The following is a 115,343-nucleotide window of genomic DNA, read 5'->3' as shown; positions in this document are numbered from 1 at the left end:
CCGCGGTCTTCCTGAACATCAAACCGATCAGCCGCGTCGAACGCCCCCGCCGGATCTTGGTGATCGGCGCCCATCCCGACGACCTGGAACTCGCCTGCGGCGGCAGCCTCGCGCGTTTCGTCGACAACGGCCACGAGGTCAACGCCCTGGTCATGAGCCACGGCGCCCGGGGCGGCCACGAGGGAGTCCGCGCAGGGGAGGCGGTCTCCGCCGCGCAGTTGCTCGATCTGACCGACATAACGGTGCACGATTTCACCGATACCCGCATGTCCACCGAAATCAATGAAATGATACGAGCAATAGAAGCGATGATTGATTTCGCCAAACCGGATATAATCCTTACCCATTCCCGCAACGATCAGCACCAGGATCATCATGCGGTGCATTTGGCGACGCTCCGCGCGGCCCGCCGCTGCTCCACGATTTTGTGTTTCGAGAGCCCGTCGGTGACGAATGATTTCTCAGCCCGTTTCTTCGTGGACATCGAGGATTACATGGACACCAAGATAGCGGCCGTCAGGGAACACGCCAACCAGTCCGGGAAACCCTACATCGACGAACAAAAGCTGTCCGGCAAGGCGCTTCACCGCGGGGAGCAGGCAAAAGTCGGCTACGCCGAGGGCTACGAGGTGGTCCGCGCCCTCTCCAGCCAGCTGGGGTCGTTGTGACGACAGGGCCGGTGCTGGTCACCGGCGCCCACGGACCGGCCGGGCGCGCCCTGATGGCCCAGTTCGACGAACGCGGCCTGCCGGTGCTCGGCGTGGACATGGCGGTGGACGACTCGTCGCCACGGGTGCTGCGCGTCCCTCCCGCCAAGGACCCCACCTACCCGGATGCGCTGCGGAGCGTCATCGAGGCGAACGGCGTGGATGTGCTGATACCGACCGTGAGCGAGGAGCTCCGGCTGGTGGCGGGTCTTCGCGGCGGTTTCTGGGACGGAATCCGCGTGGTGATCTCCCCCGGGGATGCGGTGCGGGTCGCGGACGACAAGCTGCTCACCGCCCGGTGCCTCGCCGCGGCGGGCGTCGCCACTCCGCCGTTCGCAGGCGGTGAGGAGTTCACCTCCGACCCGGGCGTCGCCGAACGGATCGGTTTCCCGCTCGTGATCAAACCCCGCGTCTCCCGGGGAGCGCGGGGGGTGCGGGTGGCGCGTTCCCCCGGCGAGGTGGGTGAGGTCGCCGGATCATGCATCGTCCAAGGATTCGCCCCGGGCACCGAGTACGCGCCCGTGGTCTACGCCGCTCTGCCCGGCGGTTCATTCTCCCGCTCCGGGAAGCCCCTCGGTCCGTTCGTCGCAGTGCTGGAGAAGACCGGGTTGACGGCCGGGGAGGTTGGCAACGCCACCAGGGTGAAACGCGTCGACGGACCCGGGGTGGCCGATGTCGCCCGGCTGGCGGTACGGACCGTGCAGGAAATCGGCCTGGTGGGGCCGGTGGACATCGACATCCGGCGCGACGCCACCGGGACACCCCGCGTGCTCGAGGTGAACGCCCGGTTCGGGGCCAATTCGCGGGCCGTTCCCGAGCTGCTGGGGTTGCTCCTGCGCGACCTCGACCCGGGAGATCCGTGATCACCTTCCACGACGTCGCATCCGTAATTGCGTGGGTGGGTTTCGTGCTGGGCCTGATCGCCTTCGTCTTCGGGTTGATCAAGCTCAGCTACCTCCCCCTGGCCGTCGTCTACGAGGTCGTGGAACGGCGAAACCGGCGCAGGAGATTCCTGACGAAGTTCCACGAGAACCCCCTCGTATCGGTCATCGTCCCGGCCTACAACGAGGGCGTCGTGCTGAGGAACTCCGTCACCTCGGTGCTGTCCTCCAGCCACCGCCGGCTGGAGGTGGTGATCGTCGACGACGGCTCCACCGACGACACCTGGGAGGTGATGACCGAACTCGCCGGCCGAGATTCCCGCGTCCGGATCCTGCGGCAGGCCAACGCGGGCAAGGGGGCCGCCCTCAACAACGGCATCCGGGTCTCCCGCGGTGAGGTCCTGATGTTCGTCGACGCCGACGGGGTGTTCCTGGCCGACACGATCAAGGAGATGCTGCTGGCGATGGACCACGAGCAGGTCGGCGCGGTCTGCGGCGACGACCGTCCCGTGAACCTGGACCGTCCCCTAACCCAGATGCTCGCCCTGTTCAGCCACGCCGGGTGCAGCGTCGTGCGCCGCGCGCTCAGTTTCCTGCGGGTGCTGCCCATCGTCTCCGGGAACATCGGGGCCTTCCCCCGGCACGTGATCGAGGAGGTCGGGGGATTCAACGAACACACCTTGGGCGAGGACCTGGAACTGACCTGGCGGATCCACAGGGCCGGCTACGACGTGCGGTTCCAGCCGCTGGCGGTGGTGCACGCCGAATCGCCGTCCACCATGCGGGCGCTGTGGCGGCAGCGGGTGCGGTGGGCGCGCGGCCTGCTCCAGACGATGCGGCTCCAGAAGGACATGATCGGCAACCCCCGTTACGGGGCGTTCGGCTGGTTCCTCGTCTTCAACGCCATAAACATGGTGGCCATGCCGGTCATACTGGTCGTCACGCTCCTGTGCATCCCGTTCGGGATCGCCGTCGGGGACATGCCCTTCTCCCTGGATGTGCTGTCGGTCATCGCATGGCTGGGGTTGGGGCTCTCCGTGGCGACGATGGTCTTCGCGGTGGCGATCAACCACGCATGGGCGGATCTGCGTTTCCTGTGGACGATCCCGCTGTGGCCGGTCTTCACCACCCTGATCGCCGGGGTGATGTTCGAGGCGCTCTGGAAGGAGGCCACCGGCAGCGCGTCGAAGTGGAACAAGCTCGCCCGCACCGGGGTCGTGAGCGACCGGTCCCTGCAAGAGGCGGCAGGATTGAGGACATGACCGGAAACGGACACGAACACCCGGCCCGGATCAGTCGTCGCGCCCTGCTCGCCGCCGCGCCGCTGGGGGCGGTGGCCGCGTGCAGCGGTCCCGTCCCCGTCCCGGACCGCCGGATGGTCGGGGTGGGTTTCGAGGATGTCGCGGCGGGCGCCACCCGGCTGCGTGAACTCGCCACCCGGCTGGACGGGGCGGGGATCAACGAGGTCGGGCTCGCCGCCGGCCGGGTGGACTGGACCCTGTTTCCCGCATCCGAGAATGCCAGCTGGTCCTCGAACCTCCGCGAGGCCGGCGGCAGGGACCTGCTGGCCGAGGCCATCGCCACACTGACCGCGTCGGACGATTCCGGTCGGCGGGTCGTGCTGGTGGTGGACGGTCTGGCGCCGCGCATCATCGCGGAGCAGCCGGACCTGGCCGGGGTGGGTGCCGGCGGGGAGCCGTCGAAGGAGTTCCCGGGACTCGTGGCCCTGGCCCGCGGCGAGGTCGGGGAGAAGCTCATCTCGCTCGTCGGGGAGGTCGCGAGGCGTTACCACCCAGCCGCGATCAGCCTCACCGAGCTGTTCTTCGACGACACCACCTACGGCGAGGACGACCTGGAGGACTTCCGCCGGAAAACCGGCGAGAACGACTGGCCCCGCACCCCCGGAGGCGGCATCGATACCGGGAACGCGCTGCTGCAACGGTGGCGCTGCGAGGCGATGGCGTCGCTCGTCTCCCGGTGTCGCGGGGCCGCCGCACCCCACGGAGCCGAGCTCTGGATGGAGGTGCGGGCCCCCAGGAACGACCCGGGCGGGGACCGCCGGGACAGCGGCCACGACTACACACTGCTGGAGGGGGCCTCGGATCGCCTGGTCGTGTGGGACTACTTCGGGATCGCCCCCGAGGGCTCCCCCTCGACCCGCGACCTGGCGAAGGCCCTGGCCGGCCGCAAAGAAGGCTCCGGGGTGTTGTCGGTGGGCGTGTGGGGTTCCGGGGACGACGCAATCACCCCGGAAGCGCTGAAAACCGCCGTCAAGGACGCCGCGACGGGAGGAATCGGATCGGTGTGGGTCACCCCCGCCTCCCTGATGACCGACGCCCACTGGAAGTCGCTGTCCGAGGTCTGGGGTCCCCGGTGAACCGGGACGCGAGCCTCCCTCCCCGAAGCCTGTTGGGCTGGGACGCGAGGAACGAGCGCCCCAAGTCGAAACCACCCCGCAACCGGTGGCCAGAGCTCAACCCCAGACCCCGGACACCCTCACCATGGTTTCGACACGACCCACTCGCTGACGCTCGTGAGGGCCAGCTCAACCAGCTTCAGGAAGAAGAATCGCAGGTCGACTCAGGGGACTTCAGCGCGGAGTTTCTCAGCCCTGGAGGGCTGGATAGTCGGTGTATCCCTTGGCCCCGCCGCCGTAGATGGTCTCCTGGATCGGGGTGTTCTCCGGGGCGCCGGTGCGCCAGCGTTCCACCAGGTCCGGGTTGGCCAGCGCGGGCCTGCCCACCCCCACCGCCTCGGCCACGCCGTCGGCGACGAGTGCGGCCGCATCCTTCCGGTCCGTCACGGTCCCGAAACCCCGGTTCACCACCAGCGGGGCGCCGATGATGCGGCGGATCCCCTGCACCAGTTCGCTGGCGGGGTCGCTGTGGAGGATGTCGACGAAACCCAACCCCAGCGGGGCGATTTCCCGGGCGAGGTGCTGATAGGTGGCCTCGACATCGGCAGGGTCGGTTTCCTCGATGCCCTGGATGTTGTGCTCCGGGGACAACCGGATCGAGGTGCGCTGCCCGCCGATCTCGGCAGCGACGGCCCGCGTCACCTCGACGGCCAGGCGCGCCCTCCGATGCGGGTCGCCGCCCCATTCGTCGTCGCGCATGTTGGTGTTGAAGGCGAGGAACTGGTGGATCAGGTAGCCGTTGGCGCCGTGGATCTGGACACCGTCCATTCCGGCGTCAATGGCGTTGCGCGCCGCCCGCGCCCAGGACTCGATGATCCGTTCGATCTCGGGTCCGGTGAGGGGTTCGGCCTGTATGTAGTCGACGCGACCCGAGGAGTTGTGCGTGTATCCGGGGGCCGTCGTGTCGCTGGCCGAGACCACCCGGCCGGTTCCGTTGATCGTCGGGTGGCTGAGCCGTCCGGCGTGCATGATCTGCATGACGATGATGCCGCCGTGCGCGTGCACCGCGTCGGCCACCTTCCGCCACCCCGCCGCCTGCCCGGCTGTCTCGATGCCGGGCTGCCCTGGCCAGGTGCGCGCCGCCAGGTCGGGGAACGCGCCCTCCGTCACGATCAGCCCCATCGATGCGCGCTGCGCGTAGTATTCGGCGACCATGTCGCCGGGGACGCCGTCCCGGCCGCAGCGGAGCCGGGTCATCGGCGCCATGACGAGCCGGTTGCGCAACCGGTGCGGGCCGAGGTCACAGGGTGAGAAGAGATCCATGCGACCATCCTCACCCCATTGCGCGGCCCGGGCAACAGCCCAAGTCCGCGCGGTTTCCTGCAACCAGTTCTCAGGTTTCGATGGTCCGGATGACCTTCGCGGGGACGACGGCACGTCTCCTCAGCCGGCCAGCTCCTTGATCATGATTAGCTCGTCTCCCTCCTCGCGGTGATCGACGAAGCCGGCGCGCCGGTACAGGCGCAGGGCGGGGTTCGCCTTCTGCACGGACAGGGACACCCGCCGGTGACCAAGGGTTCGCAGGTGGTCGAGCAGCCGGTCCATCAGGGCCGTGCCGATGCCCCGTCCCCGGTGTTCGGGCAGCAGCGAGATCGACAGCAGCGGGGTGGTGTCGTCGACGTGGCCGTACGTCCTGGCGATGCGAGCCCACGCCGCCCCGACCACCGTCCCCTCAACCTCCGCCACCAGGCAGTGATCGTCGGGGAGGGTGCCGAAACCCTCGATGAACGCAGCGAGCTCGGGTTCACGGATGATCGAACGCGGGATCTCACCGTCGAAGTCCTCGGGGATGAAGATCGCCTCGTACAGGAAGTCCTCGAGCAACGGGTACTCCGCCTCCCGCATCTCCCGGATCACGGTTCCCGTGGTCACGGTTGTCTCCTTTCACGTCGGATGGCCTCACCCCAGTAGGGCACGGATGAGGGTCCAGCTGTTGAGCGCCCGGATCATCATCTCCAACCAGGACACGCCAAGAAGTTTTGATGGCAGCCCCTCGCGTGTTCCGTTCGTGAAACGTCTAGGGCGTGCCCGTTATCGATCATCTCGTCAAGAATGGCAAGATCACGCCGCATAGAAAGGCTCCGCTTCGGCCAGCACATGGTCACGCATCCGACGATGAATGGCTCGACGGGAGACGAGGTCTACTCTCCGCCCAAGAATTTCGGACAGCCCCTCCGTAAGATCCTCGATCTCCCACCCCAAACGCACACCAGGTTTCAGAGAAAACAGGAGATCAATGTCGCTATCAGGGCCAGCATCCCCACGCGCCACGGAGCCGAAAACTTCAAGGCTCGCGATCCCGTAGCGTTCACACAATTCGCGCAAACGTTCTTGGTCCACGACTTGGATCGTCATGCTCAAAGTCTAGATGCCACCCAGCCCATCCCCCGCCAGCGGTTCACCGAGCCACACCCTGAGTTGCGGCGCAGACATCCCACCGCCCCGCGGTTCGCTGGCCCTACCGTCGAACGCCAGCCCTCCCGTCGAACGCCAGCCCTCCCGTCGAACGCCAGCCCTATCGACGGAAACGCCAGCCTTCCTGTCGAACGCCAGCGCTACAGCGCAAGCACACGACCACAAGACAAGCGAACCCCGGGCGACGGCGACGGACGGCGGCTTCTACTTGGTGAAATAGGCCGCGATCGTTTGTTTGTCGGCCTCCACCGCGGACTGCTCGATCAGGGAACCGGCCTGGTCGGTGAGGACCTTGGCGCGGGCGTCGAGGATGGTCTGGGCCACACCGGAGGTGTAGAGCTCCTGCTTGAGGCGGTCGCGTTCCGCCGACACCTTGGTCTCGCCTTCCATGAGCGAGTTGAACCGGTCCACCAGGGCGTTCGCCTTCGTCTGACTCCCGCCACCACCGGGTTGCTGGCCGGTTGGCGCCTGACCATTCGACGGCGCACCCCCGTCACCCGGTGGTTGGCCACCCCCAGGCTGCTGACCGCCGCTCGGAGGCTGTCCCTGGCCGCCTCCGCCGGGGGGTTGCCCGCCGCCCTGCCCCTGCTGCCCGGCCCCGGGTTTGAGGCCGAAGGCGCAGTTGTGGTCCCAGGCGACCACGGTCATCTGGTTGGCCTGCTCCGCCCACCACAGGAAGGAGTTGTTTCCGGGCCCGGTGATGTCGTCGAAGTTGTCGATTACGTCCTCGAAGGCCAAATAGGTGACCATCTTGTCGACGTCGACCCGCTGCGCCAGCCCCGACTGGAAATCGGCGTCGCTGGATTCGTTGATGAACTGCAGGAACTCGATCAGCGGGGTGAGGTTCGCCTTCCCGGTTTCCTGGTCGAAGACGTCCTTGTATGCCGACTCGTCGGTGCCGCGGTAGGTGTAGTCGCCGGTGGATTCCGCCTTGTACAGCAGCCCCGCGACGTCGAAGTTCTGCTCCACCCAGGATTCGTCGAGGTCCTGGCAGGTCAGCCGCAGCACCGGGTCGGAGCCGTTGACGCTGAGGCTGATGTGGGCGGTCTTCTCGCTGGCCAGCCCGGTTTTGGCGAGCAGGTCGAGGGCCACCGCCTCGTTCAGGGCGGAGGTCGACGAGCTGGCGCGGATCACCATGCGGGTCATGCCGTCGTGGTTCGCGCCGTCGACGAACTTGTCGAATCGCACCAGCCACGGGAGTTTCTGCGGTTCGCTGTCGGCGGATATCCCCTGCAGGGAAGAGTTTCCCTTCAGCTTCAGGCCGGCCTTCTCGTGCGCGACCCCGTCGACGGTGACCGTCGCCTCGATCCAGTTCTTGGTCTGGTTCGAGGTGTAGGCGGTGATCATTTCCTGATAGGCGTTCTGGTCGACGGTGATCTCCACGGAATGGAGCGAGTCCGGGTCGAGGTAACCGTCGGTCACCTTCCCCGTGGACGCGGCCAACGATGTTCCCCCTGACGAGCCGCATCCGCTCAGGATCACCGCCCCGACCGCACCCAGTCCCACCGCCGCGAACACACCGCGACGAGAAATCCGTTTCATGAATCCTCCTGCTCCTGTCTGGGGATTCCATGAAGCCAGCCGGCCCTGAGCTGCGACCCAGCCGACGCTGTGCCCCGGCTGTCAATCCGAACGGAACTCGTCTTCCTCAGGAGGTCGGGTGCCCAAAGTGGACTGAACCCAGATCTCGCGGCTGCTGGAACCACATCCCCAGTTCGCTTGTCTTCCGGTCGTCTGCTTGCGCTGTAGCGCAGGCGTACGACCGGAAGGCAAGCGTTTCCGTCGGGAAGGCAGGCGTACGACTGGAAGGCAGGCGTACGACCGGAAGGCAAGCGTTTCCGTCGGGAAGGCAGGCGTACGACCGGAAGGCAAGCGCACGACCGGAGGGCAGGCGTTTCCGACGGGGCGGGGCCGGGTGTGCCCCGGCCCCGGTTCAGGTCAGTTCCACGACCGCCGGGCCTGGGCGGTCCTCGGCACAGGTCAGGGTCCCGTCCTCGAGGGATGCCCACTCCGGGGTCAGCAGCCTCCCTGCCGGGATGGTGACGGGGACATCGGCGTCGATGAACAGCAGGCGGGAGTCCCCGACGCGACCCAGCCGCGTCCAGGCGCCCTCTATCTCCAGTTCGCCGTCGGCGACGAAGTCGGGCAGCCACTTGCCCGCGACCTGCATCCAGCGCCCGATGCCGCGGAGGATCTCCGACTGCCATCCGGGTAGCGTCCCGTCGGCCTTCGGACCCACGCCCAGCAGCATCCGACCGCCCCGCCACACGATGTCGACGAGGTGTTTCATCAACTCCAGCGGGGTCATGGCGTGTTCGGGACCCTCGACGGAGTTGTACCCGAAGGACAGCCCCACCCCTCGGCAGTGCTCCCACACCGCGGCGTTCTCGCACTGCTGGAGGTGTTTGTACTCGCTGGTGGCATAGTCCTGGTGGGGCACCTGCCAGCGGTCGTTGACCAGGCCCTCCGGATTGGCGGCGTAGTACTCCTCGAACACGGTGCCGATGCCGTCGGGTCCGAAGTCCTTGCCGGCGTCCGGCCAGTTGATGTCGTTCCACAGCACGTCGGGGTTGTAGCGGGCGATGAGGTCCCGCAGGTGCCCGGCGGCATAAGACGCGTAGCCCTGGTCGAGGGGACGTTCGGTCAGGTCCCAGTCGTCGCGCAGCCCGATCGGTTCCGTCGGTGCGGCGTGCCAGTCCAGGCCACCCGAGTAGTAGGCACCGAAACGCATCCCGGCGCGCCGCGCGGCGTCGGCCCACTCCCCCACCAGGTCACGCCCGGGTCCGCGGCGCACGGTGTTGCGGTCCCCGGTGCCGGGCGCGTCCCACAGGCACACGCCGTCGTGGTGTTTCGTGGTGACCATCACGTAGGATCCCCCGGCCGCCACCAGTTCGGCGACGGCCGCGTCGGCGTCGAACCTCTCGGCCCGCCAGGCGTCGAGGAAGTCGTCGTAGTCGCAGCCGCCGTGCACCTCGGCGTGGTGCCGCTGCGCGGGGCTGCCCTCCAACCGGATGGTGTTGTGATACCACTCGGCGTAGGGGTTGTGCCGGAACCACTCGGTCGGCGGGATCTCGCCGAGTTCCGCGACGGGCTCCCCCCACGCGGGCACCGAGTACGGCCCCCAGTGGATGAAGAATCCGAGCTTGGCGCGCCGGAACCACTCCGGGGTGGGGCGCGCGAGCGCCTTCCAGCGTTCGGCGTCGCGTTCGAATCGTGCCTCCAGGTCAGCGGCCACCGAATCCTCCTATGTTGAGGCCCTTCGCCAGTTGTTTCTGCATCGCCACCACGATCACGAGGCTGGCGAGCACCGCTATCGTGGACGCCGCCATCAGCGGCCCCCAGTCCGTGCCGCGTTCACCGGTGAACATGGACAGGCCGAGCTGCAGCGGGGCCTTGTCCGTGCTGTTGATGATGATCAGCGGCCACAGGAAGGCGTTCCAGTAGTCGATGAAGGCGAACGCCGCCACCACCGCGATGGGGCCGCGCAGCAGCGGGATGATCACGTGGAACAGGATCTTCACCTGGCCCGCGCCGTCGATCCGGGCGGCCTCCTCGTAGTCGCCGGGAAGCGACAGCAGGAACTGCCGCAGCATGAAGGTGCCGAAGGCCCCGAAGGCGAAGGGCAGGACGATCGCCGGGTAGGAGTCGACGAGCCCGAAGGCGTCGGCCCCCAGGAACAGGGGAATGACGAGCACCTCGATGGGCAGCACCAGGGTGGCGATGAACACCGAGAACAGGGCGGAGCGCCCGGGGAACTCCAGGCGCGCGAAGGCGTAGGCGTTCAGCACGGAGACCACCACGGTGATGAGGGTCCCGACGAGCGCGTAGGCGAAGGTGTTGACCAGGATCTGCCCGAACGGGATGGAGCTGAAGGCCTCCGCGAAGTTGTCCCAGCGCACCGCGTCGCCGAGCAGGGCGGCCCCGGTGGACAGCACCTGGTTGCTCGGTTTCAGCGCGGAGAAGAGCATCCACACGAAGGGCGAGACGAACCCAACGGCCACGACCACCAGCAGCGTCTTCGAGACGATCTTCCCCCAGCGGCGGGGGCGGTTCTTCTCAGGAGTCATAGTTCACCCACCTCTTCTGGCCGACGAACTGCAGCGCCGTGACCAGCATCACCAGCACGAACAGCACCCACGCCAGCGAGGACGCCAGGCCGAGCTTGTCGTAGGAGAAGGCGCTGCGGTACAGGTACAGCACCAGGGTGTTGGTGGATTCACCCGGCCCGCCCTTGGTCAGCATGAACGGCTGGGTGAACACCTTGAAGGCCCCGATCACCGTCATCACGGAGGCGAAGAACAGCGACGGCGAGAGCATCGGGAAGGTGACCCGCCAGAACCGGCTCCACGCTGTGGTGCCGTCGATCTTGGAAGCCTCCATGATCGCGGGGTTGATGTTGTTCAGACCCGCGGCCAGCACGACGATGTTGTAGCCGACCGCCTGCCACAGCGACATCATGATCAGCGAGACCATCGCCCAGGTCGGGTGCCCCAGCCAGGAGGGTCCCGTGATGCCGATGGCCGCCAGCATCCCGTTGATCACGCCCTGGTCGTCGAGCATGACCCGCCAGATGAGGGCGTTGGCCACCATGGGGGTGACGACGGGGATGAAGAACAGCACCCGGAAGAACGGGGCCCAGTCGGGCAGCGAGTGAAGCCAGACCGCGATGCCCGTAGAGACCACGAGGTTCACGGCGGTGTAGCCGATCGCGAACACCAGGGTGTTGCCCAGCACCGTGTAGAACGCCGGGTCCTGGCCGGAGAGCAGTCGCACGTAGTTCTCCGCACCGACGAACTCGGGGTCCCCGTAGAGGGGCCAGTTGTGGAGGCTGATCGCGATGGAGGCGATCAGCGGAACCACGATGAAGATCAGGAAGCCGCTCATGCCCGGAGCGAGGTGGAAGAAGGCCAGCAACCGCTGGTTGACGCCGGGTTTGCGGGCCTTCTTCACCTTGCTTCGAGGCGACGGCTTGGCCGTCGTCGTCATTGGATCAGTTCACCGACTTCTCAATGGTTCCCAGGATGTCCTCGGCGGTGCGGGTGCCGCGGGCACCCTCCGGGGAGTACTGGGTGAACTGGGTCACCACCTGGTTCCAGGTGGAGGTGGTCACCAGCGGCTGCCCATCCGCGAGGAGAGCCTTCATGACCTCGGCGTCCTGGGCGGGTTTGCCCTCGGCCCAACCCGACAGCGCGGAGTCGATGGAGGGGACGGTGCCACGGTTCTTGCCGACGTAGGCCACGACCTCGGGGGTGGTCATCTTCATGATGTTCTGGAAGGCGGCCTTCTTGTCAGGACATTTCGCGGAGATGCCGAAACCGGAGCCCTGGATCATGCCGACGGGTTTGCCGCTCTTCGACGGGATGACGGCCACCCCGACCTCGTTCTCCATTCCCTCGCGGATCGTCGAGTAGAACCACGGACCCTCGATCACCATGGCCACCTTCTTGCCCTGGAAGCCCTGCATGGGCACGTCGGTGGTGTCGGCGGGGTTGGGGGCGGCGGCGACGTTCTCCTTGCCGACCAGGTCGAAGGTCTGCTGGATGTCGGCGACGAAGCCCGGGTCGGTGATGTTCAGCTTGCCGTCCTTGACGGGCACGTTGCCGTTGGCGAAGGCGAACGGCAGGTAGGGGTAGCTGATGTCGGGGGCGACGGCGAAGCCCTGCACGCCGTCCTTGGTCAGCGCCTTGGCGTCGGAGAGGAACTGCTCGTAGGTGTAGTCGACGCCCGGTTCCTTCAGCCCGGCCTGGGCAAACATGGTCTTGTTGTAGAACAGCACCATCGGTTCGGCGTCGTAGGGGATGGCGCGGACCTTCCCGTCGACCGTCATGCCCTGCATCATGGCCTGGTTGTACTTGGTCAGGTCGAGGCCGGCCTCCTTGGCGAGGTCGTCGAGCGGGGTGAGGAGCTCACCGAGTTCTTGGGCGCGGGCGGCCTGCGTGGTGACGATGCAGGGCGCGTCGGCCGACGACATGCGGGTCTTGATCTTGGTCCAGTAGTCCTGGAAGCTGGGTCCCTCGATGTCGAGCTTGAAGTTGGGATCGGTTTCCTGGACGCCCTTTACGAAGGTGTCCCACTGGGCGCGGTCGGATTCGTTGGACACCCAGGTGTACATCTTGCCGGCCTGCGCGCTCTTGTCCTTGGACCCTCCTGAACAGGCCCCGAGCCCGAGGGCCAGGGTGGCACACAGCAGCGCGGCTGCTGCACGGCGGTACTTCATACGAACTCCCTTGTCGTAATCGGTCGGTCTCCGGAACGGCAGGGCTGCTGCTTCTCGTCCGAGTGCCCGAAGTTAGCGTTAACAGCGGAGATTGTAGGCGAGGATCGAGAGTTTGTCACGACTTTTCCAGAAAGAAATGTCAACGCTGCCACGTCGGGGTGGAGATGCACCGGAGAGCCACGGGAACCACCGCACCCCAGGAGCCCACCGCAGGTCGCCCGGGAATTTTCCCGATCCCTCCCCCAGCGCACCTGGTTCCCTCTAATCTGGAACCTCCGCGAAGAACGCCCGGAAAGGCTCCACGATGGAGATGAGCGAAAAACCGGAGGGCACCGGCCCGAAACCCGAGGAACCGAGCCTGCGCGAGGTGGTCAGGGCCATCGACGGCCTGACCCTCAGGATGGACGTGATCATTTCCTACCTGGACAAGCTGGACACCCTCCCCGAGGCCTCGCGACAACGGAGCAGCACCTCCCGGGAGCAGCAGAAACCGGCCGCCCCGCCCCCACCGGCACCGGCGCCGCCCCACCGCCCCACCGCGACCGGCCCGACCCCGCTACAGATATCGATCCCCTCCTTGAAGCAGCCCGCACCCCCACCGCCGGCACCGCCGCCGGCCCCTTGGCCCGCTCCCCCACCGCCGGCTTCCCCGCCTCCCCGGCTGCCCGAGACGATTCCGGTTCCCATCCCCCCTCAACCGGTGGCGCAGAACGCGCCCGCCGGGGCATCGTCGTCCGGGCGCCCGGACGAGATACCCCTCGGCATCCCGTCCCACTCCCAGAAACCCAAACCCTCGCCCCTGACCTCGATCAGGAACCGTGCGGGCGAGGCCGCCCTGGGCAAGTACCTGCTGTCGGCCGCGGCGGCCGTGCTGGTCTTCCTGGCCGCGGCCAGTCTCATCGCGCTGCTGTGGAACTCGATACCTGACATCGTCAAGGTCGGGGCCGTCGGCGTGACGGGCGTCACGCTGACCGTCGTCGGGATGGGCATGATCTCCAGGGCCACGACGAACCGGCTGCCGGCCGCCACACTCACCGGAATCGGCGGCGGGCTGGGATTCGTCTGTCTGGTGGGCGCGGTCCTGCTGGGTTTGTTGCCCCCGCTGCCCGCCTTCCTCGCGCTCACCGGCTGGACGATCATCCTGATCCTGGTCGCCGCGCGCACCCGCCTGCCCTACATCACGATCATCACCGCGCTGGGCGGGTTGTCGACCATCGGGCTGGCCGCGGCGCAGTCCCACGTCCATCCCGAGCAGTCCTTCCTGGGCCTGACGATGGTGGTGGGTTATGTCGCGGCCATCACCCTGACCACCGCCATGACCGCACGAAAAGCGGTCGCACGGTCCCGCTTCAGGCCCCTTTATCTGCTGTCGGCCAGCGCGATCGGACTTCCCGCGCTGTTCCTGGCACCCGTCGAGAAGGCACGGGAGATCACCGAGACCGGCACCCTCGTGGTCATGCTGGCCCTCGTGGCGCTCCTGTTCGCCCAGCTCATCCTGGTCGTGAAGGCGGGCGAGGTGCCGGAGGGCGAGATCCCGGCGACCGCACCGGAGCCGTCCCCCGGGACCCCGGCGAACCCATGGGCGCTGGCCTGGCTGGCCGCTCCGCTGCTGGTGGCCATCTCGACGCTGCGTCTCACGCCGGCACCGCCTCCGCGGGCCACACCTGACTGGTTCCAGCAGCAGGACTTCACCCTGCTGGCCGTGACGCACCTGATCGTCCTTGCCTTGACGGTGGTGCCGCTGACCTTCAAGAAGGTCGCCGCGAAGGCCGGGCAGTGGGCGGGCCACTGCCTGTTCGTCAGCGCCTTCGTGACGGTGGGCGTTCTGCTGCCCCAGCTGAGGAACGAATCCCTGGTCCTGGGAGCGCTCGTCGCCGTCCTGGCCCTGACGGCACTCCCCGCGGTGCTCGCCGGCAATGCGATCCACGCGGTCACCGTACCGGCCGCGGTCGTGCTCCTGACTTGGTTCGGGTACGACCCGGGCATCGCCCTGGCCCTGGTGCGGCTGGGCATCCTGGCGGTGGCCGTGGCGGTCGCGCTGGCCGTCGAGAAACGCCTCCCGGACAGGCCGGAACACCTCGTGGCCGTCTGGCTGGTGGTGTTCCTGCTGGTCCTCCGGCTGCCCGCGGTCGTCGAGGAGCTGCTGCGGAGGCTGGGCGTCGGCCCGGCCTGGGGAGTCACGGTCTGGGGAATCCTCGTGCTGAGCGTGATCGTGGCGCTGATCGCGCTGGGGCTAAGCAGCGGGCACGCGACGACCCTGCCCCTGCTGTCCGGCAGGCTGTTCAGGCAGCGGGCATGCCTGGTCGACGAACCCACAATCGGCACGACGTCCTTGGCCCCGTCGTCGCAGGTGCCGATGATCCTGACCCTCGTCGCGGCCGGTCTGATGCAGTACGTGGTCCACGCCGCCACCGGGTGGTCGCTGGTGCCGTGGCTGCCCGTGACCCACCGGGCGTGGGCCTTCCTGGCCCACGAGCTGGCGCTGATCCCCTTCGTGCTCGCGGTGGGCTGCGCGGTGGTGTGGATGATGTGGCCGCTGGTGCGGCACCCATGGCACGGCGTGACCACCGGGGTCACCTTCACCCTCTCCCTGCTCGGGGTGAACACCCTCCTGACCACGACGAACGTGGACTCCGCGACGAGCAGCGCCACCCTCATCATCGCCGGCGCCCTCAGTATCGTCGCGGGTTTCCGCGCCCACGCCACGGCCATGCGCCTGTACGGGCTGGTGCTGGTGATGCTGATGGTGCTCAAGCTCGCGGTGATCGACATGTCCGGGCAGAACTCCATCACCCGCATCCTGTCGCTGCTGGTGGCGGGCGTGATCTGCTTCGCCCTGTCCGTGGCCTACAGCCGGCTGAGCGCCCACCTGAGCGGCACCTCGGAGGAAACGGAGGATTTCGACTAGCCGTACCCGGGATTTGCACGGTTGTGCAGCACTCAACCCCGATTTCCCGCCGAAAACAGGGTTCTCGCCGGTTGAGTGCTGCGCAACCGGGATTGTCGTGGTGTGATCACCACACGTCGATGGACCACGAGTAGACCGGGATTCCCTCCTCGGTCGCCATGCCCTCCAGCCGGAATGGTATGACGCTCTCGTCGCGGTATTCGGGGGTGCAGGAGTAGCCGTCCGCCTTGCGGTCCTTGACGAGACCCTTGATCATCTCGTCGTGATGTTCCTTGGCTTCAACGACGGATGCCGGGACGAAGACCCGGTTCATGGGCATGTCCTGCCCGCCGAAACGCAGCGGAACGAGGTACAGCGGCGCCAATTTCCCCTCGGCGGCCAGGGCTTCGGCCTTCAGAACAGAGTCGACCTTCGTGAAGTCAAGCTCCTTGGCCCACTTCCTGCCCAGCCAGTCGAGAATTCCCATCGTAACCTCCGTCTGCACGCGCGCCCCGTGTTCCCCGTCCGCGCGTCATGGCACAGTTCCCCTGTACCCACAGTAGACAGCCAATGGGTGCGGAACCCCGGGACGTGCCCCGGATAGTCCGAAAAACCGACAGAAAAAGGGTCGCGGGGTTCACCCCTCCACGCGACGGATCCCGACGGCCTCGTCCTCGGGAGCCCCGCTCCTCGGCGAGGTGGCCAGCTGTTCCTTGAGATTGTCCTCAAGGACCCGGATGGCCCTGACCCGGGGTGTGACCACCGCGATGAGGATCAGCAGGATCCCGACGAGCCCGAACATCAGCCCGATGCCCCGGGACTGTCCGACGCCGATGACGCCACCCAGGCCATCGACCAGCGCCCCTCCGGGGCGCAGCAGCGGGTTGAACACGTTGTCGGCGAGCGGCCCTGCGATGCAGTACGCGGCCAGGAAACCGAGCTGGGAGACCAGACCCATCAGTCCCCAGATCTTGCCCTGGGTCTCGTTGGGAATCCACGACCGGGTGAGCACCTCGACGCTCGTGTTCAACGGCGGCAGGACCATGAAGAACAGGAACGTGGCGACCCCGATCAGCACCACGTTGGTGGTCATTCCCAGACCGATCACGACGACCCCACCGAACACCAGCGCGATCGCCAGGTAGCGGATGTGGTTGTTGCCCATGTTGAACACCCCGATGGCCAGGCTGGCCACGACCATGCCGATGGCGGCCACCGAACGCACCAGACCGAGGGTCTGTTCGTCGGCGAGGTCGAGCATCATCGGCGTCAGGAGGGTCTGCAGGAATCCCATGCAGAAGGTCATCAGGGTCACCAGCAGCATCAACACCACGATCCCGCGGTTACGGGCGAAGTAGGCCAGCCCGTTGCGGAAGTCCTCCCAGAAACCCTGCTCGACCGGTTTCGGTTCCGCCTTGATCGTGCGCCACACGATCACCGTGAACGACACGGTCGTCGCCATCGTCGCGACGTCGATCATCAGGACCGCGTTGATGCCGAACTGCACCATCACCAGACCCGCGACCGCCGGGGATATGAGGTACTGCGCAGCGGCTGCCAGCTGGGTCATGCCAGAGGCCCGGGCGTATTGTTCGGGCGTCAGCAGGTCGGTGACGGTGGCGCGGTAGGCCGGGTCCAGCAGCGCCTCGAAGACCGAGCTGAACGCCACACAGACGCAGATCACCCAGACCTCCCGGAATCCGAGATAAAAGGCCCCCAACAGGGCGGCCAGCCCGATCGCCGACAACGTGTCGCTGAGGATCATCAGCAGGCGTCGATCGAACCGGTCCACCAGGACCCCGGCGAGCGGTGCCAGCAGCAGACCCGGGAGGAATGCGGCGAGCATGATGAGCGCGCCGGGGGTCGTCTGCCCCGTCTCCTGGTACACGAAAACCCCGAGCCCGAAAGCGGTCATGCCGTTGCCGACCCGGGCGATGAGCTGCGTGAGCCATATCAGTTGAAAGGCACGAAGGTTCCGGGCAGCCTGTGGGTTCTCGGTAACCTTCGTGACGTTCTTGTCCATAATCATCGTCTCCACATGTCCCCGGGGCCGCGTCACCACACCGCCCTGAAACGTCGTTGCGCAGCCGTCGCGAACGTTTCGCTCTCGCACCAGAAGGTGTGTTGTGGTTCATCGTAGGCCGACGGAGACGGGAGAGCTGCGGAAATAAACCAAAAGTTGATTCGGGCCGCGGGCGTGACGCCCGCGGCCCGAATCGGTCGGTTGGTGTTTTCAGAACTGGATGTCGTCGGCGATCCCGGGACCGGTCTGGGACGCGATCCGGGCGGCGATCTCCCGCTGCTTGGCCTGCTGCAAGGTGATGAGGGAATCGGCGTTGCGCAGGTCCATCATCCAGTTCACCCCGGCGCTGCCGACCTGGGCGACGGTGACCCCGTAGTTGGACTCGAGGTAGCCGCCCGCGTCGAGGCCCGCCTCGGTGGCGGCGGCCGCGGCGGCCGCGCACTCGATGTAGAAGTCACGGTCGGTGGACAGCCGGGCCGCGTTCGACGGCGCCCCACCTGCGGAACCCGCCGCGTCGAACTTCGGGTGGGGACGGGACATGAGGTTCGCGTACTCCATCCCAACCGTCATCGGGAACATCTGGACGCGCTGGGTCCATTCCGCCGACGCCTGATCCCACTGGGGACGTTCGACACCGAGGATGCGCGCGATCTCGTCGCCCGGGACCCCGGCGTGCATCTTCGCCGACGCCGCGACCCAGTCGTGCAGGGAGACCCCGAGCACCGGCTGGAGTTCAGGGGCGGCCGGGTTGACCTGTCGCATCGCCTCGATGGGCGCGAAGGCGGCGTTCTCGGCGGCGCGGGCGGCGGCACCGGAGGGGTCGTGGTAGAACCCGAGCAGCGCATTGTTCATCGAGGTGTGGATCGACACCACCCGGGTGATCGCCCCGGTGGCGTGCTCCATGGCGTCCTGACCGGAGATGCGCAGCCCGATGTACTCTCGCACCTCCTCGACCATGGCCCCCAGCGTGGTGTGGATGTCCGAGTTGGCCAGCAGCAGATGACGGTTGCCCCGGAACTCACCGAGCCGGGCCTGTTCCACGTCGGCCTGCGCCAGCTGAGCCTCCCACTGGGCCAGCGCCTGCTGCGCCCCCGCGACGTCACCGGCCTCGACGGCCTGCACCGGCACGACGTGCCCGTCACGCACCCGCGCCCAGATCCCGTACCAGGCATCGGCGTACTGGACGGCGGCCGGGTCGAGACCGGCCGGGGGAAGGGGACGCGAGAGGTCACGGGCCTCGTCGGGGCCCATCATCATCTCAAGGCTGTACGGGAAGGCGTGGGTGATCCAGTCGACGTGCTCCACACCGCGCACGGCGTCGCTGATCCCGGAGACGGTCTCCTTGGCCTTCTTGAAGAATTTTCCCAGCATGTTTCCTGCTTTCTTGGGTTCGTGAACCGATCAGTTTCCGATATGGGCGGGACCAGCCACCCACGGATCGTCGGGGCGTCTCCTGGCGGTGACGCGTGTCGCCGCGACCATGGTCGAGGACGGCGTGAAGGTGGTGCGGGAACCGCATCCCCGGCACCCCAGGTAGACCGCGACGGGGTACAGGTAAGGAACCGGCACGGGGGCCCCGCACTGGGAGCATGTGAGCCGGATCGCACGCCACTCGGCGACGGCCTGCTCCCAGACGGCCTGGTCGTGGTTGGCCTCGGGGGCGGCGAAGGCCTCCTCGGCGATGGTCTCAAGGCTGTCCTCCCACGCCTCGAACCACTCCTCGAGGCGTTCGTAGGCGGCCTCGGTCGCGGGGTCGTCGATCGTCTCGAACACCTTGAACTGTTGTTCGAAGACCTCGCGGCCCTTGTTCGCCAGTCCTGTGATCTGGGAGGTCACCCCGGCCTGGAGGGTGTGGGCCGCGACGCTGGTGTTCTCGTCACCGGAGGCTTTCATCTCCGCGAAGGCGGCAGCCGCCTCGGCGGCCACCTCGCGGGCGCGGGCCGTCAGTTTGCCCAGGAACGTCTCGAGGCGCGGGATGAGGGCGTTGAGCTGGTTGCTGGAGTGGCTCACGGGCACTCCTGCGGGTTTCGGGCGTATTCGGTGGCGAGGGCGGCCACGAAGACGTGCCCGCAGTAGCTGCACTCCCCGATCCCGTCGGCCTCGGACCGCGGCGCACCGCAGTCGGGGCAGGTGCGGGTCTCGGCGCGCGTCCTCTCCTCCTCGAATTGGATCGATGACCTGGGCGCGGAGACGGCCTGGCGGCGCATCCTCTCGACGAACGACTCGGCCATCACAGGGCCTCGATGATCTGCGACTTCTTGGCGTTGAACTCGTCCGCGGTGATGAGCCCGGCCTCGAACATCCTCTTCAGCTTCGCGAGTCGCTCGACGGGATCGTCCGTCCCCGTGGACGGCGTGGGCGCAGCCGGTTGCGTCGGCTGCATCGGCTGGGCGGGGAAACCCTGCTGGGCCGGGGCGCCGAGCTGTTGCTGCACCTGCCCCATCGCGATGCCCATGGCCATTCCCCCTTGGACGCCCTGCCCGACCGCGGTGTTGGGGTTGGCGGTCGCGATGGCGGTGTTGAAGGCCTGGAACCGCGACATGTCACCGATCATGTTCATGCTGGTGACCTTGTCGTAGTACTCGTTGACCTCGTCGGGCAGCGTCACCGAGGTCACGGTGAACTGGGTGAGCGTCACCCCCAGGTCCAGGAAGTAGGGGGCGATGGCGGGTTGCAGGCGCGCGTTGACCGCCGACAGGTTCGCGGCGACGTCAAGGACGGAGATCCGCTGGGTGGCCAGCACCTCACCGAACTTCGCGGCGATGTAGTCGCGGAGCTGGACCTCGAGGTCGCGGATCGTCAGCACCGGATAGGCGCCGGCGTACTCCCGGAAGAACCGGGGAATGTCGGTGATGCGCGCGGAGTAGGACCCGAACGCGCGCGCCCGGACCTGCCCGAACTTCTCGTCGGCCATCATCACCGGCGCCGGGGTTCCCCATTTGAGGTCGACGAACTGGCGGGTCGCGATGTAGAAGATGTCGTAGATGTGCGGCGACGCGAACCCGTACTTCCATCCCGCGAGGTTGGACAGGACCGGGATGTTGCCGGTCGGGAGGGTGTGGGTGCCGGGCAGGTAGACACCGGCGGCCTGACCCTTCGCCAGGAGCAGGACGTTCTGGTTCTCCCGGACGATCAGTTTCGCCCCGGACTTGATCCGCCCGTCGGGATCCGGGTAGCGCCACAGCACGAGCTGAGGGTCCGGGTCGAGACATTCAACAATTTCGATCCAGGGCAGTGCCACGTTCAAACTCCTTGTGACCAAGCTGATCGTCAACGGTGATCAGCGGGAGGAGTCTAGCAAGACACGAGCGGCACGATTCACACCCCCGGAAACCACTCATCACGTCTCTGGCAAGGGGTGACGCGGCTCCCTGCGATCCCGCGGGAGCCCCGCCCCGGAGGTCACGGGGTCCGGGAACCGCACGCCGATGCTCCGCGGATCCTCGTCGCCACGGGTCAAGAACACCCAGGATCGCAACCGCACCCTTCCCCCGACCGGAAGTTAAGTTTTCCGTTTTTCCTCTCCCGCATCGGCTCTGGAATTACTACGGTTGACGTACCGGAGGTCACGGACGACACCCGAGGAGGATGGAAGGCATCATCGTGGAAACGGAAACCGTCGAGGTGGTGGATGGGGTCAAGGCGCCTCGCGACCGGGCCCGTCGGCATGGCTCGTTGAGCATCGTCCCGGCATCAGCCGCGTGGGAGCTCCCAGAGTCCGGGACGGTGCTGGATGCCGCTGCTGAACCGGAATGCCGGGTCCAGCTGATCAGTTCTCCCGATGGAGATGAGATCGTCCTCTTCCAGCGTCGTTGCGACGGCCAGGTGGAAGCAACGACGCTCCCCGGCGACTCCTGGTCCACCCGCATCGTCGATCTGGGGGTCGGGACCGTCCGTATCGACGGCAGCGGGATGTTCCGCACGAAACCCGCTCCAACATCCCACGTCGAAACCCTGGTGCAGCACGGCGTGCACGTGGTGATCGCCACGGAGGACACCGAGGACGAGTTCAATCTCGTGGCGCGCCTCAGCCATCTGAAACCGCAGCTGCTGCTGCATCGCACAATGCCCCCCGAGGAGGTGTGGCGCACGGTCCGGTCACAGACCGGCAATGCCCTGAACGTTCACCGGGCGATGATCGAGGCCCTTTGCGAATGCCACCCCATCCTGGTGCACCTTTTCCTGGCGGCGCTGTGCCACACCAGGGACGGCGAACTGGTCTCGACGGCGGCCGTCGTCGATTCGCTGGCCGACGCGATAACCCACGTCGTGCGCACCCAGCTCCCCCGGTCCCACGACCAGGCGATATTTCTCCTGTGCCTCGCGCTGCGCGGGGATCGGGTTTCCACGGTGAAGGTCGACCGGGTGCTGGAGAGCACCAGCCTGGGCACCCATTACGCCCGGCGCATGGTGTTGGCCATCTCATCGGAACCGGTTTCCCCGGACTTGGATGCCGCCTTGTGGCAGCGCCTGCGAACACACCTCGACGCCGAAACCTTCGACACCGCCCGGCGTGCCCTGATGCCCCTGCTGAACGATGGCTCGGTGAACGAGGGGCATCACCTCGGTCTGCTCGAACTGTTCACCGGGGACACGGATTCCTGCCTGAGACCGGAAGTCGCTGATGTGATCCGGCGGGTGGTCGATGCAGCCGATGTTCGCGGAAGGAACCACATCCTGCGTTCCCTGCCGCGATTCCTCAAGGATGAATCGGCAGGAAAGGCCGCCACGCGGCTGGCCACGATATGTTCCGATATTGATTTGACGGCGCTCGGGGTTGCGTTGGAGGTGCTCATTGCCGCAGACGGTTTACCTGACGCCGCTTACGACGTGTTGTCGCCCTTGGTCGCCCTGGAACATCCAGTCCTGTCGGCACAATTGGCGGAAAGGGCTCTGGGGACGCTTGACCCGCGTGATCCCCGAATTGTCACGGCGGCACTCTCGTGGATAATCACCTCACCGGCCACCACATGCACCGAACCCGAACGTCGCCGCCGCACACTCCGGCGAATCGTCGCCATGTCGCGCCGTGATCATCCATCGGCCCCCGTCATGCGGGCGGGCGTGGCGGGCCTTCACGCCTTCACCCGGCGCTCCGCGGGCGCCCAGCTGCGCGAACTGGTCGCACAGCAGGGTTTGTCCCCGGGTGGGCTGCCGCTCATGGCCTGTTGCCTCGCAGGGCTGGCCATGAGCATGAACGCCAGGACGGATGAGGCCTCGATGTGGTGTTGGCGCGCACGGTCGCTCGCGAGCACCCGCAGGTCCGAGCACACCTGGGTGCTCATCGTTCATTCGCTGGTCGCCTTCCACCGCCGGGACCTGAGACTGGCCCGCGAACTGCTCGCACGCGTTGTCGGCGTGGCCAAGGCCATGCGGGCCTCCGCCGTCGGGCAGTTCTGCGAACTCGCGATGCGCTACCTGTGCAAGGACTCCAGCAGCTCAGGAACGCTTTCGCCGCTCTACGAAAGGGCCCACATCGTTCTCCGCGTGTTCGCCACCTACTGCGCCGCGGATCTGGATCACCGCAGGGGCAGTGTCCAACTGGCCATAGACAAACATTTCGCCACCGGCCGGTTGCTGGCCTCGGCGAAACTCACGAACCCCTTGATCCTGGACTGGCAACACCAGCTCAGAACCATATTTGTTTCCTGCCACGAGGACGCGATGGCGGAATGCCTCCGAAACGACATCTGCGCCGCAGAGGAGTCGTGGCGCTCCGTGAACGACTTCTCGGACATCCCCATCCATCGCGACGGCATTCACCCGGGAACCGGAGACGAGCCCCCGAAACTCAGCGTCAGCGAGCAGAAGGTCGCCGAGCAGGTGGCCGCGGGATGCACCAATGCGCAGGCCGCTGAGGCGCTGTTCCTGAGCAAACGCACGGTGGACACCCATTTACGAAACATTTATCGCCGCCTCGGAATATCCAATAGATGCGAGCTGACCGAGTTCGTCAAGAAAAATTATCGCGAGCAAGAATAGTTTTCACACTCAGCAATAGTTCATCAGGAATGAACAGCAAGCCCTGAATGAAAAACGTCGAGGGTCCCGCCTCCAGAAAAACTACGGAGACAGGACCCTTGGCACGATACCGGGCGGGGCGGGCAGCCGCCCCCCACCCGGTCATTCCCAGCAGCACACCCAAGCAGGACGCTGCCGCGGATTTCACTTCACCCGCTGACCACGCCAACGGAAGGCGAAAGCGGCCAGAATGCCACCCACTACGGTCCAGGCGATCAGGATGACAGCCGCCAGACCCAGATCCCAGGACCCGCTCGGCTCGGCCGACTCCAAGAAATCCGGCAGGAACACGAACCGCAGACCCTTCGCCATCCACAACAGGGGGAAGGCGTAGCCGATGCTGGTGAGCACGGCGGGAATCATCGAGAGCGGAAAGAACACCCCTGAAACGAATTGAAGAATCATGAACGGAGGGGTGGTGGCGCCGGGGGCGGCCCGGGAATTGGGGATCAGCGCCGTGTACGCGATACCGAGTAGCGAACAGGAACTCACCCCGAGCAGGACCACCCACACCAAGGTCAGCCAGCGCACGGCGTCGGACGGCATCGGAAGGCCGTAGAGCACCATTCCCAGAACCATCAGGATGATGACCTCGAACACCGTCGTAATGAGCGCCTTGACCGTGATCCCGACAAAATAGGCGACCCTCGGCATCGGGGACGCGGCCAACCTGCGGATGAGACCCTCGTCCCGGTCACTGGTGACGCTGAGCGCCAGCGACTGGAATGTGGTACTCATCACACCGACACCGATCATCCCGGAGATGAACAACAGGCGATAATCAACGTTGGTTCCCGGTATTTTTTGATTGAAAACGGCACCGAAAACGAGCATCAACAGCACCGGAAGGGCCATGTTGAAAATCAGCGACATCCAATTGCGGAAGAACGTCAACAGTTCCACCCGCGACCGCGCCAGACTCGCCTCAACCAACCCGGGGAGTCGTTTGCGCGTCGCGGCACCGGCCCTAGGAGCCGTTGCCATCGAAACCTGCGTAAATTCGCTGCTCATCGCTGCTCCTTCGCCTGTTCGATCATGTCTATGTAGATCCGCTCAAGGCTGGGCTGGGTGACCTGTAAGCCGGGTATTTCCGCTATTCCTCGTCGCTGTGCTGCATCCAGCAGCAGCCGTAGCAGCGCCGTCGGCTCATCGGTGGCATAGAGGCAGCTGTGGGGTTCGCTTTCCAGTCTCGTCGCCAAACCCGGCGGCACCTCGACCAGGGGATCGAGATCGTAGGAAACACGATGCCGGCTACCGGTCAACTGGGCCAGCTGGTCCAGGGTACCGACGTGCAACATCCGCCCACCCGCGATGACACCGATCCGCTGGGACAGTTCCTGCGCCTCGTCCAGGTAGTGGGTGGTCAGCACCGTAGTCATTCCCTCACCGGTGAGCAGGCGCACCAGTTCCCACGCCTCACGCCGGGCCTCCGGGTCGAGCCCAGTAGTCGGCTCGTCCAGGAAGAGGAGCCGAGGCCGGCCGACCACACCCACCGCCACGTCCAGGCGCCGGCGCTGCCCGCCCGAGAGTTTGGTGGTGTAGGTCTTGGTCTTGGCCCTGAGACCGACCATGTCTATGAGCTGCTCGGTCGGGAAGGGGTCGGGGTAGAACGTGGCGAAATGGTCAATTACCTCGTGGACCGTGAGTTCCTGATAATCCGCCGTGCCCTGCGGCACCACCCCCACCTGAGCGCGCCATTCGCGCTCATCGTTCTGCGGGTCACGTCCCAGTACGCTCACCGTACCGCTGGTACGTCGCTGCGCACCCGTTAGGATGTCGATGGTGGTCGTCTTACCGGCACCGTTCGGACCGAGAAAGGCAAACACCTCCCCACTTTCCACTTGCAGGTCGACGTCGTCGACCGCCACGAAACTCCCGTATGTTTTTCTCAGTCCGCTGACGGTGATGGCGCTCGACATCCCCTGTCCTCCTCTCCGGGTTGTCACTGGAGCCGGGGCGACGAGACGGGGCCGCTTCGCCCCGTTCACCAACTCCTCCCGGAAGTCAGGGTATTCCGGTTACGGGAACCCCAGGAGAGCATCCGGCGACTTACAGAGCGCCGCGAGGATAAATACGCATCGAGTCGGTATGCGTAAGCATGCCTACGCAACAAACTGCGACGATGCGCGACAGCTCCCAGGGCTCCGGAGGTCCGGCATCCGATTGCAGCCCTGCCGTCATCAGCTCTTCTTGATTTTCTCGATGTCGGGAGGCAGCGTGTCCCAGTCCCATTCCTTGACCCACTCCCCGTCCTTCTCCACCACACGCGAAGTACCAATATCGCCAGACAACAGCCACAACACGTCGGCATCCTCCTGCCACACCACCCCCACCGGATGCGCGCTCATGAGATAACGCCTATCATCACTCCACAACACCTCACCCGCCGAATTCTTGATCACCGGATACACATTGCGTCTCCCATTGATCTCCTCGGCGAGGAACTCCGAGGTGTACCGCCCCGACGACGAGATCCGCGTCTCCCCGTCAGGCAGCACAGCCGGATCCGGAACAAACCGCCCCCACAACCAAACGACCAACACCGCCACCACCACGGCGCCAGCCCGCAAGACCCATGTCCTCGCCCTCATCAGTACAGCCGCCCCTTTCCACTTCCACCCACCACATCACCCCGGGCATCAACGATCGCAGCGCTGCTCCCCCTCACCCGACCCAACCAGCCACATCCTCCCCCGATCCCGACGGGCCTCCGAACGGCGGCGGGGCCGCCCTCCTTTCAGGGCGGCCCCGCCGAGGTTCAGCGCAGATAGTGGCGCTGGTCGGTCTTCTTGCCCTCGTACCAGGTGCGGGCCTGTTGCGTCGACTCGATGCGCGAAACCTCCGAGATCGGCACATCCCACCAGCTGGAACCGGGCGGGTTGGGGCCGTACAGGTCGGTCTCGATGTGGATCATCACCGGACTCTCACAGGCCACCGCCTCGGCATAGGCCTTGCGGAACTCGTCCATGCCGTGGACCCTCAGCACCTTCAGGCCCCACGACTCCGCATTGGTGGCGATGTCGACGGGAAGCAGGTCGCCGTCGGCGTTGTGGGGGGTCTCACCGGTGCGGTAGCGGGTGCCGAAACGCTGCGACCCGTGGCTCTCCGACAGCGCCCCGATGGAGGCGAAGCCGTAGTTCTGCAGCAGCACGAAGATGACCTTGATCTTCTCCTGGACGATGGTCGCGAGCTCCATCGGCAGCATCTGGTAGGTGCCATCGCCGACGATGGAGACCACCTCGGCCTCGGGCCTGGCCAGTTTCACACCCATCGCCGCGGGGATCTCGTAGCCCATGCAGGAGAAGGCGTACTCCACGTGGTACTGCTCCGGGGTGGGGGCCTGCCACAGGCACTGGAGGTCGCCAGGCATCGAACCGGCGGCGTTGATGACGACGTCCCCGTCGCCCATCAGCTCGTTGAGCGCCCCGAACACCTCGGTCTGCGCGGGCAGCGGGGTCTGATCACGGTGGTAGCACTCGTGCGTGACCTTCGCCCACTCCGCCTTCAATTCCGCGATGCGCCCGGTGTAGTCGTCACCGACCCGGTACCCGTCGAGGGCCGCGGTCAGCGCCTCCAAGGACTCGCGCGCGTCGCCGACCACCATCTCGGCGCTGTGCTTGGCGGCGTCGAAGGCGGCGACGTTGATGTTGACGAACTTCACATCCGGGTTCTTGAACTGGGTGTGCGAGGCGGTGGTGAAATCCGAGTAGCGCGTCCCGATGCCGATCACGACATCGGCCTCGTCGGCCAGGGCGTTGGCCGAGGCGGCACCCGTCGACCCGACCCCACCGACCGCGGCCGGGTGGTCGTGGTTGATCGCGCCCTTGCCCGCCTGGGTGTCGGAGACGGGAATCCCGGTGGCGTCCGCGAAAGCCCGCAGCTGCTTCGACGCCTCCGCGTAGATCACGCCACCACCCGCGACGACGAGGGGTCTGCGCGCATCCCGGATGATCGCGGCGGCCCGTTCGATGGCGGCGGCCTCGGCCGGTGGGCGGCGCACGTGCCAGACCCGTCGCGCGAAGAACTCGACGGGGAAGTCGTAGGACTCGGCCTGCACGTCCTGCGGCAGGGCGATGGTCACCGCGCCCGTGTCAACCGGATCGGTCAGCACCCGCAACCCGGCGAGCAGCGACGGAATGAGCTGCTCGGGCCGTTCGATGCGGTCGAAGAACCGCGAGACGGGACGGAAGCAGTCGGTGGCGGCGGTCATCGGCGAGACCGGGTCCTCGACCTGCTGCAGCACCGGGTCGGGGAAGCGGGTGGCGAACTGGTCGGAGGGGAACAGCAGCACCGGCAGCCGGTTCGTCGTGGCCAGGGCCGCGCCCGTGACCATGTTCAGCGACCCGGGGCCGATCGAGGCGGTGCACATCCAGGTGCTCAGCCGGTTCGTGGTCTTGGCGTAGGCCGCGGCGGCGTGCACCATGCCCTGCTCGTTGCGGGGCATGATGTAGCGCATCCGTTCGCCCTCGGGGGTGGGGTCGAGATCGTTCTGCAGCAGGGCCTGGCCGATCCCGGCGACGTTGCCGTGCCCGAAGATGCCGAAGGCACCCGCGATGAGACGCCGCTCGATACCGTCGCGTTCGGTGTACTGGTTGACGAGGAAGCGGACGACCGCCTGCCCGACGGTGAGACGCACTGTTGACACTGGGTTTCCTTAGTTGAGAGGGGTCATGGGGAGCCGGGGATCAACGTCCTGGGAGGCCCAGGTGTCGCGGATCCAGGTGTATGCGGGATCGTCGGTCATCAGCCAGGTGGAGTCCTCGGCGGGCCCGGCCATGACGTTGAGGTAGTAGAGGTCGTATCCGGGCGCGGCCACCGACGGGCCGTGGTAGCCGTGCGGCATCGTCACCACGTCGCGGGAGTGCACCTCGGCACACACGTCGATTTCGTGGCCCGAGGGATAGATGCGCTGCAACGCCATCCCCGGCGACCCGTTCAGCCCCGGCCGCACCTCGTAGTAGTAGATCTCCTCGAGGATGCGTTCCACCTCGTTGTGTTCGTCGTGCTTGTGGGGCGGGTAGCTGGACCAGTTGCCACCCGGGGTCAGCACCTCGCAGGCCAGCAGGTGGGAGGTCTCCAGGTCGTTGCCGAGCGCGTAGTTGTTGACCTGACGGGAACACGGACCCGCGCCGCGCAGGGTGGTGACCACCTCGGTGACGGGGCAGTACCGCACCGGCAGGTCGCGGGTGGCCTTCGCCGCGGGCAGCGCGAACCGCCCCCCGGATTCGCTGCGGACCGTGAACGTGGTCTCGCGCGGGATGTAGAGGTAGTCGGTGATGGCGCTCCACACCTCCTCGCGGCCGTTGAGCACGTGGGTTTCGCCTTTCACCTCGACGGTGCAGCCCCCGGACAGCGGCAGCACCAGCAGCTCGGAGACCCCGGAGGTCACCGTCTCCGATCCGCCCGCGGGCAGCGCCAGCACGCGGATGGAGCTCCACTCCCAACCGGCGCGTTCGATGCTGACGTCGGTCTCGAACTGGCCGTGGGCGGTGCTTCCCGCCTTGATCACGTGGGTTTCGTTGTCCATGTTTTCCTCCTCAGTGCCGGATTCTGCTGACGACCGGGACGACCTGCGGGTTGGCCGCCATCAAACGCTCCACCTCGTCGATACGCGGCATGGCGGTGGAGCACTCCAGCCGTGACGCGACGATGGCACCCGCCGCCGACGCGAAGGCGAACGTCCTGGCCAGGTCCCAGCCCTGCAGCAGGCCGTGGCACACGGCCCCGCCGAAGCCGTCGCCCGCGCCGAGCCCGTTGCGGACCTGGACGTTCGTGACGGGCACGTAGACCCGCTCCGTCGCGGTGCGCACCAGGGTTCCCATCATTCCCTGTTTCACGACGGCCACTTCCACCCCGCGTTCCAGCAGCGCGAGGGCCGCGGCATCCGGGTCGGTCTCGCCGACCGCGATCCGGCACTCCTCCAGGTTCCCGATCGCCACGTCGACGTGGTCGAGGGCCTGCTGGACCTGTGCGGTCGCCTCCTGTTCGCTGGGCCAGAAACGCGCCCGGTAGTCGAGGTCGAGGATGCTCATGCCGTTGCCGTGGTGGCGTCGCAGCGCCTCGTGGTTGGCCGACCGCGACGGCTCCACCGACAGGCCGCTGACGGTCAGCCACAGGATGCGGGCCGTGGCGACCTCGTCGGGCAGGTCGTCGACGCCGATCTCCAGGTCGGGGGTGGTGGGCTGGCGGTAGAAGAACAACGGGAAGTTGTCGGGCGGGAAGACCTCGCAGAAGGTGACGGGGGTGTTGAACGCCGGGTTCACCACGACGTGCCGGGCGTCCACGCCCAGCCGGGTCAACTCGGAACGGACGAAACGGCCGAAGGGATCGTCGCCGACCCCGGTGACGCAGGCGACGGAATGCCCCAGGCGGGCCGCGGCGACGGCCACGTTCGCAGACGAGCCACCGAGGAACTTGCCGAACCGCGTCACGTCCTCCAGGTGGGTGTTCATCTCCAGCGGGTACAGGTCCACCCCGCACCTGCCGATGGTGCAAACGTCGAGTACCGGCTCATCCACGGTGATGACTCCTTGATTTCGGGGATGGCTCCTCAAGGTCGGGGATTGTTCCAGTCTGCCCACGCGGAGGACCCCAGTCAACCTATGTCAGGACATACTTCCCGTTCCGCGCACCGCGAACAGTCATCCGGCTTGTATGATCAATCCAAACCGTCACCTATCTGTCACGCCGAAACAAAGCACGTTCTGGCCCGAGGACCACATCATGGAACCGACCTACGAACCGGAGATCACGCTGGACCGCGATTCCCAGGTCCCCCTGTACCAGCAGATCGCGAAACCGATCGAGACCGCAATCCTGTCCGGGGCGCTACCCGCAGGGGCGATGATCGAGGACGAGGTGTCGATGGCCACCCGCTTGGACGTGGCCCGACCCACGGCCCGCCGGGCGTTGCAGGAACTGGCCTCGCGAGGGCTGTTGACGCGCCGTCGCGGAGTGGGCACCCGCGTCACCCCGCCCCACGTGCACCGCCCCATGAAGCTGTCCTCCCTGAACGACGACCTCGCCGAGGCCGGGTTCTCCCCCACCACCCGGGTGCTCTCCTACGAGGTGCGCGAGGCATCGCCGGAGGAGGCCGAGAAACTCAGCATCCCCCAGGGCGAGGGGCTGCTTGCGGTACGTCGCCTCCGCTACGCCGACGACCACCCCCTGGCGCTGATGACGAACCTCATTCCCCTCGACATCGCACCGACCTGGCAGGAACTCGGCGAGAGCGGCCTCTACCGCTGCCTGGCGGCGCGCGGCGTCGAGGTGGCCTCCGCCCGCCAGGTGATCGGCGCCCGCGAGGCGAACGCGAAGGAGGCCGAGGCCCTGGGCGAGGAGGAGGGGGCGCCGCTGCTGACGATGGAACGCACCGGCTACGCCGCCGACGGACGGGTGGTCGAGTTCGGCCAGCACGTCTACCGCCCGAGCCTGTACTCCTTCCACTTCTCGCTGTTCACGTCCTGATGTGAACGCACCACTCGGCACCAGAGGCACGTGCCGGCCCGTTTGTCGTCTCGGTTTAGGGAGGGTAAATTAGTCCATGTGACCAAGCCCATGAAATACCGCGACCTGTCACGGCTTCTGGTGGACGCCGGGTTCACGTCGCGGCCGGGAAAAGGCGATCACGAGATCTGGCGCAAGGGACCAATCGTGGTCGTCATCACCAAGACTCGGGATGTGTCGCCAAAGGTCACGCGCGATGCGCTCAGGGCGATCGAAAGGAGCAAGGCATGAACGCTCTCACCGTAACGGCATCCCGCTGGAGCGCGGGTTGGGAACTTGAGATCGACGACAACCATCACACAGCTGTTCGCGACCTCGGCAACGCTCGTAGGCAGGTTGTCGACTATCTCGACAGCCTCAACGAGAAGGTCGATCACTCCACATGGGAGATCACGATCATCCCCGATCTCGGAGAGCTTTCCGACGAAGTGGCCGCCGCGAGAAACGCCACAAAAGCCGCGGCATCTGCGACAGAAGCCGCAGCCAAACAATCGCGCGATGTCGCACGCAAGCTTCGCAGCGCTGGCTACTCCGTCGCGGATTCGGCCGCCATCCTCGGAATCTCCAAGGGCAGGGTCTCCCAGCTCGTCAACACCTGAGACGTTCCTCGGAGGAGCGGCTGATCCTCGGCGGGTCGCGAACGCGCAACAGCCCTCCCACAAGGCGAATCGCCCCTCGGATGGGATCCCGATCCCACCCTCCCGGCTCTTTGTCATTACAAGCGCTTGACTTGGTGTTGCCATTGGGGTTGACTTGGTTCGACGACGGCGATGACGCTGCCGCGACCCCCGAGAAGGAGCCTGAAGTCCATGACTGACATTGAATACACACCAGGACCTCTCCTGGACGCCGCCCGCAACACCCCGACGGCGCTCTGGAACGATTCCTCCGACCTGGACGAGCTGCGCCAGTCCATCTCGTACGGTGGCGTCGGCGCCACCTGCAACCCGGTCATCGCCTACACCACCATCAAGAAGCACCTCGACGTGTGGGCGCCGCGCATCCAGGCCATCGCCGACGCCAACCCCACCTGGGGCGAGTCCGAGATCGGCTGGAAGGCCGTCAAGGACATGTCGCAGGAGGCCGCGAAGCTCCTGGAGCCCATCTTCGATGAGCACAAGGGACGCAACGGCCGCCTGTCGGTGCAGACCGACCCGCGTTTCCACCGCGACGCCAAGAAACTCGCCGACCAGGCCGAGGAGTTCCACAACCTGGCCCGCAACATCGTGGTGAAGATCCCCGCCACCAAGACCGGCCTTGAGGCCATTGAGGACGCCACCTCCCGCGGCGTCTCGATCAACGTCACCGTCTCCTTCTCCGTGCCGCAGGCCGTGCAGGCCGCCGAGGCCATCGAACGCGGCCTGAAGGCCCGCGAGGCCGCCGGGCACGACACCTCCGAGATGGGGCCGGTCGTCACGATCATGGTGGGGCGTCTCGACGACTGGCTGAAGCATGTCGTCGCCCGCGACGGCATCTTCATCGACCCGTCGGCCCTCGAATGGGCGGGCATCGCCGCCATGAAGCGCGCCCACCAGATCTTCCAGGAGCGCGGTTACCGCGCCCGTGTGCTCGCGGCAGCCTTCCGCAACGTCAACCAGTGGGCCGAGTTCGTCGGCGGCGACGTGGTGGTCTCCCCGCCATTCAAGTGGCAGAAGATCATCGCCGATTCCGACTACACCGCCCGCGAACGCATCGCCGATCCCGTCGATCCGCGCTACATCGCCGAGCTGAAGCGCATCCCGGACTTCGTCCGCGCCTACGAGCCCGACGGCATGACCGTCGAGGAGTTCGAGGAGTTCGGACCCACCCGCAAGACGCTGCGCCAGTTCCTGGCCGCCGACGCGGACCTCGACGCCCTGGTGCGCGACATCATCGTCCCGGCACCCTGACCCGGTCCCCGAGACAAGCCGGTTTGCTGGCCTTGTACCCGGTTTGCTGGACTTGTTGCTGTTTGCCTGCGCTGTAGCGCAGGCAAACGTGAATACGCCCAGCAAACCGGCATTAGGGCCAGCGAACCGGCCCCCCACGCCCAGCGGGCATCTCACTCCCAGGAAGGAAACCCCATGCTGCGCATCGCAGTGATAGGCGCGGGTCGCATCGGCAAGGTCCATGCCGCCACCGTCGCCGCCCATCCCCAGGCCCGGCTCGTGCTGGTCTGTGACCCGTTCATCGAGGCCGCGAAGGCCCTCGCCGAACCCCTCGGGGCGCGCGCCTCCGCCGACGCCGCCGAGGCCTTCTCCGCCGACGACGTGGACGCGGTTGTCATCGGCTCCCCCACCCCCCTGCACGCCGAGCACGTCCTGGCCGCCGCCCGCGCGGGCAAGGCCTCGCTGTGCGAGAAGCCCGTCGCATCCTCCGTCGAGGCGGCCCGCGCCCTCGCCGACGAGCTCGCGACCTTCGAGCACCCGCCGGTGATGGTCGGTTTCCAGCGCCGCTACGACCCCTCCATCGCGAAGGCCCAGCGGCTCGCCGCCGAGGGCCGGATCGGGCGTATCGAGCAGCTCACCATCATCTCCCGCGACCCCGCCCCGCCGTCGGCGGAGTACCTGGCGCAGTCGGGGGGCGTGTTCAAGGACATGACCATCCACGACTTCGACGAGGCCCGGTTCTTCCTGGGTGAGATCGTCTCCGTCAACGCCATCGGGCAGAAACTCGACCCGGCGCTGGCCGACGTCGACGACTTCGACGGCGCCGTCACGACCCTGCGGGCCGCCAGCGGCGCGGTCGCGATCATCAAGAACACCCGTCACTGCGCCAGCGGCTACGACCAGAAGGTGGAGGTCTTCGGGTCCGAGGGTGAGCTGGTGACCGAGAACCTGCGTTCCACGTCGCTGATCATCAACGACGCCAAGGGGTCGGCCACCCAGGAGGTCTACCTCGACTTCTTCCTGGAGCGTTACGCTGACGCCTACCGCGATGAGCTCACGGCCTTCATCGACGCCGTCAACAACGGCTCCCCCGTGACCCCGACCGTCGAGGACGGCGTGGCCGCGCTGGTGCTGGCAGAGGCCGCAGAACGTTCCGCTCGCAGCGGACAGACCGTGGAGGTGACGAAATGAGGATCGCAGGGGCCCCGATCTCGTGGGGCGTGTGTGAGGTGCCGGGCTGGGGTTTCCAGATGAACCCCGACCGGGTGCTCTCCGAGATGGTGGAACTGGGGTTGACGGCCACGGAGTTCGGCCCGCAGGGCTGGCTGCCCGTCGAGCCGGAGGCGCGCGCGGCCGCGGTGAAGGCGCACGGCCTGACCCCGGTGGGCGCGTTCTTCCTGGCCGTGATGCACGACCCCGACCACGACCCGATCCCCGCCGTCAAGGCGGAGCTGGAGGCGTTCCGCGTCGCGGGCGGGTCGGTGCTGGTGCTGGCCTGCGACTCGGGTCGCGAGGGCTACGACGACCGTCCCGTCCTCGACGAGCAGGGCTGGGCGACGCTGTACCGCAACCTGGACCGGATCGCCGAGGTGTGCGCCGAGGCCGGTGTGACGGCGTGCGTGCACCCGCACTGGGGCACCATGATCCAGAACGCCGACGAGGTGGAGCGGATCCTCGACGAGACCGGCGTCGGGCTGTGCCTCGACACGGGACACATGATGGCGGGCGGCGCGGACCCGGTGGACATCGTGCGCCGCCACCCGGAGCGGGTCGCGATCGTGCACGCGAAGGACGTCCACAAGGAGCTCACCGACAAGCTCCTGACCGGGGAACTCACCTGGAGCGAGGGCATCAGGGCCGAGATGTTCGCCCCCATCGGTGACGGCGACGTCGACTTCGCCACCATCGTCTCCCTGCTGAACGAGGTGGGCTTCGACGGCTACTGGGTGCTTGAGCAGGACATCATGCTCGACGAGGATCCCGCCCCCGGTGAGGGTCCCATCCACAACGCCCGCAAGTCCTTCGAGGCGCTGAAGTCCCTGGCGGTCTAAACGCCTCTCCCCCTGAAGCTGGTTGAGCCGGGACGTGAGCGCCCCTGCCTGAAGCTGGTTGAGCCGGGACGCGAGCACCCTTCTCTTCTGAAGCTGGTTGAGCCGGGACGCAACGAAGGAGCGGCCCGTGTCGAAACCACCCGACCACGAGTCCTCGGACACGCGCAAGAGGTTTCGACACGGCCTGCTCGCTGACGCTCGCAGGCCGGCTCAACCAACTTCAAATGGGCAAAACCGGTTGGGCCGGGCCGCGGAACGAGCGGCCCGGCCCGGTCATTTTTCCCGGTGCTCAACCCGACCCAAAAATCTGATATCATTTTGACATCACGAAGAAGGAGTCGACATGACCACCAACGTTCCACTTCCCTCCACCCCGGATGTCGACGTGCAGGAGCGCCGCGCCTGGACCATGCCCGGACCCGTCGGCCTGTTGGGAATCGTCGTGGCCGTCGGATTGATCGCCCTGGGTGTCCAGCAGACCGCCATCGAGAACCTGCCCCTGGGGCCGATCCTCATCGGGATCGGTGCGCTTGCACTGGCCGTCCTCGCCTCCGGGTTGTGCATGCTCAGCCCCGGCGAGGCGAAGGTGCTGGAGTTCTTCGGCTCCTACATCGGCACCGTCCGCAAGCCCGGCCTTTGGTTCGTGGTCCCGTTCGTCGTCCAGAAGAAGATCTCGGTGAAGGTCCACAACTTCGAGACCCACGAGTTGAAGGTCAACGACGCCGACGGCAACCCGATCAACATCGCCGCCATCGTCGTGTGGCAGGTGGCCGACACCGCCCAGGCCAAGTACGCCGTCGAGGACCACATCGACTTCGTGCGTGTCCAGTCCGAGGCGGCGCTGCGGCACATCGCGATGAGCCACCCCTACGACAACCAGGAAACCACGATCACGCTGCGCGGCGACACCGAGGTGATCGCCAAGGAGATGGCCGACGAGGTGGCGGCGCGGATCGCTCTGGCCGGGCTGCGCGTCGTCGAGACCCGGATCTCGTCGCTGGCCTACGCCTCCGAGATCGCGCAGGCGATGCTGCAACGCCAGCAGGCCGCCGCCATCATCGCGGCCCGCGAGAAGATCGTCGAGGGCGCGGTCTCCATGGTCCAGGACGCCCTCACCCAGCTCGAGGCCGCCGATGTCGTGGTCCTCGACGACGAGCGCCGCGCCGCGATGGTCTCCAACCTCCTGGTGGTGCTGTGCGGCGACTCGCGGGCGACACCCATAGTCAACGCGGGATCGCTGTATCAGTGACCCCGAGGTCCGCGGATCGGCCGGAGCGCAAACAGGTGCTGCTCCGGCTCGATCCATCCGTGCACACGGCCCTGGCGCGCTGGGCCGCCGATGACCTGCGGTCGGTGAACGCGCAAATCGAGTACCTGCTCCGAGACGCCCTGAAGCGGGCCGGCCGCCTGCCGGGTGACGCCGCCCCCATTCGCCGCCCGGGCCGCCCCCCGAAATCGGAATCCAGCTGAGGCAACCCCGTAGGCACGGCTGGTCCACGTAGGATCGGAAACCAGAGAGGAGAGGCGGCATGGAACGCAGGCGAATGGGCAGCAGCGGAGTTTCGGTCTCGACGCTGGCGCTGGGAACGATGACCTTCGGGGCGGAATCCCCGGCCGAGGAATCCTTGGCAATGCTGGACACCTATGTGGAGGCGGGCGGCAATTTCATCGACACCGCCGATGTCTACGCCGACGGCGTTTCCGAGGAGATCGTCGGCGAGTGGCTCCGGTCCCGGCCACGGGAGATCACCCGGGAGATGGTGCTGACGACGAAGGGGCGTTTCTCCACGTCGGCGCTCGGTGGGTCGTTCGGGGCGTCACGGCGGCACCTGCGTCGCGCGCTCACCGAAAGCCTGCGCCGCCTGCGGGTCGATCACATCGACCTCTACATCGTGCACTCCTGGGATCCCATCACCCCGGTCGAGGAAACCATGGACTTCCTGGACCGGGCGGTCAGTGACGGCCTGATCGGCTACGGGGGCATCTCCAACTACCTGGGCTGGCAGGTTCAGCGGGCCGTGCGGGCCTGCGACGCACGGGGATTGCGCCGCCCCGTCATGCTGCAGCCCTCGTACTCGCTGCTGCGACGCGAGGCCGAGTGGGAGATGCTGCCCTCGGCTGCCGACGCGGGACTGGGCGTGATGGCGTGGTCGCCACTGGCGGGCGGCTGGCTGACGGGCAAGTACTCCCGCGACGGCGCTCCGACGGGCACCACCCGACTGGGCGAGAATCCGCAGCGCGGCATCGAGGCCTACGACCGGATCGCCCGCGACGAGCGCACGTGGGAGATCCTCGACGCCCTCCGGCAGGTCGCTGCCGACAACGACACCACCCCGGCGAACGTCGCACTGGCCTGGGTGGTCGCGCAACCCGGCATCACCACCGCGATCCTCGGAGCCCGCACCGTCGGGCAGCTGCGGGCGAACCTGGCCGCGGCATCACTCACCCTCGCGCCGGAGCACCTGGCCGATCTGACCGCCATCTCCATCCCGCGGACCGGCCCGTGGCCGTACGGCCCCGACGGCGTGGCCCAGCGGTCACGGGGAGTCGGCGAGGGATAACTCCCCGAAGCTGGTTGAGCCGGGCAACGGCCGCAGGACACCGAGGAGCACCAGTACCAGCAGCAGCTGCGCGACGCCCATCCCGCCCCACAGCGCGTGGGGCCACATGAATCTGTCCAGCACCAGGCATTCGCCCGCGATCCACCCGATCATCACCGTCCCGGCGAGCGCATGCCCCAGCGGAAGCCATCGCCTCATCCGCAGCTGGACGACGGCGGCGGCCCATTGGAAACCGCCGACGACGACCCCGAGGAGCAGGGCGGCCAGGACGTACCGGCCCTCGAAAACCGTGGCGTCGAGCAGCGGGGCGAACCACTGCGGCGCGACCAGCAGCTCGACCGCCCCGAGCAGCGTCGAGAGAATCTGGAAGACGGCGACCCCCAACAGGCACCCCCGAACGACCCTCACGGCCGTCTCCTCACCCTCGCCCGGCAGGCACCCACCAAGTGGGGTCTCCGGAAATGCTCCAGATGGAGGTCCAGCAGGGCGGATCGGGTGTCACGACGCATGGAATCCTCCTGGCCTGTGGATGTGGTTCCGGCACGGGCCATCCCGTCGTCGCAGTCCGGTTCGCCCAGCTCCGAGATGACGTTCCCGCGCGACCTTTGGCTAACACTTGTTAATTTACTTCACAGAGGGCACGCCCTCCACAGCCGCAATCCGTGGGACGAAACCGGGCCGGGCGTCCCGAAGGACCCACCCGACCCGGTTGCGGAGGAGGCAGAGGAGTTGGATCAGCCGGCCTCGCCAGCGGGTGCCGGGGAGTCGTGCCAGACCACCACCGACCACGGCTGCACCTGCGCCTGGCCGTCGAGGATCATTCCCTCGCCCTCCGGCCAGGAGTTGTCGGCGGGCTCGGCCCAGACCCCCGTGTCGATCAGCCGACGCCACACCCTGCCCTCGGCGGGAACCGGCGCGCTGAACCCGACCTCCACATCGGCCATGTTGACCATCATCAGGAAGTTGTCCCCGGGGGAATTGATGTAGACACTGAGCGCCCGGTCACCGTCCTGCGGATGCCCTTCCAGCGACGGGGTGTGGAACAGGTAGGAGACGTCCCTGTCGTCGGGCACCAGGTCACCGTACTGTTTCTGCTGCAACGATTCGTGCCGTTGCCGCAGGTGCGCCAGGAAACTGGTGAACCGGAGCAGCCCGTTGACGTTCGGTGCCGTGTCGAACGTCCCTAGGTTGTCGTGGTACGACGCGTCCGTCATGCCGGGCGCCACCGGCACCTGCTGCGGGGCGTTGGTGGGGATCATGGCGTAGTTGTTCCACATCGCCACCGAGTCGATCTCCCACGGATTGTTGTTGCCGTTCTGGGTGCGGCCGAACTCGTCGCCCGCGACGAACATCGGCACCCCGCGCGACAGGTACAGGATGGTCAGGAAGTTGCGGATCCTCTGCCGCCGCAATTCCCGCGACCCCCCGGAGTCCCACGACAGGTTGCCGTCCGAGCCGCCGTCGGAGGGGCCGAACGGGTAGGGCTGGTTGTTGTTCTTCTCCTGATAGCTGACCAGGTCGGCCATGTTGAAGCCGTCGTGGGCGTCGATGAAGTTGATGGTTTTCTGGGGTCCGCCGTTGTCGGCGAAGTTGTCGTGATCGCCGTTGACGACTTCCAGGAACTCGATGGTGTTCCCGTCGCCCTTTGCGAACCGGCGCACCGCGTCGCGGTAGCGGCCGTTCCACTCGGCCCAGCCCTGCGGGAAGTTGCCGACTTCGTAGCCCCACAGGTCCCACGCCTCCGCGATGACCTCGATCTGCTTTTCCTCGGCGAACTCGGCGATGGCGGTCAGCAGCGGATGGTCGGTGTAGAAGCGTTTCTGGTTGTCCCAGTCCTCGCGGGCGGCCTCGTTGGGTTTACGGCCGAGCACCGTCGCCAGGTCGAACCGGAATCCATCGACCCCCATCTCCACGGTCCAGCGTTCGAGCGAGTCGAGCACCAGCTGCTGGGCCACGGGTGAGGAGTAGTTGAGCTGGTTGGAGGTGCCCGTGGCGCCGTCGACCAGCGCGTGTGAGTCCGTCATCACGTAGTACTCGGCCGCGGCGAACCCGCCAAGAGAGGTGAATCCCACGGTGTTCGGGTCGCCACCCCAGTTGCCGCCCTCCGCGGTGTGGTTGTAGACGACGTCCAGGTAGATCTCCAGCCCGGCCTCGTGGAAGGCGGCCACCATCTGCTGGAACTCGCGCGTCGGCCCGCCCAGCGACTTGTCGTGGGCGTATTTGCGGTTGGGGGCGAAGAACGACAGGGTCATGTAGCCCCACGAGTTCGTGTGTCCCTCGCGCGCGGATTCGGACTGGTTGGTCTCGTGGATGGGCAGCAACTCCAGGGTGGTGATGCCCAACGCCTTCAGGTAGGGCGCCATCATCCCGACGCCCCGGTAGGTGCCCAGGTATTCCTCGGGGATGTTCACCACGTCCTGGAAACCCGGTTCGCCGCTGAGCAGCGTGCCGAGTTCGACGATGGAGGGGTGCCCGACCAGCTGCGAGACCGACGCCTCGTAGATGGCAGCCTTCTCGCCGGGCAGCTTCGGTTTGGTGAACGCCGGGCTGGTGGGTCGCAGGATCACGCCCTTGGGTGCGATGTGGGCGGTGTCGGTCTCGCGGCGGGGCGCGCCCCGGTAGTCGTCCGGGCCGGTACCGAAGGCACCGCCGTCGAGCCCGGTCTCCAGGATCGCGTCGGAATAGACGGTGTGGGTGATTTCCCGGGCGTAGGGGTCGAACATCACCTTGTTGGGGTTGAAACGGTTGCCGTACTCATCGATGTCGGCGATGAAACCGGCTGAGCTGCCGGGTCTCCAGGCGGGGTCCCAGGGCCAGTTCCCACCCCAGACACGGAAACCGTACAGGTCGCACTCGGAGACACCGCGCACATGAGCCCGCCAGACCCCGTCGGGACCCTCCGACATCAGGAAGGATGCGACGGAGTCGGCTCCCAGGGCCTGGGGGAAGAAGTCAAGCTGAACCCGGCTGGCATCGGGGGCGTAGACCGCGAAGGTGGCACCCTCGTCGGTTAGGTGAGCACCGAGTGGCCACTCGGCATGCCCCCAGTTCTCGGGCTGCACAGGAGCCATATAGGAAACGTCCATGTGAGACATCATTACACGCGGTTCCGAGGGTTTCGGACACTCAGGTCCGAAACCCCCACGGATCGGGTCGGCCACGCACCCCCGTCCCGCCTCTGGACGCGGCTAACCCCCAAGCCGCTACAGTTGTGCTTGGATTTCCACAGAAAGGCTTGCGCATATGAGCGACCCGTATCCACCTCAGCAACCTGGTTTCCAGCCCCAGGGGGGACCAACATCCCCCAACCCGTACGATCCGTCGAGTCAGCCGACCTCGCAGCCCTACGGTCAGCAGACACCCAATCCCTACGGTCAACCGGCCGCGCAGCCCTACGGCCAGCCGACCGCACAGCCCTACGGTCAACCGACCATGCAGCCCTACGGTCAGTCGACCGCACAGCCCTACGGTCAACCGACCATGCAGCCCTACGGTCAGTCGACCTTCAGCCCCTACAGCGCCTACGGCCCCCAGCGTCCCGGCGCCGCCACCGGGGCCTCCGTGCTCGGAATCGTCAGCGGAAGTCTCGGAATCATCCTCGGGTTCGCCTACATCGCCGGCCTTTCCGCCATTCAAGTCGCGGCCAGCGTGCTCGGGGTCAACGAGGGCCTGTACACCCTTCTCCGTTATTTTGCCGCCTTCGGCACGTTCCTCGCCGCCGTCGCCCTCCTGGTGGGAGGCATCATGTTCCTCAAGGGCAAGGGATACCCCGTGCTGCTCTACGGCGCATTCGCACAGGCCGCCCTGTCCCTGATCGACCTGACCACCAGCCTGATGAACAAGTACGCCGTCCAAAACGGGCTCACCTACCTTGGTCCTGTCATCGGTTTGGGTATGGCCGGTTTCACCATCTACCTGCTGTTCACGCCAGTGGCAAAGCAGTGGAGGAAGTAGGCGATCCGAATCCACTTTGACTTCATTTCTTTGTTGGAAACAGGTGAAGTCATCGCAATCACGTCTGTAGCGACGCGGAAAGGCTGAGACGCATGACCAATCAGTATCCGCCCAATCCGGCATTCCCGGGCCCCGGCTACCCGCCAAACCAGGCACCTCACCAACCCGGAGGGGTGCCATCGGGCCAGGGCCAACCGCACGGGCAGTCGTACGCCCAGCCCTACGGGCAGTTCTACGGTCAACAGTTTCCGCAGCCCTACGAACCCGTCTACGTCCCGGTGCCGCAGAAACCGAGGCGCCCCGGCAACGCGACGGCCGCGTCCGTGCTGGGAATCGTCGGTGGCGGCATGGGTATCTTCATGGGCTTCTTCGCGATCGCTTTCACATCCAGCTTCCAGGGCGCGGTGGCATTTATCGGCGCCTCGCCGGGTCCTTCGGCTCTACTCGTGCTCTCCTACATCGAGGCTTTCGGCACCTTCCTCACCGCCGTCGCCCTCCTGACAAGCGGAATCACCTTCTTGAAGGGCAAGGGAGGTGCCGTGCTGCTAATCAGCGCCGTATCGCAGGCCGCGATGGCCCTGCTCTTCCCGACGATCCTGTTGATGATTCCACAGCTTCTGGATCTCGACAATTACACGAACAGGGGGGTCCAACAGCTGACATCGGCCTTCAGTGGGCTCATCCTGTTCGCCGTGATCGTCGGACTGGGCCTGGCAGCCTCCATCATCGGCCTGCTGCTCTCGCCAACCGCCAGGTCCTGGCGAAGATAGCCGAGGTCTGGACTCCGTAAACCGACCTGAAGGACGACAACTTGTAAACCGGTACGGTGCGCGCTGAAATGTGACCCCCTCAGAAAGGCTCGCGAATGAGTTGCGCAGGTTCTTCCGACCCAAGGCCTCCAGGTCCCGATTTCCTGGCCGCCCCGCCATTCCAGCAGCCCGGTCCGCCCCAAAACTCAAGCCCTGAGTCGTCGCCCACCCCTCACAGCCAGTTCCACGCCCCGATGCCCCAGAACACGGCACCATCCCGGCAGGTTCCCCCCCTGTACGGGGCGCATCGCCAGCCCGAAGGTCCGAAACGCCCTGGACCGGCAACCACCGCAGCCGTACTCGGAATCATCAGTGGTTCCTTGGGACTGTTTCCAGCGATCGCAACCCTTTTCACCGTAGCCAAGATCCTCGAAGTGGAAGGCGATTCCGCTGGACCCATGAAGGCATCGATCACCATTTTGTTGCCCTCGGGCTTGGCGACCAGCGCCACCGTGATCGCCCTTCTCGTGGCCGGAATCACATTTCTCAAGGGAAAGGGTTACACGGTACTGTTGTCCGCCGTCATAGCACAGCTCACCCTGACGGCTTTCTATGTGGTGATCATGCTGCTGGCCCTTGAGTCGATCATCTGGTCGATACGGAACATGAATTCGAGTGCCGCGGGTTTGGTGATCATCATCTTCTGCGCGCTGGTCGGCCTAGGGCTGGCCATCAGCAACCTCGTCCTGTTGTGCAAGCCCGCAACCCGGCGGTGGGCGAAGCGGGTTTCCTGACGCCATTCGATACCCATGACCTGACTCACAGGGTCTTCACTGAACCCTTTGGCCCGATTGGCCTCGGGTGTTTCGTCAACGTCGTCATCCTGTTGCTCGGCCCCGGCACACAGCAGCGGGCAAGACAGACCTCCCGCCTCTCCCAGCCCATGCCGACGACCAGGGGGCAGCCTCACCAGAACCCGTTCTTCTGGCCGCTTCCCGGGAAACCACTTTCCCGGGACACTTTTGTTGCATCATCCCGGGGCTATCCTTGCCCGCGTGTCTGATCGCCGTTTGATGTTCGTCCACGCCCACCCCGATGACGAGTCGTCGCAGTCGCCCGCCACCATGTCGCGTTACGTCGACGAGGGCGCCCAGGTGACGCTGGTCACCTGCACCCTGGGTGAGCTGGGCGAGATCCTGGTGCCCGAGTGGGAGCACTACAGCCCCTCCGAGCTGGGCGCGCACCGCATCGACGAGCTGAACAGGGCGCTCGAGATCGTCGGCGTCACCGACCACGTGTGGCTGGGCGGCATGGGCAGGTACCACGACTCCGGCATGACCACCGACGACGAGGGCCGCGCGATTCCCCGCGACGAGCTGCCCGACGGCGCGTTCTGGGCCGCCGACCTGCTGGAGGCCTCCAACCATCTCGTCACCCTGATCCGCGACCGCCGGCCCCAGGTGGTCGCCACCTACGACCAGAACGGCAACTACGGCCACCCCGACCACATCCAGGCGCACCGCGTCACCATGTACGCCACGCTGCTGGCGGGGGTGTCGTCGTACCGGCCGGACCTGGGAGAGTCGTGGCAGGTGAGCCGGGTGCTGTGGATCAGCCACAATCCGCAGGCGTGGCTCCGGGCCGCGGAGAAGGCCCGCGAGCTGGGTCTGCCGTTGCCCGAGGGCGTGGACGAGGAGGCCATGCGCCGCCGCTTCGCCATCGACCCGCGTCACATCGCGGCGGTGATTCCCTACGCGAGTCGCGCCGACCTGTGCCAGGCCGCCCTGGAGGCCCACCGCAGCCAAGTGGATCCGGAACACCCGCTGTGGAAGATGTTCCGTTTCATGCGCACCGTCGAGGGCGCGGGCGAGGCCTACCGACTGGCCGCGGGGGTTCCCTTCCCCGGCGACGGTCCCGCCGACGACCTGTTCGCGGGCCTCGACGTCTGAGGGTTCCGTGGACGGGGATGCCGCCGATGCGGCAGATTCGTCCTTCAACTGATACCCTCCGCCTTGAGGCTGGCCCGTAGAGGGCATGGGAACCCGGTGCGAATCCGGGACTGACGCGCAGCGGTGACGGTGACAAACCTGCGACTCACGCCACTGGGGAAACCCGGGAAGGCCACAGGCGAGGAAGATCCGGAGTCCGAAGACCGCAGCTTCGTTTCTATCGACTGAGAGCCTCGCGGACGGGCTCGTGGACACTGGAGCTTCTTTGGCAAGCCTGAAAACAGCCCGCAGGGTGCTGAAACGCCTCACCCTGCCCATCGTCGTCGTGGTGCTGGCGCTCACCGCACTGAGCGTCATCCACTCCGTCAACATCGGCTCCGAGCCCCTCGATCAGAACGCCATCTGGCAGGTGATCGTCAGCAGGCTGCAGGGAGTCAGCAGCGGGAACAAGGCCGTCGAAACCATCGTCTGGGACCTGCGACTCCCCCGGGCGCTGCTGGCGGTTGTCGTCGGCGCGGGGCTCGGGATCGCGGGCTGCGCGATGCAGACCCTGGTGCGCAACCCCCTCGCCGATCCCTACCTGCTCGGTGTCTCCTCGGGTGCCTCCGTCGGCGCCACCGCCGTGATCACCTTCGGCATCCTGTCCGGTTTCGGGCTGTGGTCGACCTCGATCGGGGCGCTGTTCGGTGCCCTGGGGGCGGCGCTGGCCGTCTACCTGGTGGCCATGGCCCAGGGTGGCCTCACCCCGATCCGGCTGGTCCTGTCCGGGGTGGTGCTCTCCTCGGCCTTCTCGGCCATCGCGAGTTTCCTGGTGTTCAAGGGCCCCGACCCGCGCGCCGCGCAGTCGGTGCTGTACTGGCTGCTCGGCAGCGTCTCCGGCGCCCAGTGGGACCGGCTCCCGCTCGCGACCGGCGTCGTCGTGGTCTGCCTGGTGCTGCTCCTGCTCGGCAGCGGCTGGCTCGACGCGCTGGCCTGGGGACCCGACGCCGCCGCGGCCCTCGGAATCCCCGTCGGCCTGCTGCGGCAAGGTCTCTTCCTGCTGCTGGCGGTGCTGGTCGGGGTGCTGGTGGCGGTTTCCGGCGGCATCGGTTTCGTCGGCCTGGTCATCCCGCACCTGTGCCGCATGGTCGTGGGGTCCCTGCACCGCCGGCTGCTTCCCGTCGCCGCCTCCGTCGGTGGGCTGTTCCTGCTGTGGGTCGACGTGCTCTCCCGGGTCATCGTCGCCCCCGCCGAGGTGCCTCTCGGCGTGGTCACCGGCCTGATCGGCGCACCGGTCTTCCTGATCGTCATGGGTCGCCGCAACTACGGATTCGGAGGTGCCTCGTGACCGCGCTCAAGGCCGACAACCTCACCTGCTCGATCGGGCGGCGGGTGATCGTCTCCGGCATCGATCTCGACGTGCAGCCCGGCACCATGACGGCCCTGGTCGGGGTCAACGGCGTCGGCAAATCCACCCTGATGCGGGTGCTGGCCGGCATCAGGCCCGCGACGACGGGGCGCGTGGAGGTCGACGGCAAGGATCTCTCCCAGCTCCGCCCGAGGGAACGGGCACGGCTGATGGCCTTCGTCGCCCAGGAGGAGGCCGCACCCGAGGACCTCACCCTCTCCGAGATGGTCACCCTCGGGCGGCTGCCGCACCTGATGCCCTGGCAGGTCGGCGGTTCCGACGAGAAACGCATCGTCGCCGAGTGCCTGGAGATGGTGGGGTTGACGCACCTGGCCGGCCGGCGCTGCGGGCACCTCTCCGGTGGCGAAAGGCGCCGCGCCATGCTCGCCAAGGGCCTGGCGCAGGGCACCGACCTGCTGCTGCTCGACGAGCCCACCAACCATCTCGACGTGCACCACCAGCTGCACCTGCTGCAGACCATGCGGGCCACCGGCCGCACCATCCTCGCCTCGATCCACGACCTCGACCTGGCCATGGGCTGGTTCGACCGGATCGTGATGCTCGCCGACGGTGGGATCCACGCCGCCGGGACACCCGAAGAAGTCATGACCGCCGTGAACCTGGAGTCCGCCTTCAAGGTGCGGGCCCGACAGGTCTCGGCGGTCGGCGACGGGGTGCAACACCTCGTCATCGACGGCCTCGTGCCGACCGAAAAGACCGATCCAGAAACGTAAGGAGACCACATGAACACTCGCCGCACCCGGGCAGTCGCCTGGCTGACCCTGCCCCTCATCGCCCTCAGCGCCTGCTCCTCCCCCTCCCAGCCGACCGCCTCCACCCAGTCGACCGCCGCCACCAGCAGTTCGGCCGAAGGTTCCGGGCAGGTCACCGTCACCAACTGTGGCAAGGAACTGACCCTCCCCTCCCCGGCGAAGAAGATGTACGTCAACGACGGCAACATCATCGCCCTCGCGTTGGCGGCCGGAGGGGCGAAGGAGATCACCGCGGTCAGCAGCATGGGCCGCGACGTCCCGATCCTGAAGGCCAAGTACGGGGCCGAGACCGTCGACGGCCTCAACGACGTCTCCAAGGAGTACCCCACCCTCGAGTCGATCCTCGCCAACACCCCCGACCTGGTGGTCGCGGGCTGGAACTACGGTTTCTCCGAGGGCAAGAACCTGACCCCCGACATCCTGGCCGAGAAGGGCATTCCCTCCTACCTGCTGACCGAGTCGTGCCGCCAGGAGGGCACCACCAAACGCGGTCTCGTCGACCCGTGGGAGGCGGTCCGCACCGACATCACCAACCTCGGTGCCATCACCGGGCACAGTGATGTCGCCAAGGCGGCCGTCGACGACATGGACGCCCGCCTGAAGACCGTCCAGGGTGCCGCGCAGCCCGAGAAGAAGCCCGTGGTGTTCCTCTTCGACTCCGCCAAGGACAACGTGTTCACCAGCGGCATGTACGGCGCCCCGCAGGCGATCATCGAGGCCGCGGGCGGGGTGAACGCCACCGCCGATGTCGAGGACACCTGGACCAATGTGAACTGGGAACGCCTGGCCACCGCCAACCCCGACGTCATCGCGCTGGTGGAGTACCCCGGCCAGTCCTACCAGGAGAAGATCGACGCGCTGAAGTCGCACCCGGCCACCAAGGACCTCCCCGCGGTGCAGGAGGAGCGTTTCGTCAACCTGCCCTACGCCCTGTGGACCGAGAGCCCCCTCAACATCGACGCCGCCGAGTACCTGCGCAAGGCCTTCGAGAAGCACGGCCTGGCCCCGGCCTCCGACGTGTCGACGCACCTTGAGATGCCCGCCGACCTTCCGGGCCGCGACAAGCTGTCCTGAGGTTTTCCGGCAAGGAATTCCCGACCCCGCCACCCACCCGGTGCTTCTCCCGATACGCTCCGGGTGGGAAGGACGGGGCAGTGATGACCATCTCCAAAGCGCTCGACCTCGACCGTGAGGGCCGGAACGACGCGGCCCTCGATGCCATCCGGCGGCACCAGCACGACCTGCTGGACCACGGCGGGTCGCTGGACGAGACCATCGAGGCGTTCCGCGCCGAGGCGCGCATCCAGCGTCACCGCGGCGAGGCCGGCGCCCTCACCCGGGCCTGCGACTCGGCCCGGCAGGCCGTGCAGCTGAGCCGGCTGCCCGCCGCGTCGCGGGAACTCGCGGTCCCCGCATGCCTGGAACTGGCGGCCTGCCGGGTCAGGCGCGGTGACCCGGCAGGCCCCCAGACCATCGCCGGGTTCACGACCCACCCCGACGCCGGGATCGCGGGCTGGGCGTGGCGGCTGCTCGGGGAGGCCGCCCTGCTGGCCGAGCGCCCCTTCGAGGCGGTGGCCTCCCTGTTGAACGCCGTCGCCGAGAACCAGCGCGGCAAGGACGAATACCACGAGGCGGGTACCCGCGTCCTGCTGCTGCTGGCCTTCAGCCGGGCCGGTCACCTGGAGGACGCCGACCGGCTCGCGCTCCGCCACGGCAACCCTTCGGATGCGCCACAGGGTCTGCTGGGAATCCGTTTCCTGCTGGCCCGAGCGGAGCACGAACACCGGTCGGGACGCATCGGCGAGGCCCTGGAAACCCTGGAGGTCGCGGAAACCCGCCTCCGGGCGACCTCCGGGCTCGACGTGCTGCGTCGCGAACTCCTCACCATCCGCGCCGGTTGCCTCGACGACTGGTGCCAGCCCGACGAGGCCGCCCGTCTCCGCACCGAGGCCGGGAAACTGCCCCTGCCCGCCCATCTGGATCCCCCGGCGAGCGCGTCGCACACCCTGCGGGATGCGCAGGACGCGACCCGTTGGCTGGGCGAGATCCCGCGCCCCGGGGCGAGCACGAGGACCGACCCGCAGGCCGTGGCGGCACTGCTGCGGGACCTGGCGGCGCTCCCGCAGCGGAAAGCGGATCACGCGGCGGTGGTGTCGCGGCTCCTGGACTCGCTGGCGGGCCGCCCGGGCCTTGAACGCGACGAGGCGCTGCTGCTCCTGGAGGCGGGTTCCCTCCTGGCCGAGAGCGGACCCGAACACCACCTCGCCGCCGAACGGCTGCTGCGTCGCGCCCTGGTGCGCCTGGAGTTCCTGGAGGGCGCCGAACAGTGGTTGGCTCAGGCGCGCGTCACGCTGGGGCAGCTGCTGCCCGATTCCGAACGCGACCAGGCCCTCGACCTGCTGGTGCGGGGCATCCAGGGCCTCGACGAGCAACGCTTCCAGATGCTCAACCGCAGCTACCGCGACGGCTGGCTGACCCGCCGGGAACACCCGGCGGTCGCGAGGGCCATCGAGCTGGCCAGCGGAACCGACACCGCCCTGGCCGCGGACCTGATCACCTTCTCCCGGATCGCTGGGGTGCTGGTACCCAGGGGCGAGCGGCAGGTGCCGCTGGTTCCCGTCCCGAGGCTGCGTTACATCGACGGCACCGAGTCGCGGCTGGGCTCGACGGGGTCGTGCAACTTGCTGTGATCCGGGACCGGATCACCGGTACCGGGCCAGGCGGTTCCTCAGGGGTCGCAGGAACAGCAGTTCCAGCCCCAGGGTGAGGACGGCCATCACCGCCGACAGGGCGAACACATCGGCGGTCTCCAGGTTGGTGCGGGCCTGCTGCACCTCCGCGCCCATGCCGGTGGTGGTGCTGAGCAGCTCGGCCATCACCGTCAACCGGATCGACTGCCCCACCGCGACGGTCACCGCCGACAGCACCGGCGGCACCACGGCCGGGATGATCACCCGCTGCACCGTGCCCCACAGGCCGAAGCGGAACAGCCGCGCCATCTCCAGCAGGTCGGGGTCGACGTTGGTGACGGCGTCGCGCAGGGTCGTCACCAGCAGCGGCATCGTCACCAGCGCGACCACCAGCAGCACCACCGACGGGCTGGGGCCCAGCCACAGCATCCCGACCACGACGATCACGATCGGCGGGATGGCCATCAGCAGCTGTGTCCAGGACGCGGTCAGTTCCTCGACGGGCCGCCAGGTGCCGGCCGCCCAACCCCAGGGCAATCCGATCAGGCAGGCGATCCCCAACCCGCCCAGCGCCCGCTGGAGGGTGAGCAGCACCCCGGTGCCGAGTTCCTCGTCTCGGATCAGCCCCAGCAGCGCCTCCCAGGTGGCGCCGGGCCCGGGCAGGACGTAGCGGGGCTGGCTCCACGACGCCGCCTCCCAGGCCAACAGCACCAGGGCGAGCCCCACCCACCACAGCAGCACGACCCGCCAGCGCGGCGCCTCGTTCTCGCCGGCTGGGTTCACCTGGGGTCGGCCAGGTAGAAGTCGTCGGCGGGCATCTTGCCCCCGACGATGTCGGGGCTGAGAGTGGTCAGGCGCGTGTAGAAGTCCTCCAGCTCGGCCTTGGCCTTCTGCGCCGGGACCATTTCGAGCTGGAGCCGCGGGATCACGTTCTTGACCACGGCCTCCGGCACCTCGGTCTTCGCGGTGATCGCCGCAACCGCCTTCTCGTCGAGGGCGTTGACCTTCGCGACCGCCTCCTCCAGCTCGTTGAGCACACCGGCGACGAGCGCCTGGTTGGAGTCGACGAGTTTCTGGGGCATCACCACGCCGGCCATCGGGAAACGCGCCTGGCCGCCGGTGACCTTGGCCCACACCTCCTGCAGGTTGGCGGTGCGGTCCAGGTTCTTGCCGGCCTGTTTGGCCTGGTTCTGCGCGACGGTGGCGACGTGCTCGAGCAGCACCGCGTATTCCACCTGCCCGGCCATGAGGGCCTTCACGAGCTCCGGGGCCTGGTCGTAGGGCACGACCTCGATGCCCTCGGCCCCACCTTCGAGGGGGATGCCGCTCTGGGTCATCAGGTAGCGGAAGACCAGGTCGGGCATGTTGTTGGGCAGCGGGACGCCCACCTTCTTGCCCTTCAGCCCCTCGATGCCCTGCGCCGACGATCCTTCCGGGCCGAGGATGTAGAGCATCCCCCACACGGTCATCGCGACCAGCCGGATGGGAAGGCCCTTGTTGAACAGGTTCGCCGCCGCGTAGGAGGGGGTGGCCACCAGGTCGGTCTCACCGCCCACGACCAGCGACTTCATCACGTCGACGCTGGCCCAGTTCTGCACGTCGGTGTTCCCGACGAGGCCGTCGAGTTTGCCGAATGTTCCGAAGGAGGCCATGGGGGCCATGAACGCGAGGGTGGTGGGGACGTGGACGCGCAGGGTTTCCAGTTTCGAGGCGGACGTTGAGCCCTCCCCCGCCGGCTGGCCGCCGGAGCAGGCCGCCAGGCCCGCGGTGCCGAGCAGGCCGAGTCCGGTGAGGGTGAACAGGGATCGACGTTTCATGATTTCTCCTTGTGGGGGGTGGGTTCTTCGGGATCGGGGGCGGGTTCTCCGGTGTCGGTGGTGAGCCGCCAGGTGCCGGGCGGCCCGTCGAGGTGAAGGTGGAGGTGGGAGACGTCGTCGGCCTCCTCGGGGTCGTGGGTGACCCACACCGTCACGACCTCCTGTTCCGCGAGCAACTGCACGAGGTCGGTTCGCAGGGCCGTGGCGAGGGGTTTGTCGAGGGCGGAGAAGGGTTCGTCGACGAGCAGCAGGGTGGGGCTGGTGGCCATGGCCCGCGCGATCGCGACCCGCTGCCGCATGCCACCCGACAGCTGCCGGGGATACAGGTGGGTGGCCTGCTGGAGGTCGACGCGGCCCAGCCAATGCTGGGCGACCAGATCCGGGGTTTCGCCGCCGACCACCAGGGCGACGTTGCGGTGGGCGCTGTACCAGGGCAGCAGCCGGGGTTCCTGGAACACCTGCGCCAACCGCCCCTCGGGTTGCGTCACCGACCCGCGATCGCAGGGGCTGAGACCCGAGATGGCCTTCAGCAGCGTGGTTTTCCCCGCCCCGGAGGCTCCCGTCACGGCGAGGGTCCGTCCGGGCGCGACCACCAGGCTGAGACCGTCGACGAGGGTGTTGCCGCCGCGCACCAGGGTGACGTCGTCGAGGACGAGGTCGGTGGTCATCGGGTGCTCTCCGCGCCGGGTTTGCGGGCGAGGATGACGATACCGCCCATCAGTTTTCCCTGGAGCTGGAATCCCTGCCGCATCGCCTTTAGCCGGTCGCGGGCGCCGGGGAGGCGGCGGGCGTTGTTCCAGAACCGCAGCGCACCCCACAGGCCCTCGTCGGAGACGATGCGCCGGGGTTCGAGGAGGTGGAGGGGGGCGCGGTCGTGCCATTCGGCTTCGAACCCGTGGGCTGCGAGCAGTTCCGTCCAGCCTTCCAGGGTCAGGGGCCGGGCACCGACCTTGATGATGCGGGAGAGTTCTTTGCGGGCGGTTTCGCGTTCCTCTTCGGTGTGGTCGGGCAGCCACGCCATTTCGTGGATGGCGTAGCGGCCCCCGGGACGCAGCAGCCGCGCGGCCTCCGCGATGATCGCGTTCTTGCCCGCGTCGTCCTGGATGGTGAGCATCGCCTCGCCGACGACGAGGTCGGCCGAGGTGTCGTCGAGTCCCGTTTCGCGGGCGTCGGCGACGACGTAGTCGGCCCGGGGATGTTTCTTCAGGATGTTCTTGACGGCGTCGCGGCCCTCCGGGTTGGGGTCGACGCCCCGGTAGGACCTCGGGTTGGCGCGCAGCAGCACCTCGGCGGTGGCGCCGACGCCGGGGCCGAGCTCCACGATGTCATCGCCGCCGGCGGGTTTTGCCCGCTCCAGCAGTTTCACGGTGAGGGCGCGCCCGCCGGGCCTGAGGATGCGTTTGCCCAGCTTCGCCAGGAGCCAGTGTCCCTGCATCCGCCCGGCTTCCGGACCCGACCGTCCTCCTTTTACCCCGGCATCGTGTGGCTTCGCGCTCATGTTCACCTCTCCAGCAACTCGGGCATGGACGATTGAGCGTAACCCACCCTCACTCATTTCCGTAAGGGGGGCGTGTTGTTATTATTGTCGGTGCGAGGGATCCGCGTCGCGCGACCACCGAGATTGTGCCGCGGATCGCCTCGCGCCAAACCGCCGCCGCCCCCGCGTTCTCACGGCTTGGCCGTCTCCCATCTCCACAGCCCTGGCTGCCATCGCCCTGCCGCCGATTCGTGGAGCACCGGGTCGGCAAAACCAGCAACCGCTGCCAGAACCTCGGCGAACCGTTCAGGCAGACCAGCCTCCTGGCCGGTCCGCCGCCGCCAGGCCCTCCACTTGGATTGAGCGAAGTCAGGCATCTCCGACAGCGCCGGCATCAGCGGTTGCAGCGAGACTCTTCGGTGATCTGCGACCGTCTCCAGGCTTGAACGCAAATCCGCTGCGGCAACGGTGTGCAGGCGAGCCAGCGCATAAATGTCGGCAAAGTCTCGCCAACGCGTGTTGGCGGTCCCTCGATCGATCGCGGTGACGATCTTCTCCGCAAGCACCATGGTGAGTGGGTAGCCGAGAATCACTACCGGAGGTTGCCCGAGCGACACGATCCTCGGGATTTCGATCAGCTCGGGGTCGGGCAATATCGGATCACCGAAGTTCACGTCGACCCCGATGGTCAGCCGGGCTCGTCCCAAATGAGCAACGAGTTTGATGCGGACTCCTGCATACTCGCTACCGTCACGAATGACGGTGGCTTTGACACTCGCAGGATCGAACCTGACTCCATCCAGGAGGTCCAGCTCGGTGATGGCGGCGATCCGGGCCGCCACATCGCTGACATCATTGTTGATGTTCGTGGCTCGTAGATCGATGTCCTTGGTGGGCCGACGTATGGCAAAGGCCGCCAGAAGCACTCCGCCCTTGAGCACGAAATCACGGCGGTACCCAGACGCGGCAATGCGAGCCAGCAGCCCTTCAAGGCAGTGGAGGATCATCAATTCCTGGACATCTGCACCCGAGGTCCGGGCCAGTCGCTGAATCGCAAGGACAACATCCCCGGCTGGCGTCCCCGCCTGTGGGCTTGGCGTCATAGGAGAATCTCCAATACGTGCCGGATCCCTGCCACAACTCGTGGGAAGTGCTTCGCCATGGCCAGCAGAGCCGCTGGGCTGCTGCCGGGTTGCCTGAGCCATCGCTTCAAAGCGTCGATCGCCACGTCGCTTCCCCAGTCGTGGCGCAGGCGGAAGAGATCGATGATGGTTCTTTCCGGCGAGTAGAGCCCAATGCTGACGTCACCGGGAAGTCGATACCGGAGGCGGCCAACCTCGAAGCTTGCGGGGTCGAAGCGATGCCAGCGAATCGAGGCGAAATCGATTTTGGGCGGCATCACTCCACGAGGAACAGCAATGTCACTTCGAGAGGGAATCTCATCCGTGAGATCGTGCAGCGCAAGAGCGGACAGTAGACACAGCGTCGCCCCCGGTTTTTTCACCGCGGCCGCGATCCACGCTGCCGTTGTGTCATCGGTCAGTCCCGAACGGAGGAAGACTCCCGGCGCGATGCGCTCGAAACTTCCCTCGGCCACGAAACGTTCGAGAACGTGCCGCGTCACGCCGCGGCATGGCAGATCACCGTATGTCACCCGATCCGGGAGCATGTCCGCAGTCATCACGATCACCTCAGCAGAAATACTACCAGTACAGCTGTTACTGTATAGATTTTAGAGAACACCTCGCCAACTCCTTGGCGAGCGGCAGGCGAGAGCTGCACGCTGACAGCCCGCCGGGGCGGGCAACTCGACGATGCCAGCAGGACCACAACTGACATGGATGTCCTCAGCCCCCGCTCCCGCGTAGACTTTTCGCCCGTGCCAGACCTCACCCAAGCCCAGCGCAACGCCGTCTCCGAGTTGCTCCGCATCTCGAAGGTGATAGGCGACCTCGGTTCCCGCTTCGATGCGGCGGGGCACCGGCTGTACCTCGTCGGCGGTTCGGTGCGTGATGCGATGCTGGGCGGGCTCGGGCAAGACCTGGATTTCACCACCTCGGCACGCCCCGACGAGACCCACGCCATCCTCCGCGACTTCACCCCCGCCACCTGGGACATCGGCCGCGACTTCGGGACCATCGGCGCCGTGAAGAAGGAGGACGGCAAGGAGTGGCAGATCGAGGTCACCACTTTCCGCGCCGACGCCTACGAACCCGGCTCCCGCAAGCCGGTGGTCGCCTTCGGGGAGCGGATCGAGGAGGACCTCGTCCGCCGTGACTTCACCGTCAACGCCATGGCCGTGGACGTCGTGGCAGGTGAGTTCGTCGACCCGTGGGGTGGGTTGCGTGACCTCGCCGACGGCGTGCTGCGCACCCCCGCCCCGGCGGAGGTGTCCTTCGGAGACGATCCGTTGCGCATGATGCGGGCAGCGCGGTTCGCGTCGAGGCTGGGGTTCCGGGTGGCGCCGGAGGTCCAGGACGCGATGCGGGAGATGGCCGAACGCATCACCATCGTCTCCGCGGAACGCGTGCAGGCCGAGTTGACGGGGCTACTGCTCACCGATTCCCCCCGCGAGGGCCTGGATCTCCTGGTGCGCACCGGCCTGGCCGAGCATTTCCTGCCGGAGCTGCCGGCGCTGCGCCTGGAACGCGACGAGCACATGCGCCACAAGGACGTCTACGCGCACTCGCTGACCGTGCTGGAGCAGGCCATCGAACTGGAGAAGGCCCGCGGCCACCAACCCGACATCGTCAACCGGCTGGCCGCTCTGCTGCACGACATCGGCAAACCCGCCACCCGCCGTTTCGAGGGCTCGAAGGTGACCTTCCACCATCACGACGTGGTGGGCGCGAAGCTGGTGACCAAGCGTCTCAAGGCGTTGAAGTACCCGACGGCGACGGTGAAGTCGGTGGCGAAGCTCGTGGAGTTGCACCTGCGGTTCCACGGCTACGGCGAGGCCTCCTGGAGCGACTCGGCGGTGCGCCGCTACGTGCGTGACGCCGGCGACGAGTTGGAACGCCTCCACATCCTCACCCGCGCCGACTGCACCACCCGCAACCGCAACAAGGCCACCCGGCTGCGTCGCAACTACGAGGAACTGGAGTGGCGCATCGACGAGCTGGCCGCGCAGGAGGAGATCAAGGCCATCCGCCCGGACCTCGACGGAGCGCAGATCATGGAGATCCTGGGCATCAAACCGGGCCCGGATGTCGGGAAGGCGTACAAGTTCCTCCTGAACCACCGCATGGACCACGGCCCCCTCCCCGAGGACGAGGCCCGCGCCCTGCTGCTGACCTGGTGGAAGGACCAGCAGTCGCAGGGCTGAAAGTCGATCGCGCCCCTTCCCGAAACCGGTTGAGCCGGAGCACGAAGAACGAGCGACCTGAGTCGAAACCCCGTCCTCACCCTCTGGAGAAATTTTTCCCGAACTCCTCCACCCGGAGGGTCCTCCCAGGTAGTGTCAGCATCACCACACCCGGGAGGCAAAGATGCACCACCGAACCACGGCGACGGTCACCGCCTTGGTCCTGTGTGCCTGTCTGCTCCTGACCGGCTGCTCGGCCCGCGCCAGACAACGAGACCTCATACGCAACGACCCCATGGCCTCCGCCACCTGGGACGGCATCGAATTCCTGGGCTCCAAGGAAACTGAGGACGACGACCCCAAACCACCACCGGTCGCCATGACCCGCTGTTTCAATATGACGATTCCTCTAGAGGATGCGCACGAACGCATTTTTGCAACCGCCAAACAAAACGGCTGGCGGAAAGATGATCTCATCGGATCAAGAACGACCCGAGCAGCAACCAAGGGAAGCAGTGAAGGAGGAATGACTCTTTTCGTATCAACAGCAATCATACGCTGCGAGCAACACCCCGAGACCAATCTGGCTCTAACCATCACCTTCGGATAACCCAGGAAGAGATCGCGCAGAAAGCAACCCGCGAGGTCACGTGGCGGAAGCAACGAGTAGACGCTCCGTGCACTTCACGTGAAGTTGAACCGCCCCAGGGCCGCTCAGGGACATCTACCCACACCCTTCGACGATGGCACTTGGGACAGAGCCGACGCACAGCAATCCGGACGCTCCCCGGGTCAGGAAAGCACACGAGCCAGCCCACCCGTGCTCTCGCCGGCCCCCGCCCCCACGAGGCCCCAAGGACGAGGTGAAGACGTTCCTTCACGTCAGCAGCCAAAGTGAACGCGACATGACAGACACATCTGCGAAACCGCCACATCAAGGCCACAGCCACCCCCGCATCACATCAGGATGCGGCTTCGACAGTGACCAATCCACACGATCCAACCCCATGACACCACCCCCACCCCCTAGAGATTTTTCCCGAACTCCTACAACCGGAGGACCACCCCGGGTAGTGTCAGCAGCACCCCACCCGGAAGGCAAAGATGCACCACCGAATCACGGCGACGGTCACCGCCTTGGTCCTGTGCGCCTGTCTGCTCCTGACCGGCTGCTCAGCACGCGCCAGACAACGAGACCTCATACGCAACGACCCCATGGCCTCCGCCACCTGGGACGGCATCGAATTCCTGGGCTCCAAGGAAAGCGAGGACGACGGCCCCAAACCACCCCCAACATCGATGACCCGTTGCTTCGCAACAGACCTTCCCCTTGAAGAAGCATTCGACCGCATACTCACAACTGCCAAACAAAATGGCTGGAACAACGAATACGCCAATGGCCCCAAAGTTCGAATCATAAGCAAGAACACCTCAGAGGGAGGAATAGAGATTATTCTGTCAACAATTCTTGCTAGGTGCGAACAATACCCGGCCGCAAACTTCACCCTAACCCTCACATTCGGGTAAGTCAGGAGAAAATCGTGAAGAAAACAACCACCAAGAAGAAAATCTTACTGCTGGCCATGGCACTCGCTTTGTGTGTCAACTTCATGAGTGCGCACCCGGTCAGCGCGGATCCACCAGCCAACGATGGAAAGGTTGCTGTGGTGACCCTGCTGGGGGATTCCTTCTCGGCAGGGAATGGCGCGGGCGACTACTACGACAAAGGCCCCGAAAAAACTTACCGGAGCCGGAACAACTGGGCTCATCACTACGTCAACTCGCTTCGGGACAGGGGCATCGCAACGGTCTTCCACAATCTGGCATTCTCCGGAGCAACAACCGATGCGATCAAATCAGGTCAAATAGACAACATTCCCATCGACAGCGATCTGGTCATGCTCAGCATGGGCGGAAATGACAAGAATTCCTTCGGGAATATTGCAATAAATTGCTTCGTGCTCTTCACCCAGAGCCCGGAGAAATGCAAAGAGAGCGTGGAGTCTGCCGAGGCTTTTGTTCAGAGCGGGGACCTGAGAGCAAACACCGAGAGCGTCCTGAACCGACTAGAGGCCCGCCTGCCGGACAAGCATGCTCAGATAGTCCTCATGGGGTATCCACATCTCAGTATCGAGCACCAGAATTTCCTGCTGTCTAAATGCATCGAATGGGATTCTTCAGCATCAGGGAGGTGCAACGAATTCTACAGTTACCCCACGGCCAACAGAGTTCGCGAACTTGTGAATAAACTGACCGCAGTTCAGGAGCAGTTGGTTCATGACTGGAACGCGAACAATGACGGCAGCCGCCACACGGTGCACTACGTTTCTTCTCTCCGTTCCGACTTCGAGGGGCACGAAACACATCCCAGCACCATGCTCAAGAATGATTACCGGTGGCTCAATGAGTTCTGGGAAACCGAAGGCCATCTCGGAGATTCCGGGAAAACCGAGGCCTCTCTCTCATTCGACGCGATGGAGTGGTATCACCCGAACAAGATCGGCCATCAGAAAATGAGCGATGCCCTGAACAACACCGTGGACCCGGCCAGTTTCACACGCGAGGCGAGCACGTCACAGGCCCCAGTGGACGTGGCCATAATTCTTGATACCTCGGGAGGGATGCTCGACAACCCGCAGGCCACCCGACAAAAAGTGAAGGACGCCATGGATTCCTTCACCAAATACAACAGCAACACACGCTTTGCACTGGTCACCTATTCAGGCTTCCCGGTTTCCGGTTTTCAGGTCTGGTACGGAGGCGACATGCCGGTCGTAAGATCGAAATTCACCTCCGACCCTTCTGCCATCCAGACCACCCTCGGCGAAATCATACCTACTCCAGGGGGCGACAATGAGGAAGGAGTGTACTCCGCCATGATGGAAGCATTCACAAGACTTGACTGGCGACCGGGAGCCCAGAAGAGAACAGTTCTGATAGCAGACGCCCCTCCCGTCGATCCTGAACAACGCACCGGCTACACGAAAGCCGATGTGGAGAAGAAGTCCTACGAGCTGGATCCGGTGGAGGTCTACGCGTTCGACACCAACGGCTGGCTCGAAACCCCGGAACTCGCCGACCTCGCCACACGCACCGGCGGGCAGATCGTGAAGGTCAACAACCCCCAAACAGCCCCCGAGGCGATCGCCGCCGCCGTGGAGAAGGCCAACAACAAACCCTTCGCCTGGCTCGACGGCCCCTACAACCGCGCCATCGGCGCGCCTCTGAGCCTGGACGCCCGTGGTTCCTACTCGAAGAACGGCGACATCACCGGCTACGAGTGGGACCTCAACGGGGACGGTGATTTCGAGACATCAACAACCACCCCAACCCTTGAGCACGCCTGGGATGCAGCCTATTCCGGCCTGGTAGGGGTGCGGGTAACTGATTCGACCGGCGCCACCTCGATGGCCACCACCAGAGTCGATGTCAGCATTGACGGCGACGGTGTCCCCGACGACACCGACAACTGCCCCACCGTCTACAACTACGGCCAAACCGACTACGACGGCGACGGCATCGGCGACGCCTGCGACGACACCCACGGAATCCCAACAGAACGCCAACCCGGCGTCTTCGAGGGGCCACCACCCACCCCGGGCACCCCAACCCCGACGGCAAACCCGACGGTGATCACCCCAACCCCCGCACCCACCGGTTCAGCAAGCCCAACCCCATCGGTAAGCCCGACACCGGCCCCGACCGGAATCCCGTCCTCCTCGCCGACCCCCACTCAGAATCCAACCCGACCGCCAACCACACCAACCACTGGGCCGACGCAGAGCCCAACTGGAGAACCAACCCAACATCCGACTCAGGAACCCCCACCGGCTCCGACCACGGCACCGACACCTCCCAACCCGACCCAACAACCAACACCCACCCAGCCACCCAGCCGGAGCACCACCCCACCACTACGCCCCGGACTGCCCAAGACCGGTAGCTGAAATCCTCATTGTGCGGTGCCCGACCCGCGGTCGGGCACCACACAATGACCCCGTTTCTCAATCCCGCGAATCCTCGGGGACACCCATGCACCACCGAACCAAAACCACCGCCGTCACCCTCATCCTGATCGCATGCCTCCTCCTCACCGGATGCTCAGCCGAGGCCTTGCAAAAGAACAGACTCCGGCAAGACCCCCTCTACACAGCAACCTGGGACGGTATCGAATTCCTGGGCACCGAAGAATCCGCGGACGGAACCTGGAAACCACCCCCACCATCCATCACCCGCTGCTTCACAACAACACTCCCCCCAGAAGAAGCAGTACAAAGAATCATGACAACCGCCGAGCAAGAAAACTGGACAGAAACCAAACCAACCCCCAAGCCAGCAACCACCAGATGGGCACGCAAAGAAAGAATAAAACTATACATCTCAGCAGCAGACGAGCGATGCGAAAACCACCCAGAAACAAACTTGATCTTAACCCTCAGCATCGCTATCAACTAACTGGAGCGCTGCACGCCTCCGCGAGCTGCTCCACATGAACATCAAGAAACTTGACAAGATCTCCGCCGGTGGTAGCTGGCGCTACGCTGGACACCAATAACCTGACTTGGGCCAGGTGCACCGTGCCGACCTGTAGACGACCAACGGGCCAAAACGCCAGCTGGGGAAGGCGTTGTAGGCCGCCTGGACCTGACCGCCCATTCGCTGCCTCCCGTCTCGACCGGCTCCACGACCACGCTTCCTGGCGTGCACGGACCGGGCCCGAAGAGCCCGGCGGGCCGGTACCGTGTCGTAGGCCTTGCGTAGAGTGAAGGGGTGGAGACCAACAGGACCGTACCGAACTCGACCTACCGGATGCAGCTGCACGGCGGTTTCACCTTCGACGACGCCGCGGCGTGGATGCCCTACCTGCATGCGCTGGGTGTCACGCACCTGTTCTGCTCCCCGATCCTGCAGGCCTCCCCCGGTTCCACCCACGGCTACGACGTCGTGGATCACTCCCGTATCTCCGAGGAGTGCGGTGGGGAGGAGGCCTTCCGGAGGCTGTCGCAGGCCGCCCACGAACAGGGCATCGGCGTCGTCGTTGACGTGGTGCCCAATCACATGGCGGTCCCCACCCCGATCTGGCACAACCACGCGCTGTGGGACGTGCTGCGGCGCGGCCCCGAATCGGCGTATGCGGAATGGTTCGATCTCGACATGACGGACTCCCAGGCCATCCTGATGCCGGTGCTCGGCAACCGGATCGGCCGGGAGTTGGAACACATCAGCTTCACCACGGATGTCATCAACGGCGAGGAGCAGCCCGTGGTCGCCTACTACGACCAGGTCTTCCCCGTCCGGCCGGGCACCGAGGACCTTCCCCTCGAGGAACTGCTGGAAAGGCAGTGGTACCGCCTGGCCTACTGGCGGATCGGCAGCGAGGAGTTGAACTACCGCCGCTTCTTCGACGTCGACACCCTGGCGGCCATCCGCGTCGAGGACCCTGCCATCTTCGAGGCCACCCACAGCAAACTGATTCAGCTCCACAACGAGGGGCTCATCGACGGTTTCCGCATCGACCACATCGACGGCCTGGCCAATCCCCGCCAGTACCTCGCGGATCTGCAGCGCGCCACGGGCGGCTGCTGGGTGGTGGCGGAGAAGATCCTCGAATACGACGAGACCCTCCCCGCCGATTTCGAGTGCGCGGGAACCACCGGCTACGACTCGCTGCTGCGGGTCGCGGGCCTGTTCCACGTCCCCGGCAGCGTCCCGAGACTCACCGACCTGTGGGAGCGCATGTCCGGGTCCGGCGAGGGGTTCGCCTCCACCGTGCTCAACGCCAAACGCACCGTCGTCAAGGAGTCGTTGTTCACGGAGCTGAACCGCCTGGTCAACATCGCGATGGCCATCTGCGAAGACGACATCCGGCTGCGCGACCACACCCGCCGCCAGCTCAACCACGCCATCCGCGAGCTGCTGTACCAGTTCAGCCGCTACCGCGCCTACGTCGAACCGGGCCGGGTGCCCCCGGAATCGGAGCGGGAGATCATCGTCGAGGCCGCAACGAAGGCCAGGGAATACCTCTCGACCGACGAACTGGACGCCCTCGACTTCGTCGTGGCGCTGGCCCTCGGTGAAACCGGGGAGACCGACATGGGTGGCGCGGTGACGCTGCCCGCGCCGTCGAAGATCCTCAACCAGCTGCCGGGTCGCGCCCACAACCCATCGGACCTGCGGGCCGAGTTCATGGTCCGTTTCGCCCAGACATGCGGACCGGTGATGGCCAAGTCGAAGGAGGACACGGCCTTCTATCGGTGGAACCGGTTCATCGGCGTCAACGAGGTCGGTTCCGACCCGAACATCATCGGCATCAACCAGGACGACTTCCACGGTTTCTGCCGCACCCTGGCCGCCGACTGGCCCACCAGCATGACAACCCTGTCCACCCACGACACGAAACGCAGCGAGGACGTGCGCGCCCGGCTGGCGGTTCTCACCGAGTACCCGCGCGAGTGGGAGCAGTGCGTCAGTGAGCTGCGGGCCGCCACCTCCGAGCTGCGTCCCGCGCTGCTCGACGGCGGCACGGAACTGTTCCTGTGGCAGACCCTCGCGGCCACCTGGACACTGCCCGGCACGGCGGCGGGCGCCGAGACGATCTCCGCCGACCGCCTCACGAAGTACCTGACCAAGGCCATGCGGGAATCGAAACTCCACACCAGCTGGACCTCCCCCGACGAGGACTACGAGTCGGCCGTCATCGAGTTCGCGACCGCATGCCTCACCACCCCGGAGGTGGGAGCCGCGCTGGAGGCGTTCACGGAGCTGACCTTCCCCTCGGTGCGCGCCAACATCCTGGGGCAGAAACTGATCCAGCTCACCATGCCCGGGGTCCCGGACCTGTACCAGGGCTGCGAGGTGGTGGACCTGTCGCTGGTGGATCCGGACAACCGCCGCCCCGTCGACTACTACCGCCGCTCCGGGGTGCTGACGGCACTGGACATGAACCCGCCCGCCGACCTGGACGCGGAGAAGCTCCTGGTGACGTCGCGGGCGCTGCTGCTGCGCCGCGACCACCCGGAGGCGTTCCGCGGCCCGGACGCCGAGTACCGGTCGGTGTCGTTGAACACCGGCCACGCAGTGGTGTTCGAACGCGGATACCGGGATTCGGAAACCCCGGTGGCCATCACGGTCGCCACGCGGGTGCAGTCGGGACTGCACGAGGAGGGCTGGGGCGACGCCGAACTGGTGCTGCCCAGCCTGAGGTTCCGCGACGTTCTGACCGGGCGCGAATACCCGGGCGGCGCCACACCTCTGGCCGACATCCTCGACCGCCTGCCCGTGGCCCTGCTCGTCCACCAGGTCGACTGATGCGAAACCAGCGTGTGAGCACCCGCAGTCACCCCGAGTCCTGATCCGAGGAGCATTCATGCGAGACATCACCCGCCCCGAGGTGTGGGCCCCCGACGCCGGCATGGTGGAGGTCGTCGTCGATGGCACCGAGACGATCATGGCGCGCGGCGATGGCGGCTGGTGGTGGTCGGAACCGCTGCCGCCCGGAACGCTGTACCAGTTCCGGATCGACGGCGGGATGCTGCTCCCCGACCCCCGGAGCCTCAGCCAACCCGACGGTCCGCACGGGCCGAGTCGCATCGTCGATCCGGCATTGTTCGACCGTCCCGCCACCTTCAGCGCGGACCTGCGGGGCACCGTCGGCTACGAGCTGCACATCGGAACATTCACCCCGGAGGGCACCTTCGAGGCGGCCATCGCGCGTCTCGATCACCTGGTGGATCTCGGGGTGCAGACCGTGGAGGTGATGCCCGTCGCCGATTTCCCCGGCGAGCAGGGTTGGGGCTACGACGGCGTCGGCCAGTACGCGGTGCACGCGGCCTACGGGGGGCCGGAGGGTTTCGTCGCCTTCATCGACGCCTGCCACGCGCGCGGGCTCGGCGTGGTCCTGGACGTCGTACACAACCATCAGGGCCCGGAGGGCAACTACCTGGCGCAGTTCGGACCGTATTTCACCAGTGCCCACCACACCCCGTGGGGGGATGCCATCAACCTGGACCAGCCGGGCAGCAGCGAGGTGCGCGACTTCCTGCTGGGTGCGTGCCGGCAGTGGTTGGTGAAGTACCAGGTGGACGGGCTGCGCCTTGACGCTGTCCACGAATTCCAGGACGACTCCCCGCGCCACTACCTGGCCGAGCTGAGCGGCGAGGTGCGCGCCTGGGAACGGGAAACGGGACGCGAGTTCACGCTGTTCGCGGAGTCGGATCGCAACCAACCCGCCACGGTCTCGCCGATGGGTTCGGTGCCGGGGGCGTTGGGCATGGATGGGCAGTGGGCCGACGACGTCCACCATGCGCTGCACTCCTTCTTCACGGGGGAACGCGACGGCTACTACGTCGATTTCGGCACCGCCGAGGTGCTGCAACAGGCCCTCACGAGGGTGTTCATTCACGAGGGCGGGTTCTCGACGTTCCGCGGCCAGGACTGGGGGGCGCCCGTCGATCCCGCCTCCGGGCTGTACGACGGGCACTCGTTCGTGGTCTCGTTGCAGAACCACGACCAGGTGGGCAACCGGGCCGTCGGCGACCGGATCTCGCACTCGACCCTGCCCGGATGCCAGGCCGCTGCCGCGGCGCTGTACCTGCTGTCGCCGTTCACGCCGCTGCTCTTCATGGGCGAGGAGTGGGCCGCCTCCACGCCGTTCCCGTTCTTCAGCCACCTCGGCCCGGAACTGGGTCCGCTGGTGACCGAGGGACGCGCCCGCGAGTTCGAACGCATGGGCTGGGACGCGGAGATCCCGGACCCGCAGTCACCCGCGACCCGCGAGTCGGCGACGCTGCGGTGGGACGAGGTCACCGAACCCGACCACGCCCGGATGCTGGCCTGGTATCAGGAGCTGCTGCGGCTGCGGCACGACCGCCCGGAGCTGGCCTCGGGGTCGCTGGCGGAGGTGTCGGTGGAGGTGTTGGACGAGGACACGGTCCTGATGCGGCGGGGCGCCACCGTGGTGGCCGCCACCCGGGCCCGGGACCGGCTGGTGGAGATCCCCGTCGAGGGTGAGGTCCTGGCGGCGTGGGGCGAACACGGCCCCGTCCCGGAGGGCCACGCCGTCACTGGCCCGGGCGCCCTGGTGATCGAAACCAAAACCGACTGAACCGAAACCATCGCGCGCGTATCCAAGAACCTGCGCTCAAGCCGGTTGCCCGACCACCGGATGGCTTCGACACATGCAACTCCCCCATCACAGCCCGAGGCAACCGGCTTCAAGGATGATTTCCACAGTGTTCACAACCTTGTGGAAAACCCGCCTGTGGTTGGGGATTTCAGCTCTGGCTTGGAGTTTCGTCCTTCTCGACGGGACTTTCCCCCACCTCGTCCACAGTTTGCGGGGACTCTTCCACAGTCCCGGTGGATTCCTTCTCGCCGTCCTCGCTCGCGTTCTCCTCGGGATTCTCGTCGGCGGTTTCCTCCTCCGGGTCGTCGGCGGGCTCCTGCACATCGGAGATGCCACGCCTTCCGGCCCACAGCCACAGCGCGACGCCTGCGAGGATCATCGGCACCGACAGCCACTGCCCCATCGACAACCCGAGCGACAGGAACCCGAGCTGGGAGTCGGGTTCGCGCCAGTACTCGGCGATGAACCGGAACAGGCCGTAGCCGATCAGGAAACCGGCGGCCACCTGGCCGCGGAGCCGCGGTTTACGGGCGTAGAGCCACAGCAGCACGAACAGCAGCAACCCTTCGAGGAGGGCCTGGTAGAGCTGCGACGGGTGGCGCAACACGTTGCCGCCGGTGGGGAAACGCATCGCCCAGGGCAGATCCGCGGGGGCCGCGCGGCCCCACAGCTCCCCGTTGATGAAGTTCCCGATCCGCCCGGCCGCGAGCCCGATGGGAACGGAGGGGACGAGGAAGTCGGCGACCTGCAGGAACGGCCGGGACCGCCGCCGGGCGAAGAAGACCATTCCCAGGATCACGCCGATGGCACCGCCGTGGAAACTCATTCCGCCGTCCCAGACCTTGAAGACGTCCAGCGGATGGGTCACGTAGTAGCCGAGCTGGTAGAACAACACATACCCGAGCCGCCCTCCCAGGATCACGCCGGCGATGCCGTAGAGCAGCAGGTCCTCAACATCGGCGGGAACCCACGCGGACGGTTTCGTGATCGACGCGAAGGGTTGGTGCCGAAGCCGCAGCCGCATCAACCCGTAGGCCATGGCGAAGGCCAGCAGGTACATGATGGCGTACCAGTGGATCCGCACGGGCCCGATGGTGATCGCCACGGGATCCATGTGGGGGAAAGCGAGCTCCAGGATCGTCACGGAACAAGCTTTTCACACGCCGCCGACAAAAACCGGCAATCGCTGCGAAGCCACTAGAATCGGGGCCTGTCATCCCGCAAAATGCAGTCACTGGAGGGGTCATGTACGACCTGGACTGGTTGCTGGCCCGCACGGCCAGGAAGCAGAAGATGAAATACCTGTACTTCTGGGGACACCGGCCCACCGCGAACGGCACCCTCTCGGGAAGCTGCCTCAGCCAGTGGTGGGCCTCACCTTTCGAGGTCGACGGGGTGCGCTACGCCACCGCCGAGCACTGGATGATGGCGGGCAAGGCGCGGCTCTTCGGCGACGACGAAGCCACGGATCGCATCGTCGCGGCCTCCCACCCGGACTGCGCGAAACGGCTGGGCCGCGAGGTCCGGGGTTTCGACCAGGACCGCTGGGACGAGCGCCGTTTCGATCTCGTGGTGGAGGGCAACCGGGCCAAATTCTCCCAGCACCCCGACCTGCGGGAGTTCCTGCTCGACACGGGGAAACGGGTGCTGGTGGAGGCGAGCCCCGTCGACCGCATCTGGGGGGCCGGACTGGCCGCCGACGACGACCGCATCGCCGATCCGCACTCGTGGCGCGGACTGAACCTGCTGGGTTTCGCCCTCATGACGGTCCGCGACGAACTGGCCGAGGCCACCTGAGAAGACCCCGGCCTCACCCCGCCACGCCCAGGGCCGCCGCGAAAACCGCGGACAGAAGGACGACCACCGTGTTCAGCAGGGCAATCCACCAAGGCATAACGTTTTCATAATTATTATGCAGAACTAAATGTTCTCGTTTGGATACGCTACTGTCCATGGGCGACGGAGACAAGGTCCTGAATTCCACTTTCGTGAGGCTCGGCATCCTGGGCGTTCAGGTCACCGAGCTCGCCCGGCAGCGCCTGGAGCCCCTCGGGCTCACTCCCAAGCAGGTGGGCCTGCTGGCCTGCGTCGACTCGGGGGCGAACACCTCGCAGCGGGAAATCGCTTCGGGAATGCGGGTGGCGCCCAGCCTCGTGGTCACCCTCGTGGACCAGTTGGAAGGTTTGAAGGCCGTCACGCGGATTCGCCGCCCCGGCGACCGCCGGGTGCAGGAGATCTCGCTCACCGAAACCGGCAGGAAACTGCTGTCGGAGGCCCTCTTCGTGGTTCGCGAACTGGACGAGGACCTGACCGCGCACCTGGCCGACGGGGACCGCCGGGCACTGGAAAGGGCCCTGGAGGCCGTCGAGAACGGCCGCTGGCTTCCCGATCTGGCCAAGCGGGAGCTCAACCGACCGAATCGGCCCTGACGAAGGCCTCGGCGTCCTTGACGTAGATCATCAGCGCCTGCATCGTGCTCCCCGACAGGTCGCCCCCCTGTTCGAGGGTTTTGCCCACCGCATCCAGTTCCGCGCTCCGCCTGACCACCTGCTCGTAGACCCGGCGGGGCACCTCCTCAAACCACCCGTTCTCGAAGGTGTCGATCCCCAGCCTCAGCGCGGCGGTGAAATAGTGCAGGTCGGCTACGGGAACCCGGATCTCGCGGCCATGATCGTCGGAGACGACGAAGTGGTCGGGGAAGTTCTTGAGCCCGGCCCGCCTGCAAAGCGGCCAGGCCAGCGCGGATGGCACCAGGAGGGTGAGTTGTTCCGCCGCCGCGCGGTCGTATCCCATTTCCCACAGCGCGGCGATCACCTTTTTCTCGGACCGTTTCGAGGCCAGCAGCGGGATTGCATCCAGCACTCCACGCAGCGCGGTCTCATGATCCATGAGCCTTCCTCTCCACGCTCCCGGCCGCAACGGCTCATTGTGACACCCCCGGGCTCCCCCGGCAAACGATCCGGGCAGGCGCACACCCACCCGGTCCGGCGGTTTTTGTCGGCTTCGCCCGGTACGGTTCCACCATGAGATCGTTCACCTCGGCCTCAGCTCTGGACAGCACCGGCCTGACCCTGGAACTGGCCCCCGCCCTCACGCCCGAGGGGTTCACCGAGGCGCCCGAGTTCTTCTCGGGATTCGCCGCCCAGCCGCTCGTACTGGCCCGCGGTCTGCTCGTGCTGGCCGACGTGGCCCAGACCCGGTACTTCCAGCCGACCCCCTCCGGCATGCGGGACCCGATCTGCACCGCCAACGGTGACCGCATGCGATTCGAGGCGTTCTCGGCGTGCAACACCGTCGGGGTGCGGTTGGATCTCCTGGCGGCCGCCTTCGACGGGGGTGAGATCCGCCACGGCACCACCAATGTCGACATCAACCAGCCGTTGCGGGAAACCCTCGGGCAGGTCTCGCCGTCGGAGCTGATGCACCTGGCCGTCGGAAACGACGAGCTGCGCGTCTCCACCCTCGATGCCACACACGTGGAAAGGAAGGTGGAGTTACCGGATCGCTGGTTGAAGGCGCTCGGGTCGTCGCAGGAGCTGACCCGGGAACTGGAACTGATCGGCGAGGCGCCGGCCGTGCAGACCCGGCAGTTCCTGGCCGCGCTGCCGTCGGGGACGGGCCGCCGGGGGCACTGGAGCGTCTCGCGGATGGGGGTGAGACCGGCGCTGCGCCCCGGCAAGGGCACCGTGTACGCGGAGGGCCTGAACCGGTTGCGGGCGGCCCGCCGCCTCGGTCCGCAGATCACGGGGATGCGGGTCTACGGCCTGCCGCAGGCACCCAAGGCGGCGTCGGTGTGGGAGTTCTCGCTGCCCCACGGGCGGCTGACGTTCACCCTCACCGCCGAGCACTACCGGGGTTTCTCGGGCGAGGGCGCGTTGCTGACGAAACTGGCCGCACCCACCGCCGTCGATGATTCCGCTTTGATCTCGGCCTGTCTGGCCTTCGAGCCCCGCATCGAGATCGCCTCGCTGGTCGCGGAGACCGGATTGAACGAGGAACGCACAGGTCAGGGCCTGGCGGTGCTGGCAGGCGACGGCAGGGTGGGTTTCGACCTTTACGAACAGGCCTATTTCCACCGGGAGCTGCCCAGCGACGCCGACCGGGTGATCAAGGACAACCCGCGCCTGAGGCACGCGAAACGCCTCGCCGCCACCGGCGCGGTGCGGCCGTTCGACGAACACCCCGGGGCGTTCCGGGTGCGGGGCGACCACGACGAGTACATCGTCCGCACCGACCCGCCGAGCTGCACCTGTCCCTGGTGGCGTGGCCACACGGGATCACGAGGGGTGTGCAAACACATCCTGGCCGCCGAACTGAGCAGGACGCCCTCCAAGTCCGACTGAAACGACAGGAAACAGGAACATGGCAGACAGGTCTCTCACCCCGGACGAATTGGTGCTTCACCGCCTCATCAACCGGAGCCGAACCACCAAGGATCTGCTGGGCGAACTGGAACGGCTCTCGCCGGAACAGCGTGCGCTCGCCAAGGAGTCGTTGCCCGTGCTACGCGGCAAGGCGACCTTCAACTTCGAGTACCGCTACATCCTGCTCGCCGCCTTCCTGGACACCACGCCCGCGCAGGTGGCCGCCACCTTGGGCGAGTGGTCCGTGAAGATGCTGGTGCGGGACACACCGGCGCGGACCTGCGTGGTGGAAAGACTCACGGCCCGCGGCGAGGACTGGGTGCGGGAGTTCGTCTCGGCCACCCTGAAGAAACTCAGCCTGACCGAGCATGTTCCCCCGCTGCTCGATCCGCTCATCGACACCTTCGAACTGCCCCTCCCCGATGATCCCCGCTACTGGCTGGGCTGGATGCGGACCCGCTCGGCACCCGCCCATCACTGCCGCTGGGAGAAGCGTTTCATCGCCGCCTGCGCCGCGCCCAACGCTTTCGTGGTGCCCCACGGCGACAAGACCACCTACCTGGATCAGGTGGTCCGTCGCGCCCGGCACCTGCGCGCTGCCGAACCCACCGACGACCCGGCCCTGCTGCGTGCCCTGCTCCAGATCTTCGACCGCGGCGACCGCATCGGCGGCCAACGGGTCGCGATGCTGTGGTTGGAAGGGCTCGGGCTGATCCCCCTGCTCCCAGCCGAACGAACCCGCGTGATCGCCGCCCTGCCCAACGCCGGCGGTGCCTTCGCGAAACTGGCCATCAAGCAACTGCTCGCCGCCGATCTCACCGACGCCGACCTCACCGACCTGGCCCTGGCCATCCTGCCCCGCAGCGAAAAGATCCTGACACGCATCGTGGTGAAGGCGGCCACCCGGCTCACCACACCCTCACAAGACCTCCTTGACACCGTCCAGTCGATCGCGGCGGATCAGGACACCACCAACGCCGCCCTGGCGAGAAACCTCCTGGATCACTGGAACGCCGGGACCACCGGGCAGCCACAACCATCTCCCGGCGGCAATCCTGTTCCCGGCGCCCCCCGCCCCCGGGAACAGGAAGCGGAAACACTCGGTCTGTGGCGCGCCCCGGCGGGCCGCTGTCCACAGCCGTTGCGCAACCACACCGACACCGCCCTGATCCTCGACGATCCCACTCTGGCGGCTCTGATCGCGAAGGTGGACGCCGACCGGAGAAGCAACCCCGACCTTCAGGAACACGCCCTGGCGGCGCTGGTCGCGACGGCACACGCGCGCGGCCCGATCCGGGTCAGACACGCCATCCGCACCGGCATCAGATACACCAACCCGCACAGCTCTGCCCTGACCCAGCTCCTGGAGAAACTGGGCAAACGGGGCGACGGCGAGCTGAAACAACCGCTGATGATGGATTTGCGGCCCCTGACCTTCCTGCCCGTGCAGCGCGCCATCGACGCCCTCGCGCGACTCGGTGAGTTGCCCTGCCTGCTGTCCACCCCCACCCACACCGGCTTCCAGGTGGCCTGGACGGTGTTCGCCAGGCGGGCACGTCGCTACCGGGAAGCGGACCTGGCGGTGCTCCCGACGGATGTCGCGGTGGCATTGGCCCGGTTGGACCGTGCGAAGGCACCCAAGGACCTGTCGGCGTTCGAGCAGCCCATCCACGGCGTGACGGCCGACCTTGCGACGGTGATCGCCCACTGGCGCGACCACCCGGCGCGGCCCGGCGAGCTGCGCAGCCTGGCCACACAGGGCGAGCAGAACCACATTCCCCCATCCAGGCTGCTGGAGGTCGACGGGGACGAACCCACGACCCACGAGCTGTTGGGCATCCGCAGCCATTGGAGCCTCCCCTATCAGCTGATATATGCCTACCAGGAGGACCCTTGGGTGTTCGTGACGCTGCCCGAACACCCGACACGCCCCGCGGGCCTGGTTATTTACGCCTCGAAAACATTCGCCCTGAGCATCTTCGAGCGGATCGCAACCACCGTCCCCCGGTTCGGGCCGGTGGCCTCCTTCGCCTCCTTGGCGCTGGCCTCGGACACGACGACAAAGGATCGCGACCGCGCCGCGGCCCTGATCCTCACGGCCTGGGACGAGGAACGCCTCACCGCCGACGATCTCGTCTCGGCCTGGCGCAGCCCGTGGCGCGGGATCCGGGAGTTCTCGGCGCCCCGGGTCACCGAAACCCTGAGACGCATCGCCGATGCGGGCGGCCTGGCCCTGACGTGGCCGCTGCTGACCGCCATGGCGGAGGAGATAGCGGGTCAGGAGAGGATCCCGGCCCCGGCCTCCACCGTGCTGGAGTCGCTGCTGCACTACCTTCCCGAGGTGCGGGCCGCGGACGTCCCCGTCGACCTGCCGAACGTCACGGCGCTGGCGAACCGGAATTCCCCCACCAAGGCCGTGAAGGTGGCGAAACTGATCGCATCAAGGCTGTGACCGGGCGCGTTCCCAGTCGGCAACCGGCCCCGGGACGACGGTGAACAGCGGATGCGGAAGCAGATCCGCGGGCTTGGGGAATCCTGCGACCCGCTCGGGTGAACGCTCCTTCAGTTTGGCGAGCAGATGGGAGGCCTCGACGTCGAGCTGCCCACGAGTGACGGTGAGCGTGAGCGCGCGATCGGATCTCACGATCCGGGTGACGTCGAATCGGTATCCCCGGCGTCCCGCCTCGTCCGCGAGTCCCTGCAGGTAGAAACCGATCCCGGCCAGCGGGTCGTCGAGGGCGCGGAACCTGGTGAGTTGTGGATGCCGGGTGTAACCGACGGTTTTCCCGGCCAGGACCTTCTGCGCCAGCAACGACTCCCGCCAGCAGGCGACCAGCCCCTGCCTGTCGAGGTATTCCGGATGCAACGACCAGATTCTCACCAGACCTCCCGGATGGTTCAGCAGGATCCAACAGATACCACGGATCGGCGGTCGGCGGTGTTGCCCGCTGCCCTCCCGGCCGCTCCACTGCTGGAATCATGGAGTGGAATCGGACCCACGAAACCCGCCGCCCAGAGGACAGGAGCCCACCATGACAGACCGGGACCTCACCCCGGAGGAGACCGACCTCGTCCGGATGACCAAGGAGGCCACCAGCCTTGGGCACCTCACCGAGCAGCTGGAATCAATGGACCCCGAGGAGCGGGCGGCGAGGTCGCGGGTGTTGAAGAAGGGCCGTCACGCCATCAAGACAGCGTTGCTCGACAAATGGCAGATCCCCGATGCACGCCTGATGCTGATCACCGCCGCGCTGGGCAGCACCCCCGCCCAGACCGCCGCGGCGTTCGGTTTCTCGACGGTCACATCCTTGGAGGACGAAGACACCATCGACGAGGCGGTTGCCCTGCTCGCCGGTCGGGGCGCCAGCTGGGTGGAGAAGCTCGTGGCGGCCCTGCTGAGGAAACGCAACCAACTCTGGCGGATCAGCCATTTCGTCAGCCCCTTGTGCGTCGCCCTGGACCTGCCGCTGCCAGGGGCGGACCACACCAACTACTGGACGGGCTGGTCCAGCAACAACTCCGATCCCACCCCCGGCAGGCGCTGGCAGGAACACTTCCTGCAGGCCTGCGAATCCCCGAACGCCCTCACCTTTCCCGGCCTCGGCAGGGACGAGTCCGGCATCCGCGAGAAGGCGAAGGCCCTGCGGGAACGGGAACCCACGAACGACCCCGCCCTGCTGGACGCGCTGCTCCGGGTCGTCGAACGCGGCGACCGCCCCACCGCCCAGCAGGCCGTCGTGCACTGGCTGCGGGCGCTGGACCTGGAGGGCCTGCTCGCCGCGGAGCGGACCCGCCTGTTGGCGGGCCTGCCGAACGCCGACAAAACCGTAGTGAAACTCTTCACCGGGTGTCTGCTGGCCGAGGGGCTCGGCGACGACGACCTGACCGCCCTGGCCCTTGACGTCCTGGTCCGCAAGGAGAAGGGCGTCAAACGCGACGTCCTGAAAGCCCTCCGCGGGTTGGGGACGCCGTCGCAGGATCTCGTCGGGACCGTCGAGGCGCTGGTCGTCGACGCGGATGCCACCACCGCCGAGCTGGCCCGGGAACTCCTGAACCACTGGAACGCCGCCCCGCCCGAGGAGGAGCCGCTCGGGTTGTGGCTGGAGCCGTCGCTGCCGGAACCGGAGCCTCTCCCCGAATTCGCCGACGACGCCCTGGTCCTCGACGAACCCGCCCTGCTGGCGCTGCTCACCGACATCGACACCCGCTGGTGGTTGAGCGCCTTCCGTTACGAGCGTCTCCTCGCGACCCTCGTCGCCACCGCCCACGCAGGTGATCCCGAGTATCTGGTCCGGCTGATCAGGCGGAACGTGTCGCCGGATGACTGGTGTGGTTTCCTGACCCGGCTGGTCGTGTGCCTGGGTGACGGTACCATTGTCCCGGGCCGGGGCGTCCGGCCCGCCGCATCGCGGGGAGGTCCCCTGTCCTTCCTCACGGCGCAGCGGGCCCGCGACGTCCTCGGCCTGCTTGGTGAACTGCCCTGCCTGTTGTCCACCCCCACCCACGAGGGGTTCCGCATCGCCTGGGAGGTCTTCCGGAAGCGGGTGGGCAGGTTCCGGGAGGCCGGGGTGGAGTTGGTTCCCACCGATGTCGCCGTGGCCCTGGCCCGTCTTGACCGCACCTGCGCCCCGCGGGATGTCTCCGACTTCGATCTGCCCATCCGCGGCGTCGAGGTCCGCCTGTCCGAGGTGCTCACCCTGTGGCGCGACGCCGAACCCCGTCCCGGCGCGCTCCGGCTCAGCCTGCCATCCGAGGGCGATCGTCCGCACCTGAACCGTCCCGTCTGGAGGCTGATCGCCGACGGCGATGTGCCCTGCACTTTCGAACCGCTCGGTCTGCGCAACGCCTGGGCGGACCAATTCCACCCGGATCGCAGCTTCGACTGGGAGGTGGTGCGGGACCTGCCCGAGGCCTGGCCGGAACCGGACCCCAACGCGGTGATCCGCATCGAGTCGATGGGGGACGACGGCACCGAGGTTCGCGTCCGGCCCCGCGGCTCAACCATCTACATCTCGGATTCCGAGGCCACCCTGACGCTGCTCCCGGAGCACCCGACCCGCCCCGCGGCGCTGGTCCTGCAGGACCTCGGGAATTACTCTCCCACCAAAGCGGTTGACGGTTTCCTCCCGATCGCGAGGGTGGCGGAGCGGTTCGGGCCGGTGTTGTCGTTCGTCACCCTAGCCGTGATCTCGGGGGCGGCACTGAAGGACCGTGACCGCGTCGCCGAGGCCCTCCTGACCGCCTGGGACGAGGGCCGCCTGCGCCCCGGCGACCTCGTCGACGCCTGGCGGAGCCCCTGGTGGGACGACCTCAACGACACGTCGTGGACGCGACGCGAAACCTGGCCCCATTCGCCCGCGAAAACGGTGACGATCCTGTGCACCGTCGCCGACGCCGGCGGTCTGGCCCTGGCCTGGCCGTTGCTGGCGGCAATCGCGGAGGAACTCGCGGGGCAGCGGAAAACCACGGCAGCGACAGGAACGGCACTGGAGGCGGTGCTGCGTTACCTCCCGGAGGTGCAGGCGGCGGGGGTCGCCGTCGACCTGCCGAACGTCACGTCACTGGCCGCCCGGAAAGGCAACAGCAAGGCGGTGACGGTCGCGAAGCGGATCGTCGGGTTTCAAGGTTCCTGAAGAAACTGGCCTCCCGGTTCGGCGGTGACCTTGGTTTCTCCCCACGCACCTTCGCCGAGAAACTCATCGGGGCAAGTTTCGCCGAGCTCGAGAAGTTCGCGATGGGTGTTCGTCGCAGAGCCGTGTAGGGTCTGGGGCACAACGACAGGCTCAGAGGCCCGGCCCGCGATTCCGTGATCTGAAGTCAGCCTTCGACGCCAAACGGGTTGAAGGATTCGAGTTCCTCTCAGAATGGACTGGCGAGGAAACCAACCCCGATGACGACTTTCACCGGTTGGCTCCTCACAGGGGACCCGAGGACCACATCCGAGAAACCGGTTTGGCCGCTGTGGCGATCGGATCGGAGTTGGTAGGTGAGCATGCACACCTTGACATGTCGAGGGACCTTGGGACGCTACCGGTGTGGGGACGCCGAGCCTGCTTCGCTCACGATTCTCCGAGATACTGATCCCATGCTTCAGATCGGACAGCCAGACGAGGTTGCGGATGCTCCCACCTCTGGCCTGCACTCCACAGCCTCGGACCCGTTCGGCACAAAGGCCACTCCTGATGTGAAACTTCGGTCTCTGGCACCGCGGTACGAGCAGAGCCAGCATGAGTCGTACGTCCGCCATCTGGAGTCTGCTGTTGAGGACCCCAAAAACAAGAACATCGCACTCACTGGTCGATATGGGACAGGCAAATCAAGCATCCTCGACGAGTTCTTGGAGCGGCAGTCAAACAAAGGACAGAAGACGCTCCGGATCAGCATCAACACGCTTGGACCCGATGGCGATAAAGACCTTACGAACCGCATTCAGAAAGAGTTGGTCAAGCAACTCGTCTATCGAGCTGCTCCTGGTGAGGTCAAACGATCTCGGTTTGCTCGTAGCAAGAAACCGAGCCGGTATAGGTCGCTTTTGGACGCCGGCGTGTCGAGCGTTATCGTTTGCGGCTTGCTGTGGTTCTTCGGGGTGCGACCAAACCCGGATGTCCTCGGGGATATCCACCCGGTGTTCCCTATGGTCGCGTTCATGGTGCTGGTGGCGGCTGCCTTCTGGGCTGCCCGGCGGCTCGTCGGCAACCGCTTGGTGTCGCAGTTCTCGACCGGAGGTGCATCGATCTCGTTTGCGGACCCACCTGATTCGTATTTCGACGAATACCTTGATGAACTCGTGGCCTTCTTTGAAGCCACGCAACCTGACGTAGTTGTTTTCGAGGATCTGGATAGGTTTGATGACCCACGGATCTTCGATTCGCTGCGTGAACTAAATACCCTGATCAACGCATCTGCCGCCTGGAAGGACAAGGAACACCCTTTACGGTTCGTCTACGCCATCAAGGACAGTCTCTTCGAGAAGCTCGGCAGTGAGACGCGTTTCGAGGAGCCACCTGGGGATCCCGTTCAGGAGGAGAGCAAAAAGGGAGTCACCGAGTCGAACTCTTTGTCTCAACGTGATGCTGTCGAGGCAGAGGTGGAGCGCGCGAATCGGACGAAGTTCTTTGAGATCGTCATCCCCGTCGTTCCGTTCTTGTCCCACAACAATGCACGGGACTTGCTGAGTGCTGCTGTGGCGGAGTTGAACATGCCGGAGGAGACGAGGATCAGTCGGGGCTTGCTCGATCTTGTTGCCCGGCATGTCACGGACATGCGCCTCATGATCAACATCTGCAATGAGTTCGCTGTCTTCGCCGAGCGGCTCCTGTGGATCCCGGCCCAGGATCGCGCACCCGGCATGACCGCGGACAATCTGTTCGCCATTGTCGTGTACAAGAACTTCCACCTGACCGATTTCGAAAAACTACCTCGCCGAGCCAGCGACCTGGATGCTCTCGAAAGAGTACGTCGACGCCTGATCCGCGACGAGATCGCGAAACTCCAGCAGAAGCGAAGCGATGCGGCACTCAACGAAAGGCATCTGAACCAACAGGAGAAGCTCGCCCACGCTCTTGGTAATCGCCTGCAAACACTGCTCAAAGCTACTGGAAAATCCATCAGCTCTATCACGGTCGGGAACCAGTCATTCGGCCCCGAATCAGTCCAAGAAGTTTTCTTTTGGAAGACTGTGGCCAAAAATCAGAATGCGTCGGTTGACCTGCATACCTATTCAGGCTACTACATTCAGCTCTCCTTCGCCGACTTGTCGGTTCTCTTCTCCGAATGCGCCGAACCTTACCGGTGGTCTGATCAGGCCGCGGAAGAGCTTTCCGAGCAGCGCTCAATCATCGACAAAGAAGTGACTTGGCTTCGCGGTGCGAATTTCCAGGATCTGGTCAATGAATCGCGTTATCGGGTCAATAATAAGCCTTTCGAGGGTCATCTAGCTAGGATTCTGAAATCCGAGTTGGCACGTGACCTCGTGCGACGCGGATTCGTGGATCGATACTACGCGGAGTACTCAGCAGCCTTCTATGGCAGTTTCCTCGGCGTTGATGTGGCGAACTTTTTTCGTAACAGTGTTTGGCCGAACGAGATGGACATCTACGCCCAATTCACAACCAATAATGCGGTGCTCAACATTATTGAACAAGCGCCGACTGACTTCACCAGTTCCCGTAGTGTCCTCAACATTCAGATCATTGACCACCTGCTCGATCGTCTGCCAGCGCGAGCCGAGGAAGTCGTGGCCTTCATCGCAACCAATCAAAGTGAAGACATCCGCGCCTTCTTGGAGGCGTACTTCAATGACTCAAGCTCCCTCAAAGTCAAGCTAATCGCTGCCTTGGCTCGGTATCCTTGGTCCGGAGTGTTCGATCACTTGGCGCTTCCCGGAGCGGTCAGCGATGAGGGCATGAGGACGGAGCTTCTCGATGCGGCGTTACTGGCAGCGCACGACACGGAGCGTTACACGCTGAGCGAAGAAGCACGTGCCCTGATCGTCGACCGGCACGCAAGCCTGACGGCGTTCACCCAGGAGCATGATGCGGCCAGGGTGGCTGTGGTTTGGTCATTCGCTCAGCGCTCGGATCTGACTGTCCCTTCGCTCTCCCCCTTGTCCGACGGCATTCGAACCGCGCTGGTGAAGGAGGGCGCGTACACCCTCGCCCTTTCCAACCTGCGGACCGCGCTTCATCTCGAGGAGACGGCTCCACCAACGCTGGATCGCATCCTCAAGGATGAGGATGTCTGGCTGCGATGCCGAAATGACATCGACACCTACCTCGATGCCGTAACGGGTGACCGTTCCATGGACTGGGCCGTGGACAGCGCTTCAACCTTGGCAAGCATTATTTCCGAGCAGTCCAGCGAGTGGAACAAATCACAAATTCAATCCTTACTGACCTTGGCTAGTCCCAAGGCTTCACTCCCCGATCTTTCCGCCGCGCCTCAAACCACGTGGACGTCAATCGCGGAATCACAAAGGTTTGTTCCAAACGTGACAAACCTCGATTCCTACTCAAAAGAATTTGGCGTAGACGACCCCTTGGCAAAGATTCTGGTCGGAGAGTCAGGCAAACCTATCGAAATCTCGGGCATTGATGAAGCCTCCGCTGTTTCCCTCCACGACCTGACAGTCACGATCCTAAACGCGTCCAGCAGCTTGAAGGCTGAGGATCGTGTTCAGCTTGCGCTTCAGCTGAATCCGCAACGACCATTGGATTCCTCGTCCGTGACGGAGATTCAACCATCCGGGGATGATCTTCTGGCTCACGCTCTCGAATCTGGGCTCCTTCCGGATACCGCTGACACCTTCACCCACTTCCTCACAGGCGGATGGGCGTCGGTATCCGCCGCCTTCAAGGTCTCAACCTCAGCGGAAAGTTTCCTCACGCCATCCTTCATTGCAGGGCATGTGCATGAGCTTCTCGCCGATCCACAGGTTCCCGATTCGCTCAAAGTACGTGTGATTCAGGATCTTGAATCCTATGCCGCCGACGCCGATACAGAGAGCGCTGTCCTTTCCGCTGCCGCAGCCTTCGCCCACGCCAAGCAGATCCGCTTGAAACCTGCCTGCGTACGGATGGTTGCATCCTATTCGGCAGTACCAGAGCAAATCCTCTGGCAACTGGCCACCCCGGAAGATGAGATGAGTGGAGAAGAAATCAAGTACATCCTTGGCTCACTCGGTGGCGAGTACGGCGGCTTCAACGGCGAGACCAGCCATGAATTCGATGTTCCCGTGACAGCCTCAACGAAATCGGTGCTAGACCGTCTCAAGCGTGACGAACTCATTGAACTGCCCAGCGGAGGACCGAGGGGCAGGCAGAAGGTGCGTATTCTCTGATGCCCGCCAATCTCGCTCTCGCGCCACCACACTTCAGCTCGACGGACAACGAGGCTTACTACATAGGGGGGGTTTCGACCTTCCCCAGCTGATGCTTTAGCCCAAGGGGATGCAAAACGGCTTACCCGGTTTGAGATAATTCAAGGTATCGAACAAAACCTCAGGTGAAATGCAAGTTGTTGTCGGGGCATGGATGACGCCCGGCGTCTCAAGGAGAATGAGCGCATTCGTTACGGGCTCGTCGTCTCCGTCAAAACAGCGGTTGAGACCTCCACCACCATTCACGCCGAGGTGCGCGAAGCACTCCGACTGCAGCAGCGGCAGCCCACCCGGGTGCGCGCCCGGGCGTGAGGATGGTCGCATTGTCACCCACCACCGATAGGTTCACCCCATGACCTGGGATGCTGACAAGTTCACAGAGCTGATCATGGAGCCGGATTCGATCTCCGATCTTCTCGCGCGGCTCACCGCCCTTCCCGAGGCCGACCGTACCTCCACGCGCCGGGCTTTCGGGAAGGCCCTGCCCGAGCTGCGCCAGAGGCTGCGCACCCCGCAGACGTGCGAACGCTTCTCGCTGCTCGCGGCCACCCTCGACTGCTCCGTCACGCAGACCCTCGCGACTTTCACCCCGTGGTCGATGACCCTCCTGGCCCGCGACGAGGCGGCCCACGACCACGTCTTGACCCGGTTCCTGGCGCGCGGCCGCGACTGGACCGGCCGGTTCGTCACCGCCGTGATGAAACGACGGCCCATCGCCCGGGTTGCCGTTGCGCTGGTCGACCCGCTCGTCACCGCCCACGAACTGCCCCTTCCCACCGACGCCGGCTACCTGGAGGACTGGTTGAAGCGCTGCTTCCTGCCCCGCCCCGGGGTGCGGTGGACGGAACAGTTCCTGATCGCCTGCACCGCCCAGAACGCGTTCCGGTTCCAAACCGACTTCTGGGCCGATGAGGCCAGGGCCGGCGACGTCCGCGCCCGCGTCGCGCAGCTCCGCGACCTCGGCGAGTTCGACGACGCGACGGTGAGCAGGGCGTTGATCCAGATCCTTGAGCGCGGCGACAACCGCAACGCGCAGCGCGGCGCCCTGGACTGGCTCGTCGGGCTGGGCCTGGCCCCGCAGCTCTGGGAGGAACGCGCCCGCCTGATCGCCGCCCTCCCCTCCGTCCAACCCAACGTCCTGGCCCGCGTCCTGGATGCGGTGATCCAGCCCGGGACCACACCCGGCGAACTGGCGGAGATCGCCGTCGCGGTGCTGCCCCGGCAGGAGAAACAACCCCACCGCGACGTGCTGCGGGCGTTGTCGCGGGTGGGATCCCCAACACCGGAGCTGCTGGAGACGGTTCGTTTCATCACATCCGGGCAGGATTCCGTCGCGGCCGGGCTGGCCCTTTCGCTGCTCGACGGCTGGGGCGAGTCGAAGCCCGAGGCCGAGGTCTCCGGTCTGTGGCACAACCCCTCCGGCCCGGATCCCGACCCGCTCCCGGAGTTCACCGATCAGGCCCTGGTGCTCGACGACCTCGCCTTCGCCGACCTGCTGACCAAGGTCCTGAGGTCCTACCAGGATGATGAGCACATCCTGGCGTGTTTCGTCGCGACGGCGCACGCCAGGGGTCGCGAGGTCGTGACGACGGCCTTCGAGAACCTGGGCAGGTTTGACACCAACACGCCGCTGCGGGAGGCGCTGGCCCGGTTCCTGGGACGCCCGGTGAACAAGTCGTGGCAGCTGGCGCGTGAATCCCGCTTGTCGCGGCTGGCGACCGCCCGGGTCTCGGCCGCGCTGGAGCGTCTCGGCGAACTGCCGTGCCTGCTCGCGACCCCTAGCCACAGCGCGTTGCGCATCTCCTGGGAGGTTTTCACCGACCGCGCCCGCCGGTACCGCGACGCGGGCCTGGAGCTGGGCGCCGTGGATATCGCGGCCGCCCTGACCCGGCTCGACGGCACCATCCCCGAGGACCTCACGGACCTCGACCAGCCCATCGGGGAGGTCGGGGTTTCGTTGGCCGAGGTGCTCGCCGCATGGCGCGACCACCCGGCACCACCCACCGAACTCGCCCCGGCCGAGAACGGGTCCTCGTTCCTTGAGGCCCGGATCTGCGGCGGAGAACCGCTCGCCTTCGAGTTGCTGGGGCTGCCGCCGACCGACCAGCCCACGGAACCGGCCACTCACTGGAGCAGCGCGGAGCACCCGTTCGCCCTCCAGCTGTTCCCCATGTTCCCGGCCGTCCCTGCGTTGCAGGCCCTGCAGGTGTTGACCGGCGCCAAGGGAAGCCAAGGGTGGCAGGCCCTGCGGGTGTTGCAGGGGTTCGTCGGAGCGGCCCGGTCGTTCGGATCGGTGCCGTCGCTGGCGGTCGTCGGGGTGTGCGCGCAGCTGCCTCCCGAATCCTGGGACGAGGCCGCCGTTTTGCTGATCGACGCCTGGAACGACGGCCGCCTGCTGCCCAGCGACCTCGCCGCGGCCTGGCGCAACCCATGGCGGACTCGCTTGAAAACCCCGCCCCACCGGCTGGTTAAAACCCTCAACCACGTCGCGGACACGGGTGGCCTGGCCCTCGTGTGGCCGCTGCTGGTGGAGGTGTGCGAGGAACTGGCGGGAATGAAACAGGTCCCCGCCTCCGCGCTCGGCCTGCTGGAGGCGGTGCTGCACCACCTCCCGGATGTGCGGGCCGCGGGAGTCACCGTCGACCTGCCGAACGTCGCGGCACTGGCCGCCCGGAAGGGCAACAGCAAGGCGGTGACAGTCGCGAGGCGGATCGTCGAAGCCACCCCGATGGTTCACCACACCGGACAGGAGATGCGGACAGTCCTGGAGGAGATTCCGCCTCCGGACGAGAAGTTCATCGCAGATGTCGCCGGGGCCGTGAACTTCGTGACCCACGGAAGAACAGGTCCGAAGGAAGGCGCACAATTCTGAACACGCAATCCCGCGACCGCCCCGCGCACAGGTTCGATACCGAGCACCTCCCCATGAAGCCGTGCTTGCATACTGCTAGCATAGTTTCATGACCACCCTGTACATTCGCGACGTGCCCGACGATGTGGCCGAGACGCTCAAGCAGCGTGCCGCTGCGCGGGGGCAGTCCTTGTCGGCCTATGTCGCCGCCGAACTCAAGCAGATCGCGTCGCGACCCACGAATGCGGAGATCATCGACCGGCTCCGCGCCATGGATCGCACATCCGGGCCCGGCCGCGAGGAGATCCTGGCCGAGATCGCGGCGAATCGCCGGTGATCGTCGTCGATGCCTCCGCCATGATAGAAGTTCTGGTAGGGGGTGACACCGACCCGGCGCTGCTCGATGAACTGACTGGCGACATCGCAGCCCCACACGTGCTGGACCTTGAGGTCCTGTCGGTACTGCGCGGCCTGACGTTGGCGGGAAAACTCGCCCCGGAGACCGCTGACCGGGCCCTGCAAGAGTACTTCCAGCTGAACATTCAGCGCCACAGCACGGCGCTGCTCGCCGAACGCATCTGGCAGCTCCGCTACCAGTTCACCGCCTATGACGCCAGCTACCTCGCCTTGGCCGAGGCGCTCGGTGTCCCCCTCATCACCTGTGACAAGAAACTGGCGCCACCGGGCCACCGGGCCGAGGTGAGACTTTTCCCCTCTGACACCGAATCGACGATGATCGCGGGTGGATTTGTCGCCCATCGCGGATAGGTTCATCCCATGACCTGGAACGCCGACACCCTGGCCGCTTTCCTTCTCGAATCGAAATCGTTCAAGGATCTCGTCGTGGCCCTCGACGATCTCACCGAGGCCGATCGTTCGGCGATCCGCAAAGCGATCGGCAAGGCCCTTCCCTCCCTGCGCCGACGTTTGGGGGAGGGCCGTAGAAGCGGACACCTGATTCTGCTGACGGCGGCGGTCGGCGCCACCCCCGCGCAATGCGCCACGGTTTTCTCCCCCTGGGACATCTGGAAGCTGATGCGGTTGCCCATCACCCGCGACCGATTGCTCTCCTGGCTGGCCGGCAACGGTCCGGAATGGGCCGGCGACCTCATCGCACGCCTGCTGAAACGCCGCGACGGAGCCGAAACCTACGCCGAACTGATCGACGAACTCGTCCTCGCCCTCGACCTCCCGATTCCCGACGACCCCGGGTTCCTGACGGGATGGGCGACGGAAGACAACACTGTCCCCAGACCGGGACGCCGCTGGGAGGAACACTTCATCGCCGCCTGCGCCGCCCCGAACGCCCTCGGCCAGTACCTCGTCGCCGATCAACGTCCCCAGGTCCAGGCCCGGATCCAGGAGGCCGTCGCGGACCTGCGGGTGACCGAACCCACCGACGACGAGGCCCTGCTGCTGGCTCTCCTCCAGGTGTTCGAACGCGGCGACAACCGCCCCTCACAGCAGTTCGCCCTGATCCAGATCGCAGGTCTGGGCCTGATCCCTCTGCTCACGAAACATCTCGACCGCTTCCTGGCGGCCCTGCCGAACGCCGATCCCGTCGTCGTGAAATTCGCGGTCGAACAGCTGCTGCCCCTCGGCCTGGGCGAGGACCACCTGACCACACTGGCCCTGGACGTGCTGGCCCGCAAGGAGAAGGGAGTCAAACGCACCGTCCTCAAGGCGCTGCGCTCAGTGAACGACCCGTCGCAGGACCTGGTGGAGATGCTCACCGCAACCACCACCGGCTCCGACTCCACCGCCGCCGGACTGGCCCGGGAACTCCTCGACGGCTGGGGAACGGCCACCGGCCCGGCCGAGTCGTTGGGGTTGTGGCGCGACCCGCTCGGCATCCCTCCCGAGCCCCTCGACGATCTGGACCGGCTCCTGGACGAGGTGGAGTTCGACGAACTGATCCACCGGCTGGAGAGCAAAGCCACGGGGAGCTGGGTGTCCGTTGAGGACCACGAACGCAGCTTGGCGGCGCTGGTCGCGCTGGGGTGGGCCGAGGGACGCGACGCCGTCGTCGAGACGCTGCACGACAAGCTGAACCACGACCCGAACACATATGAGATGTGGAAGCAGCTGATGCAGCGCTGGCTGCAGCGGGTGGCCGGCCGGAAGGAACGCGGCAGGTCACCCCGGGGTGCGGCACTCACGCGGGTCGCGATTCGGCGCTGCAACGACGTCCTGGATGCTGTTGGACGGGTGCCGTGTCTGCTTTCCACCCCCACCCACGAGAACAACCGGGTCTCCTGGGAGAAGTTCCGGGACCGGCTGCGCCGCTACGCCGAGAAGGACGTGGACGTGCTGCCGATCGACCTGTTCGTCGCCCTGGGGCGGATCGACCGCTCCGAGGCCGCGCCCTGCACCCTGCCGGGCCGCGTCGCCGGGGGACGAACCGTGCAGGAGGTCGTTGATATCTGGCTGAGCACCCCCGCCGAACCGGGCCGGATGAGTTTTGTTCCCCCCAGCGTCTTCGGGAACGAACAGAGCAACCAAGCCTGCCGCAGGGTGCGCATGGAAGGCGACGAACCCGTGGTCGCGAAGATCCTCAAGGTCGCGGGACCGTGGGACAGGGCGCGCCGAGCACCGGATCGCAGCGGGGAACACGAAATCGGCAGCACCCTGCTCCCGGCGCACCCCATATGGGCGGCCACTGCCGCCCAGGTGAACCTGCCCTTCGGCAGCAGCTCCGCCTGGGAGATCACCGAGGCGGTCGCCTCCGTGTTTCACGTGGACCCGGTCATGGCTCTCCTCGTCCTCGTCTTCACGAGCGAGGCCTCTCCTCAGGGTCGCGACGAGATCGCGGGGGCGCTGCTGACGGCGTGGGACGAGTCCCGGCTGGACCCGGAGGTGCTCGTCGCGGCCTGGGAAAGTCCTTGGCGTCAGGAGTGGCGCGACGACATCGCGCCTGTGAAGGTGGCATCCATGCTCACGAGCATCTCGGAGGCCGGTGGCCTGGCCCTGGCGTGGCCACTGCTGACGAGGATCGCGGAGGAGCTGGCGGGGGCGGAGAAGCTCCCCACCGGGGTCGCGACCGTCCTGGAATCGGTGCTCCATCTCCTGCCGGAAGTACCCGGGAAACCGGACCTGCCCAACGTCGCGGCGCTGGCCGCACGGAAGGGCAGCAGCAAGGCGGTGAAGGTGGCGCGTCAGATGGTCGCCGCCGACTGATCCGCAGGGAAGCCCCGGTTCTGCAACACTCGTCGAGATGAGCAGGTCACACGGCGTCACGAGTCCGAAGCTGATCAATGGGGTTGCTTCAGCTAGCTTGACGCCGACTGTGGTGGTGCAAAGCACACCGCGCGAAAAGACATGTGGCCTTGGCCTTGCTCGGTTAATCGTTGGGTGTGGAGACGAAAACGGGATCAATGAAGCGGGCGACGAGGGTGATCTGATCGTCGAGCTGGGCTTCGCAGACCTCTTCGAGGTGCTCTTTGCGCCGCCAAGCGGCCCACTTAGCCTGTTCGATGGCGCCATGGCCCTTCAAATGAGGGCTGACAGGTTCGAGGGTCACGCCACGGTAGCGGGCGACTGCTTCGGCGGATCGTCGCAGCTTGTAAGGGTCGAAGCCCTGACGGCAGAGTTGGACGATGTCGACGTAGTCGCGCCATCTGGTGCTGGTGATGCCGCGTTCCAGGATGGTGATGGCCTTCTCGGCGATGGTTGTCTCGGCCGCGTATCCCAGTAGCTGTAATGGCTCACCGAGTACTCGGTCGATTGAAACGATGCAGGGTTCTGGAATGATGGGATCTCCTGTGGAGACATCCCATGTCGAGGTGCCCCTCCACGGTCCGATGGACGCTTTCATGCGTATCCGATAACCGGGGTAGTCGGCGTGTTCTCGAATCTCCTGGATGCTGATGCTGTTGATGTCGAAGGTTACGCCGTCGTCGGATGGCACCTCGGCGAGTTGGGTCACGACGAATGTGAGGTGTTCGGGAGTGACGTCGGCGTTGATCGCGTTCGCGTCGATGTCCTTGGTGGGACGACGAACGCCGTACGCAGCAAGCAGGATTCCGCCCTTGAGCACGAAGTCATCCCCGTGCTCGCTGCGGACGAGGCGGTCCAGGAAGGATTCGAGTAGGTGTCGAACCAGGTATTCCTGAGTGGGTGCCGGCCCTCCGGTTCTGCTCGCCGTGGATCGAGCCTTGGACTGGAGGATAGTGAAGACTTCTTCGCCTCGCGTCATGACAGCGTCTCCAGGGCGTGAAGCAGCGGAGTCTTGGCTCGAGGGAGCTGCAGGGCGATCCGCATCAGGGTGTTGGGTTTCCCGCCGCGGCGCAGCCATTCCTTTAGGGCGTCTCGTGCGGTCTCGTAGCCGAGCTGGCCGCGCAGGCGGAACGCGTCCGCGATGCAGCGTTCGGGGGAGTAGAGCCCGATCGACAGGTCCGTGCCGTCGATGGGGATCTCATCGCGACCGAGGTCGAAGGTGGCGGCATCAAACTGGTGCCAGGTGATCGCGTGCTCGGTTGCGGGAGAGCGTCCGCCGCGGGGGATCGCGACATCGAGAGTGTCGGGAATGGCGTCAGTCAAGTCATGGTGGGCGAGCGCAGAAGTGAGGCAGATCGTCGCATCGGATCGCCGGGTCGCGGCTTCGACCAGGCCCCAGTCCACGGCTGGCGCATCTGCGGGGAGGTAGATGCCGCGTGCGACCCGAGTCAGGCCGCCAGCCCAGGCCGCCCGGTAGAGGCCGGTGCGGGACAGTCCAGCGCGGTCAGCGGTTGACGGGGTGATCGGTGTCACGTTCTCACCTCAACTCGGGCGGCATGAAATGTCTACAGGTAATAGTAGCTGATTACGTTTCGTCCCGCTCTGGTGTCGAAGTGAAGCGAATCAAAACGCCCCTGTGAGTTGACAGGGCGGTTTTGGTTCTGGGGCGTGACTCGTCTGGACTGTTGGTGCTGATGGGCCGAGATGTAGGTTGTGGGCCCGCCGGGTGACGCGGTGTCAGTCCATTCGCCCTCGCAGGTCAGCGCCTCCATCTCAACACGAAAAACCCCTTTCGGACGCCGAAAACCGCGTTGAGTGCTGCATAACCGGGGAGTCGCGGGCGGAGTGTCCTCAGAAGTCGAAGTCGAAATCGATTCCGTCCAGGAAATCCCCCAGATCGAAGCCGTCGAACAGACCGCCGATGCCGTCGAACAGGCCATCAGCGCCGTCGAGGAGGTCCAGGGTGAACATCTGGAACACCAGCTCCCCCGCCACGTCGGCGCCGATGTCGATCCAGTCGATGTCCCAGTCGACGTTTCGTTCGATGGCGAGTTCGCGGAAGATCTTGACCCAGTGGTCGGCGACCCCGAAAACCATCGCGTAGGGCAGGTAGCGGCTGAAGGTGTTCTCCGCCTCCTCGAAGCGGATCTGCCCGGCCTCGGCGGTCGCGAGGTACTGCTTGAAACCGAGGGCCTGGATGCGCGTGGCCGTGCCCGCGCCGGTGCGGGGCACGCGACGTCTCGACCCGAAGGCGGCGACGACACCCGAAGCGACGAACAGGGCTGCGGCCGGTATGCCCATGGTGTCCCCTCCGGCGATCACCAGCGCGGCGACACCCGCCGCCATCCCGGCCACCAGGCCCCAGAACCTGTGCCCTCGGCCGCCCGGGTTCGGGTTCTGCCGGTACCAGCCACGGCGGCTGGTCTCCTCGTAGATGTCGGCGGTGAGCTGCCGGAACACCTTCTTGTGTCTGCGCACCAGCTCCGACATCCGAATCGCCTGCCCCCGCGGGAAGGCCCTCTCCAGGAACGTCCTCTCGTAGCGCATCAGGCTGGAGCGGGATTTTTTGCAGGGGTGCAGCAACCAGTCCTTCCCGCGTCGCCTGCCCTTGCCGTCGTCGACCACCTTGATGCGCAGGAATCCGCGGGAGGCGAGGTCGACGATGGTCGCGGTGAGGTCGCGGGAGTCCACCATCCCGTCGATGACCATCCCGATCAGCCCCGGAGTGACGTCGCGCGGCGGGGTGAAGGCGACGGGGAAGGGGCCCTTGTACTCGGTGGATCGGAGCCGTTTGGTGGGGGTTGCCTTCCGTTCCTTCCGCGGCGGCAGGACACCGGGCGTCAGGCCGTCGTAGATCTCGTCGTGCGAGGCGAGGATCCGCTTGAGAAGCAGTCTCGCCGACCCCAGGAACACGACCACCGCCACGGCGAGCACAAACCATCCCATGGAAGAAGTCTCCCGCATCAGTAAGGTCACTGGCAGTATTTGGTCTTGAACAGGGCCCCGACCCGTACGAGGAGCACCATGACCGACCCCAGGGCAGCGCAGACCGAGCTCGTCGCCCGGCTCCATGGGATCCTGGCCGACGAACCCACCACCCGCGTGATCCCGATGTTCGGGTCGCGTGCCTTCATGGTGCGCGACAAGATGGTGTGCTGCGCTCTCAAGGGCGGGCACCTGCTGGCGCACGTCGATCCCGACGACGACGCGACCCTTTCCGGGGAACCCGGCGCCTCCCCCGCCGAAATGGGCCCGGGACGTGAGATGGGGCCCGGCTGGATCCAGGTGTCGGCGGAGGTGATCACCGACGACGACCGCCTGCGTTTCTGGGTCGATTCCTGCATGGCGTTCAACCGCACCCAAACACTGGGTTCGAAACAGCCGTGACCACTCCTCGACTCCGGTCGATCGGGTCTTCTACACTCGTTGCCACGGCGTGTAGCTCAGCAGTAGAGCACCGGGCTATGGACCCGGAAGGCGCAGGGGCAGCACCTGCCACGCCGGCCAGGTTCGTGTCGCCGCCCGGAGGGACATCGTGAGTCAGTACGTCCACCACCAGCTCCTGCGGGCGATGCGCACCGCCGCCGACCATCCCGACCCGGCCGTCCGGGAAGCCGCCCTGGAGCGGGTGGAACGCTGGCGGCAGGTGATCGACGGCATGACGGATGGCGCCCTGAGGATCGGCAGTCGCAGGCCGCTCGCCGGGCTTCCCGCCTGGGTGACCCTCAGGGTGGTGCGGGGCGGGTTCGCCACCGGCAAAGCAGCCGCTGCCATCCCGCCGGCCATAGACGAGAGGCTCCGCGCCCAACGGCTCGGCATCGAGGCCACCCGCCAGGCGATCTTCGAGTCGTGGCTGACCCCAGAAGGCCTGGCCGAGCTGGAGGTCCTGCTGGAAACCGGCGCCTACAACGTCGGTTTCCCGGAGCACGCCGTCCTCCTGAGCGTCGCTGCCCTGCTGAGGCACGGCGCCAGCGACTCCGTTCGCGCGCTGCTCGACGAGGTTTCGCCGCTGGCCGGGTCGCTGCGGTTCTCGCCGTACCCGGGTGCGCCATCCCCCCTGCGACCGGGCCAGGTGTCGCGGTGGACGGCCCGGCAGGTCGCGGGTGCCCTGGAAAAGGCCCGCGTCAATCCGCGGGTCGCGGCGGAACGCGAGGCCCTGACCGTCTGGCTGCCGCTGACCGACAAGGTGGTGGCGTTCTGGGCGGGCATCGTCGAGGCACCCGCCTTCGACGAGGGCCACATCGACGAGGCCCGTGCGCTGGTCGCCGACTACGAAAGGGCGGCGCAGCAGCACATCCACTGCCGCAAGTACCGCCGACCGGGTGAGAACCTGCCGATCCTGATCGACGCGCTGCGGCAGGCGATCGACGGGCAAGGAGCGTGGCCGCCCGGGCGGGTGAGGCACGTCCTGTCGCGGATCGAGGCGAAGCGGGGCCTGCCCGGTAGCAAGCGATCCGACGACCTGCGCGCCCGGCAGGCGGTGGCGGCCTCCCGTCCCCTGCATGCCGAGGTGGCGGTGGTTGTCGCGGAGCGGGTGGCGCAGCTGCGCGGGGACGTCGGCCTGACCGATTTTCCCGCCGCCTCCGCACCGATCTCCGACGACGAGGCCACCGACCTGGTGCCCGCCGGCACCCCGCTGCCGGCGTCGGTGCTGCGCACCCTGCGGCTGGGTTTCGTCTCGGATCTGGAGGAGCTGATCGAACTCGGTGTGGTGCCGTCGGCGGAGGTGCTGGCGTCGCTGGTTCCGCAGCTCACCTCCGGACAGGTGGCCTCCTCGGCGGATGACCCGCTGGTCGGCGCGCTGCTCGCCGCCACCTATCGGGCTTTCCGGCAGCGCCGGAGTCTGCTGCTGCTCAACCTGGAACGGCAGGTGCGGTTCAAGGAGCTGCCGTGGGTGGCGGCCCTCCAGGGACTCACGGCCGGCGGCCCCCTCGACGACCCTCTGGTGCTGGCGCGGCGGCTCGGATCTGTGGTGTTGGACGCGTTCCCGGGAACGATCCTGCCGAACGGGTTCATCCGGGAGTACGGCACCCTCCTCGACATGGCGCAGGTGCAGCTGCCGTTGACCGAGGAGCTGGCCGCCGACATCTTCATGGGACGGTTCTCGCCCAAGTTCCAGCAGGCCGCGAAGGTGGCGGCGGAACTGCTGCGCGGGTCGCTGTACGAGCGCTACTACGGCATCGACTACGCCGCCGTGCTGGGGCTGCCGGAACCGGACGGGCACGGGAATGTCGAGGAGTTCGACCGCATGGTCGCCGGGGATGTACCGGCGGGTAGAAGCGTCGCAGCGAACGGCCAGATCATCGAACGCCAGCAGATCCTCACCACCCACAACCTGGCGGTCCTGGTGAAGCTCGGCGTGCAGCCCGACCGGAGCTGGGCCGAGCTGGCGCACCACGCCGCGGGGAGGTCGTTCCAGCTGCTGGAACGCGCGAGGAACAGCCCTTGGCCGCTGCCGGCCATCAAGAACGCCGCCTACGCCTGGCGGCAGGCGGTGTTCTTCCTGTCCATCTGTGGCGACGACACCGCCGCCGAGGCCCTCCGTGACCTCCCCGGGGCAACCACCTGGCCCGCGACCCGGATCCTCGAGGACCTCACCCGCTGCCTCCAGGGCGAACCCGTGACCCCGTTCACTGGCTGGACCCAGGGCCCGCACTGGGTGCAGTCGACGGTCCCGGAAACCAACCCACCCCAAACCGGTTGATCCAAGCCCCGAGACCCAGTCCCACCTTCAAGCTGGTTGAGCCGGGCCGCGACGAAAGAGCAGCCCGTGTCGAAACCACCCTCAACACCCTAACTTCCCCCGAGGCCCCGTCTTCGGGTATGCTTGCCCGGTCTCGGGGCATTAACTCAATTGGTAGAGTGCCACCTTTGCAAGGTGGAAGTTAGGGGTTCGAGTCCCCTATGCTCCACAAACGATCTGCAGCGAATGACAATTTGCTCACCGCGGTCGGCTGTGTTCATCCGCGATCCAAACGCCAACCAGCGAGGCGCTTTGGTCATGGCAAAATTAATGAACTACCAACAAGCCTCACCAGCTAGGTGACTCATAGAATGTCGGACGAACATCGGTCCACTTGGCAGCATGAAAAGCGGCAAGCAAATCCGGATCTATGTCCGAACCCCCCGGTTCGGAACAAATGAAAAAGTCCCACAGCCCTTCAGCACGCCAAGCAACCCATCGCTGACAGGAGTACACTTCTCCAGAATCCCCTTCGCGTTTATAGGAAGCACCGGCAGCAAGCACCCCGTCAAGACTGAAGTTTCCAAGGGATACAACCTCACTGTACCCCCGCATGGGAACCGCCTCACGACTCATCCAAGCATCTCGATAAACCTCAGGATCAATCTTTCCTGTCTCATCAAAACCCACCAAACCCGAGTACTTTTGAAAATACTCGACACTCAACAAATGAACCGAGATTCCCTCTTTGTCACCCTTCTTGTAACTTTTACGGAGGACACGAGCCTCATATCCAGAATGCGGATAAACAAGATGCCACCCCTTGGGTGGTTCAATGATCACAGCTGGCCTACTGGGCGACGTCGTAACCGAATCAGTAGGATTGGGCGAAGGAGCCGACAAAACACACGCCCCCACACCCAGAAGAACAACCAGAACACCAACAGCCCCAAGAACCCTTCTCGCCTCTTTCAGGAATCTCACCCCGGCCTCCTTTCCCACATCCCACCCAAAACAAGATCCACGGAAAACCACCCATTCATAGCATTAAGGATCAACCGACCCATCCACCGCATCGTAGTCCGTGCCATCCTTCACCCACTTCTTGTAGTCGACGTATTGCCGCCCATCCATCTTCTCGAAGGGAACCATGGCATTTTGGCTCTTGTCAAAGAAACTGGAATTCCTCAGATTCGCATCATTGTTGAAATCGATTCCACCCACCAGTCCACATCTTCCGCCCTCGTCGCCGTTGACCCGCACACTCTACCACACTTAAAGGGACGCCGAGACATCTCAGAGCTTCCCGGACGGCGGAAAGTGACGCCCCAGAGCAGCTCGCATCCACCATCCCGCGCGGAGGTCACCTGCCCAAAGAGTGGCGTTTTGAAAGTTGATGTTTTGAAGGGTTTGTCGTTTATATGCCACGCAGCCCTTTTTGCACAGGCCGATCCACACCCGCCGCTTTCCACTCGTTATGGCAAGTAGCCGACACGAAAACCGGAAAGCTGCCCTTAACCCTTGGTCACAGCGGGAGGACGCAGGGGTTCGAGTCCCCTATGGTCCACGAAAAATAGTCTGCAGCGAAGAAGCGCATTGGCTGGCCAGCAGAGGATACCAAGGCGATGGCTGGGATCGGCCTTTGGTGACCGATCCCAGCCTCAGACATCAAGCTTGGAATGACAGCCACGAAGCAATTCCCGCGGCTGTGACAACAACTTGAATTCCAAGCCAGATCAGAACCACCAACAGCCCTCGACGCCGGTGCGGCACGTCGCGTCGCGTCTGCAAAACCAGCACCAATGCCACCAGAGAGAGCCCCAGGGAAACGGGCAGCGCTGGGATCAGGGCGACAACGCTCAGGGCGAGAAGTATCCACACCCAGGTGAGAGAGGATGGCCCTCGGACATTCCGCTCCGCGATCTTGTGTTGCTGTGCCATTACCCCTCCTTGTGACGGTCTGTCTTATGTTTGTCCATGAATCATGCACTGACAAGCCAAGCGCTGGCACCGAGTTTCAGATGCTGGATCTTGTTGAACCGAACACCGAATCCCCTGAACAAGATGTTACCATGCCACGTCGTCTCGCAGACTCCGTGAAAGTTCTACGTCCAGCGACTGGTGTCATTACTCAGGTCAACCGCGACATTGAACTTGGCCCTAGGTGCGGCGCAGGACTTGGTGGCTACAGCCGGCCACCCTGCACTTGATAGATAAAACTCTGCGAGAGCTTGGTGATGGTGATTACAAAAATCGCCTGCTTGACTGAATACGAGGAAAGACGATCGAGGGTTGCATCCTCTTTTTCGCTGGCCGATTCATTCTCCACGCCATTGTCGATCGCGATCTTCGACAGCGCTCCGACCCGTTCAGGATTTGAACCACTGAGCGCTTCTTGCAGTTCTTTCCCAGCAGTACCATCCGAAACGGCCTGCTCAATCCACCCCCGCCGCATCGGTCGCAGCCAGCCGCTTGAGGTTCTCCTCGAATGCTTTTGCCCGGATCGAACAAACATGAAGGGTTGGTCACTCGCCGATCTGTGCCTTGTCGGCCGTATGGCCAAGGCGTGGGGGATCTCCGTCGTCACGCTTCACGACCCACCCCTCAGCGACCCCCTTCGACTCCCTGACGCCCACCCGCGTCGCGTTCCGCCAGCGCGGCGAGGGTGAGCAACTGTTTGCGCATCATCAGCAGGTCACCCCAGGCCAGCAGATACCTCAGGGGCTGTCCCAGTACCCGGCCGATGGGGGGCATCCACAACGCCGCGACCAGCTGGCTGCGAAACCCGGTGATCGTTTCGACGCGGTAGTGGAGGGTGATCGCACCGAAGATCCGGGTCGGACGACCGGCCTTCATCCGCAGCGTCAGCGACTCGCCATCGGTGAAGTCCGTCAGCTCGAAGATCGTCATGAACGACTGCCCCACCGCAAGATCGGTCAGCGACGGATCGGCCCGCCGCGGACTGCGTCGCCCGAAATTGTCCAGCCAGTCGTAAGAGTACGGAGCGCGACGTATCTGGCACAGCCACAGGAAACAGACCTCCCTCGGTGCTTCCACGGCGACGGCGCGAACCGCGAGTCGCGAGCCGGGCGCGACCTCCGGGGTTGGCAACCCCGCCGGTTCCACGGGCACACCCCACACCCACGGCAGCCCGTCACCACGCCCCATCGCACCCACCTTTCAAGTTACTGAACGGAGAATCAAATATTACAGGCCCCGCCCCGAGGCGACGGCGGAACCGGAGCTCAGGTCCTGGCAGAAACGGAACTGGGAGCCTGGCAAAAACGGAGTTCCTGACCCGGCAGTTCCGGAACTCGACCGGAAGCCATGACACGAAAGGCCTTGTCAAACGAGGATTATTCCCAACCGTCAGCAAGCACCACGGGGAGGCTTCCGCTGTGCTCCTCGAAGCACGGAAGCCTTCGGAGGCCCGCACGCTCCCGGCCCTGGACGACCTCCTCCACGAGGAGGTTCTCGTCCTCGAAAACAAACACCGCGGAAGCCCCACAACCGCTGCACGTCCGACAATAGAAGTGGGCATTCCCGGGGGCCGGTCCGATGCCGACCAGGGACAGCTTCCCACCCGGACCGGCTTCCACTACGGTTCAGGGATGAGCACAGAGAAGAACACCGGGTTCAAGTTCGGGGTCCTGCCCCGGATCGTGGTTGCCATTGCGCTGGGGATCCTGCTGGGATCGGTCCTGCCCACCTGGGCCACCCGGATCTTCGTCACCTTCAACGACATCTTCGGCCAGTTCCTGAGCTTCTCCATCCCGCTGATCATCGTCGGGTTGATCACCCCGGCCATCGGGGAGCTGGGGCGCGGCGCCGGAAAGTGGTTGGCGCTGACCGCAGGCCTCGCCTACGCCTCCACTCTCATCGCCGGGCTGATGGGGCTCGGCGCGTCCCTGATGGTGCTGCCCCGGGTGCTGCCCGCCGAGACCGGCGCCCTCGGCAACCCGGATGACGCCCTGCTCAAGCCCTACTTCTCCATCCAGATACCGCCGTTGTTCGGGGTCATGACCGCCCTCATCCTGGCCTTCGTCATCGGCGTGGCACTCACCACCATCAAAGGCAGGGCGCTGCGCACCGGATTCGAGGAGTTCCGAGACATCGTCAACCTCGTGATCTCCAAGATCATCATCCCGCTGCTGCCGATCTACATCTTCGGCATCTTCCTCAACATGACCCAGGGCGGCCAGGTGCTGCTCGTCATCGCCACCTTCCTGGGGGTGGTGGTGTTCGTGTTCATCCTCACCTGGATCATGCTGCTGCTCCAGTACCTCGTCGCCGGGGCCGCCACCGGACGCAACCCGTTCCGGATGCTGGGCACCATGCTGCCCGCCTACCTCACCGCACTGGGCACGTCGTCGTCAGCGGCGACGATTCCCGTCACGCTGCGGCAGTCGATCAAGTCGGGGACCTCGGAGCCGGTGGCGTCGTTCGCGATCCCGCTGTGCGCCACCATCCACCTGGCCGGTTCGACCATCAAGATCACCTGCTTCTCCCTGGCCGTGATGATGCTCTCGGGCATCCCCATCGACCCGGTGCTGATGATCGGGTTCATCTGCATGCTCGGCGTCATGATGGTGGCGGCCCCGGGAGTTCCCGGCGGCGCTATCGTCACCGCCGCGGGCCTGTTGCAGTCGATGCTCGGGTTCAACGAGGCGCAGGTCGGCCTGATGATCGCCACCTACATCGCCATCGACTCCTTCGGCACCGCCACCAACGTCACCGGCGACGGGGCCATCGCCGCCATCATCGACCGGATCATCTCTCGTCGTCAGAAGCCCCGGACCGCGCAGGATCCCGCCCCGGAACCCTCCACCTCGTGATGGGCACAGCTTCCCTTTTGGAATGCAGGGGTAGCGTGTAAATCATCCACATCGGGAGGATCAGATGAGCGACGCAGCATTTGACAGCATCTTCCCTCGCGGGGAGGAGAACACGGCCTTCGGGAAGTACTTCACGGGCCAGAGCTACCTGAACATGCTCAGCACCGAGGGCGTCATGGTGGCCAACGTCACCTTCGAGCCGGGCTGCCGCAACAACTGGCACATCCATCACGCCTCGAAGGGCGGTGGACAGATCCTGCTGTGCACAGCGGGGAGCGGCTGGTTCCAGGCCGAGGGCGAGGACCCGGTCAGTCTGGAACCGGGCTCGGTCGTGACCATCCCGGCGAATCGCAAGCACTGGCACGGCGCCAAGAAGGACTCGTGGTTCAGCCACATCGCCATTGAGGTGCCGGGCGAGGACACCAGCAACGAATGGTGCGAACCCGTTTCCGACGAATACTACGACAACCTCTGAGAGGAACCGGCTCATGGAGAACGTGACGGCGGGCCGGGATATCCTTGGCGATTTCGCCCCGAAGTTCGCGGAGCTGAACGACAACGTGCTGTTCGGCCAGGTGTGGGCCGTGAGGAGCAGCTCTCGCCCCGGGACCGCAGCGTGGTCACGGTGACCGCGCTGATGGCGTCAGGGGTGCTCGACACCTCCCTCAGGGCGCACATCGAGATCGCGAAGAGCAACGGCATCACCCGCGACGAAATGGTGGAGACCCTGACCCACGCGGCGTTCTACGCCGGATGGCCCAAGGCCTGGGCGGCATTCCGCTACGCGAAGGAGATCTACGCCGAGTAGATTTTCACGGTTTTGCAGCACTCAACTCCATTTTGACCGCCAAATCGGGGTTTTACGGCCTTGAGTGCTGCATTACCGGGTGGTTTCGTTCGGGCTCAGTCGGTCGCGGGTGACTCGCGGAGCTCCGCCGCCATAGAGCACCCCCTCCTTGGCCTTGACCGCAGCGACGAGCACGAAACTGAGGGTGATCAGCAGCGCCCAGCTTCCGAACTTGCCGACGTGCACGAGTTGCCATCCGCCGAGCTGGTCGGGGTAGCTCCAGGCCCCCAGGAGGGTGGCGGCGTTCTCCGCCAGCCACAGGAAACCGCCGATCAGGACGAAGGCCTGCGCGGTCGGCATCCAGTAGCGGTCGCCGCCGACGGTGAAGTGGACGGTGGAGCCCCACAACGCCACGAGGAAGGCCACGGCGATCAGCCAGCGCAGGTCGGCGATGAAATGGTGGGTGAAGAAGTTGAGGTAGGCGGCCACCGCCAGCAGGCTCACCGGCAACCAGCGGAACCCGCCGACGCGCAGGTCGAAACGACGAAACGCCTGGCAGATGTAGGAGCCCACCGAGGCGTACATGAACCCGGAGAACACCGGCACCCCCGCGATTCGCACCGCCCCGGCGCCGGGGTAGCTCCACGACCCGGCGTGCACCTTGAACACCTCGAGGGCCAGGCCGATCAGGTGAAAGGCGCAGATGACGCACAGCTCACGCCAGGTCTCCAGCCTCAGGACCACGAACGCCACTTGCACGACGATCACGTAGATCAGCAGCGCGTCGTACCGGGCGACGGGCATCGCGACGCGACCCCAGATCACGGAGGTGACGGCCAAACCGAGGAAGATCGCGACCGGGAAGGCGCAGCAGGCCAGTTCGATGAGCGCGAACTGGACCAGTCGGACGGGCAGCAGCCGCAACCGGGTCAGTGGGCGACGTTCAGCAGGCACTCCGGGATTGTGCCCGACGGATGGCCCATCTCCCCACTATCCCTCAAGTCCGCTATCCAACGGTGACAGCGCCCAGGACGGCGGTAACCTGTCGCCATGAACGGCCCCGGCAGCCAGCACCACATCACGGGGGGCACGGGCACCACGGGTGCCCGGTCGGAATGAGGACGGCCGCAGGACGTCGGGTACTGCTCTCCGAGGCGTCCAGTTTCACGGCCCGGGAGTTCATGACGGTGCTCGGGCGCGATGGTGTGGTCGTCGATGCGATGTCCAGCGTCCGGGCCCCCATCGCACGGTTCAGCAGATACTGCCGCGCCATTCGTCGCGTCCCGGCCCCGTCACGGGACCCACTGGGTTATCTGGCGGCGACGGACCGGCTGATGACCTCCGGGGAATACGACGCCCTCCTCCCGACCCACGAGCAGGCCTGGCTCTTCTCCGCCGGCCGGCACCTGATGCGACACCGGGTGGAGGTCGCCGACATTGCCGCATTCGACCGGGTGGAGTCGAAGATCGAGTTCGCACACCTCCTCGACGACCTCCGGCTGCCGCAGCCCGCGTGGCGGCTGGTCGAGAACGAGGGCGACCTCTCCGGGCTGGGTTTGCCCGTCTGGCTCAAGGCCGAGTTCTCGACCGCTGGTCGCGGGGTCGTCTGCGTCCCTTCCCGGGACGAGGCGGCCGCGGCCCTCGCTTCGCTCACCCCGCGGGGCCGGGTCATGGCGCAGGCCCCGGCGCCCGGCCGGTACGCCCAGGTGCAGGGTCTGTTCCGTCGCGGCCGGCTGATGGCGGCAGCGGCAAGTGAGCTGCTGGCAACCGGCGTCGGGGGAAGCGCGGCCGCGAGGGTGAGCGTCCATCATCCCGAGGCGGTGACTGCCCTCGAACGCCTGGGCGCTTTCCTGTCGTGGCACGGTGGCCTCGGCCTCGACTACTTCCACGAGGACGGCAGACCGTGTTTCATCGAGTGCAATCCCCGCATCTCCGAGCCCGCGAACGCAGCAGCGGCCGGCGTCGATCTCCCCGCCCTCATGATCGGCCTGGCCGACGACGCCCCTCCATCCGGGGAGCCCGTGGTGGCGCGGGAAGGTGTGCGGACCCGTTCGACGCTGGCCATCGGCCTCGGAGCGGCCGAGACCGCCGGAACCCGCCGGGGAGTGGCGAAAACCGTTGCCCGCGCCCTGCTCGGACGCTCCCCTCGGGCACCGGCGCGGGAGGTCCTGACCCCGGTTCTCGAGGACCCGCCCAGCCTCGTCCCGTTCGTCGTCGCGCTGGCCCCGGTCCTGGCGCGCCCTGCGGCGGTGCGACGGATGGCCGCGAGAACCGTGGCCGACTACTCCATCACCCCGGATGCGGTCACACGGGTCAGTACGAGATAAGAAAATAGCTGCAGGCTCCACGAGCAGATGAGTGGAAGCCGGAGAGCACCGAAGAATTCTGTCAAAGTTCGTCGAGGTATTGGGGACGGGCTTTCATGGCATGGATGATCAACTCGTAACCGTCGTCGTAGACCAGCATGACGAGTTCGAGAAGACGCCCGGCCGGATCCATACCAATCAACAGCCAGCGCCGAGGGTCATCCTTGTCATCAAGTGGACGGGAGTGCAGGACATGGGTGGCTGCATGGCGCACTGCGTCGTCATTGAGGCGGTCACGACGGTAGTGCTTCCGCGCAGCCTGATGTAGGTCACGCAACGTCCACCCAGGCCTTGACAGCAGCCCTGATCGCTTCCGACCGGTTCTGGATGCCCTCTGCCTCGGCCCGGGCAGTCAAAGCTGCAAGGGTGGCTGCATCGAGCCGCACGGGGACGACCACCCCGGGGCCATCGCCCACAGGCGGACGACCTCGGCGTGCCTTGGGAAGACTCGCGAGATCGTACCCGGCCTCCGCCTCGTCGGCCCAAGCCTGGATCTGCTCGTCCGTGACGGATTCACCCCGCAACAGATGTTCACTCACATCAATAGTGTATACGAAATTCTTGCTGATCTGACCGCTCGACCGTGGCGGGCGCCCCGAACCCACCCATGACAACATCGCTTTGGGAAAGAAATCTGCACGAAACCATTGCGCGCGAGCCACAGACGTGGAAGACTGAGGTCATAGCTCCCCACCGTCCTCCGGGACTGGTGGGGTTTTTTTCTACAGGAGGCAACGGTGTCTGATCTTCGGGCTGCACTTGTAATCGACTACCAGAACGTGCACCTCACCGGAGCAGGACTGTTCGAGCCGCACCAGCCGCCGCACGAGCATCTCGTGCATCCGCTGTACTACGCCAACCGGATTGTCGGTTGCCGGAACCAACGCCAACGACCCGGTTTTCCGCACGCTGTCGTAACCAAGGTGCTGGTGTACCGCGGGCTTCCATCCGCGGACATCGACCCTCGATCCTACGGGCGCAACTTAGCCCAGAAGGCCGATTGGGAGCTCGATCCAAGGGTAAAGGTGACCCACCGACCGCTGCGATATCAGTACCACCGCGATGGACACGGACGGAAAGCAACCGACCAGCAGGGACGCTGGTTGACCATCGGAAAACCCCGGGAGAAGGGCATAGATGTCCTCGTAGCCCTCGCCGTCATACGGGAAGCTCGGGATCCTGACGTCGATCTGGTAATCCTGTGCTCGCAGGACACCGACCTCGAACCCTCACTCGACGAAGCTTTGACACTTGATTCGGCAAAAATCGAGACCGCATCGTGGTTCGATCCGAAATCACCACACTCCAGCCATGAGATTCGCCCCACAGGCAGCACGAAGATCTGGAACATACGACTGGGCGCAACGGACTTCGCCGCATGTCGCGACAGAAAGGTTTACCTATAGTTCCTCGAGGGAAGAACGATCGGAAAGAGTCCCTGCGAGCTTATTGATCCGGACCGCGCCCGGAGGAGCAGCCCACCTTGAAACCACTTTCAGCAGCCGATTGAGCCTGCCGGGGAAGCGACCAGCCGCGCAATCTCCTACTCCTCCCAGCGACCCTTTCCCGGCGGCAGCCCGACCGCCTTCAGCAGGCCGGGGAAGCGCTGCTCGATGGCGTGGTCGCGGCGGGTGACGCGACGTCGCTTGCCCAGGACCTCGGTGTGCATGAGCCCGGATAGCCGCAGCATCCTGAGATGGTGCGACAACGTGGACTTGACCACGTCGTAGGTGAGATCGCCACAGTAGAGCGGCCCTTCCTCGGCGATGCGGCGCAGCACATCGCGGCGGATCGGGTCGGACAGGGCACCCAGCACCGCGTCCAGGCTGATGTCGGCCACAGCCGGATGAAAAACCTCCCTGGCCATCTTCCCGCCCTTTCACATTGCACGGTTCGATACATGCCTAACTAACGACGTTACCGTCCACCGGCGGGTCACACAACATCATCCGGAGGCCGGCCGCTCCGGACCCCGGCGAAGGAGCAGCCTGCGTCGAAACCGCCTCGGCAACCGGACAGCAGGCCTGACCGCAAGGCCCCAGACACGGCCATCTTGGTTTCGACATGACCCACTCGCTCACGCTCGCAGGCCGGCTCAACCAACTTCCCCCTCCTTGAAACCACCTCGCAGGACTTGACTCCCGACTCCCACAGGACAATTCTTAGTTCGACGAACTTCGAAAGGAAAGGAATGGTTGTGTCTACGCGTCAGCGAACCACCAGCGAATCCACCATGGGGGTGCTGTCCTTCTTCACTCTCTTCGTCATCGGAACCGACACCTTCCTCGTCGCTCCCCTGCTGCCCCTGCTGCAAGAGGAGTTCGGCGTTCCACTCGCGCAGTCCGGGTGGCTGGTGTCGGCCTACGCCCTGGGGTATGCGCTGTTCGCCCTGGTGGCGGGGCCGATCTCGGACCACCACAATCGACGCCGCGTGCTGCTGGCCGGGGTGGCGGCCTTCGCGCTGCTGACCTGCGCTTGCGGGTTGACCTGGGACTTCTGGTCCATGTTCACCACCCGTTTCCTGGCGGGTGTGGGCGCCGCCTTCGTCAGTCCACAGATCTGGGCCGCGATTCCGATGGTGGTGTCACGCGGGGCCGTCATCAAGGTCATGGGACACGCGACGGCCGGCCTGGCGATCGCCCAGGTGGCCGGGATTCCCATCGGCTCCTGGCTGTCCACCCAGGACTGGCGTCTGCCCTTCTTCACCATCGCCGGGCTCAGCGTCCTGCTGTGGCTGACGCTTCTCGCGTGGTTCCCGAGCGTTCCCCCGGCCGCTCCAACCGGCGAGGACGGGTTCCTCGCCCCGTACCGCAGGGTTCTCACCTCGCGCACCCTGGCGTGGTCGCTGGTGGCCTATCTCGTCTTCCAGGCTGGCTGTTTGGGTGCGTTCTCATTCATCGGTTCCTGGCTGGCCAAGGACTTCAGCGCCACGCAGACCCAGATCGGCACCTCCATGATGATCATCGGCCTGGGACAGGGCATCGGCTCGTTCGCCGGGCCGCCTCTGGTGTCCAGGATCGGGGAACGCACCTCCCTGTGGTCCGGGATCGTCGCCCTCGGCGCCGGTTTCCTGCTCGCCTCGGCGATGCCGTCCCGCTGGGCCGCGACCATCGCCTTCGCCGTGACAATGCTCGTCGGAGGTTTCTTGCTGCCGGTGATGATGGGGCAACTCCAAAGCAACGCCGGCCAGGCCCGAGGCACCGTCTCCTCGCTGTCAAACTCGGCCATGTACCTGGGTACCGCCATCACAGGAGGCATCGGAGGTACCCTGCTGACCGTCTTCCCGGGCTACTGGGGCATCAGTATCTACACCGCCGCCACCTTCGCCCTTGCCCTGGTCATCTATCGGTTCGCCAGCGCCTTCCGAAGCGACCCCCGACCCTCATGACGCTGGTTGAGCCGGCCTGCGAGCACAGCGAGCAGGTCGTGTCGAAACCGTCCCGCGCGTGTCTGGCTCTTGTGGCGGGGTCTATTCATTGGCCGCCGGGATGGTTTCGACTCGGATCGCTCATTCCTCGCGCCCCCGGCTCAGCTGGCTCCATGAATGGCGGCCTCCAGGTCGGCGCGTGCTTCGACCATGGCGGGGCCGTACCAGAACAGCGACCTGCCCCGGACGTTCAGCGATCCCACTCCGCCCAGCGCCTCTGGGCCGTCGGTGGCGGTGAAGGGGTAGGGCTCGTCGGGAAGCAGGACGAAATCGGGGTTCCCACCGAGGGCGTCGTTGATTTTGACATCCGGATACCGCATGTCATCGACAATATTGGTCAGTCCCAGGCGACGCAGCAGGTCGTCGGGATAGGTGCCCGCACCCACCCAGATCCAAGGGTCCCGCCACACCGGGAGCGCCACTCGTCCCGACAGCCGCGGCGGGTGGCCCCACACCTCGCGGGCCTCCTCCAGCCAGCCGACTTCCCGCAGCCCGAATCCCTCCCGGAACAGCCGGGTCAGGCTGCCCAGGGCATCGTCGATGCCGTCGATGCGGGTCACCCACACCGGGATTCCAGCAGCCCGCAACCGTTCGACGTCAACTCGGCGGTTCTCCTCCTGGTTGGCCACCACCAGGTCGGGGCGCAACGCGGCGATGGCGGCGCGGTCGGGGTTCTTGGTGCCCCGCACCCGCGCAACATCCAGGCCTGCGGGATGGGTGCACCAGTTCGTGGCGCCGACGAGCACGCCGGGCGCGGTGACGGCGATCGCCTCCGTCAGCGACGGCACCAGCGAGACCACCCGCCCAGGCGGGCTGTCCAGCGCGACTTCCGCCCCGAGGTCATCCAGCACGCCCCAATTGTCCCCGCTCCGCAACAAAGCTGGTTGAGCCGACCCGCGAGAACCGAGCAGCCCGAGTCGAAACCCACATTGAAGCCGGTTGAGCCAAGCAGCGACGAAGAAACAGCCCGAGCCGCCCCCTTTGAAGCTGGTTGAGCCAGCACGTGAGCGAAGCGAACGGCTGAGTCGAAACCACCCCGCGGCCGACAAGCACACCCGACCACAGCCCCCCACGCACACTTACCCACGGCTCATCACGTTCGCCGCTCGGTTCAGTCCACAAACCGGCTCTGCCTGGCTGGGTCGAGGTCCTGACGGTCGAGCCCCACCCGCCCAGTGACCTGACGTCAGAGCGCCCGCCTCGGGAAATTCCTCGACACCACCTCTCCACTGAGACGCTCCACGAGGAGATCGAGTTCGTCGTCCGTCAACAGGTCCAGATGGACGGGACCTGTCTGAAGGGTGATCTCCTTCATCAGCTCCCGTGTGAACAAACTTCGGTTCCCTGTCGAGGGGAAATCGAGGATCCTTCGCGCAGCGGCTCTTATGAGACGTACGTTGCGGGCCAATGAAGAGCGTTCCGTCAACGCCACCAACTCGTCCTCCCCCAAGGGACGCTCCCCGGTTTCAAGAATCGGGCCGAGTAGTCTCCACCGTCTCCACGAGGTCTTCAAGTAGTTGCGATCCTTCCCCACCAGCGCCCCGATCCAACGATCCTGGTTCAGTTCCTTCCCGTCTGAATCGCCCCCTCCCCAGCGGGCATGGACCAAGTCGGGAAACAGGAACAACGAGAGGTACGCCCAACCCCCGCCATGGGCAGCGTCGCTTGGACTCGGTGCGATGACTTCCTCCAAGGCCCTGCCCAGAACGGCTGAGTGTTTCGCAGCCCCTTCGAATGGGTCGATCGACACATCATCAACCCGTTCGACCACTTCCTCCCGCCACCTTTGGATGTCTTCAGAGGTCGGGGCGCTTCCACCCGTCCTGTTGGGCACCGCACCCACGTCCCCTTCCAGCACCAACGCCCTACCCGTGTTTCCACTCCGCACGAGTTCCTGCAACTGCGCGAAACGCTCCACGGCCTGCGCCAAGGAGATTCTGGGTATCAAGAGTCGGCTCATCTGGTATCCCCCTTGAGGAAGAAGACTGCCTCTTGGAGCAGCGCCAGCGTCCGGGGCCGGTCATTGACGATCGCGTCCACAGCTTCGGAAAGGTCCTTGCCCAAGTAGAGATTGGTCTGATCGTTCATGACTGCTCCGACGCTTCCCGGCTCGAAGTCTTCGATCCCGTCCGATGACCAGTGCGCAGCCACCGTGCCGAGCATCTGGGAAATCAGGTCGTACTTCAGGACGGTGTGAATCAATCCCTGCTTCTCGCCGAGCAGGGCCTGTGCATGCTCGTGGCTCGTGTTCACGTAGAGCCGCGTGACACCGAGGAAGGGTTCATTCAAGAAATCTCCTCTGAACTCGAGAACCCATGCTGCGTCGGACGGATATTTGTCCAAGTGCTCAAAGTTGAAGGCCTCGACGGGAAACCCGCCCCCCTCACCTTCCAGAAGGAAAACATATTTACCGGATCCTGAATGAAGTCGGCTTCCTTTTCGATGGGCGGAGTAGCTGGCTGGAACCGGTCCATCAGGAACATTGAGCAGCACCGAATAAGTGACGACCAATTTTACGGCGACCTCGTGTTCCGGAATCGAAACATCCAGTTTCACATCACCGGACTGGTGGTCCGGCACGGGCTGCACGTCCAGTTTTCTGTACCCGGTTGCAGGACAGTCGACCTGCAGGACTGCCGCCACTCCATCCAGCGATTCCAACCCGGTTGAACTCAAGAATCGTTCGCGGTCCAGACTCAGAGAGCCGAGTACCTTCATGGGAATCATGTAGTCCCAGGTGGGAGCGGTTTCCCCCGCCTCGATCTCAACACCACGAAAATGAAGCGTCGGATTTTCAAATCGAACTGATTCCTCGTCCGCAACGAGGAAGGGCATGATCTTCACGAGGCGGCCTCTGCGACGAATGTAACATTGATCGCCAGTCCGACGGGAAACGACATGCAGGCCCAGAATGATTGCCCCGAGTCGACCTCCACAGAATCGCTCGAGAAATGTTTCTCGCCAACGCGCCATTCCTCGAGCCTCAGGAGATCATCCCCGGACATCTCGCCTCCATCCACCACCAGACCCATCTGACCAACCCGGACCGTGGCTCGATCGGCATTGATCAGCTCCAGCTCCAAGTCGACGAGCTGACGCCCTCTCCTGGCCTCCGCGGCGCTCGACAGCAGCTGAACACCTACCATGCCGACCCGAACGCTCCTCCCTCTTCTCGATCCACCGTTGCTATTTCCTCTTTTCCCCGACGGAACGGGGACGGCCCGCCCACCAGGAACGGCGCCTGCAAGATTCGCCAACGAGGACGACAACGCCCCGGTGGAGCTTCCCTCGATGGACTCGTTGGACGTCTGGGCCGGGGCCAGGTATTCCTTGACCTCTTCCTTGATTCTCCTGAGAGCAACATTGACATAGCTTCTACCCATGGGGTCCTCCACGCCCGCAGGATCCCAGCTGTCATGGGCGGGAGGTTCCGCATCAGCAAAATACTTGTCCATGTCGCTGGTCGGCTTGAAGATCCCGAGCCATGGCAAATCATCTGAGTTAGCCGCGGAGAAGCGCTCCACCTTGATCACGAGTTCAGCATCGGAACGCATGTAGGTGACACCTTGGAGAGCATCATCAAAAGCGGTTCTTTCTTGGCCGAAAATCGGGACCCTGGTGAGCGCGAGGTGCCCGAGTAAGGCCTTGGGTCTCCGGCTTCGGATCTCCACAATCTTGATCATTGGATTGCCGGCCTCTTCCCCGTTCTGAACGGAACGGATCTTTTTCAGGCATTCCAGCTGAGCCGTCAGGATTCCGGATTCAGGGAGAACCTCGATCTCCTCGTCACCATTCAGAAGAGAGGTCTGCATCCGTCGCCTCGGATCCTGTTCGGAATCGAGCTTTGGCCAGAGGTTTCTGCTGATGGCCTCGGCACACGGCTCGACCAATTTTCCTTCCTCATTGTGTTTGGGTGACAGTATGAGTATGGACGTACCCGTCTCGCCTGCCTTGAATCTGGACTCGAAGACGGCTTCCCCCAGCCTCCTGGCGTCTTCCTCCTCGGCAGGCTCAAACCTGAGAAGCTCGGCTTCCGTGTCTTCCGCAGCGGGGACTCCCCACCACTGCCTTCCCGTGTACTGGCGGCCGTCCTTGGTGAAGCTGTCCCCCATGGCAGAGGCCAGGAAGCGGTCTCTGATTTCTCCGCCCTCATCCCTGAATCGAGACCAGATGACGATCGTGGAACATCTGCTCGCCAGATAGCTGGCGGTTTTCCCGAACCCATAGGTGCCACCGCTCGACCGCTGGGCCGGGGGTGCCCCGATGGTCAGGACGAAACGGGCATAGTTGTTGACCTGAGCACTGTTCACCGGTTTTTCATTGGTGGTCGGGCCGCCCAACCCCTTGGTTCCCCGGTCACTGATCTCCAGAGCGTCCAAGTTGGGGTCGCGCAGAACCCCGGCAAGATCGAGGTTGTCCGAAGAACCGCGTCCAAAGACGTTCCATTGCAGGATGTCGCGCACCTTGGGACCAAGTTTTCGATACCGGACCTCGAAGCGGGGCACTGTGTCGTCCTCGTCCGGCATCAGTCGGGCGTCCCAGCTGTTCTGGGCCGTCTCCCGGATGAGCAGGTTGAGAAGGTCGACCTTCGGAGCACCTATGGTTCGCTTTGAACCAGCTCCATCCGTGTCACCCGGACCGAATGGTTTGGGATACCAGTGCAGATCCGGCATGCCGATCATGCGGTCATCATCTCTCCCATGAAGGCGTCAAGTTCTCCCGAATCCATGGCACCGGGAGCGCCCATCAGGTCCAAGGTGTAGCTGACCTTGGTGATCGCAGCGGAACGATGTGATGGCAGATCTTGGCTCCGGAGCCCGGGGAAGTCGTCCTCGACCCTCCAACTCAACGGGCCACTCACCTCGACGAATCGATGTGCGTCCTCGTCGACTCCGAGAAGGAATCCCGCTTCGGCCAGTTTTTCTCCGACCGCCGCTTCGGAACATCCCAGCGCAACCAGTTCCTCGACCATGTTTGTGATGTTCCGACCGTTCGGAGAGGACCGCACGTGTTGCCGGATCAGCACGAGCGGGTTGCCCGCAGGCCGGTCCAGCTGTTCCAGGCTGGAAATGGTGATGATTTGTCCACTTGATTTCGATGTCTTCACCTCGAGGTCGCCCTTGGACGTGGTGAAGTCGTGAGCCTCCCCGTCGGGGCCGGTCCAAGATTCCACCGCGAAGTGGGGATTCCATTTGGCGAGTCTTGCCGTCACGAGAAGTTCACCGAACAGTCCTCGCGCGGACTCCTCGGTCAGGGAACGCGCTGGCCTGACGAGGCGTTTCCAGTCGTCGAGGGTTGTCAGCATCGCCACATGGGCTGCCTGTTCAGCGGTTCTCATTCTCTCCCGGACATCATCCGCCAACCTTGAGAAAACTTTCCCCAAGGCATTGGCTTCACACACCAGATCCAGAAACTTCTGATCGGTTCGGGGGTCACACCAAGTGGTCAACTCGATGGCCGCGCCTTTCATCGGAGTGAACGCGAAATCCGTTGGTACGGGAGCGAGCAGATGTCGTCTCTCTTCGGCGTCCGCCCCCAGCCACAGATCACCTCCCGCCTCGGCCTCGTCCAAGATCATCAGGCTGCGTCCCGCCTGTTCCCTGGCTCGCGACAGGAGGAGCCCGAATGTGACCCAGGAATCGCTCATCCTTCCTCCTCCGCCATTCGGTCCTCGGATGTGGAGCGAACGGAGACGTATGTTCCCTCCCGTCCGTGTTCATCGTTCACGTGTGGGAAGAAGATCGCGAAACCGATCAGGTTTTCCCCGGCCGGCATATCCATGCGGGTCGGGGGTCCCCCGGCGGTCTTCCCCGCTCGGGAGTTCGCGCTGATCGGGTACACGACCACCAACCCCTTTCCCTGCCCGTGATGCCTGCGAATCCTCCGTCGCTCGACGTTGTTCGTGTGTTTGGTCGCACGGTATCGGTCGGGTTCGATGTCTCCCAGTCGATCATCCCCGGACATGATCGCCTTGAGATCGATGCGAGCACGCGTGCTGCCGATCAACGGGGAACGATCCAGACAGTTCACCTCACGCCCACCTATCAGGATTTTCCCGAGGTCGGCGTGTCCGTCCTTCGCCAGTTTCCCCGAGCCACCCGCGATCACCACGTTCCATTCGGGCCCGGATGCCCATTTCCTGATCCAATCTGACATGCCCCGCAACGCATCCGGATTGGTCAGCCACTTCTGGTCATCGTGCACCTTGAAGTTCTCGAGGAATCTGACGACCCTTTCTCCCGGCACACCGGTTGCGATGAGACGATCTGCGTTCCAGTCGATCGGCTGAAGGGTGGCGTCGCCGATGAGTTCCTCGGCCACGGATCTGTTCCTGTCCAGCACGCCCGGTCGGCCGTCCAGCAGGAAGGTCTGGTTCGCGGTGCCGCTGAGCCCGACCTGGACCTCCTTCGCACTGAACATCTTGCTGGCCGATGTGATCTGGAGCCGCCCCGGATGGGCACGAATGCGCAACCCCACGTCGTACGGGGTGAACTCCGACTCAGCCAGCTCCTTGATGCTGTCACGGAGGTCCTTCTCAACCAAGGCAAGGAATGCGTAGTCTCGATCGAGACCGTTCGCAACCCAGATCCGGGGAAGATCCTCGTATCCCTTGCGATAACCGAACCAACGTCCCATCTGCATCAGGGTGTCGTAGGTGCTGCTGGTTCGGGTGAAGTAGGAGACGACCAACCCTTCCAGTGTCAATCCCCTGGAAAGGGTTCCGCCACCGACCGCGATGACGGTGAGGGGTTTGCCGCGCTGATAGTTGATTCGATCAGGCGAGTCTCCGTTGTCGACCTTCACATCGATCTCGGCCAGCACATCACCGAGCCTCGCGCTGACCTCGGTCCAATCAGGAAGAGGAATGGTGGCCTCCGAGACCACCCGATAGGCCTCTTCCTTCCAAGCCTTCTCGAATCTTTCGATCTCACCAGCTGCTACCTCGTCGACGAGATCTTTGACGTGGCGCTTTATCCGCTCTTTGAAGGCAAAATGGGGGTTCTTGTAGTGGGTGGTGTGGACGAGCATGGAGGAGTGTTCCGACTGCTGGCCCCGTTGCCAACGGATCGCCGTGGCGACGACGAACCAAGCGATTGCGTCCTTCAGAGCGGGAGAGAGCGGCGGATCGAACTTCTCGCGGAGCTCGGTTTCGCTCGGTGGACGCAACTGATCCGATTCCTCGGGTGGGATTCTCCGGACGACATCCAGTCCCTCGGCCGCGGGCGCATCCTCGTCCACGGTGTCGGCAATGCCGAAGACCCTCTCGGGCCCGAAATACCCCTCCCCCGGCTCCAGGGTGACGATGAAATCTGACGGAAAAAGATCTTCCTCGTCATCAGGGTTTATCAGGACGTTGGCGAACGGCGTCGCCGTGTAGGCGACGTAGGTTCCGGTGATGACCTTTCCCCAGAGCTGGCGCAGTTTCTCATTGACAGCAGACACTTCTTTGTACTGGCTTCTGCTATTGGGGCTGGCCTGATCAGCCTCATCGTCAATGATGAGCACCGGAAATTTTTGCAGCACATCCGGTCCGAGGTCGCTGAGCATTTTCACCAGTTTCTGGAGAACCTTCTTGTTTTTCTTCACCACGGCACACAGCAGGGGCGTATGCTTGAACGATGCCCGCGGGCTGAGCTGATGATCAAAATCTTTGCTGGGACCAGTCAGCTTTCCCCAGTCATCCCCCGTGAAGAGTTGCTCATCGAGCCGGGTCTGGGTCTGCTCCCTGAGATTGTTGTGCATCCCGGCCAAGACGATGATCAATCTGTACCCGGCATCCGCGGCCTTGGCGATGACGCCCGCAAAATTTCGTGTCTTACCGGATTGAACGTTGCCCACCACCAAGCCCTTGCGTCGATCACCTTTGCGACGCGGATTCGCGAGAAGACGAACGATGTTGGAGGTCTCCTCGTCGAGTCCTCCCATGCCCGGAGCCCCGGCCTCCTCCAACGCCCTCCAATAAGCGGCCCAGCAACCATCACTCGAAGGGCCCATGTACCAATTGAGGCGATCCCTATCCCCCAGGACGGCATTGGGAACGTCTATCAGGGCTTCTGATCGTCGCCTCAGCTCCTCCACGGCCTGGTCGATGCCCGGCATTCCTTTCCTCTTCAGCTCTTCCGCTGCCTCGACCCAAGTGATCTTGCTTCTATCCGCCCAGTCCATGATGATTTGGGCCGCATTGAACGTTTCGGAACCAGTCATCGTCCTCTTCCTCTCGGACAATCAGGGTACCGGACCTCGCCCCGCGCACTCATTCCCCTTCAAGTTTTGCGATGACCGCTGCCAGCGCTGTTTCTGGGGACTCGTGTTCCCACACCCGCACCACCGTCCACCCGAGGTCCGTGAGGGCCTCGGTGGTCTCCAAGTCGCGGGCCCGGTTCCCGGCCAGTTTGTCAGCCCACCAGTCCTTGTTGTTCTTGGGCTTCACGCCGTGTGTCGGGCAGGCGTGCCAGAAACAGCCATCCACGAAGACGGCCACCCTTCTGCGCGGGAAGGCTATGTCGATGGTCCTGCGAGGCATCCCCGGGACCGGGTACGCCACCCGGAAGCGATACCCACGTGCGTGGAGACGCTTGCGAAGAACGACCTCCGGTTTGGTGTCCTGGCGCTTCTGATGGGCCATTCGGTCTCGAACGGCCTCGTCAGCGGGAGCCGGACGTTCGTTCGCCAAGAAGATCAGCCACCCTTTCAGCGATCTTGAGGGCCAGCAGCGGAGGTACCGCGTTTCCGACCTGATGGTACTGCTTGGTTCGGGTGCCGCAGAAGAAGTAGTCGTCCGGAAAGGTTTGAAGCCGGGCGGCCTCGCGAACCGTCAGGCTCCGCGACTGCCCGGGGTCCGGATGTATGTAGTAGTGCCCGTCCTTGCTGATGTGCGATGCGACCGTGCTGCCCGGGGCATCCCATTTCTGCACCTTGAACCGATCTGTGAACGGTGTCGATTCACCCTTGACGTTCTTGTGTTTCGGGCGCAGTTCCTCGGGAAGCTCCTGAACCTTGAAACTGCGGCCTTCCTGCGCCAAGGTGGCCAAGAAGGTGTATCGGACCAGATCCGACTCCATGTGGCCTCTCGCCTCATGCTGCGTGATGGGCACGTCGTGTCGCCTCAACCACGAGCGCAGTTCGTCCGCCGTTCCGGTCCCCGAGGCCTCGATACCGCGCCCGGGTGCCGCCAGCGCCGCGGCCAGTTTGACGCCCTTGTCACGAGCGCGCGACAGGACCGCTTCCTGGGAGTGGGTGGTTCGCGTGACACGGGGGTTCAGCCGCTCCATGTCATGGATGGCATGACGCACCGTGACCACGGGTTGGGGATGCAACGGATCGAGGACCGCGTTGCCCAGGTCGTTCCGAATCCCCAGCAGGATCACCCGGTGACGTCGCTGTGGGATCCCGTAATTTTCAGCCCGTATCACGAAATCGTTCGGCTGCGGATGTTCGTCGGGGACGACGAAACTACGGATCTCGTATCTCCCGTTCATCGCGAGGTCCGACATGATCAGGTTGAACATGTTGGATCCGTGATGCCCCGCGGAGAGCAGTCCCTTGACGTTTTCCATCACGAAAACCGCGGGCTTGAAGCGTTGAATGATGTCCAGGTATTCGCGATAGAGAAAGTGTTTCTTGTCCTCCAGGAATTCCGGGTCATGTTTTCTGCGGGATCTTCCCACGAGGGAATAGGCCTGGCACGGTGGCCCCCCGATCAGCACCCAGTCCTCGCGGCCGCCAAGGGCAGAGGCAATGAAACCAGCCGCCGTCTCGCGAGCCGAGGGGCCCAACTCCATCATGTGCACATGCGCGCGCGCCCGTCGCAGGGCTTTGTCCATTTCCCGTTCTTCGATCAGCGCCCGCCACGCGATGTTCCCGGCGAGGAATTCTTGGTAGGAGCGGGGAAGGCAGCCACCCCGGGAGAGTTCCCGAACCGCCGATCTCAGCACAAGCGTCTCGACCGCGTTCTTCTCCATCTCGAAGGAGGCCACGACGTCGAACACGGGCCTTCCGAGGTGCTCCACGGAGCTGAAGCCCTCGTTCAGTCCACCGGGACCCGCGAAGACATCGACGACAGGGATCATCCTCGCCTTGTCCCTCCTGTTCCTGTTTCGAGCCCAGGGTACCAGGTCCGTCCCCCTAGACACGCCCCACCCCCTCGGACAACGCTTGACCACACCGGCGATTTTCTTCACGAACAACCTCTTGCGCTTCTAATCGAACTCATGTATTATTACCTTATGGCTGGATCGGACCACACTCCCCTCGTCGAGGGCCCCGCGGAGGAAAACGCCGCGGCATGGCATCGGCGCGTGGCCGCAGCCCATGAGCTGGCGGGCAGGTTGGCCGTGATCCACGCCGACCTGGTAGCCCTGACCGAGGAGTTGCTCTCGTCCAACACCTGGTCCGGGGACGGGATCCGTTCCATCGAGCACTGGCTGCAGGTCTTCGTCGGTCTCTCCCCCGCGAACGCGGCGGCGGTTGCGCGGGTCGCGCAACGATCCACCGAGCTTCCCGAAGTGGTCGAGGCGCTTGGCGCAGGGCGGCTCGGGTTGGACCAGGCCGCGGTGGTCGCCCAGCACGCGCCCGAGACATACTCGGCCAGCATCACCGAGTTCGCGGAGAAGGCGACGGTCACGCAGCTGCGACGCACCCTGTCGCGCTACCACCACCCGGATGTCGCGGCACCCTCCCCGGAGCCGCACGAAACCGCGCGAGCCGACGCGTCGCAGCTGTCCATGATCACCAACTCTCGTACCGGACGTTTCGAGCTGCGCCTCAGCGCCCCGGCCGTCGACGGCGCCCTGGTGGAGACCGCCATCCGTGAGGCCAAGGACGCCCTGTTCACCAGCGGAAACACCGAGGCCACCCTCGCCGACGGGCTCTTCGAGATGGCGAACCGCTCCCTCAGGGCGATCACCTCGGGCAGCCGCAAGGAGCACTACCGCGTCCATCTGCACCTCGACACCACCGGTGCTGGCTGGCTCGCGAAGAAGGGCGCCCTGCCGCAACATCTCCTGGCAGAGTTCACCTGCGACGGCGTTCTCATCCCGGTCTGGGAAACCGATTCCCTGCCGGTCAGCGTGGGCCGCTCACAACGGATCGTGCCGCTTCGGACCCGCCGCCTGGTGGAAGATCGCGACCGCGGCTGCCGCTACCCCGGCTGCCCCGTCACCGGGTTCCTCGAGAACCACCACATTCAGCACTGGAGCAACGGCGGCGCCACGAACCGCGAAACGGTGGTCTCACTCTGCCCCACCCACCACCGGCAGCACCACCAGGGTCGCTACACGATCACCGGCAACCCCGACATCCCCGGCGGCCTGACGTTCACCAACCAGTACGGCCAACGCATCGGAGGCGACCCGGAAGCCTCGGCCAAGGCCGCCGCCATCAGCGGCATCCGGGGTCGGAACCCCCGCAAACCGATCCCTTACAAGGGCCCCACCGGAGAAACCCTCCAAACCCGGTCGATCCGCTTCACCCGCAACCCACCCCGCCGCGAGTGACATCACACATAATCGATTTCAGAGGTGACAGCTTCTCGCCGGAAGGAAAACGTGGAAGCCGCTTCTCTCTCCGAGGAACGAGCACCATGCCCACTAGTGCGCATCCTCAGAATCAGCCTCTCACGCCATGAGCTTCATCACCTGAATATTCATTAGGTTGAGGGTTTTCTGCCACCCATGTCCTCAATGGCGCCCGCAAGCAGCGCACAATCCTTTTCAATTTGGTTTTTCATAGATTCCATCGATTTTCCGGCAGGACCCTGAGATTTTCTCACCCACGTGATGGGAGATCGCAGCCACTTGAAGCGCCCCCCTGCCTCCGCACGCATGTAATCCTGAATCACCAGAGCACATCGCGCCTGTTCGGGGGACACGTGCCCCAAGCCCCTCTCCTTCCATTCCTTCAGCTCAGTCCACCAGCTTGCGTCCCAAACTCCTTCCTTCCTGTGCATTCTCGGCATTGCGGCGACGAAAGAAACCGCCACATGCCAGATCACGAAGGCCAGAGACAAGGCACCCAAGAACAAGGTTTCATGATCACCGAACAGGATGATCAAAAAAGACATTAATCCACTGAAAGGAATCACTGTCAGCCCAAATCCATTATCAAGAACAAGGATCTTCCACAAAGAGGCTCGCGAACCCTTGACAAAATACTTAAGGCATCTGTCAGCATGGCTTCTCTTGTTCGTGGAGACCGCCACAATTTCAGAAAATACTACAAGAACAACCGACACCATGGCCAGCTGCCAGAACAGTATTTCTTCAAGCTGATCCTCACGATATCCTGTCGATATCCATAGGAATGTTCCAACGACAATCAAGACCAACAATACCCGGACCACCGGAAGCCATCTAATAATCCACACGCAATGAGGGTGCTTTCCCGCCAGTGGAACCACATGCTTGCCAATACCGCAATCAAGTTCCAGAGTCCTTTTGAGCTCGGCCTCCAGCAGCGCCAGACGCCACTTTCTGCGCTCCATTTCCTCAAGATCGAGACGGAGCACGTGAAGTCCAGGAATCAGCACCCTATTAATCCACCTGCACCCCAGGATTCCGACCGCCAAGGCGCCAAAAATTATCAGATCAGGGATTTTCTCACGCACCGACCCTTCCGGCCAGAGGACTACCACAGGTATTTTTGCAGAAGTCAGTATCAGCGTTCTCCACAAATAAGCAGCAACGAAAAAAGTGCAGTACTCGATCGCCTTGTCGGCCAGATCGACCCTGGACACCCCCGAAGCGCGCCCGCGCGCAGAATTATCGTTTTTTGCATTCGGAATGCTCCCGCCGGCTACAAAAACCCCTATGGCGGCGGCGGCAAGAAAGGTCAGCACCGAAAGCACATCACTGAAATTGGCCCACGGTGTTTCACAAACTCCACGCAGCATCTTCGGGAAAAGCAACTCGCCAAAATCACCATCTGAGCAACGCTCTCCACCGCCCAGAGCAAACCCTCTGAGGTAAACCTCAAAGAAAGCCACCAAAATCCCTGCAACAAATGCGTTCCAACCGCTAAGGCGACCACTGTTTCTTCGATACCGTAAGTACATGTTTGAAGAATTCATCGCGGCATTCACTTCCCCCTGGATGAACAGTCATGTCTCACATGAAGTGTAGGGAATACGCTATCCCAGCGCGCCCCTGCCAATTGGCAGGGGC

Annotated in this window: 102 protein-coding genes, 2 tRNA genes and 1 riboswitch (1 of these 105 only partly in view); of the genes, 52 read left to right on the top strand and 52 right to left on the bottom strand. The window is 65.3% G+C overall.

Annotated elements, in window-relative coordinates:
• The 4 genes in view from ACO6D6_RS09155 to ACO6D6_RS09140 are tightly spaced (each overlapping or abutting the next) and all read left to right on the top strand, a layout consistent with a single transcriptional unit that may run on beyond the window.
• Nucleotides 1–668, top strand: partial view of a PIG-L deacetylase family protein gene (locus ACO6D6_RS09155; RefSeq protein WP_484784952.1) — the 3' portion only. Its footprint begins 232 nt before the window's first position; the window shows 668 of its 900 coding nt (coding positions 233–900); its start codon lies off the left edge, out of view; its stop codon occupies nt 666–668.
• The gene (locus ACO6D6_RS09150) at nt 665–1,570 is read left to right on the top strand and encodes an ATP-grasp domain-containing protein (protein WP_484784951.1); all 906 of its coding nucleotides are present in this window, start codon (nt 665–667) and stop codon (nt 1,568–1,570) included. Before ACO6D6_RS09155 ends, ACO6D6_RS09150 begins: the two co-directional genes overlap by 4 nt.
• Nucleotides 1,567–2,850, top strand: a complete 1,284-nt coding sequence (locus ACO6D6_RS09145) for a glycosyltransferase family 2 protein (protein WP_484784950.1) — start codon at nt 1,567–1,569, stop codon at nt 2,848–2,850. The genes ACO6D6_RS09150 and ACO6D6_RS09145 overlap by 4 nt, the downstream gene beginning before the upstream one ends.
• A complete protein-coding gene (locus ACO6D6_RS09140; RefSeq protein ID WP_484784949.1) occupies nt 2,847–3,965 on the top strand; it encodes a hypothetical protein in 1,119 nt (372 codons plus the stop codon). Before ACO6D6_RS09145 ends, ACO6D6_RS09140 begins: the two co-directional genes overlap by 4 nt.
• A gap of 228 nt (nt 3,966–4,193) precedes the next feature.
• Here ACO6D6_RS09140 and ACO6D6_RS09135 read toward each other — a convergent pair whose 3' ends face one another.
• The 8 genes from ACO6D6_RS09135 to ACO6D6_RS09100 form a co-directional block, all read right to left on the bottom strand.
• Nucleotides 4,194–5,267 carry an alkene reductase gene (locus ACO6D6_RS09135; RefSeq protein ID WP_484784948.1) on the bottom strand — a complete coding sequence of 358 codons (1,074 nt, stop codon included), beginning with the start codon at nt 5,265–5,267 and terminating at the stop codon, nt 4,194–4,196.
• 120 nt (nt 5,268–5,387) lie between these two features.
• The gene (locus tag ACO6D6_RS09130) at nt 5,388–5,876 is read right to left on the bottom strand and encodes a GNAT family N-acetyltransferase (RefSeq protein WP_484784947.1); all 489 of its coding nucleotides are present in this window, start codon (nt 5,874–5,876) and stop codon (nt 5,388–5,390) included.
• A gap of 189 nt (nt 5,877–6,065) precedes the next feature.
• Nucleotides 6,066–6,359, bottom strand: a complete 294-nt coding sequence (locus tag ACO6D6_RS09125) for a nucleotidyltransferase family protein (protein WP_041696049.1) — start codon at nt 6,357–6,359, stop codon at nt 6,066–6,068.
• 264 nt (nt 6,360–6,623) lie between these two features.
• Nucleotides 6,624–7,961, bottom strand: coding sequence for a CotH kinase family protein (locus tag ACO6D6_RS09120; RefSeq protein ID WP_484784946.1), 1,338 nt, complete (start codon nt 7,959–7,961; stop codon nt 6,624–6,626).
• Nucleotides 7,962–8,352: 391 nt separating this feature from the next.
• Nucleotides 8,353–9,654, bottom strand: a complete 1,302-nt coding sequence (locus tag ACO6D6_RS09115; protein ID WP_484784945.1) for an alpha-L-fucosidase — start codon at nt 9,652–9,654, stop codon at nt 8,353–8,355.
• Entirely contained in the window at nt 9,644–10,486 is an 843-nt protein-coding gene (locus ACO6D6_RS09110) for a carbohydrate ABC transporter permease (protein WP_314290913.1), read from the bottom strand. Before ACO6D6_RS09110 ends, ACO6D6_RS09115 begins: the two co-directional genes overlap by 11 nt.
• Nucleotides 10,476–11,405, bottom strand: a complete 930-nt coding sequence (locus tag ACO6D6_RS09105; protein WP_484784944.1) for a carbohydrate ABC transporter permease — start codon at nt 11,403–11,405, stop codon at nt 10,476–10,478. Before ACO6D6_RS09105 ends, ACO6D6_RS09110 begins: the two co-directional genes overlap by 11 nt.
• 4 nt (nt 11,406–11,409) lie before the next feature.
• Nucleotides 11,410–12,636, bottom strand: coding sequence for an ABC transporter substrate-binding protein (locus ACO6D6_RS09100; protein ID WP_484784943.1), 1,227 nt, complete (start codon nt 12,634–12,636; stop codon nt 11,410–11,412).
• 304 nt (nt 12,637–12,940) lie between these two features.
• On the opposite strand from ACO6D6_RS09100, the gene ACO6D6_RS09095 reads away from it, so the two are divergent.
• Complete coding sequence (locus ACO6D6_RS09095; protein WP_484784942.1) at nt 12,941–15,544, top strand: DUF2339 domain-containing protein; 2,604 nt, start codon at nt 12,941–12,943, stop codon at nt 15,542–15,544.
• A gap of 106 nt (nt 15,545–15,650) precedes the next feature.
• Here ACO6D6_RS09095 and ACO6D6_RS09090 read toward each other — a convergent pair whose 3' ends face one another.
• The 6 genes from ACO6D6_RS09090 to ACO6D6_RS09065 form a co-directional block, all read right to left on the bottom strand.
• Nucleotides 15,651–16,010 carry a hypothetical protein gene (locus ACO6D6_RS09090; RefSeq protein WP_484784941.1) on the bottom strand — a complete coding sequence of 120 codons (360 nt, stop codon included), beginning with the start codon at nt 16,008–16,010 and terminating at the stop codon, nt 15,651–15,653.
• Nucleotides 16,011–16,160: 150 nt separating this feature from the next.
• Nucleotides 16,161–17,546 (bottom strand): MFS transporter, encoded by a 1,386-nt coding sequence (locus ACO6D6_RS09085; protein ID WP_484784940.1) that lies wholly within the window; start codon nt 17,544–17,546, stop codon nt 16,161–16,163.
• 210 nt (nt 17,547–17,756) lie between these two features.
• Nucleotides 17,757–18,917: a DUF6620 family protein gene (locus ACO6D6_RS09080; protein ID WP_484784939.1), complete on the bottom strand. Its 1,161-nt coding sequence runs from the start codon at nt 18,915–18,917 to the stop codon at nt 17,757–17,759.
• 30 nt (nt 18,918–18,947) lie between these two features.
• Nucleotides 18,948–19,556, bottom strand: a complete 609-nt coding sequence (locus ACO6D6_RS09075) for a hypothetical protein (RefSeq protein WP_484784938.1) — start codon at nt 19,554–19,556, stop codon at nt 18,948–18,950.
• A complete protein-coding gene (locus ACO6D6_RS09070; protein WP_484784937.1) occupies nt 19,553–19,777 on the bottom strand; it encodes a hypothetical protein in 225 nt (74 codons plus the stop codon). The genes ACO6D6_RS09075 and ACO6D6_RS09070 overlap by 4 nt, the downstream gene beginning before the upstream one ends.
• Nucleotides 19,777–20,787, bottom strand: coding sequence for an SPFH domain-containing protein (locus ACO6D6_RS09065; RefSeq protein WP_484784936.1), 1,011 nt, complete (start codon nt 20,785–20,787; stop codon nt 19,777–19,779). Before ACO6D6_RS09065 ends, ACO6D6_RS09070 begins: the two co-directional genes overlap by 1 nt.
• Before the next feature lie 347 nt (nt 20,788–21,134).
• On the opposite strand from ACO6D6_RS09065, the gene ACO6D6_RS09060 reads away from it, so the two are divergent.
• The gene (locus ACO6D6_RS09060) at nt 21,135–23,528 is read left to right on the top strand and encodes a helix-turn-helix transcriptional regulator (protein WP_484784935.1); all 2,394 of its coding nucleotides are present in this window, start codon (nt 21,135–21,137) and stop codon (nt 23,526–23,528) included.
• Nucleotides 23,529–23,711: 183 nt separating this feature from the next.
• On the opposite strand, the gene ACO6D6_RS09055 is transcribed toward ACO6D6_RS09060, so the two are convergent.
• The 6 genes from ACO6D6_RS09055 to iolC form a co-directional block, all read right to left on the bottom strand.
• Nucleotides 23,712–24,578: an ABC transporter permease gene (locus tag ACO6D6_RS09055; protein WP_484784934.1), complete on the bottom strand. Its 867-nt coding sequence runs from the start codon at nt 24,576–24,578 to the stop codon at nt 23,712–23,714.
• The gene (locus ACO6D6_RS09050) at nt 24,575–25,486 is read right to left on the bottom strand and encodes an ABC transporter ATP-binding protein (protein ID WP_484784933.1); all 912 of its coding nucleotides are present in this window, start codon (nt 25,484–25,486) and stop codon (nt 24,575–24,577) included. Before ACO6D6_RS09050 ends, ACO6D6_RS09055 begins: the two co-directional genes overlap by 4 nt.
• Before the next feature lie 261 nt (nt 25,487–25,747).
• Nucleotides 25,748–26,137: a hypothetical protein gene (locus tag ACO6D6_RS09045; RefSeq protein WP_484784932.1), complete on the bottom strand. Its 390-nt coding sequence runs from the start codon at nt 26,135–26,137 to the stop codon at nt 25,748–25,750.
• Between the two features lie 188 nt (nt 26,138–26,325).
• Entirely contained in the window at nt 26,326–28,212 is a 1,887-nt protein-coding gene (gene iolD, locus ACO6D6_RS09040; protein ID WP_484784931.1) for a 3D-(3,5/4)-trihydroxycyclohexane-1,2-dione acylhydrolase (decyclizing), read from the bottom strand.
• 9 nt (nt 28,213–28,221) lie between these two features.
• The gene (gene iolB / locus ACO6D6_RS09035) at nt 28,222–29,094 is read right to left on the bottom strand and encodes a 5-deoxy-glucuronate isomerase (RefSeq protein WP_484784930.1); all 873 of its coding nucleotides are present in this window, start codon (nt 29,092–29,094) and stop codon (nt 28,222–28,224) included.
• A gap of 10 nt (nt 29,095–29,104) precedes the next feature.
• Nucleotides 29,105–30,085, bottom strand: a complete 981-nt coding sequence (gene iolC / locus ACO6D6_RS09030; protein WP_484784929.1) for a 5-dehydro-2-deoxygluconokinase — start codon at nt 30,083–30,085, stop codon at nt 29,105–29,107.
• Between the two features lie 205 nt (nt 30,086–30,290).
• Here iolC and ACO6D6_RS09025 point away from each other — a divergent pair, with 205 nt between their 5' ends.
• The 9 genes from ACO6D6_RS09025 to ACO6D6_RS08985 all read left to right on the top strand — a co-directional run bounded on the left by ACO6D6_RS09025 (nt 30,291) and on the right by ACO6D6_RS08985 (nt 37,553).
• Nucleotides 30,291–31,034 (top strand): GntR family transcriptional regulator, encoded by a 744-nt coding sequence (locus ACO6D6_RS09025; protein ID WP_484784928.1) that lies wholly within the window; start codon nt 30,291–30,293, stop codon nt 31,032–31,034.
• Nucleotides 31,035–31,112: 78 nt separating this feature from the next.
• The gene (locus ACO6D6_RS09020; protein ID WP_197721359.1) at nt 31,113–31,304 is read left to right on the top strand and encodes a type II toxin-antitoxin system HicA family toxin; all 192 of its coding nucleotides are present in this window, start codon (nt 31,113–31,115) and stop codon (nt 31,302–31,304) included.
• On the top strand, nt 31,301–31,672 hold the full coding sequence (locus ACO6D6_RS09015; protein ID WP_484784927.1) for an antitoxin HicB: 372 nt from the start codon (nt 31,301–31,303) through the stop codon (nt 31,670–31,672). The genes ACO6D6_RS09020 and ACO6D6_RS09015 overlap by 4 nt, the downstream gene beginning before the upstream one ends.
• 210 nt (nt 31,673–31,882) lie before the next feature.
• Nucleotides 31,883–32,962, top strand: coding sequence for a transaldolase family protein (locus tag ACO6D6_RS09010; protein ID WP_484784926.1), 1,080 nt, complete (start codon nt 31,883–31,885; stop codon nt 32,960–32,962).
• Between the two features lie 174 nt (nt 32,963–33,136).
• Nucleotides 33,137–34,132: an inositol 2-dehydrogenase gene (iolG, locus tag ACO6D6_RS09005; protein WP_484784925.1), complete on the top strand. Its 996-nt coding sequence runs from the start codon at nt 33,137–33,139 to the stop codon at nt 34,130–34,132.
• Nucleotides 34,129–34,992: a sugar phosphate isomerase/epimerase family protein gene (locus ACO6D6_RS09000; RefSeq protein ID WP_484784924.1), complete on the top strand. Its 864-nt coding sequence runs from the start codon at nt 34,129–34,131 to the stop codon at nt 34,990–34,992. The genes iolG and ACO6D6_RS09000 overlap by 4 nt, the downstream gene beginning before the upstream one ends.
• A gap of 343 nt (nt 34,993–35,335) precedes the next feature.
• On the top strand, nt 35,336–36,241 hold the full coding sequence (locus ACO6D6_RS08995) for an SPFH domain-containing protein (protein ID WP_484784923.1): 906 nt from the start codon (nt 35,336–35,338) through the stop codon (nt 36,239–36,241).
• Entirely contained in the window at nt 36,238–36,462 is a 225-nt protein-coding gene (locus tag ACO6D6_RS08990; protein ID WP_484784922.1) for a type II toxin-antitoxin system antitoxin, read from the top strand. Before ACO6D6_RS08995 ends, ACO6D6_RS08990 begins: the two co-directional genes overlap by 4 nt.
• 59 nt (nt 36,463–36,521) lie before the next feature.
• Complete coding sequence (locus ACO6D6_RS08985; RefSeq protein WP_484784921.1) at nt 36,522–37,553, top strand: aldo/keto reductase; 1,032 nt, start codon at nt 36,522–36,524, stop codon at nt 37,551–37,553.
• Here the strand turns inward: ACO6D6_RS08985 and ACO6D6_RS08980 are convergent.
• Together ACO6D6_RS08980 and ACO6D6_RS08975 are read right to left on the bottom strand one after the other, a co-directional pair.
• Entirely contained in the window at nt 37,530–37,961 is a 432-nt protein-coding gene (locus ACO6D6_RS08980; RefSeq protein ID WP_484784920.1) for a hypothetical protein, read from the bottom strand. The genes ACO6D6_RS08985 and ACO6D6_RS08980 overlap by 24 nt on opposite strands.
• 326 nt (nt 37,962–38,287) lie before the next feature.
• Nucleotides 38,288–40,639, bottom strand: coding sequence for a glycogen debranching protein (locus ACO6D6_RS08975; protein WP_484784919.1), 2,352 nt, complete (start codon nt 40,637–40,639; stop codon nt 38,288–38,290).
• Between the two features lie 157 nt (nt 40,640–40,796).
• On the opposite strand from ACO6D6_RS08975, the gene ACO6D6_RS08970 reads away from it, so the two are divergent.
• The 8 genes from ACO6D6_RS08970 to ACO6D6_RS08935 all read left to right on the top strand — a co-directional run bounded on the left by ACO6D6_RS08970 (nt 40,797) and on the right by ACO6D6_RS08935 (nt 49,055).
• Nucleotides 40,797–41,507 (top strand): PT domain-containing protein, encoded by a 711-nt coding sequence (locus ACO6D6_RS08970; protein ID WP_484784918.1) that lies wholly within the window; start codon nt 40,797–40,799, stop codon nt 41,505–41,507.
• Between the two features lie 92 nt (nt 41,508–41,599).
• Nucleotides 41,600–42,277 carry a hypothetical protein gene (locus tag ACO6D6_RS08965; protein ID WP_484784917.1) on the top strand — a complete coding sequence of 226 codons (678 nt, stop codon included), beginning with the start codon at nt 41,600–41,602 and terminating at the stop codon, nt 42,275–42,277.
• A gap of 359 nt (nt 42,278–42,636) precedes the next feature.
• Entirely contained in the window at nt 42,637–43,050 is a 414-nt protein-coding gene (locus ACO6D6_RS08960) for a hypothetical protein (protein WP_484784916.1), read from the top strand.
• Nucleotides 43,051–43,311: 261 nt separating this feature from the next.
• A complete protein-coding gene (locus ACO6D6_RS08955) occupies nt 43,312–44,205 on the top strand; it encodes a PIG-L family deacetylase (RefSeq protein ID WP_484784915.1) in 894 nt (297 codons plus the stop codon).
• Between the two features lie 52 nt (nt 44,206–44,257).
• Nucleotides 44,258–44,430: riboswitch (cobalamin riboswitch) on the top strand.
• A gap of 40 nt (nt 44,431–44,470) precedes the next feature.
• Nucleotides 44,471–45,532, top strand: coding sequence for a FecCD family ABC transporter permease (locus ACO6D6_RS08950; protein ID WP_484784914.1), 1,062 nt, complete (start codon nt 44,471–44,473; stop codon nt 45,530–45,532).
• A complete protein-coding gene (locus ACO6D6_RS08945; RefSeq protein WP_484784913.1) occupies nt 45,529–46,326 on the top strand; it encodes an ABC transporter ATP-binding protein in 798 nt (265 codons plus the stop codon). Before ACO6D6_RS08950 ends, ACO6D6_RS08945 begins: the two co-directional genes overlap by 4 nt.
• A gap of 9 nt (nt 46,327–46,335) precedes the next feature.
• Nucleotides 46,336–47,439 carry an ABC transporter substrate-binding protein gene (locus ACO6D6_RS08940; protein ID WP_484784912.1) on the top strand — a complete coding sequence of 368 codons (1,104 nt, stop codon included), beginning with the start codon at nt 46,336–46,338 and terminating at the stop codon, nt 47,437–47,439.
• Nucleotides 47,440–47,522: 83 nt separating this feature from the next.
• Nucleotides 47,523–49,055 (top strand): hypothetical protein, encoded by a 1,533-nt coding sequence (locus ACO6D6_RS08935; protein WP_484784911.1) that lies wholly within the window; start codon nt 47,523–47,525, stop codon nt 49,053–49,055.
• A 12-nt stretch (nt 49,056–49,067) separates the two neighbouring features.
• Here the strand turns inward: ACO6D6_RS08935 and ACO6D6_RS08930 are convergent, their stop codons facing one another.
• From ACO6D6_RS08930 to ACO6D6_RS08905, 6 genes are all read right to left on the bottom strand, one after another.
• The gene (locus ACO6D6_RS08930; RefSeq protein ID WP_484784910.1) at nt 49,068–49,838 is read right to left on the bottom strand and encodes an ABC transporter permease; all 771 of its coding nucleotides are present in this window, start codon (nt 49,836–49,838) and stop codon (nt 49,068–49,070) included.
• Entirely contained in the window at nt 49,835–50,872 is a 1,038-nt protein-coding gene (locus tag ACO6D6_RS08925; RefSeq protein WP_484784909.1) for an ABC transporter substrate-binding protein, read from the bottom strand. The genes ACO6D6_RS08930 and ACO6D6_RS08925 overlap by 4 nt, the downstream gene beginning before the upstream one ends.
• A complete protein-coding gene (locus tag ACO6D6_RS08920) occupies nt 50,869–51,540 on the bottom strand; it encodes an ABC transporter ATP-binding protein (RefSeq protein WP_484784908.1) in 672 nt (223 codons plus the stop codon). Before ACO6D6_RS08920 ends, ACO6D6_RS08925 begins: the two co-directional genes overlap by 4 nt.
• Complete coding sequence (locus tag ACO6D6_RS08915; protein WP_484784907.1) at nt 51,537–52,370, bottom strand: class I SAM-dependent methyltransferase; 834 nt, start codon at nt 52,368–52,370, stop codon at nt 51,537–51,539. Before ACO6D6_RS08915 ends, ACO6D6_RS08920 begins: the two co-directional genes overlap by 4 nt.
• Before the next feature lie 170 nt (nt 52,371–52,540).
• Entirely contained in the window at nt 52,541–53,356 is an 816-nt protein-coding gene (locus ACO6D6_RS08910; RefSeq protein ID WP_484784906.1) for a nucleotidyl transferase AbiEii/AbiGii toxin family protein, read from the bottom strand.
• A gap of 92 nt (nt 53,357–53,448) precedes the next feature.
• The gene (locus ACO6D6_RS08905) at nt 53,449–54,030 is read right to left on the bottom strand and encodes a type IV toxin-antitoxin system AbiEi family antitoxin domain-containing protein (protein ID WP_484784975.1); all 582 of its coding nucleotides are present in this window, start codon (nt 54,028–54,030) and stop codon (nt 53,449–53,451) included.
• Nucleotides 54,031–54,186: 156 nt separating this feature from the next.
• On the opposite strand from ACO6D6_RS08905, the gene ACO6D6_RS08900 reads away from it, so the two are divergent.
• The 6 genes from ACO6D6_RS08900 to treZ all read left to right on the top strand — a co-directional run bounded on the left by ACO6D6_RS08900 (nt 54,187) and on the right by treZ (nt 64,756).
• Nucleotides 54,187–55,674 (top strand): CCA tRNA nucleotidyltransferase, encoded by a 1,488-nt coding sequence (locus ACO6D6_RS08900; protein WP_484784905.1) that lies wholly within the window; start codon nt 54,187–54,189, stop codon nt 55,672–55,674.
• Nucleotides 55,675–55,837: 163 nt separating this feature from the next.
• On the top strand, nt 55,838–56,263 hold the full coding sequence (locus ACO6D6_RS08895) for a hypothetical protein (protein WP_484784904.1): 426 nt from the start codon (nt 55,838–55,840) through the stop codon (nt 56,261–56,263).
• A 605-nt stretch (nt 56,264–56,868) separates the two neighbouring features.
• Nucleotides 56,869–57,180 carry a hypothetical protein gene (locus tag ACO6D6_RS08890; protein ID WP_484784903.1) on the top strand — a complete coding sequence of 104 codons (312 nt, stop codon included), beginning with the start codon at nt 56,869–56,871 and terminating at the stop codon, nt 57,178–57,180.
• Nucleotides 57,181–57,194: 14 nt separating this feature from the next.
• Complete coding sequence (locus ACO6D6_RS08885; RefSeq protein WP_484784902.1) at nt 57,195–59,600, top strand: GDSL-type esterase/lipase family protein; 2,406 nt, start codon at nt 57,195–57,197, stop codon at nt 59,598–59,600.
• A gap of 823 nt (nt 59,601–60,423) precedes the next feature.
• Nucleotides 60,424–62,961 carry a malto-oligosyltrehalose synthase gene (gene treY / locus ACO6D6_RS08880; protein ID WP_484784901.1) on the top strand — a complete coding sequence of 846 codons (2,538 nt, stop codon included), beginning with the start codon at nt 60,424–60,426 and terminating at the stop codon, nt 62,959–62,961.
• A gap of 58 nt (nt 62,962–63,019) precedes the next feature.
• The gene (treZ, locus tag ACO6D6_RS08875) at nt 63,020–64,756 is read left to right on the top strand and encodes a malto-oligosyltrehalose trehalohydrolase (RefSeq protein ID WP_484784900.1); all 1,737 of its coding nucleotides are present in this window, start codon (nt 63,020–63,022) and stop codon (nt 64,754–64,756) included.
• 169 nt (nt 64,757–64,925) lie between these two features.
• Here treZ and lgt read toward each other — a convergent pair whose 3' ends face one another.
• Nucleotides 64,926–65,921 (bottom strand): prolipoprotein diacylglyceryl transferase, encoded by a 996-nt coding sequence (gene lgt, locus ACO6D6_RS08870; RefSeq protein ID WP_484784899.1) that lies wholly within the window; start codon nt 65,919–65,921, stop codon nt 64,926–64,928.
• A 101-nt stretch (nt 65,922–66,022) separates the two neighbouring features.
• Here lgt and ybiA point away from each other — a divergent pair, with 101 nt between their 5' ends.
• On the top strand, nt 66,023–66,574 hold the full coding sequence (ybiA, locus tag ACO6D6_RS08865) for a riboflavin biosynthesis intermediates N-glycosidase (protein WP_484784898.1): 552 nt from the start codon (nt 66,023–66,025) through the stop codon (nt 66,572–66,574).
• Nucleotides 66,575–66,729: 155 nt separating this feature from the next.
• Complete coding sequence (locus ACO6D6_RS08860; RefSeq protein WP_484784897.1) at nt 66,730–67,206, top strand: MarR family winged helix-turn-helix transcriptional regulator; 477 nt, start codon at nt 66,730–66,732, stop codon at nt 67,204–67,206.
• Here ACO6D6_RS08860 and ACO6D6_RS08855 read toward each other — a convergent pair.
• Entirely contained in the window at nt 67,184–67,666 is a 483-nt protein-coding gene (locus ACO6D6_RS08855; RefSeq protein ID WP_484784896.1) for a hypothetical protein, read from the bottom strand. The two genes, ACO6D6_RS08860 and ACO6D6_RS08855, sit on opposite strands and share 23 nt — an antisense overlap.
• Nucleotides 67,667–67,800: 134 nt before the next feature.
• Between ACO6D6_RS08855 and ACO6D6_RS08850 the strand changes: the two genes are divergently transcribed.
• Together ACO6D6_RS08850 and ACO6D6_RS08845 are read left to right on the top strand one after the other, a co-directional pair.
• Nucleotides 67,801–69,120, top strand: coding sequence for an SWIM zinc finger family protein (locus tag ACO6D6_RS08850; RefSeq protein ID WP_484784895.1), 1,320 nt, complete (start codon nt 67,801–67,803; stop codon nt 69,118–69,120).
• A gap of 19 nt (nt 69,121–69,139) precedes the next feature.
• Nucleotides 69,140–71,593, top strand: a complete 2,454-nt coding sequence (locus ACO6D6_RS08845; protein WP_484784894.1) for a DUF7824 domain-containing protein — start codon at nt 69,140–69,142, stop codon at nt 71,591–71,593.
• Here ACO6D6_RS08845 and ACO6D6_RS08840 read toward each other — a convergent pair.
• The gene (locus tag ACO6D6_RS08840; RefSeq protein WP_484784893.1) at nt 71,582–72,022 is read right to left on the bottom strand and encodes a pyrimidine dimer DNA glycosylase/endonuclease V; all 441 of its coding nucleotides are present in this window, start codon (nt 72,020–72,022) and stop codon (nt 71,582–71,584) included. The two genes, ACO6D6_RS08845 and ACO6D6_RS08840, sit on opposite strands and share 12 nt — an antisense overlap.
• Before the next feature lie 151 nt (nt 72,023–72,173).
• Between ACO6D6_RS08840 and ACO6D6_RS08835 the strand changes: the two genes are divergently transcribed.
• The 7 genes from ACO6D6_RS08835 to ACO6D6_RS08805 all read left to right on the top strand — a co-directional run bounded on the left by ACO6D6_RS08835 (nt 72,174) and on the right by ACO6D6_RS08805 (nt 85,046).
• Nucleotides 72,174–74,774 carry a DUF7824 domain-containing protein gene (locus ACO6D6_RS08835; RefSeq protein WP_484784892.1) on the top strand — a complete coding sequence of 867 codons (2,601 nt, stop codon included), beginning with the start codon at nt 72,174–72,176 and terminating at the stop codon, nt 74,772–74,774.
• A gap of 452 nt (nt 74,775–75,226) precedes the next feature.
• Nucleotides 75,227–78,979 (top strand): YobI family P-loop NTPase, encoded by a 3,753-nt coding sequence (locus ACO6D6_RS08830; protein WP_484784891.1) that lies wholly within the window; start codon nt 75,227–75,229, stop codon nt 78,977–78,979.
• A gap of 189 nt (nt 78,980–79,168) precedes the next feature.
• A complete protein-coding gene (locus ACO6D6_RS08825) occupies nt 79,169–79,330 on the top strand; it encodes a hypothetical protein (RefSeq protein WP_484784890.1) in 162 nt (53 codons plus the stop codon).
• 40 nt (nt 79,331–79,370) lie between these two features.
• Complete coding sequence (locus ACO6D6_RS08820; protein ID WP_484784889.1) at nt 79,371–81,890, top strand: hypothetical protein; 2,520 nt, start codon at nt 79,371–79,373, stop codon at nt 81,888–81,890.
• An 88-nt stretch (nt 81,891–81,978) separates the two neighbouring features.
• Nucleotides 81,979–82,206, top strand: coding sequence for a FitA-like ribbon-helix-helix domain-containing protein (locus ACO6D6_RS08815; protein ID WP_126375892.1), 228 nt, complete (start codon nt 81,979–81,981; stop codon nt 82,204–82,206).
• Nucleotides 82,203–82,637 carry a type II toxin-antitoxin system VapC family toxin gene (locus ACO6D6_RS08810; RefSeq protein WP_484784888.1) on the top strand — a complete coding sequence of 145 codons (435 nt, stop codon included), beginning with the start codon at nt 82,203–82,205 and terminating at the stop codon, nt 82,635–82,637. The genes ACO6D6_RS08815 and ACO6D6_RS08810 overlap by 4 nt, the downstream gene beginning before the upstream one ends.
• A 9-nt stretch (nt 82,638–82,646) precedes the next feature.
• Complete coding sequence (locus ACO6D6_RS08805) at nt 82,647–85,046, top strand: DUF7824 domain-containing protein (RefSeq protein ID WP_484784887.1); 2,400 nt, start codon at nt 82,647–82,649, stop codon at nt 85,044–85,046.
• A 163-nt stretch (nt 85,047–85,209) separates the two neighbouring features.
• On the opposite strand, the gene ACO6D6_RS08800 is transcribed toward ACO6D6_RS08805, so the two are convergent.
• The 3 genes from ACO6D6_RS08800 to ACO6D6_RS08790 form a co-directional block, all read right to left on the bottom strand.
• On the bottom strand, nt 85,210–86,064 hold the full coding sequence (locus tag ACO6D6_RS08800) for a nucleotidyl transferase AbiEii/AbiGii toxin family protein (protein ID WP_484784886.1): 855 nt from the start codon (nt 86,062–86,064) through the stop codon (nt 85,210–85,212).
• Nucleotides 86,061–86,618, bottom strand: a complete 558-nt coding sequence (locus ACO6D6_RS08795; protein ID WP_484784885.1) for a type IV toxin-antitoxin system AbiEi family antitoxin domain-containing protein — start codon at nt 86,616–86,618, stop codon at nt 86,061–86,063. Before ACO6D6_RS08795 ends, ACO6D6_RS08800 begins: the two co-directional genes overlap by 4 nt.
• A gap of 318 nt (nt 86,619–86,936) precedes the next feature.
• On the bottom strand, nt 86,937–88,031 hold the full coding sequence (locus tag ACO6D6_RS08790) for a DUF2207 domain-containing protein (protein WP_484784884.1): 1,095 nt from the start codon (nt 88,029–88,031) through the stop codon (nt 86,937–86,939).
• A 78-nt stretch (nt 88,032–88,109) separates the two neighbouring features.
• On the opposite strand from ACO6D6_RS08790, the gene ACO6D6_RS08785 reads away from it, so the two are divergent.
• The 4 genes from ACO6D6_RS08785 (at nt 88,110) to ACO6D6_RS08770 (ending at nt 90,997) form a co-directional block, all read left to right on the top strand.
• Nucleotides 88,110–88,472, top strand: coding sequence for a TfoX/Sxy family protein (locus ACO6D6_RS08785; RefSeq protein ID WP_484784883.1), 363 nt, complete (start codon nt 88,110–88,112; stop codon nt 88,470–88,472).
• A gap of 45 nt (nt 88,473–88,517) precedes the next feature.
• Nucleotides 88,518–88,592, top strand: a tRNA-His gene (locus ACO6D6_RS08780).
• Nucleotides 88,593–88,620: 28 nt separating this feature from the next.
• A complete protein-coding gene (locus ACO6D6_RS08775; protein ID WP_484784882.1) occupies nt 88,621–90,789 on the top strand; it encodes a hypothetical protein in 2,169 nt (722 codons plus the stop codon).
• 135 nt (nt 90,790–90,924) lie between these two features.
• A tRNA-Ala gene (locus tag ACO6D6_RS08770) sits at nt 90,925–90,997 on the top strand.
• Nucleotides 90,998–91,116: 119 nt separating this feature from the next.
• Here ACO6D6_RS08770 and ACO6D6_RS08765 read toward each other — a convergent pair.
• From ACO6D6_RS08765 to ACO6D6_RS08745, 5 genes are all read right to left on the bottom strand, one after another.
• Nucleotides 91,117–91,752: a hypothetical protein gene (locus tag ACO6D6_RS08765; protein ID WP_484784881.1), complete on the bottom strand. Its 636-nt coding sequence runs from the start codon at nt 91,750–91,752 to the stop codon at nt 91,117–91,119.
• Between the two features lie 63 nt (nt 91,753–91,815).
• Nucleotides 91,816–91,992, bottom strand: a complete 177-nt coding sequence (locus tag ACO6D6_RS08760) for a hypothetical protein (protein WP_484784880.1) — start codon at nt 91,990–91,992, stop codon at nt 91,816–91,818.
• Between the two features lie 444 nt (nt 91,993–92,436).
• The gene (locus ACO6D6_RS08755) at nt 92,437–92,709 is read right to left on the bottom strand and encodes a hypothetical protein (RefSeq protein WP_484784879.1); all 273 of its coding nucleotides are present in this window, start codon (nt 92,707–92,709) and stop codon (nt 92,437–92,439) included.
• Nucleotides 92,710–92,953: 244 nt separating this feature from the next.
• Nucleotides 92,954–93,283 (bottom strand): hypothetical protein, encoded by a 330-nt coding sequence (locus ACO6D6_RS08750; protein ID WP_484784878.1) that lies wholly within the window; start codon nt 93,281–93,283, stop codon nt 92,954–92,956.
• Between the two features lie 89 nt (nt 93,284–93,372).
• Nucleotides 93,373–93,936, bottom strand: coding sequence for a hypothetical protein (locus ACO6D6_RS08745; RefSeq protein WP_484784877.1), 564 nt, complete (start codon nt 93,934–93,936; stop codon nt 93,373–93,375).
• Nucleotides 93,937–94,379: 443 nt separating this feature from the next.
• Here ACO6D6_RS08745 and ACO6D6_RS08740 point away from each other — a divergent pair, with 443 nt between their 5' ends.
• From ACO6D6_RS08740 to ACO6D6_RS08725, 4 genes are all read left to right on the top strand, one after another.
• Nucleotides 94,380–95,603 (top strand): dicarboxylate/amino acid:cation symporter, encoded by a 1,224-nt coding sequence (locus tag ACO6D6_RS08740; RefSeq protein ID WP_484784876.1) that lies wholly within the window; start codon nt 94,380–94,382, stop codon nt 95,601–95,603.
• A gap of 64 nt (nt 95,604–95,667) precedes the next feature.
• Nucleotides 95,668–96,078 (top strand): cupin domain-containing protein, encoded by a 411-nt coding sequence (locus ACO6D6_RS08735; protein ID WP_484784875.1) that lies wholly within the window; start codon nt 95,668–95,670, stop codon nt 96,076–96,078.
• Nucleotides 96,079–96,091: 13 nt separating this feature from the next.
• Nucleotides 96,092–96,232: a hypothetical protein gene (locus ACO6D6_RS08730; RefSeq protein WP_484784874.1), complete on the top strand. Its 141-nt coding sequence runs from the start codon at nt 96,092–96,094 to the stop codon at nt 96,230–96,232.
• On the top strand, nt 96,229–96,411 hold the full coding sequence (locus ACO6D6_RS08725) for a carboxymuconolactone decarboxylase family protein (RefSeq protein ID WP_484784873.1): 183 nt from the start codon (nt 96,229–96,231) through the stop codon (nt 96,409–96,411). Before ACO6D6_RS08730 ends, ACO6D6_RS08725 begins: the two co-directional genes overlap by 4 nt.
• Before the next feature lie 72 nt (nt 96,412–96,483).
• Here the strand turns inward: ACO6D6_RS08725 and ACO6D6_RS08720 are convergent, their stop codons facing one another.
• Entirely contained in the window at nt 96,484–97,344 is an 861-nt protein-coding gene (locus tag ACO6D6_RS08720; protein ID WP_484784872.1) for a DUF817 domain-containing protein, read from the bottom strand.
• A gap of 161 nt (nt 97,345–97,505) precedes the next feature.
• Here ACO6D6_RS08720 and ACO6D6_RS08715 point away from each other — a divergent pair, with 161 nt between their 5' ends.
• Entirely contained in the window at nt 97,506–98,717 is a 1,212-nt protein-coding gene (locus ACO6D6_RS08715) for an ATP-grasp domain-containing protein (RefSeq protein WP_484784871.1), read from the top strand.
• Between the two features lie 61 nt (nt 98,718–98,778).
• Here ACO6D6_RS08715 and ACO6D6_RS08710 read toward each other — a convergent pair whose 3' ends face one another.
• Entirely contained in the window at nt 98,779–98,970 is a 192-nt protein-coding gene (locus tag ACO6D6_RS08710) for a hypothetical protein (RefSeq protein ID WP_484784870.1), read from the bottom strand.
• 55 nt (nt 98,971–99,025) lie between these two features.
• On the bottom strand, nt 99,026–99,301 hold the full coding sequence (locus ACO6D6_RS08705) for a ribbon-helix-helix protein, CopG family (RefSeq protein WP_041696926.1): 276 nt from the start codon (nt 99,299–99,301) through the stop codon (nt 99,026–99,028).
• Between the two features lie 192 nt (nt 99,302–99,493).
• Between ACO6D6_RS08705 and ACO6D6_RS08700 the strand changes: the two genes are divergently transcribed.
• Nucleotides 99,494–100,162, top strand: coding sequence for a PIN domain-containing protein (locus ACO6D6_RS08700; protein WP_484784869.1), 669 nt, complete (start codon nt 99,494–99,496; stop codon nt 100,160–100,162).
• Nucleotides 100,163–100,299: 137 nt separating this feature from the next.
• Here ACO6D6_RS08700 and ACO6D6_RS08695 read toward each other — a convergent pair whose 3' ends face one another.
• Nucleotides 100,300–100,596 carry an ArsR/SmtB family transcription factor gene (locus tag ACO6D6_RS08695; protein ID WP_484784868.1) on the bottom strand — a complete coding sequence of 99 codons (297 nt, stop codon included), beginning with the start codon at nt 100,594–100,596 and terminating at the stop codon, nt 100,300–100,302.
• Between the two features lie 351 nt (nt 100,597–100,947).
• Between ACO6D6_RS08695 and ACO6D6_RS08690 the strand changes: the two genes are divergently transcribed.
• Nucleotides 100,948–102,144, top strand: a complete 1,197-nt coding sequence (locus ACO6D6_RS08690) for an MFS transporter (RefSeq protein WP_484784867.1) — start codon at nt 100,948–100,950, stop codon at nt 102,142–102,144.
• Between the two features lie 140 nt (nt 102,145–102,284).
• Here the strand turns inward: ACO6D6_RS08690 and ACO6D6_RS08685 are convergent, their stop codons facing one another.
• From ACO6D6_RS08685 to ACO6D6_RS08650, 8 genes are all read right to left on the bottom strand, one after another.
• Entirely contained in the window at nt 102,285–103,034 is a 750-nt protein-coding gene (locus tag ACO6D6_RS08685; protein WP_484784866.1) for a helical backbone metal receptor, read from the bottom strand.
• A gap of 335 nt (nt 103,035–103,369) precedes the next feature.
• A complete protein-coding gene (locus ACO6D6_RS08680; RefSeq protein ID WP_484784865.1) occupies nt 103,370–104,143 on the bottom strand; it encodes a DUF6339 family protein in 774 nt (257 codons plus the stop codon).
• Entirely contained in the window at nt 104,140–105,027 is an 888-nt protein-coding gene (locus tag ACO6D6_RS08675) for a hypothetical protein (RefSeq protein ID WP_484784864.1), read from the bottom strand. The genes ACO6D6_RS08680 and ACO6D6_RS08675 overlap by 4 nt, the downstream gene beginning before the upstream one ends.
• Nucleotides 105,024–106,865, bottom strand: coding sequence for a hypothetical protein (locus tag ACO6D6_RS08670; protein ID WP_484784863.1), 1,842 nt, complete (start codon nt 106,863–106,865; stop codon nt 105,024–105,026). Before ACO6D6_RS08670 ends, ACO6D6_RS08675 begins: the two co-directional genes overlap by 4 nt.
• Nucleotides 106,862–107,830: a PD-(D/E)XK motif protein gene (locus tag ACO6D6_RS08665; protein WP_484784862.1), complete on the bottom strand. Its 969-nt coding sequence runs from the start codon at nt 107,828–107,830 to the stop codon at nt 106,862–106,864. Before ACO6D6_RS08665 ends, ACO6D6_RS08670 begins: the two co-directional genes overlap by 4 nt.
• Nucleotides 107,827–110,388 (bottom strand): Z1 domain-containing protein, encoded by a 2,562-nt coding sequence (locus tag ACO6D6_RS08660; RefSeq protein WP_484784861.1) that lies wholly within the window; start codon nt 110,386–110,388, stop codon nt 107,827–107,829. The genes ACO6D6_RS08665 and ACO6D6_RS08660 overlap by 4 nt, the downstream gene beginning before the upstream one ends.
• Nucleotides 110,389–110,437: 49 nt before the next feature.
• Nucleotides 110,438–110,809: a very short patch repair endonuclease gene (locus ACO6D6_RS08655; RefSeq protein WP_126375835.1), complete on the bottom strand. Its 372-nt coding sequence runs from the start codon at nt 110,807–110,809 to the stop codon at nt 110,438–110,440.
• Nucleotides 110,810–110,828: 19 nt separating this feature from the next.
• Nucleotides 110,829–112,253, bottom strand: a complete 1,425-nt coding sequence (locus ACO6D6_RS08650) for a DNA cytosine methyltransferase (protein ID WP_484784860.1) — start codon at nt 112,251–112,253, stop codon at nt 110,829–110,831.
• 156 nt (nt 112,254–112,409) lie between these two features.
• On the opposite strand from ACO6D6_RS08650, the gene ACO6D6_RS08645 reads away from it, so the two are divergent.
• Nucleotides 112,410–113,678, top strand: coding sequence for an HNH endonuclease signature motif containing protein (locus ACO6D6_RS08645; RefSeq protein WP_484784859.1), 1,269 nt, complete (start codon nt 112,410–112,412; stop codon nt 113,676–113,678).
• A gap of 152 nt (nt 113,679–113,830) precedes the next feature.
• Here ACO6D6_RS08645 and ACO6D6_RS08640 read toward each other — a convergent pair whose 3' ends face one another.
• Nucleotides 113,831–115,165, bottom strand: a complete 1,335-nt coding sequence (locus ACO6D6_RS08640; RefSeq protein WP_484784858.1) for a hypothetical protein — start codon at nt 115,163–115,165, stop codon at nt 113,831–113,833.
• Nucleotides 115,166–115,343: the final 178 nt, after the last annotated feature.

It is taken from the genome of Arachnia sp., assembly GCF_057238465.1.
The sequence above is the reverse complement of the archived record's forward strand: the minus strand, read 5'-3'. Positions and strand labels throughout refer to the sequence as shown.

Bases quoted from the DNA above. Each gene is read 5' to 3' on its own strand.
- ACO6D6_RS09140 (WP_484784949.1), top strand. From the start codon at position 2,847: ATGACCGGAAACGGACACGAACACCCGGCCCGGATCAGTCGTCGCGCC.
- ACO6D6_RS09135 (WP_484784948.1), bottom strand. From the start codon at position 5,267: ATGGATCTCTTCTCACCCTGTGACCTCGGCCCGCACCGGTTGCGCAAC.
- ACO6D6_RS09125 (WP_041696049.1), bottom strand. From the start codon at position 6,359: ATGACGATCCAAGTCGTGGACCAAGAACGTTTGCGCGAATTGTGTGAA.
- ACO6D6_RS09120 (WP_484784946.1), bottom strand. From the start codon at position 7,961: ATGAAACGGATTTCTCGTCGCGGTGTGTTCGCGGCGGTGGGACTGGGT.
- ACO6D6_RS09110 (WP_314290913.1), bottom strand. From the start codon at position 10,486: ATGACTCCTGAGAAGAACCGCCCCCGCCGCTGGGGGAAGATCGTCTCG.
- ACO6D6_RS09105 (WP_484784944.1), bottom strand. From the start codon at position 11,405: ATGACGACGACGGCCAAGCCGTCGCCTCGAAGCAAGGTGAAGAAGGCC.
- ACO6D6_RS09100 (WP_484784943.1), bottom strand. From the start codon at position 12,636: ATGAAGTACCGCCGTGCAGCAGCCGCGCTGCTGTGTGCCACCCTGGCC.
- ACO6D6_RS09095 (WP_484784942.1), top strand. From the start codon at position 12,941: ATGGAGATGAGCGAAAAACCGGAGGGCACCGGCCCGAAACCCGAGGAA.
- ACO6D6_RS09090 (WP_484784941.1), bottom strand. From the start codon at position 16,010: ATGGGAATTCTCGACTGGCTGGGCAGGAAGTGGGCCAAGGAGCTTGAC.
- ACO6D6_RS09085 (WP_484784940.1), bottom strand. From the start codon at position 17,546: ATGGACAAGAACGTCACGAAGGTTACCGAGAACCCACAGGCTGCCCGG.
- ACO6D6_RS09080 (WP_484784939.1), bottom strand. From the start codon at position 18,917: ATGCTGGGAAAATTCTTCAAGAAGGCCAAGGAGACCGTCTCCGGGATC.
- ACO6D6_RS09070 (WP_484784937.1), bottom strand. From the start codon at position 19,777: ATGGCCGAGTCGTTCGTCGAGAGGATGCGCCGCCAGGCCGTCTCCGCG.
- ACO6D6_RS09060 (WP_484784935.1), top strand. From the start codon at position 21,135: ATGGAAGGCATCATCGTGGAAACGGAAACCGTCGAGGTGGTGGATGGG.
- ACO6D6_RS09055 (WP_484784934.1), bottom strand. From the start codon at position 24,578: ATGAGCAGCGAATTTACGCAGGTTTCGATGGCAACGGCTCCTAGGGCC.
- ACO6D6_RS09050 (WP_484784933.1), bottom strand. From the start codon at position 25,486: ATGTCGAGCGCCATCACCGTCAGCGGACTGAGAAAAACATACGGGAGT.
- iolB (WP_484784930.1), bottom strand. From the start codon at position 29,094: ATGGACAACGAAACCCACGTGATCAAGGCGGGAAGCACCGCCCACGGC.
- ACO6D6_RS09025 (WP_484784928.1), top strand. From the start codon at position 30,291: ATGGAACCGACCTACGAACCGGAGATCACGCTGGACCGCGATTCCCAG.
- ACO6D6_RS09015 (WP_484784927.1), top strand. From the start codon at position 31,301: ATGAACGCTCTCACCGTAACGGCATCCCGCTGGAGCGCGGGTTGGGAA.
- ACO6D6_RS09010 (WP_484784926.1), top strand. From the start codon at position 31,883: ATGACTGACATTGAATACACACCAGGACCTCTCCTGGACGCCGCCCGC.
- iolG (WP_484784925.1), top strand. From the start codon at position 33,137: ATGCTGCGCATCGCAGTGATAGGCGCGGGTCGCATCGGCAAGGTCCAT.
- ACO6D6_RS09000 (WP_484784924.1), top strand. From the start codon at position 34,129: ATGAGGATCGCAGGGGCCCCGATCTCGTGGGGCGTGTGTGAGGTGCCG.
- ACO6D6_RS08995 (WP_484784923.1), top strand. From the start codon at position 35,336: ATGACCACCAACGTTCCACTTCCCTCCACCCCGGATGTCGACGTGCAG.
- ACO6D6_RS08985 (WP_484784921.1), top strand. From the start codon at position 36,522: ATGGAACGCAGGCGAATGGGCAGCAGCGGAGTTTCGGTCTCGACGCTG.
- ACO6D6_RS08975 (WP_484784919.1), bottom strand. From the start codon at position 40,639: ATGGACGTTTCCTATATGGCTCCTGTGCAGCCCGAGAACTGGGGGCAT.
- ACO6D6_RS08970 (WP_484784918.1), top strand. From the start codon at position 40,797: ATGAGCGACCCGTATCCACCTCAGCAACCTGGTTTCCAGCCCCAGGGG.
- ACO6D6_RS08965 (WP_484784917.1), top strand. From the start codon at position 41,600: ATGACCAATCAGTATCCGCCCAATCCGGCATTCCCGGGCCCCGGCTAC.
- ACO6D6_RS08940 (WP_484784912.1), top strand. From the start codon at position 46,336: ATGAACACTCGCCGCACCCGGGCAGTCGCCTGGCTGACCCTGCCCCTC.
- ACO6D6_RS08935 (WP_484784911.1), top strand. From the start codon at position 47,523: ATGACCATCTCCAAAGCGCTCGACCTCGACCGTGAGGGCCGGAACGAC.
- ACO6D6_RS08925 (WP_484784909.1), bottom strand. From the start codon at position 50,872: ATGAAACGTCGATCCCTGTTCACCCTCACCGGACTCGGCCTGCTCGGC.
- ACO6D6_RS08920 (WP_484784908.1), bottom strand. From the start codon at position 51,540: ATGACCACCGACCTCGTCCTCGACGACGTCACCCTGGTGCGCGGCGGC.
- ACO6D6_RS08915 (WP_484784907.1), bottom strand. From the start codon at position 52,370: ATGAGCGCGAAGCCACACGATGCCGGGGTAAAAGGAGGACGGTCGGGT.
- ACO6D6_RS08910 (WP_484784906.1), bottom strand. From the start codon at position 53,356: ATGATCCTCCACTGCCTTGAAGGGCTGCTGGCTCGCATTGCCGCGTCT.
- ACO6D6_RS08905 (WP_484784975.1), bottom strand. From the start codon at position 54,030: ATGACTGCGGACATGCTCCCGGATCGGGTGACATACGGTGATCTGCCA.
- ACO6D6_RS08900 (WP_484784905.1), top strand. From the start codon at position 54,187: ATGGATGTCCTCAGCCCCCGCTCCCGCGTAGACTTTTCGCCCGTGCCA.
- ACO6D6_RS08895 (WP_484784904.1), top strand. From the start codon at position 55,838: ATGCACCACCGAACCACGGCGACGGTCACCGCCTTGGTCCTGTGTGCC.
- ACO6D6_RS08890 (WP_484784903.1), top strand. From the start codon at position 56,869: ATGGCCTCCGCCACCTGGGACGGCATCGAATTCCTGGGCTCCAAGGAA.
- treZ (WP_484784900.1), top strand. From the start codon at position 63,020: ATGCGAGACATCACCCGCCCCGAGGTGTGGGCCCCCGACGCCGGCATG.
- ybiA (WP_484784898.1), top strand. From the start codon at position 66,023: ATGTACGACCTGGACTGGTTGCTGGCCCGCACGGCCAGGAAGCAGAAG.
- ACO6D6_RS08860 (WP_484784897.1), top strand. From the start codon at position 66,730: ATGGGCGACGGAGACAAGGTCCTGAATTCCACTTTCGTGAGGCTCGGC.
- ACO6D6_RS08855 (WP_484784896.1), bottom strand. From the start codon at position 67,666: ATGGATCATGAGACCGCGCTGCGTGGAGTGCTGGATGCAATCCCGCTG.
- ACO6D6_RS08850 (WP_484784895.1), top strand. From the start codon at position 67,801: ATGAGATCGTTCACCTCGGCCTCAGCTCTGGACAGCACCGGCCTGACC.
- ACO6D6_RS08845 (WP_484784894.1), top strand. From the start codon at position 69,140: ATGGCAGACAGGTCTCTCACCCCGGACGAATTGGTGCTTCACCGCCTC.
- ACO6D6_RS08835 (WP_484784892.1), top strand. From the start codon at position 72,174: ATGACAGACCGGGACCTCACCCCGGAGGAGACCGACCTCGTCCGGATG.
- ACO6D6_RS08830 (WP_484784891.1), top strand. From the start codon at position 75,227: ATGCTTCAGATCGGACAGCCAGACGAGGTTGCGGATGCTCCCACCTCT.
- ACO6D6_RS08825 (WP_484784890.1), top strand. From the start codon at position 79,169: ATGGATGACGCCCGGCGTCTCAAGGAGAATGAGCGCATTCGTTACGGG.
- ACO6D6_RS08820 (WP_484784889.1), top strand. From the start codon at position 79,371: ATGACCTGGGATGCTGACAAGTTCACAGAGCTGATCATGGAGCCGGAT.
- ACO6D6_RS08815 (WP_126375892.1), top strand. From the start codon at position 81,979: ATGACCACCCTGTACATTCGCGACGTGCCCGACGATGTGGCCGAGACG.
- ACO6D6_RS08805 (WP_484784887.1), top strand. From the start codon at position 82,647: ATGACCTGGAACGCCGACACCCTGGCCGCTTTCCTTCTCGAATCGAAA.
- ACO6D6_RS08800 (WP_484784886.1), bottom strand. From the start codon at position 86,064: ATGACGCGAGGCGAAGAAGTCTTCACTATCCTCCAGTCCAAGGCTCGA.
- ACO6D6_RS08790 (WP_484784884.1), bottom strand. From the start codon at position 88,031: ATGGGATGGTTTGTGCTCGCCGTGGCGGTGGTCGTGTTCCTGGGGTCG.
- ACO6D6_RS08785 (WP_484784883.1), top strand. From the start codon at position 88,110: ATGACCGACCCCAGGGCAGCGCAGACCGAGCTCGTCGCCCGGCTCCAT.
- ACO6D6_RS08755 (WP_484784879.1), bottom strand. From the start codon at position 92,709: ATGGCACAGCAACACAAGATCGCGGAGCGGAATGTCCGAGGGCCATCC.
- ACO6D6_RS08750 (WP_484784878.1), bottom strand. From the start codon at position 93,283: ATGTTTGTTCGATCCGGGCAAAAGCATTCGAGGAGAACCTCAAGCGGC.
- ACO6D6_RS08745 (WP_484784877.1), bottom strand. From the start codon at position 93,936: ATGGGGCGTGGTGACGGGCTGCCGTGGGTGTGGGGTGTGCCCGTGGAA.
- ACO6D6_RS08740 (WP_484784876.1), top strand. From the start codon at position 94,380: ATGAGCACAGAGAAGAACACCGGGTTCAAGTTCGGGGTCCTGCCCCGG.
- ACO6D6_RS08735 (WP_484784875.1), top strand. From the start codon at position 95,668: ATGAGCGACGCAGCATTTGACAGCATCTTCCCTCGCGGGGAGGAGAAC.
- ACO6D6_RS08730 (WP_484784874.1), top strand. From the start codon at position 96,092: ATGGAGAACGTGACGGCGGGCCGGGATATCCTTGGCGATTTCGCCCCG.
- ACO6D6_RS08715 (WP_484784871.1), top strand. From the start codon at position 97,506: ATGAGGACGGCCGCAGGACGTCGGGTACTGCTCTCCGAGGCGTCCAGT.
- ACO6D6_RS08690 (WP_484784867.1), top strand. From the start codon at position 100,948: ATGGTTGTGTCTACGCGTCAGCGAACCACCAGCGAATCCACCATGGGG.
- ACO6D6_RS08680 (WP_484784865.1), bottom strand. From the start codon at position 104,143: ATGAGCCGACTCTTGATACCCAGAATCTCCTTGGCGCAGGCCGTGGAG.
- ACO6D6_RS08670 (WP_484784863.1), bottom strand. From the start codon at position 106,865: ATGATCGGCATGCCGGATCTGCACTGGTATCCCAAACCATTCGGTCCG.
- ACO6D6_RS08665 (WP_484784862.1), bottom strand. From the start codon at position 107,830: ATGAGCGATTCCTGGGTCACATTCGGGCTCCTCCTGTCGCGAGCCAGG.
- ACO6D6_RS08660 (WP_484784861.1), bottom strand. From the start codon at position 110,388: ATGACTGGTTCCGAAACGTTCAATGCGGCCCAAATCATCATGGACTGG.
- ACO6D6_RS08655 (WP_126375835.1), bottom strand. From the start codon at position 110,809: ATGGCCCATCAGAAGCGCCAGGACACCAAACCGGAGGTCGTTCTTCGC.
- ACO6D6_RS08650 (WP_484784860.1), bottom strand. From the start codon at position 112,253: ATGATCCCTGTCGTCGATGTCTTCGCGGGTCCCGGTGGACTGAACGAG.
- ACO6D6_RS08645 (WP_484784859.1), top strand. From the start codon at position 112,410: ATGGCTGGATCGGACCACACTCCCCTCGTCGAGGGCCCCGCGGAGGAA.